107 protein-coding genes and 1 riboswitch (2 of these 108 running past the window's edge) are annotated in these 114,219 nt (G+C 71.5%); of the genes, 71 read left to right on the forward strand and 36 right to left on the reverse strand.

The window, feature by feature from the left end:
- Positions 1-236, forward strand: partial view of a DUF427 domain-containing protein gene (locus DEJ27_RS12620; protein WP_110862536.1) — the final stretch only. It extends 265 nt beyond the left edge of the window; the window shows 236 of its 501 coding nt (coding positions 266-501); its start codon lies off the left edge, out of view; it ends in the stop codon at positions 234-236.
- Positions 237-243: 7 nt separating this feature from the next.
- On the opposite strand, the gene DEJ27_RS12625 is transcribed toward DEJ27_RS12620, so the two are convergent.
- Positions 244-576 (reverse strand): hypothetical protein, encoded by a 333-nt coding sequence (locus DEJ27_RS12625; RefSeq protein WP_111091052.1) that lies wholly within the window; start codon positions 574-576, stop codon positions 244-246.
- 90 nt (positions 577-666) lie between these two features.
- Here DEJ27_RS12625 and DEJ27_RS12630 point away from each other — a divergent pair, with 90 nt between their 5' ends.
- The 3 genes from DEJ27_RS12630 to DEJ27_RS12640 all read left to right on the forward strand — a co-directional run bounded on the left by DEJ27_RS12630 (position 667) and on the right by DEJ27_RS12640 (position 2,023).
- Positions 667-1,047: a DoxX family membrane protein gene (locus DEJ27_RS12630; RefSeq protein ID WP_111091053.1), complete on the forward strand. Its 381-nt coding sequence runs from the start codon at positions 667-669 to the stop codon at positions 1,045-1,047.
- On the forward strand, positions 1,047-1,493 hold the full coding sequence (locus tag DEJ27_RS12635; RefSeq protein ID WP_220035389.1) for a DUF6264 family protein: 447 nt from the start codon (positions 1,047-1,049) through the stop codon (positions 1,491-1,493). The genes DEJ27_RS12630 and DEJ27_RS12635 overlap by 1 nt, the downstream gene beginning before the upstream one ends.
- Before the next feature lie 95 nt (positions 1,494-1,588).
- Complete coding sequence (locus DEJ27_RS12640) at positions 1,589-2,023, forward strand: hypothetical protein (RefSeq protein ID WP_110862539.1); 435 nt, start codon at positions 1,589-1,591, stop codon at positions 2,021-2,023.
- 4 nt (positions 2,024-2,027) lie between these two features.
- Here the strand turns inward: DEJ27_RS12640 and DEJ27_RS12645 are convergent, their stop codons facing one another.
- Together DEJ27_RS12645 and DEJ27_RS12650 are read right to left on the reverse strand one after the other, a co-directional pair.
- Entirely contained in the window at positions 2,028-2,648 is a 621-nt protein-coding gene (locus DEJ27_RS12645) for a hypothetical protein (protein ID WP_111091054.1), read from the reverse strand.
- Positions 2,649-2,875: 227 nt separating this feature from the next.
- Positions 2,876-4,321 carry an APC family permease gene (locus DEJ27_RS12650; protein WP_071247213.1) on the reverse strand — a complete coding sequence of 482 codons (1,446 nt, stop codon included), beginning with the start codon at positions 4,319-4,321 and terminating at the stop codon, positions 2,876-2,878.
- 97 nt (positions 4,322-4,418) lie between these two features.
- Between DEJ27_RS12650 and DEJ27_RS12655 the strand changes: the two genes are divergently transcribed.
- Positions 4,419-4,847, forward strand: coding sequence for a DUF6892 domain-containing protein (locus DEJ27_RS12655; protein WP_110862542.1), 429 nt, complete (start codon positions 4,419-4,421; stop codon positions 4,845-4,847).
- 28 nt (positions 4,848-4,875) lie between these two features.
- On the opposite strand, the gene DEJ27_RS12660 is transcribed toward DEJ27_RS12655, so the two are convergent.
- The 3 genes from DEJ27_RS12660 to DEJ27_RS12670 are packed head-to-tail and all read right to left on the reverse strand — an operon-like array spanning position 4,876 to position 7,592.
- A complete protein-coding gene (locus tag DEJ27_RS12660; protein WP_111091055.1) occupies positions 4,876-5,487 on the reverse strand; it encodes a uracil-DNA glycosylase in 612 nt (203 codons plus the stop codon).
- Positions 5,484-6,686 (reverse strand): glycosyltransferase, encoded by a 1,203-nt coding sequence (locus tag DEJ27_RS12665; RefSeq protein ID WP_111091056.1) that lies wholly within the window; start codon positions 6,684-6,686, stop codon positions 5,484-5,486. Before DEJ27_RS12665 ends, DEJ27_RS12660 begins: the two co-directional genes overlap by 4 nt.
- Before the next feature lie 9 nt (positions 6,687-6,695).
- On the reverse strand, positions 6,696-7,592 hold the full coding sequence (locus tag DEJ27_RS12670; protein ID WP_181430154.1) for a DUF429 domain-containing protein: 897 nt from the start codon (positions 7,590-7,592) through the stop codon (positions 6,696-6,698).
- A gap of 158 nt (positions 7,593-7,750) precedes the next feature.
- Here DEJ27_RS12670 and ligD point away from each other — a divergent pair, with 158 nt between their 5' ends.
- Positions 7,751-8,773, forward strand: a complete 1,023-nt coding sequence (gene ligD, locus DEJ27_RS12675) for a non-homologous end-joining DNA ligase (RefSeq protein ID WP_111091058.1) — start codon at positions 7,751-7,753, stop codon at positions 8,771-8,773.
- A 41-nt stretch (positions 8,774-8,814) separates the two neighbouring features.
- Here ligD and DEJ27_RS17815 read toward each other — a convergent pair whose 3' ends face one another.
- The 3 genes from DEJ27_RS17815 to DEJ27_RS12680 all read right to left on the reverse strand — a co-directional run bounded on the left by DEJ27_RS17815 (position 8,815) and on the right by DEJ27_RS12680 (position 10,303).
- Positions 8,815-8,958: a hypothetical protein gene (locus tag DEJ27_RS17815; RefSeq protein WP_155896788.1), complete on the reverse strand. Its 144-nt coding sequence runs from the start codon at positions 8,956-8,958 to the stop codon at positions 8,815-8,817.
- Positions 8,955-9,116, reverse strand: a complete 162-nt coding sequence (locus DEJ27_RS17820) for a hypothetical protein (protein ID WP_163343780.1) — start codon at positions 9,114-9,116, stop codon at positions 8,955-8,957. The genes DEJ27_RS17815 and DEJ27_RS17820 overlap by 4 nt, the downstream gene beginning before the upstream one ends.
- A 143-nt stretch (positions 9,117-9,259) precedes the next feature.
- Positions 9,260-10,303 carry an ATP-dependent DNA ligase gene (locus DEJ27_RS12680; protein ID WP_111091059.1) on the reverse strand — a complete coding sequence of 348 codons (1,044 nt, stop codon included), beginning with the start codon at positions 10,301-10,303 and terminating at the stop codon, positions 9,260-9,262.
- Between the two features lie 85 nt (positions 10,304-10,388).
- Between DEJ27_RS12680 and DEJ27_RS12685 the strand changes: the two genes are divergently transcribed.
- Positions 10,389-11,432 carry an MBL fold metallo-hydrolase gene (locus DEJ27_RS12685; RefSeq protein ID WP_181430155.1) on the forward strand — a complete coding sequence of 348 codons (1,044 nt, stop codon included), beginning with the start codon at positions 10,389-10,391 and terminating at the stop codon, positions 11,430-11,432.
- 37 nt (positions 11,433-11,469) lie between these two features.
- Here the strand turns inward: DEJ27_RS12685 and DEJ27_RS12690 are convergent, their stop codons facing one another.
- The 5 genes from DEJ27_RS12690 to DEJ27_RS12710 form a co-directional block, all read right to left on the reverse strand.
- Complete coding sequence (locus DEJ27_RS12690) at positions 11,470-12,102, reverse strand: FMN-dependent NADH-azoreductase (protein ID WP_111091060.1); 633 nt, start codon at positions 12,100-12,102, stop codon at positions 11,470-11,472.
- A gap of 147 nt (positions 12,103-12,249) precedes the next feature.
- Positions 12,250-13,866 carry a putative Ig domain-containing protein gene (locus DEJ27_RS12695; RefSeq protein WP_111091061.1) on the reverse strand — a complete coding sequence of 539 codons (1,617 nt, stop codon included), beginning with the start codon at positions 13,864-13,866 and terminating at the stop codon, positions 12,250-12,252.
- A 209-nt stretch (positions 13,867-14,075) separates the two neighbouring features.
- Entirely contained in the window at positions 14,076-15,944 is a 1,869-nt protein-coding gene (locus DEJ27_RS12700) for a cadherin repeat domain-containing protein (RefSeq protein ID WP_111091062.1), read from the reverse strand.
- 336 nt (positions 15,945-16,280) lie between these two features.
- Positions 16,281-17,894, reverse strand: a complete 1,614-nt coding sequence (locus tag DEJ27_RS12705) for a hypothetical protein (protein ID WP_111091063.1) — start codon at positions 17,892-17,894, stop codon at positions 16,281-16,283.
- Between the two features lie 172 nt (positions 17,895-18,066).
- On the reverse strand, positions 18,067-18,969 hold the full coding sequence (locus DEJ27_RS12710; protein WP_110862553.1) for a LysR substrate-binding domain-containing protein: 903 nt from the start codon (positions 18,967-18,969) through the stop codon (positions 18,067-18,069).
- 105 nt (positions 18,970-19,074) lie between these two features.
- On the opposite strand from DEJ27_RS12710, the gene DEJ27_RS12715 reads away from it, so the two are divergent.
- On the forward strand, positions 19,075-22,551 hold the full coding sequence (locus DEJ27_RS12715; protein ID WP_111091064.1) for a bifunctional proline dehydrogenase/L-glutamate gamma-semialdehyde dehydrogenase: 3,477 nt from the start codon (positions 19,075-19,077) through the stop codon (positions 22,549-22,551).
- Positions 22,552-22,660: 109 nt separating this feature from the next.
- Here DEJ27_RS12715 and DEJ27_RS12720 read toward each other — a convergent pair whose 3' ends face one another.
- Together DEJ27_RS12720 and DEJ27_RS12725 are read right to left on the reverse strand one after the other, a co-directional pair.
- Positions 22,661-23,104 (reverse strand): thioesterase family protein, encoded by a 444-nt coding sequence (locus DEJ27_RS12720; protein WP_111091065.1) that lies wholly within the window; start codon positions 23,102-23,104, stop codon positions 22,661-22,663.
- Positions 23,101-23,709 (reverse strand): QsdR family transcriptional regulator, encoded by a 609-nt coding sequence (locus DEJ27_RS12725; RefSeq protein WP_071247243.1) that lies wholly within the window; start codon positions 23,707-23,709, stop codon positions 23,101-23,103. The genes DEJ27_RS12720 and DEJ27_RS12725 overlap by 4 nt, the downstream gene beginning before the upstream one ends.
- Before the next feature lie 59 nt (positions 23,710-23,768).
- Between DEJ27_RS12725 and DEJ27_RS12730 the strand changes: the two genes are divergently transcribed.
- Positions 23,769-24,950, forward strand: a complete 1,182-nt coding sequence (locus DEJ27_RS12730) for an acyl-CoA dehydrogenase family protein (RefSeq protein WP_110862574.1) — start codon at positions 23,769-23,771, stop codon at positions 24,948-24,950.
- 29 nt (positions 24,951-24,979) lie between these two features.
- Here the strand turns inward: DEJ27_RS12730 and DEJ27_RS12735 are convergent, their stop codons facing one another.
- On the reverse strand, positions 24,980-27,034 hold the full coding sequence (locus tag DEJ27_RS12735) for an alpha/beta fold hydrolase (protein WP_111091066.1): 2,055 nt from the start codon (positions 27,032-27,034) through the stop codon (positions 24,980-24,982).
- On the reverse strand, positions 27,031-27,927 hold the full coding sequence (locus DEJ27_RS12740; protein ID WP_111091067.1) for a patatin-like phospholipase family protein: 897 nt from the start codon (positions 27,925-27,927) through the stop codon (positions 27,031-27,033). Before DEJ27_RS12740 ends, DEJ27_RS12735 begins: the two co-directional genes overlap by 4 nt.
- A gap of 113 nt (positions 27,928-28,040) precedes the next feature.
- On the opposite strand from DEJ27_RS12740, the gene DEJ27_RS12745 reads away from it, so the two are divergent.
- A complete protein-coding gene (locus tag DEJ27_RS12745) occupies positions 28,041-28,850 on the forward strand; it encodes a GAF domain-containing protein (protein WP_111236062.1) in 810 nt (269 codons plus the stop codon).
- Positions 28,851-28,891: 41 nt separating this feature from the next.
- Positions 28,892-29,077: a hypothetical protein gene (locus DEJ27_RS12750; protein ID WP_027465208.1), complete on the forward strand. Its 186-nt coding sequence runs from the start codon at positions 28,892-28,894 to the stop codon at positions 29,075-29,077.
- 91 nt (positions 29,078-29,168) lie between these two features.
- Here the strand turns inward: DEJ27_RS12750 and DEJ27_RS12755 are convergent, their stop codons facing one another.
- Both DEJ27_RS12755 and DEJ27_RS12760 read right to left on the reverse strand, forming a co-directional pair.
- A complete protein-coding gene (locus tag DEJ27_RS12755) occupies positions 29,169-30,200 on the reverse strand; it encodes an NADPH:quinone reductase (protein ID WP_111091068.1) in 1,032 nt (343 codons plus the stop codon).
- Between the two features lie 49 nt (positions 30,201-30,249).
- Complete coding sequence (locus tag DEJ27_RS12760; protein WP_071247254.1) at positions 30,250-30,612, reverse strand: helix-turn-helix domain-containing protein; 363 nt, start codon at positions 30,610-30,612, stop codon at positions 30,250-30,252.
- A 108-nt stretch (positions 30,613-30,720) separates the two neighbouring features.
- Between DEJ27_RS12760 and DEJ27_RS12765 the strand changes: the two genes are divergently transcribed.
- Positions 30,721-31,368 (forward strand): NAD(P)-dependent oxidoreductase, encoded by a 648-nt coding sequence (locus DEJ27_RS12765; RefSeq protein WP_110862561.1) that lies wholly within the window; start codon positions 30,721-30,723, stop codon positions 31,366-31,368.
- Between the two features lie 177 nt (positions 31,369-31,545).
- Here the strand turns inward: DEJ27_RS12765 and DEJ27_RS12770 are convergent, their stop codons facing one another.
- Positions 31,546-32,868: an MFS transporter gene (locus DEJ27_RS12770; RefSeq protein WP_111091069.1), complete on the reverse strand. Its 1,323-nt coding sequence runs from the start codon at positions 32,866-32,868 to the stop codon at positions 31,546-31,548.
- A gap of 147 nt (positions 32,869-33,015) precedes the next feature.
- Between DEJ27_RS12770 and DEJ27_RS12775 the strand changes: the two genes are divergently transcribed.
- Positions 33,016-33,873 (forward strand): LysR substrate-binding domain-containing protein, encoded by an 858-nt coding sequence (locus DEJ27_RS12775; RefSeq protein WP_111091111.1) that lies wholly within the window; start codon positions 33,016-33,018, stop codon positions 33,871-33,873.
- A gap of 211 nt (positions 33,874-34,084) precedes the next feature.
- Here the strand turns inward: DEJ27_RS12775 and DEJ27_RS12780 are convergent, their stop codons facing one another.
- Positions 34,085-35,293: a hypothetical protein gene (locus tag DEJ27_RS12780; RefSeq protein ID WP_146244700.1), complete on the reverse strand. Its 1,209-nt coding sequence runs from the start codon at positions 35,291-35,293 to the stop codon at positions 34,085-34,087.
- Between the two features lie 112 nt (positions 35,294-35,405).
- Between DEJ27_RS12780 and DEJ27_RS12785 the strand changes: the two genes are divergently transcribed.
- On the forward strand, positions 35,406-36,374 hold the full coding sequence (locus DEJ27_RS12785) for an aldo/keto reductase (protein WP_111091071.1): 969 nt from the start codon (positions 35,406-35,408) through the stop codon (positions 36,372-36,374).
- Between the two features lie 136 nt (positions 36,375-36,510).
- On the opposite strand, the gene DEJ27_RS12790 is transcribed toward DEJ27_RS12785, so the two are convergent.
- Positions 36,511-37,146, reverse strand: coding sequence for an NADPH-dependent F420 reductase (locus DEJ27_RS12790; RefSeq protein ID WP_110862565.1), 636 nt, complete (start codon positions 37,144-37,146; stop codon positions 36,511-36,513).
- Positions 37,147-37,223: 77 nt separating this feature from the next.
- Here DEJ27_RS12790 and DEJ27_RS12795 point away from each other — a divergent pair, with 77 nt between their 5' ends.
- From DEJ27_RS12795 to DEJ27_RS12810, 4 genes are all read left to right on the forward strand, one after another.
- On the forward strand, positions 37,224-37,520 hold the full coding sequence (locus DEJ27_RS12795; protein ID WP_110862566.1) for a GNAT family N-acetyltransferase: 297 nt from the start codon (positions 37,224-37,226) through the stop codon (positions 37,518-37,520).
- 22 nt (positions 37,521-37,542) lie between these two features.
- Positions 37,543-38,004: a VOC family protein gene (locus DEJ27_RS12800; RefSeq protein WP_110862567.1), complete on the forward strand. Its 462-nt coding sequence runs from the start codon at positions 37,543-37,545 to the stop codon at positions 38,002-38,004.
- A gap of 83 nt (positions 38,005-38,087) precedes the next feature.
- Positions 38,088-38,558: a MarR family winged helix-turn-helix transcriptional regulator gene (locus DEJ27_RS12805; protein ID WP_110862568.1), complete on the forward strand. Its 471-nt coding sequence runs from the start codon at positions 38,088-38,090 to the stop codon at positions 38,556-38,558.
- Entirely contained in the window at positions 38,555-39,064 is a 510-nt protein-coding gene (locus tag DEJ27_RS12810) for a metallophosphoesterase (RefSeq protein ID WP_110862569.1), read from the forward strand. The genes DEJ27_RS12805 and DEJ27_RS12810 overlap by 4 nt, the downstream gene beginning before the upstream one ends.
- A 60-nt stretch (positions 39,065-39,124) precedes the next feature.
- Here DEJ27_RS12810 and thiD read toward each other — a convergent pair whose 3' ends face one another.
- From thiD to thiM, 3 genes are all read right to left on the reverse strand, one after another.
- Positions 39,125-40,642: a bifunctional hydroxymethylpyrimidine kinase/phosphomethylpyrimidine kinase gene (gene thiD / locus DEJ27_RS12815; protein WP_111091072.1), complete on the reverse strand. Its 1,518-nt coding sequence runs from the start codon at positions 40,640-40,642 to the stop codon at positions 39,125-39,127.
- Positions 40,639-41,388: a thiamine phosphate synthase gene (thiE, locus tag DEJ27_RS12820; protein WP_110862571.1), complete on the reverse strand. Its 750-nt coding sequence runs from the start codon at positions 41,386-41,388 to the stop codon at positions 40,639-40,641. Before thiE ends, thiD begins: the two co-directional genes overlap by 4 nt.
- Positions 41,385-42,251, reverse strand: coding sequence for a hydroxyethylthiazole kinase (gene thiM, locus DEJ27_RS12825; RefSeq protein WP_181420169.1), 867 nt, complete (start codon positions 42,249-42,251; stop codon positions 41,385-41,387). Before thiM ends, thiE begins: the two co-directional genes overlap by 4 nt.
- Positions 42,240-42,335: riboswitch (TPP riboswitch) on the reverse strand. Its footprint overlaps the gene before it by 12 nt.
- Before the next feature lie 68 nt (positions 42,336-42,403).
- On the opposite strand from thiM, the gene DEJ27_RS12830 reads away from it, so the two are divergent.
- The 5 genes from DEJ27_RS12830 (at position 42,404) to DEJ27_RS12850 (ending at position 46,710) form a co-directional block, all read left to right on the forward strand.
- Positions 42,404-43,360, forward strand: a complete 957-nt coding sequence (locus DEJ27_RS12830) for an NUDIX domain-containing protein (protein ID WP_111091073.1) — start codon at positions 42,404-42,406, stop codon at positions 43,358-43,360.
- 107 nt (positions 43,361-43,467) lie between these two features.
- Positions 43,468-44,214, forward strand: coding sequence for a phosphotransferase enzyme family protein (locus DEJ27_RS12835; RefSeq protein ID WP_110860110.1), 747 nt, complete (start codon positions 43,468-43,470; stop codon positions 44,212-44,214).
- A complete protein-coding gene (locus tag DEJ27_RS12840) occupies positions 44,211-45,287 on the forward strand; it encodes a winged helix DNA-binding domain-containing protein (RefSeq protein WP_110860112.1) in 1,077 nt (358 codons plus the stop codon). The genes DEJ27_RS12835 and DEJ27_RS12840 overlap by 4 nt, the downstream gene beginning before the upstream one ends.
- Before the next feature lie 113 nt (positions 45,288-45,400).
- Complete coding sequence (locus DEJ27_RS12845; RefSeq protein ID WP_111091074.1) at positions 45,401-46,336, forward strand: DnaJ domain-containing protein; 936 nt, start codon at positions 45,401-45,403, stop codon at positions 46,334-46,336.
- Entirely contained in the window at positions 46,336-46,710 is a 375-nt protein-coding gene (locus tag DEJ27_RS12850) for a DUF6578 domain-containing protein (RefSeq protein ID WP_181430156.1), read from the forward strand. Before DEJ27_RS12845 ends, DEJ27_RS12850 begins: the two co-directional genes overlap by 1 nt.
- Here the strand turns inward: DEJ27_RS12850 and DEJ27_RS12855 are convergent.
- Positions 46,704-47,066 carry an RNA-binding S4 domain-containing protein gene (locus DEJ27_RS12855; protein ID WP_111091075.1) on the reverse strand — a complete coding sequence of 121 codons (363 nt, stop codon included), beginning with the start codon at positions 47,064-47,066 and terminating at the stop codon, positions 46,704-46,706. The two genes, DEJ27_RS12850 and DEJ27_RS12855, sit on opposite strands and share 7 nt — an antisense overlap.
- A gap of 33 nt (positions 47,067-47,099) precedes the next feature.
- Between DEJ27_RS12855 and DEJ27_RS12860 the strand changes: the two genes are divergently transcribed.
- Together DEJ27_RS12860 and DEJ27_RS12865 are read left to right on the forward strand one after the other, a co-directional pair.
- Complete coding sequence (locus DEJ27_RS12860; protein ID WP_258370354.1) at positions 47,100-47,357, forward strand: hypothetical protein; 258 nt, start codon at positions 47,100-47,102, stop codon at positions 47,355-47,357.
- Between the two features lie 114 nt (positions 47,358-47,471).
- On the forward strand, positions 47,472-48,629 hold the full coding sequence (locus DEJ27_RS12865; protein ID WP_111091076.1) for a hypothetical protein: 1,158 nt from the start codon (positions 47,472-47,474) through the stop codon (positions 48,627-48,629).
- 19 nt (positions 48,630-48,648) lie between these two features.
- Here DEJ27_RS12865 and DEJ27_RS12870 read toward each other — a convergent pair whose 3' ends face one another.
- Entirely contained in the window at positions 48,649-50,136 is a 1,488-nt protein-coding gene (locus DEJ27_RS12870) for a trypsin-like peptidase domain-containing protein (protein WP_258370355.1), read from the reverse strand.
- 159 nt (positions 50,137-50,295) lie between these two features.
- On the opposite strand from DEJ27_RS12870, the gene DEJ27_RS12875 reads away from it, so the two are divergent.
- The 5 genes from DEJ27_RS12875 (at position 50,296) to DEJ27_RS12895 (ending at position 54,512) form a co-directional block, all read left to right on the forward strand.
- Complete coding sequence (locus tag DEJ27_RS12875) at positions 50,296-51,330, forward strand: iron ABC transporter permease (RefSeq protein ID WP_110860120.1); 1,035 nt, start codon at positions 50,296-50,298, stop codon at positions 51,328-51,330.
- Complete coding sequence (locus DEJ27_RS12880) at positions 51,327-52,448, forward strand: iron chelate uptake ABC transporter family permease subunit (protein WP_258369866.1); 1,122 nt, start codon at positions 51,327-51,329, stop codon at positions 52,446-52,448. The genes DEJ27_RS12875 and DEJ27_RS12880 overlap by 4 nt, the downstream gene beginning before the upstream one ends.
- Positions 52,449-52,583: 135 nt before the next feature.
- Positions 52,584-53,063: an FHA domain-containing protein gene (locus DEJ27_RS12885; protein ID WP_051596676.1), complete on the forward strand. Its 480-nt coding sequence runs from the start codon at positions 52,584-52,586 to the stop codon at positions 53,061-53,063.
- Positions 53,063-53,767, forward strand: a complete 705-nt coding sequence (locus DEJ27_RS12890; RefSeq protein ID WP_110860123.1) for a MerR family transcriptional regulator — start codon at positions 53,063-53,065, stop codon at positions 53,765-53,767. The genes DEJ27_RS12885 and DEJ27_RS12890 overlap by 1 nt, the downstream gene beginning before the upstream one ends.
- A gap of 184 nt (positions 53,768-53,951) precedes the next feature.
- Positions 53,952-54,512, forward strand: coding sequence for a MerR family transcriptional regulator (locus tag DEJ27_RS12895; protein WP_027465231.1), 561 nt, complete (start codon positions 53,952-53,954; stop codon positions 54,510-54,512).
- Positions 54,513-55,573: 1,061 nt separating this feature from the next.
- Here DEJ27_RS12895 and DEJ27_RS12900 read toward each other — a convergent pair.
- Positions 55,574-56,386 carry a ParA family protein gene (locus tag DEJ27_RS12900; protein ID WP_027465232.1) on the reverse strand — a complete coding sequence of 271 codons (813 nt, stop codon included), beginning with the start codon at positions 56,384-56,386 and terminating at the stop codon, positions 55,574-55,576.
- A gap of 60 nt (positions 56,387-56,446) precedes the next feature.
- On the opposite strand from DEJ27_RS12900, the gene DEJ27_RS12905 reads away from it, so the two are divergent.
- The 3 genes from DEJ27_RS12905 to DEJ27_RS18070 all read left to right on the forward strand — a co-directional run bounded on the left by DEJ27_RS12905 (position 56,447) and on the right by DEJ27_RS18070 (position 60,637).
- Complete coding sequence (locus DEJ27_RS12905; protein WP_110860125.1) at positions 56,447-59,857, forward strand: pyruvate carboxylase; 3,411 nt, start codon at positions 56,447-56,449, stop codon at positions 59,855-59,857.
- A gap of 1 nt (position 59,858) precedes the next feature.
- The gene (locus DEJ27_RS12910; protein WP_110860127.1) at positions 59,859-60,362 is read left to right on the forward strand and encodes a peptide deformylase; all 504 of its coding nucleotides are present in this window, start codon (positions 59,859-59,861) and stop codon (positions 60,360-60,362) included.
- 143 nt (positions 60,363-60,505) lie between these two features.
- Positions 60,506-60,637, forward strand: a complete 132-nt coding sequence (locus DEJ27_RS18070; RefSeq protein ID WP_258369867.1) for a hypothetical protein — start codon at positions 60,506-60,508, stop codon at positions 60,635-60,637.
- Between the two features lie 187 nt (positions 60,638-60,824).
- Here the strand turns inward: DEJ27_RS18070 and DEJ27_RS12915 are convergent, their stop codons facing one another.
- Complete coding sequence (locus DEJ27_RS12915) at positions 60,825-62,810, reverse strand: long-chain fatty acid--CoA ligase (RefSeq protein ID WP_111091077.1); 1,986 nt, start codon at positions 62,808-62,810, stop codon at positions 60,825-60,827.
- 121 nt (positions 62,811-62,931) lie between these two features.
- Between DEJ27_RS12915 and DEJ27_RS12920 the strand changes: the two genes are divergently transcribed.
- From DEJ27_RS12920 to DEJ27_RS12930, 3 genes are all read left to right on the forward strand, one after another.
- Positions 62,932-63,885, forward strand: coding sequence for an ROK family glucokinase (locus DEJ27_RS12920; protein ID WP_111091117.1), 954 nt, complete (start codon positions 62,932-62,934; stop codon positions 63,883-63,885).
- 50 nt (positions 63,886-63,935) lie between these two features.
- Positions 63,936-64,661 (forward strand): 1-acyl-sn-glycerol-3-phosphate acyltransferase, encoded by a 726-nt coding sequence (locus DEJ27_RS12925; RefSeq protein ID WP_027465236.1) that lies wholly within the window; start codon positions 63,936-63,938, stop codon positions 64,659-64,661.
- A gap of 103 nt (positions 64,662-64,764) precedes the next feature.
- Positions 64,765-66,150 carry a class II 3-deoxy-7-phosphoheptulonate synthase gene (locus DEJ27_RS12930; RefSeq protein WP_110860131.1) on the forward strand — a complete coding sequence of 462 codons (1,386 nt, stop codon included), beginning with the start codon at positions 64,765-64,767 and terminating at the stop codon, positions 66,148-66,150.
- Between the two features lie 98 nt (positions 66,151-66,248).
- Here DEJ27_RS12930 and pknB read toward each other — a convergent pair whose 3' ends face one another.
- Positions 66,249-68,321, reverse strand: coding sequence for a Stk1 family PASTA domain-containing Ser/Thr kinase (pknB, locus tag DEJ27_RS12935; protein WP_111091119.1), 2,073 nt, complete (start codon positions 68,319-68,321; stop codon positions 66,249-66,251).
- A gap of 82 nt (positions 68,322-68,403) precedes the next feature.
- A complete protein-coding gene (locus DEJ27_RS12940) occupies positions 68,404-69,690 on the reverse strand; it encodes a LysM peptidoglycan-binding domain-containing protein (protein WP_258370356.1) in 1,287 nt (428 codons plus the stop codon).
- 172 nt (positions 69,691-69,862) lie between these two features.
- On the opposite strand from DEJ27_RS12940, the gene DEJ27_RS12945 reads away from it, so the two are divergent.
- Complete coding sequence (locus tag DEJ27_RS12945; protein ID WP_173033316.1) at positions 69,863-70,219, forward strand: Rv2175c family DNA-binding protein; 357 nt, start codon at positions 69,863-69,865, stop codon at positions 70,217-70,219.
- Positions 70,220-70,293: 74 nt separating this feature from the next.
- Here the strand turns inward: DEJ27_RS12945 and DEJ27_RS12950 are convergent, their stop codons facing one another.
- Positions 70,294-71,412: a polyprenyl synthetase family protein gene (locus tag DEJ27_RS12950; protein ID WP_111091078.1), complete on the reverse strand. Its 1,119-nt coding sequence runs from the start codon at positions 71,410-71,412 to the stop codon at positions 70,294-70,296.
- Between the two features lie 96 nt (positions 71,413-71,508).
- Between DEJ27_RS12950 and DEJ27_RS12955 the strand changes: the two genes are divergently transcribed.
- From DEJ27_RS12955 to DEJ27_RS13080, 26 genes are all read left to right on the forward strand, one after another.
- Positions 71,509-71,904: a DUF3040 domain-containing protein gene (locus DEJ27_RS12955; protein ID WP_111091079.1), complete on the forward strand. Its 396-nt coding sequence runs from the start codon at positions 71,509-71,511 to the stop codon at positions 71,902-71,904.
- A 757-nt stretch (positions 71,905-72,661) separates the two neighbouring features.
- Entirely contained in the window at positions 72,662-73,093 is a 432-nt protein-coding gene (gene mraZ / locus DEJ27_RS12960; RefSeq protein ID WP_017886616.1) for a division/cell wall cluster transcriptional repressor MraZ, read from the forward strand.
- 106 nt (positions 73,094-73,199) lie between these two features.
- Entirely contained in the window at positions 73,200-74,165 is a 966-nt protein-coding gene (gene rsmH / locus DEJ27_RS12965) for a 16S rRNA (cytosine(1402)-N(4))-methyltransferase RsmH (protein WP_111091080.1), read from the forward strand.
- Position 74,166: 1 nt separating this feature from the next.
- The gene (locus DEJ27_RS12970; protein WP_111091081.1) at positions 74,167-74,916 is read left to right on the forward strand and encodes a hypothetical protein; all 750 of its coding nucleotides are present in this window, start codon (positions 74,167-74,169) and stop codon (positions 74,914-74,916) included.
- Positions 74,917-74,965: 49 nt separating this feature from the next.
- Positions 74,966-76,735 (forward strand): penicillin-binding protein 2, encoded by a 1,770-nt coding sequence (locus DEJ27_RS12975; RefSeq protein WP_110860141.1) that lies wholly within the window; start codon positions 74,966-74,968, stop codon positions 76,733-76,735.
- A 14-nt stretch (positions 76,736-76,749) separates the two neighbouring features.
- Positions 76,750-78,396, forward strand: coding sequence for a Mur ligase family protein (locus DEJ27_RS12980; RefSeq protein ID WP_111091082.1), 1,647 nt, complete (start codon positions 76,750-76,752; stop codon positions 78,394-78,396).
- Positions 78,393-79,901, forward strand: coding sequence for a UDP-N-acetylmuramoyl-tripeptide--D-alanyl-D-alanine ligase (murF, locus tag DEJ27_RS12985; protein ID WP_111091083.1), 1,509 nt, complete (start codon positions 78,393-78,395; stop codon positions 79,899-79,901). The genes DEJ27_RS12980 and murF overlap by 4 nt, the downstream gene beginning before the upstream one ends.
- Positions 79,898-81,001: a phospho-N-acetylmuramoyl-pentapeptide-transferase gene (mraY, locus tag DEJ27_RS12990; RefSeq protein WP_110860147.1), complete on the forward strand. Its 1,104-nt coding sequence runs from the start codon at positions 79,898-79,900 to the stop codon at positions 80,999-81,001. The genes murF and mraY overlap by 4 nt, the downstream gene beginning before the upstream one ends.
- Positions 81,002-81,005: 4 nt before the next feature.
- Complete coding sequence (gene murD / locus DEJ27_RS12995) at positions 81,006-82,541, forward strand: UDP-N-acetylmuramoyl-L-alanine--D-glutamate ligase (RefSeq protein ID WP_111091084.1); 1,536 nt, start codon at positions 81,006-81,008, stop codon at positions 82,539-82,541.
- Positions 82,504-83,769 (forward strand): putative lipid II flippase FtsW, encoded by a 1,266-nt coding sequence (ftsW, locus tag DEJ27_RS13000; protein ID WP_027465248.1) that lies wholly within the window; start codon positions 82,504-82,506, stop codon positions 83,767-83,769. Before murD ends, ftsW begins: the two co-directional genes overlap by 38 nt.
- Complete coding sequence (gene murG / locus DEJ27_RS13005; RefSeq protein ID WP_111091085.1) at positions 83,766-84,863, forward strand: undecaprenyldiphospho-muramoylpentapeptide beta-N-acetylglucosaminyltransferase; 1,098 nt, start codon at positions 83,766-83,768, stop codon at positions 84,861-84,863. Before ftsW ends, murG begins: the two co-directional genes overlap by 4 nt.
- Positions 84,860-86,281 (forward strand): UDP-N-acetylmuramate--L-alanine ligase, encoded by a 1,422-nt coding sequence (gene murC, locus DEJ27_RS13010; protein WP_111091086.1) that lies wholly within the window; start codon positions 84,860-84,862, stop codon positions 86,279-86,281. The genes murG and murC overlap by 4 nt, the downstream gene beginning before the upstream one ends.
- Positions 86,278-87,552 carry an FtsQ-type POTRA domain-containing protein gene (locus DEJ27_RS13015; protein ID WP_111091087.1) on the forward strand — a complete coding sequence of 425 codons (1,275 nt, stop codon included), beginning with the start codon at positions 86,278-86,280 and terminating at the stop codon, positions 87,550-87,552. The genes murC and DEJ27_RS13015 overlap by 4 nt, the downstream gene beginning before the upstream one ends.
- Before the next feature lie 146 nt (positions 87,553-87,698).
- Positions 87,699-88,859 carry a cell division protein FtsZ gene (gene ftsZ / locus DEJ27_RS13020; RefSeq protein WP_027465251.1) on the forward strand — a complete coding sequence of 387 codons (1,161 nt, stop codon included), beginning with the start codon at positions 87,699-87,701 and terminating at the stop codon, positions 88,857-88,859.
- 7 nt (positions 88,860-88,866) lie between these two features.
- Positions 88,867-89,589, forward strand: coding sequence for a YggS family pyridoxal phosphate-dependent enzyme (locus DEJ27_RS13025; RefSeq protein WP_111091088.1), 723 nt, complete (start codon positions 88,867-88,869; stop codon positions 89,587-89,589).
- A gap of 41 nt (positions 89,590-89,630) precedes the next feature.
- Complete coding sequence (locus DEJ27_RS13030) at positions 89,631-90,215, forward strand: cell division protein SepF (protein WP_110860160.1); 585 nt, start codon at positions 89,631-89,633, stop codon at positions 90,213-90,215.
- 68 nt (positions 90,216-90,283) lie between these two features.
- Entirely contained in the window at positions 90,284-90,580 is a 297-nt protein-coding gene (locus DEJ27_RS13035) for a YggT family protein (protein WP_017886631.1), read from the forward strand.
- Between the two features lie 185 nt (positions 90,581-90,765).
- Positions 90,766-91,443: a DivIVA domain-containing protein gene (locus DEJ27_RS13040; RefSeq protein ID WP_181420046.1), complete on the forward strand. Its 678-nt coding sequence runs from the start codon at positions 90,766-90,768 to the stop codon at positions 91,441-91,443.
- Positions 91,444-91,445: 2 nt separating this feature from the next.
- Positions 91,446-92,150 carry a signal peptidase II gene (gene lspA, locus DEJ27_RS13045; protein WP_258370358.1) on the forward strand — a complete coding sequence of 235 codons (705 nt, stop codon included), beginning with the start codon at positions 91,446-91,448 and terminating at the stop codon, positions 92,148-92,150.
- Positions 92,147-93,076 carry an RluA family pseudouridine synthase gene (locus DEJ27_RS13050; protein ID WP_111091089.1) on the forward strand — a complete coding sequence of 310 codons (930 nt, stop codon included), beginning with the start codon at positions 92,147-92,149 and terminating at the stop codon, positions 93,074-93,076. Before lspA ends, DEJ27_RS13050 begins: the two co-directional genes overlap by 4 nt.
- Before the next feature lie 1,057 nt (positions 93,077-94,133).
- Positions 94,134-97,613 (forward strand): DNA polymerase III subunit alpha, encoded by a 3,480-nt coding sequence (gene dnaE / locus DEJ27_RS13055; RefSeq protein WP_375231872.1) that lies wholly within the window; start codon positions 94,134-94,136, stop codon positions 97,611-97,613.
- A gap of 11 nt (positions 97,614-97,624) precedes the next feature.
- Positions 97,625-97,975, forward strand: a complete 351-nt coding sequence (locus DEJ27_RS13060; protein WP_110860168.1) for a DUF2200 domain-containing protein — start codon at positions 97,625-97,627, stop codon at positions 97,973-97,975.
- Complete coding sequence (locus DEJ27_RS13065; protein ID WP_110860170.1) at positions 97,972-98,826, forward strand: hypothetical protein; 855 nt, start codon at positions 97,972-97,974, stop codon at positions 98,824-98,826. The genes DEJ27_RS13060 and DEJ27_RS13065 overlap by 4 nt, the downstream gene beginning before the upstream one ends.
- On the forward strand, positions 98,823-100,130 hold the full coding sequence (hisD, locus tag DEJ27_RS13070) for a histidinol dehydrogenase (RefSeq protein ID WP_111091090.1): 1,308 nt from the start codon (positions 98,823-98,825) through the stop codon (positions 100,128-100,130). Before DEJ27_RS13065 ends, hisD begins: the two co-directional genes overlap by 4 nt.
- A gap of 13 nt (positions 100,131-100,143) precedes the next feature.
- Positions 100,144-100,644, forward strand: a complete 501-nt coding sequence (gene nrdR, locus DEJ27_RS13075; RefSeq protein ID WP_110860175.1) for a transcriptional regulator NrdR — start codon at positions 100,144-100,146, stop codon at positions 100,642-100,644.
- Positions 100,641-101,717, forward strand: a complete 1,077-nt coding sequence (locus DEJ27_RS13080; protein WP_111091091.1) for a quinone-dependent dihydroorotate dehydrogenase — start codon at positions 100,641-100,643, stop codon at positions 101,715-101,717. Before nrdR ends, DEJ27_RS13080 begins: the two co-directional genes overlap by 4 nt.
- Positions 101,718-101,857: 140 nt before the next feature.
- Here the strand turns inward: DEJ27_RS13080 and DEJ27_RS13085 are convergent, their stop codons facing one another.
- Complete coding sequence (locus DEJ27_RS13085; RefSeq protein WP_111091092.1) at positions 101,858-102,433, reverse strand: DUF3043 domain-containing protein; 576 nt, start codon at positions 102,431-102,433, stop codon at positions 101,858-101,860.
- A 52-nt stretch (positions 102,434-102,485) separates the two neighbouring features.
- On the opposite strand from DEJ27_RS13085, the gene DEJ27_RS13090 reads away from it, so the two are divergent.
- The 6 genes from DEJ27_RS13090 (at position 102,486) to DEJ27_RS13115 (ending at position 109,261) form a co-directional block, all read left to right on the forward strand.
- A complete protein-coding gene (locus DEJ27_RS13090) occupies positions 102,486-103,937 on the forward strand; it encodes a dipeptidase (protein ID WP_110860181.1) in 1,452 nt (483 codons plus the stop codon).
- Positions 103,938-103,995: 58 nt separating this feature from the next.
- Positions 103,996-104,364: an iron-sulfur cluster assembly accessory protein gene (locus DEJ27_RS13095; protein ID WP_110860183.1), complete on the forward strand. Its 369-nt coding sequence runs from the start codon at positions 103,996-103,998 to the stop codon at positions 104,362-104,364.
- Between the two features lie 293 nt (positions 104,365-104,657).
- Positions 104,658-105,560, forward strand: coding sequence for a cytochrome c oxidase subunit II (coxB, locus tag DEJ27_RS13100; RefSeq protein WP_110860185.1), 903 nt, complete (start codon positions 104,658-104,660; stop codon positions 105,558-105,560).
- A gap of 11 nt (positions 105,561-105,571) precedes the next feature.
- Positions 105,572-107,308 (forward strand): cytochrome c oxidase subunit I, encoded by a 1,737-nt coding sequence (gene ctaD, locus DEJ27_RS13105; protein ID WP_250893043.1) that lies wholly within the window; start codon positions 105,572-105,574, stop codon positions 107,306-107,308.
- Between the two features lie 4 nt (positions 107,309-107,312).
- Complete coding sequence (locus tag DEJ27_RS13110) at positions 107,313-107,729, forward strand: cytochrome c oxidase subunit 4 (RefSeq protein WP_110860187.1); 417 nt, start codon at positions 107,313-107,315, stop codon at positions 107,727-107,729.
- Between the two features lie 158 nt (positions 107,730-107,887).
- Positions 107,888-109,261, forward strand: coding sequence for a glucose-6-phosphate dehydrogenase (locus tag DEJ27_RS13115; protein ID WP_110860189.1), 1,374 nt, complete (start codon positions 107,888-107,890; stop codon positions 109,259-109,261).
- A 210-nt stretch (positions 109,262-109,471) separates the two neighbouring features.
- On the opposite strand, the gene DEJ27_RS13120 is transcribed toward DEJ27_RS13115, so the two are convergent.
- Together DEJ27_RS13120 and DEJ27_RS13125 are read right to left on the reverse strand one after the other, a co-directional pair.
- Positions 109,472-111,388 (reverse strand): glycoside hydrolase family 15 protein, encoded by a 1,917-nt coding sequence (locus tag DEJ27_RS13120; RefSeq protein WP_111091093.1) that lies wholly within the window; start codon positions 111,386-111,388, stop codon positions 109,472-109,474.
- A 78-nt stretch (positions 111,389-111,466) separates the two neighbouring features.
- Complete coding sequence (locus tag DEJ27_RS13125; protein ID WP_111091094.1) at positions 111,467-112,531, reverse strand: App1 family protein; 1,065 nt, start codon at positions 112,529-112,531, stop codon at positions 111,467-111,469.
- A gap of 137 nt (positions 112,532-112,668) precedes the next feature.
- Between DEJ27_RS13125 and DEJ27_RS13130 the strand changes: the two genes are divergently transcribed.
- Together DEJ27_RS13130 and DEJ27_RS13135 are read left to right on the forward strand one after the other, a co-directional pair.
- Positions 112,669-113,316, forward strand: coding sequence for a TetR/AcrR family transcriptional regulator (locus tag DEJ27_RS13130; protein ID WP_111091095.1), 648 nt, complete (start codon positions 112,669-112,671; stop codon positions 113,314-113,316).
- Between the two features lie 228 nt (positions 113,317-113,544).
- Positions 113,545-114,219: the 5' portion of an ABC transporter ATP-binding protein gene (locus DEJ27_RS13135; RefSeq protein WP_071248155.1), read on the forward strand. It continues 252 nt past the right edge of the window; the window shows 675 of its 927 coding nt (coding positions 1-675); its start codon is at positions 113,545-113,547; the stop codon falls past the right edge of the window.

Genomic DNA, 114,219 nt, shown 5'->3' on the forward strand with positions numbered 1-114,219 from the left:
TCGACGTCGTCGGCGGCGACGGGACGGTCGCGAGCCGTGCCGCCTGGAACTACCCGACGCCCGTGCCCGGCTACGAGTCGCTGCGGGAACGCGTGGCGATCTACCCGTCCGCGATGGACTCGTGCGAGGTCGGCGGCGAACGGGTCCAGGCGCAGGACGGCGACTTCTACGGCGGCTGGATCACGTCGGACATCGTCGGACCGTTCAAGGGAGCCCCCGGCACGCTCGGTTGGTGACCCGGCGTCAGCGGTTGGCGTACGGCGACCAGAACGGCGGCGGGAACGCGCCCCCGGTGACGATGACGAGCACCTGCCAGACGAGCATGACGAGCCCGGCGGTCCCGATCACGATGCCGATCCACGACCACGCCTGCACCGCTCGACGCCGACCGGCGATCCGGATCGCCCGCCAGCCGCTCAGCACGCACACCAGCCCGAACACGGCGCCGAGCAGCACGTGCCGCACGGTCGACTGCGCGGGCACGATGATGCCGAGGTAGAACGCGACCGGTCCGAGCAACACCGCGAAGGTCGCCGGAGCTGCCGGCGGTTCGTGGTCCCGAGCGACTGCTCCCATGGACCGCATGATAGCGAGTGAACCTCGCTTCGTGCACGTCCACGTCGCGCAGCGCGGGCACCGGATCGAGGGAGCGGGCACCATGGGGGCATGCGTTCTGTCTTCCGCGTCCTGCTCGGCCTGGTCCTCGTCGTCGCGGGCACGAGTCACCTCACCTTCGCGCGCAAGGAGTTCGCGGCGCAGGTGCCCGACTTCCTCCCACTGGACGACGACACGACGGTGCTCGCGTCGGGGGTCGCGGAGATCACGCTCGGCTCGGCCCTGGTACTCGCTCCGAAGCCGACCCGCCGCTTCGTCGGCTCGGTCGCGGCCGTGTTCTTCACGGTCATCTTCCCCGGCAACCTGTCGCAGTGGGTGAACCGCCGCGATGCCTTCGGTCTGGACAGTGACGAGAAGCGCTTCGTCCGCCTGTTCGGTCAGCCCGTCCTCATCGCGCTCGCCCTCTGGTCGACGCGCGGCCGGCGCTCCTGATGGGCGCGCCCGCGCGCCAGAGCGGCCCGCCAGCCGGGGCGGGTCCCGATCCGCTCGGGTCCGGTCCGGCACGTTTCGGTCGGGAGGCCCGCCACCCACTGACAGGCCGCAGCCGCGTCGCGGACGTGGTCGCCTCCACCGCCCTGCTCGTGGTGCTCACGGTCGGCGCGTTGGCAGCGGGGTGGGCGATCAGACTGATGTCGCTCGCGTTCGTGTCGTGCGCGGCCCCGGGCAACACCTGCAACGAGACGCTGGGTGACTCGGTCGTCGTCGTGGGGCCGATCGTCGTGGCGGCGGTACTGGTCGCGACGCTCGCGGTCTGCGTGCTGCGGCTCGTGCGGCGTCGGCTGACCTGGCCGGTGGTGCTCGTCGGCATGGCGGCGATCGTGGCGGTGTTCTTCGCCTCGCTGTTGCTCGTCGACAGCTCGGTCACACACGGCATCTAGGCGCTTCTTCCTCCACAGGTGGGCAGGGTCGCGTGTCTCTCCACAGAAGCCGAGGTGCGCCTCGCTGGCGGTGTTCGAACCGACACGCTGGAGCCATGCCTGACACCGAGATGCTCGACCGCCTGATCCGTGAACCCGTCCGCACCGACGACGACGTCGTCCGACTCGTCGAAGCCGTCGTCGAACGACCGCTGCGCCGGCAGTGCTGGGTGCTGTTCCTCGACGACCGGGGGATGTCGATCCCGTTCCTGCTGCCGATCGCCGACCTGCCGTACTCCCCGGACGAGCACGTGGACGACTTCGCGGCCCTGATCGCGGACATCGTGGCGCAGCTCGGGGCCGTCGACGTCGTGCTCGTGTGGGAGCGTCCTGACGCCGACCGGCTCTACCCGGTGGACTGGGAGTGGGTCGACGCCTGCGCGTGCGCCCTCGACGAGCAGTCGGTCCGGCTCCGCGCACAGGTCGTCGTGCACTCCGGGGGAGCCGCGATCGTCGAGTTCGACGAGGACACGAAGGCGGTGGCCTCGTGAGCGGTCAGCCCTGGGGAGCGGTGTCCGGCACGTCCTGGCCGGTGAGCTCCTCGACGATCGCCTTCGCCTGCGGCCACGACTTCGCGTAGTGGTCCGGGTCCGAGTTGATCTGCACCGCGTGCGCCATCTGCGTCGGGCTCATCGTCTTCCAGCCGGGCACCTTCACCAGCTTCGCGTAGAACATCGACGCGGCCGTGTACGGGTCCATCCGCTGCTCGTACGTGCCCCAGGCGCCGTTGTCGCGCTGCTGGAACAGGCCTCGGCTGTCCGGGCCGGCTGCGTCGCCGTGGTCGAGGTTCACCAGGCTCGACTCCCCGATGGCGGTCATGACCCCGACGGCCTGCGTGTGCGGACCGATGCCGAGTGCCTGGGCGGCTTCGATCACGTGTGCGGCGTTGACCAGGCGGTCCTGGCAGAAGCCGCCGACGGGTCCGGCCGGTACGACCATCCCGCCGATCGTCTTCGAGGCGACGGCCGGGCACGCGGGAGTCGGGGTGGCGGCGCTCGACTTCGCGATGTCGGCGAGCGAGTTGACCGCAATCACGACGAGGACGACCACGCCGATGCCGACCGCCACGATCCCGGCGCCGAACACCGAGGCGAGGGTGATGCCGACACGGCGCATGACGGACCTCTCGACGGGCTGGGCGGGCGGAGCAGGAAGGGCAGCACGAGCGTACGGGCGCCTCCTGGGAAGCGTGCGGCGGCCCGCCGTGATCGCACGCTCCGCGGTTCGCGGTCGGGGTTCGTTGCTCGCCGCGGGGCAGGTGCATCGCCGGCAACGAGAGACGGTTCTGGTTCACGAAGCGGGGGCTTCGCGAACCAGAACCGTCAGGATTCGTGCGTGGGTGCTCAGCTGTCGTGCGGCGGGCGCTGCACCTTCGTCGGCTCCGTCACGAGTCCGGTCGGGGCCTTCTCGGCCTGCTTCCGTCCGTGGGTGAACCAGGTCAGGACCCAGAGCAGCACGCCCAGGGCCAGCAGCGCGCCGGCGATCTGGTACTGCTGCGGGTCGCGACCGGACGAGAACGGCATGACGAGCCACAGGCACGTGACGATGCCGATGACCGGGATGATGACGCCGGCGCGGAAGTGCTTGTGGTCGACCTTGTCGCGGCGCAGCACGAGCACGGTCACGTTGACGACGGCGAACACCGTCAGCAGCAACAGCGAGGTGGTGCCACCGAGGACGACGACGATGGGGGAGTCCGGGTCGAGCGAGACCCACCCGATCAGCAGCAGCGAGATGAGCGTGGTGAAGACGATCGCGGTCGACGGGGTGCGCCGGGCGGGGGAGATGCGGGACAGGAAGCCCGGCAGCACGCCCTGCTTGCTCATGCCGTAGAGCAGGCGCGACGCCATCATCATGTTGATCAGGGCCGTGTTGGCGACGGCGAACATCGAGATGAAGGGCAGCAGGTCGGCGATCGGGAAGTCCGGCGCGGCGGTCTGCACGACGGTGACGAGCGGGGTCTCGTTGCCGGCCAGTTCACCGATCGGCACCACGGCCACGGCGCAGATCGACACGAGCACGTAGATCACGGCGGTGATGCCGAGGCCCGTGAGCATGATCTTCGGGAAGATGCGCGAGGGGTCCTTGGTCTCCTCGGCCATGTTGACCGAGTCCTCGAAGCCGACCATCGCGAAGAACGCCAGCGACGTCGCGGTGCTGATCGACAGCAGCAGGGACTTGTCCTCCGGCGTCTCGAACATCACGACCCGCGAGAAGTCCGCGTTGCCGCCCGCGATCGCCCAGAACCCGATCAGGATCACCATGACGAGACCGGACAGCTCGACGAGCGTCAGCACGACGTTCGTCTTGACGCTCTCGCTCACCCCGCGGAAGTTGATGAACATCACCGCGAGCATGAAGCCCATCGCGATGAGCATCACCACGCCGTTCGGCAGCTCGATGCCGAACCCGGCGCCGAGGTTCGCCGCGAACGCCCGCGATGCCGTCGACGCCGACGTGATCCCGGAACACATCACGATGAACGTCACGATGAAGGTGACGAAGTGGATGCCGAACGCCTTGTGCACGTAGAGGGCGGCACCGGCGGTCTGCGGGTACTTCGTCACGAGTTCGAGGTACGAGAACGCCGTCAGCAGCGCGACCGCGAACGCGATGAGGAAGGGGAGCCACGCTGCCCCGCCGACCTCGGCCGCGACCTGGCCGGTGAGCGCGTAGACACCCGTGCCGAGGATGTCGCCGACGATGAAGAGCAGCAGGAGCTTGGGACCGATGACCCGGCGGAGCTCGTGCTGCTCCTGCTGTGGGCGGTCCGTCTTGGTGGTGGCCATGCGTCACCCTTGCGCGCGAGATGCCTTTCTGTCCAGTCCCACAGGGAGGTTTCTCGCGATCGCAACACGGTCGCTCGGCGACGGATACGCTCCGGCCATGGACCAGCAGTCGAACACCACCGAGGAGCCCATCGAGTTCGCGGACTTCAACGCGAAGCTCCTGGTGCTCGACGTCCTCTGTTACGACCTCGATGTCCTCGACCCCTACGACCCGGACGCCGAGGACGAGACCGACGAGGACCTCGACGTCGACGGGCAGGACGACCGGGCGCGCGAGTACTACGACGACCTCGACCTGCTGCCGTCGCACCTGTCGCTCGTCACCGAGATCACGGTGGACTCCGACCTCGAGGTGCTGCGGGACGTCCACCCCGGCTGGGACGGCTCGGACGACCGCTTCGACCCGCAGAACTGGGACGACGTGCTCGACCTGCCGGAGCTCCGTACCGTGTACGCCGCCGCACCGCTGCCCGCCCACGTCGCCGAGCGGCTCGCGGCCAAGGGCGTCGAGGTCCGCTCCGCCTGAGCGGGACTCGACCGGGACGGACCGACGGCTAGTGGTCCAGCGTCCGCAGCTGTTCGGTGAACTGCTTCGCGCCGCCCTGCGCCGGGTGCCGCACGGCGATCGCCTCGATTCCGGCCAGGGCGAGCGCTCCCTGAGCCTTCCGACCGACGGCGACCACCCGGACCCGGTCGACGCCGCCGAGGGCCTCCAGCAGCGCGAGCGCGACGGGCGCGCCCGAGCGGACCTCGGCGGGACGCGGCGTCCGGTTCGTCAGCCGGTCCGGCGCCACGAAGGGGTGGTGCGGGAAGATCGCCCACGCGACCGGGAGCGGACCGCGCCAGCCCTCCAGCGCGGCGTGCACGACGCGCGACGAGGCCTCCCACGGTGCCGTCGGCTCCGGTGGCGCCGAGTACCCCGGCCCGAGTTCGCGCATGCTCGTGAACGGCACACCCGTGTTCGTCATGCCGCGCCACCCCGGGGCCTCGGCCACGAGCAACGTGTCCGCCCCTGCCCCGGCCTGCTCCAGGTACCGCGTCAGGTTCGCGCGCCGCAGCCGGCCCGCGGCCGATCCGACGTCGTACAGCGCCTCGGCGTCCGACTCGACGGGCACGGCGTCGAGCGCCGCCCAGAACGCGGCGAACCGCCCGCCCGTCCCGCTCACGATCGCCCGAGCACCCGGCGGTAGACGTCCTCGAGCCCCGCGGCCGATCGCTCCCAGCTCAGCCGCTCCGCGTGCTCCCGCCCCGCAGCGGCGAGGCCGGCGGCGTACGGCGCATCCGTCAGGATCCGTTCGATCTCGTCCGCCCAGTCCTGCGGGTCGCGGGACTCGAGCACGACGCCCGTCTCCCCGTCGACCACGGCCTCACGCAGACCCCCGGCAGCGGCGGCCACGACCGGCACCCCGGAAGCGGAGCCCTCGAGCGCGACGAGCCCGTAGGTCTCGGAGTGGGACGGCACGAGCACGGCTGCCGCGCCGCGGAACAGGAACGCCAGGTCCGCACGCGACTGCGGCCCGATGAAGGTGACGTGGTCGGCGATGCCCCGCGCTTCGGCGAGCCGACGCAGTTCGTCCACGTAGTCGCCCGCCTCACTCGAGACGTCGCCCGCGATGACCAACGTGGGGCGGGCCTCCAGGCTGATGTCGGCGATGGCCTCGATCGCCAGGTCCAGCCCCTTGAGCGGCTGCACGCGCGCCGCCGCGACCACGTAGGGGGTGGCGGCGCGGCGCGCACCGACCGCGGCGGGACGGAAGACGGACCCGTCGACCCCCGGCGGCACGATCCAGATGCGGGCGTCGTCCCCACCGAGCCGGGTGCGCACGGTCGAGGCCTCGGCTTCGGACACCACGACGACGGCGTCCGACTCGCGGGCCAGCAGTTCCTCGCCGGCGATGCGGCCCGCCGACTCGGGGCGTTCGCCCTCGGACAGCGGTGTGGCCGGGTCCGCGGCGATGGAGTGGAACGACTGCACGTGGGGGATGCCGCGCTCGCGGGCGACGGGCAGTGCGGCCGCGCCGGAGAACCAGTGGTGCGAGTGCAGGACGTCGAACGGCCCGAGCTGCTCGAGCTCGTGACGGAACGGCTCGATGAACGCATCGTGCTCGCCCTTGGGCACCGGCTCCGCCGGCCCCGCGGACAGGAACCGCAGGCACACGCCCGGCACGAGCGACACCGAGTCCGGCTGCGTGGGGGCGGACCGGCGCGTGATGATGTCCACGTGGTGGCCCAGGTCGGCCAGCGCCTCGGCCTGGTGCCGGACGACGACGTTCATGCCGCCGACCTCGCGCGAACCGGGTTCGTCTCCGGGGGAGGTGTGCAGCGACACCAGCCCGATGTGCAGGGGTTCGGTCGTCGCGCTCACCGCTCAACCCTAGCCGCGCGGCCTCCGCTGCGACGGGCGCGCGGGTGCCACCACGACGGGCCGGCGGCCCGCCTCGTCCAGCGGGTCCGTGGGGAGGGTGGGCCCACGCCGCCGGTTCCCGGGCGACGCGCCAGCGGCGTCCGGGCCGTGCCGGTGGGGAGGTTCACCTCCCAGGATCTGCACGCGGTCGTCGCCGTGTCGCTCCCAGAACGCTGCCGTCCACGCGCACAGGGCCCCGTCGAGCAGGTCCTCGCGGTGCTTGTGCGTCGGACCGTGCAGCACCGACGGGTCGGCGAGCCGCTGCGTCAGCGGGTTGGAGTCGAGCAGCAGCGGCGGGTCGAGCGGGGTCTCGCGCAGCCGCCGGACCAGCTCGTCGAAGGCCTCGGCGCGACGGGCACGTGCCTCGACGGCGGGGATCCGGAGGTCGAGCCGCTTGTACCGGGGTCGTTCCACGTCGTAGCCGAGCTCCTCCACCCCGACCAGCGTCGTGTACGGGTAACACTCGAACACCGCCGGACCGGTGCGTCGTCGCATCGACTCCGTGCCGGAGACGTACCCGACGCCCAGCGCGGTCAGCCGGTCGAGCAGCGCCGAACCGGCGCTCGCCGCCGACGCCTGGTTGGTCGGGTTCGCCGCGACCTTCCACCGGCCGTAGCGCTGCCCGACCTGCCGCTCGGACTCGCGGATGCCCGTCGGGTTCGTCACGACGAGCGAGGCGTCCACGGCGATCAGGGATCGTGGCCCGAGGTGAGCAGCGATCCAGTCGGTGACGGCGTCGACCCCGCGGGCCCAGCCGGCGTCGGTGATCGTGCCGTCGTGGTCCATCGCGACCAGCCCGGTCTCGTTCGCGGCCTTGCGCTCGGAGCCGAGCCCCCACGCGAGGTCGATGCCGAGGTACGCGTTCACCCGCCCATCCTGCCGACCCCTGGCCGCAAGACACCGGTGTCCGCGCGCTGAACACCGGCGTGCGCGTGTTCGACCAGGGAACACCGGTGTTCAGCGGGAGCGCCGAGGCGCACACTCGGCTGCGGGCAGGCACCCGGCACGCGTGTACGGTCCGCTGCATGGCGAGCGAAGCGACGACGGTGCGGGTGCCGGGACCCGACGGTGACCGCGAGGTCCGGATCAGCAGCCCCTCGCGGGTGCTCTGGCCCGAGGCGGGCATCACGAAGCTCGACCTGGCGGAGTACCTCGTGACGGTGGGCGATGCCTTCGTCCGGGCGAACGGCGACCGGCCGATCTCGCTGCAGCGGTTCCCGGGCGGTGTCGACGGCGAGCAGTTCTTCTCGAAGAACCCGCCGAAGGGCGCGCCCGACTACGTCCGCTCGGTCACGGTGACCTACCCGAGTGCCCGGTCGCACCCGCAGCTCGTCATCGACGAGCCGGCCGTGGCGGTGTGGGCAGCCCAGATGAACACGGTGGTGTTCCACCCGTGGGCTTCTCGTGCCGAGGACAGCGACCACCCGGACCAGCTCCGCATCGACCTCGACCCGCAGCCCGGCACCGACTTCGGCGACACGGTGCCGGTGGCCGAGGAGCTGCGGAAGGTCCTCGACGAGGTCGGCCTGACCACCTGGATCAAGACGAGCGGCAACCGCGGCCTGCACGTGTTCGCGCCGATCCGCCCCGAGCACGAGTTCCTCGAGGTGCGGCACGCGGTGATCGCCGCGGCGCGCGAGCTCGAACGCCGGATGCCCGACCAGGTCACGACGGCGTGGTGGAAGGAGGAGCGGGGGCAGCGGATCTTCGTCGACTTCAACCAGGCGAACCGTGACCGCACGATGGCCGGCGCCTACAGCCCTCGGGCACTGGCGCACGCCTCGGTGTCCACGCCGATCGCGTGGGACGAACTGCGAACCGCCGACCCGACTGCATTCACGATCCGGACGGTGCCGGAGCGGCTGCGGACGACCGGCGACCCGTGGGAGTCGATGGGGGAGCAGCCGGGCAGCATCGCACCGCTGCTCGAGTGGTGGGAACGGGATCTGGCGAACGGCGAGGGTGAGCTGCCGTTCCCGCCGGACTTCCCGAAGATGCCCGGGGAGCCGCCGCGTGTGCAGCCCTCACGGGCGAAGAAGCCCAGCTGAGTCCGAGCGGCCGAGCAGCCGGGCAGCCGGGCAGCCGGGCCTCAGGCTGCGGAGGAGACGTCCCGCTGACGGTCCGGGTCCTCGACGCGCGTGGTGTGCGTCGGCAGCCCGATGCTGGCGGTGTGCAGGCGGGTGAGCCGCGACCAGGTGCCGCGGTGCACGTCGGTGATGCCGTCGACGATCACGAGCCGAGTCCAACCGTGACGAGTGCGAGTGCCGTGGCGGTCACGCCGGCGATGGCGCTGATGACCGCGCTGAGCTGCAGGACGCGCTGGCGCCGTGCCTCTCGGACTTCTGTGAAGGGGCTCCGCCGAGGGTGGCGGACAAGCGTGCTGGTGCTCATGTCGACCGCTTTCGATCCGGGCATCCGGGCTGGACGCCTCGTGCTGCTGACATCATCCTGGCACGGCTTCACTAGTTCGGCTAACTACTTTTCCGGAACCAGGACAGAACAGCGACAAACGGACACCGGGTCGCGTTCCACCGTCAGGACAGCACGTCGTTCAGGTCGTACGCACTCGGTACCTCGAGCTGCTCGAACCCGCACGACGTCGCGTCACGGTCGGGCCGCCACCGCTCGAACTGCACGGTGTGCCGGAACCGGTCGCCCTCCATCTGGTCGTACCGGACCTCGAGTACCAGCTCCGGCGCCAGCCGGACGAACGACGTGTCGCGACCCGACGAGAACCGTGACCGTTCCCCGTCACCGGTGACGGGCCTCCCGTCCGCATCGCGGAGCACGACGGGCTCGAGCTCGTCGATCAACGCGGCCCGGCGCTTGTCGGAGAAGGCGGAGACGCCGCCGACCTGGCGGAGCTCGCCGTCCGCGTCGTACAGGCCGACCAGCAGCGACCCGACGCCGGAACCGCTCTTGTGCACGCGGTAGCCGATCGCGACGACGTCGGCGGTGCGGTGGTGCTTGACCTTGAGCATGGAGCGCTTGTTCGGCTCGTACGGCCGCGCGCGGGGCTTCGCGACGACGCCGTCGAGTCCCGCGCCCTCGAAGGTGGTGAGCCACTCGCGGGCCTGCTCCACGTCGAGCGTGGTGCGGGTGACGAAGAGCGGGTCGGTCATCGCGTCGCCGAGTTGTTCCAGGCGCTCGCGACGCTCGTCGAAGGGCAGGTCGAGGAGCTCCTGCCCGTCGACGGCCAGCAGGTCGAACGCGACGAACTGCGCCGGGGTCTCGATGCTGAGCTTGGCGATCCGCGAGGCCGCCGGGTGGATGCGCTGCGACAGCGCCTCCCAGTCGAGGCGCTCGGCACCGGGCTCGCCGGACCGCAGGATCACCTCGCCGTCCAGGACGACCGGGTGGTCGCGGCCGCCGAACTGCGCGCGGAACGCCTCGACGAGCTCGGGGAAGTACCGGGTGAGCGGCTTGGCGCCGCGGCTGCCGATCTCCACGGCGTCGCCGTCGATGGTCACGATGCCGCGGAAGCCGTCCCACTTCGGTTCGTACCGCAGCCCGCCCTTCGTGCTGTCCGGGTCGGGGACGGTGGCGACGGCCTTGGCGAGCATCGGTGCGATCTCCATGGGTCCTGTCTACTCGCGCGGATGCGCGGCCGGGAGGCCCGGCTCACCCCGGGCAGGTCGGGCTCGCGTCGGTAGGGTGGCCGGCGTGACGACCGTGCCCCCGCCGGCAGCGCCGGCCCCGGAACCGATCAGCCCCGTGCAGGCCGCCGCGCTCCGCGACGGCGTCCTGCCGCCCGTCGAGCAGGTCCGGCCGGGGATCTGGACCCTCGCGGTGCCGTTCCGGTTCGGGGTGCCCGACGCGACCCTCGTGTACGTCGTCGAGGGGTCGGACGGCTCGCTCGCGGTGATCGACCCCGGGTGGTCGGCCGACGGCGGACTCGCCGAGCTGCGGGACGGGCTCGCCACGATCGGACGCACCCTGGACGACGTGTCGCTCGTCGCCGTGACGCACCTGCACGCCGACCACCTGGGTGCCGCGGCGGCCATCCGCCGGGCGACGGGTGCGCGCGTGGCGATGCACGGCCTCGAGGTCCGCGCGCTCGAACGAGAGCGCACGGACGCCCAGCGGAACGACGCCGACATCGCGAGCTGGGGGCTGCCCGAGCGCCTGCGGGCCGGGGTCGTCGAAGCGTGGGGCAGCGGACGCCGCATCGGGATGGGCCGGATCGAGCCGCCGTACGCGGACGTGCTGCTCGAGGACGGCGACCTGCTGCCGATCCCCGGTCGGACGATCCGGACGCTCTGGACCCCGGGGCACACGGCCGGGCACGTGTGCTTCCTCGACGAGGCCGACGGGCTGCTGTTCTCCGGCGACCACGTGCTGCCGCGGATCAACTCCGGCATCGGGCTCGGCGGCCGGACCGGCACGAATCCGCTCGGGGACTACCTGGCGTCGCTCGCGCGGCTCGACCCGTACGCCGACCTCGAGGTCTGCCCGGGGCACGAGTACCGGTTCCGCGACGTCGTCACCCGCGCGCAGACCCTGGCCCGGCACCGGGAGGAACGGTCACGCCACGTCGCCGCGGCCCTCGATGCGCTGGACCGTCCGACGCTGTTCGAGGTCGCGGCCCGGGTGCCCTTCAGCGGCGGGATCGAGTCGATGACCGGGTTCCTGCTCGCGAGCGCGCTGACGCAGACGGCCTTCCACGCGGAGCTGCTCGGGCGGGCCGGCGAGATCCGGCCCGCCTGACGACGGCCGCTGACGGGGTCCCGCCTGGGCAACCGGGTCAGCCGAGCGTCGTCGCGAGGCGCTCGATCGTCGTCTTCGCGTCGGCGAACTCCGCGGCGGCGTGGTCGGCCAGCGGTGCGAGGTCCGGCAGTCGGTCGGCCAGGGTCGCGCTGACGGTGATCGGGTACAGCTTCATGCCGAGCGCGGTGCCGAGCACGATGTGCAGGACGGGGGAGCCGTGGTCCCAGCCCTCGGTCGGGGTGCCGGCGTCGTAGGTCGCGCCGCGGCTCACCACGGTGACGACGGGTCGTCCGGCCAGGGGCTGCACGCCGCCGGTCAGGATGCCGGGCACGTGGATGCGGTCGATCCAGGCCTTCAGGGTCGACGGCACGGTGTAGTTGTACAGCGGCGCACCCACCACGACGACGTCGGCGGCCAGGAGCTCGTCGATGACCTCCTGACGCAGGGCCTCGGCCTCGGGCGCGACGGTCTCCTCGGCGGTGCGGTCGGCGGCGGCCCAGTGCAGCGCCGAGCTCTCCAGGTGGGGGAGCGGGTCGACGTGCAGGTCCCGCCGGACGACCGTGTACTCCGGGCCGCGGGCGCGCCAGGCGTCGGCGAAGGCCGCGGTCAGTGCGCGCGAGCGGGAGTGGGTGAGCTCGGCCGAGGAGTCGATGTGCAGCAGCGTGGGCATGTCGCCAACGCTACCGACGCGGGGCCGCCGCGGGACGGAGAACGGCCCCGCCGCTTCCGTCACCGAGGATCCGGTGGCGGCGGGACGGGGCCGTGACGGGCCTCCCGTCCGCCACGCGGGCACGTGGCGGACGGGAGACGACGCGGGTCAGCGCTGGGCGTGACGTCGGCGCACCGTGCGGGCGCCGATGAGGCCGATGCCGGCGAGGACGAGTCCGAGGGCCCAGGGGAGGGCGCCCGTCGACTCGGTGCCGGTGTAGGCGAGCCGGCCGGAACCGGTGTGGTGGGCGACCGCCGCGGGCACGACCGGTGTGGTCGACCCGACGACCGGCGCGACGGGCGCGACGGTGGGCTGCACGTCGACCGCGAACACGGTGCTCGGCACGGCGGCACCGGAGACGGTCAGGGTGTGCGTCGAGGCGTGCGGGAACGTGACGGACACGAGCCCGACCTCGGCCAGGTCGGAGTACGGCCCGATGACGTCGGTCGCGACGTCCGAGGTGACGGTCGGGGTGAAGAACGTCGGCTCACCCGTCTCCTCGTCGAACTCCGGGTAGAGCTCGTTGCCGAAGCGGTCCACCTGCGTGCCCGAGACCAGGAGCGTGCCGCCCTGCTCGACGGTCACCTTGCCGCCCTTGACGGGCTCGTCGTCCGTGAGCAGGTCGCCCTCGTAGACGTCGCCGTTCGGCTTGATGATCCATGCGGTGGTCGACGTGCCGTCGAGGAGCGCGTCCTCGTTGAGCGTGATGACCTCGATGCCGACGGGGGCACCGGCCTCGACGTCGATGCTGACGTACTGCTCGCTCGTGACGGTGCCGCTGGGGGTCGTCGTCGTCGCCGTGACCAGGACCTCGAAGTACTCGTCGGCGTCGGTCAGGGTGCCCGAGAGCACACCGGTCTTCGCGTCGAAGTCGATCCCCTTCGGCAGGGTGGACTGCTCGTCGCCCTCGTCGTCGAACGACGAGGCCGACAGCTCCGGTGCCGGGGTGCTCAGCGCACGGAACGTGTGCGAGAACGCCTCGCCCGCCGTCGCCTCGATGGTCGGGTCGCTGTCCTCGTCGGAGAGCGGCTGGCCGGCCTCGTCGACGAACACCGGTGCCACGGCGGTCTCGGTGGTCGTCGTCGCGACCTCGCCCACGACCGCGCCCTCGAGCGTGACGGTGATCTGCTGCCCCGCCAGGGCCGGCTCGATCGTGTAGGTGGCCGCCTCGGACAGCGTGGCGCCGGCCTCGTCGGTCCACAGGTAGGAGATCTTGCTGCCGGAGGTGAACCCGGCCTGCTTCGCGACGAGTTCCGAACCGACCGTCAGGTCACCGGAGATGGTCACCGACTGGTCGGCGGCGGCGCGCACGGACGGCTCGGTCGCCGCGGGCTTCGCCGGCGTGGTCGCCGCCGGGGCGGCGGGGGTGCCGACCGGAGCCGTGGAGCCCGCACCGGGGGTGCCGGCGTCGGTCGGCTCGGTGTCCGGGCCGGTCACGCCGGTGTCGTCGCCCGCGGGGGCGTCGTCACCGGTGGTGTCGCCGGCGGGCGGCGTGCTGCCGTCCGCCTCGGAGCCGGTCGCGGGCGTGCCCGTGCCGTCCGTGGCGGTGTCGCCCGGCGTGGTGCCGTCGGCGGCGGCCGTCGCAGGAGCGCTGACTGCCGGGTTCGACTCGGCAGCGGTCGCTGCGGTCGCGGTCATGACGCCCAGACCGGTCGTGAGACCGATCAGCGCGACGGTGGTGCCGACGGCGCAGGCGCGTCGGACGGTGGAGGTGCTACGGCGCACTTCGTCCCCCAGGGTTCAAGTCCGGTCGGGTGCCGGAACGTAAGAATCCGCCGAGAATCCTCGGCATGATCGGATCGTAGGGGTTATCAGCGCACGTGCGCGACGTGCTTGATCAGAATGTGACCCGGGTTGGGGGTTCCCGCACGATTCGCGGACGGGAGGCGCGGTGCGGACCCGCACCGCGCCTCCCGTCCGCATCGGATCGCGTGTCAGGCGCGTCGACGGCGCAGACGGTGCACCAGCAGGCCGCCGCCGGCGGCGAGCAGGCCGAGCGCCCACGCCAGGGGACCGGACTCGTCGGCGCCGGTGTAGGCGAGCGTGCCGGACGCCGGACGGGTCGTCGAGGTCCCGGCGGCATCGGCGTGTGCTCGGACATTGACCCGGAACGAGGTCGTGACCCCTCCGTTGGACACGGTCAGCGTGTGGATCGACGCGTGCGGGAAGTCGACCTGGTTGGACTCCGCTTCCGCGACCCAGGTGATCCGGTCAGTGGCCACGTCGCTCGTCACGACGGGGTGCGGGCTGCCCGGGGTCGTCGTGCGGTTGCCGTTGGCGTCGACGGCGACGGCCTTCACGAACAGCGGGATGCCCTGGTCCGCCGGCACGCTGTCGACCGACTTCGTCTGCACCGACCCCGCGGCGTCGATCGTGTACTCGGTGACCGATCCGTCGGGTGCGACCTCCCACTCCGGGCCCTCAGCGCCGTGGTAGACCGACGCCAGGACGCCGACCGGGGCGCCGGGCTCGACCGTCAGGGTGACGTGCGCCGTCGCGGTCTCGGAACCACTGCGTGCGATCACCTCGAAGTCGTACTGCGTCGCGGGGCGCGGCGTGCCGGTGAGGACTCCGGTGTTCGGATCGATCGAGAACTCCGAGCGGAAGAAGTCGCCGTCCCCGATGACCTCGCCGCCGTCGGCGCCGGCGAGCGAGTACTCGACCGGGCCGGTCGCGCCCTCCACCGAGAAGCGGTGGCTGAACGGCGTGCCCGACGTCGCCGTGAGGTCGAGCGGGGCATCGGCCGAGCTCGTCTCCGTGAAGGCGAGCGGCGCGTCCGTGACGTCGATGCGGATCGTCAGCAAGAGCCCCTCGGAGCGCAGGGTGAGCTGTCGCGGACCGGTGCCGTCGAAGGTCGCCTTCCAGGTGTTGGAATCGTCGTCGTAGCGCAGGACGTCGTCGGGGTCGTCACTGGTCAGGGTCGACTCCGACGGCATCTCGGTGCCGTTGAGCGGGGTCCCGATCCGGTCCGTGACGACGGCGCTGACCCAGAGCGACCCACCGCGTCCGACCGGGACCGCATCGATCAGACCGCCGCCGCCGACCGGGGCGATGCCGCCGTCCGGGCCGCCCGCGACCGACCAGGAAGGATTGCGACCCTCGGCGTTCGAGTACACCTGGGCGCCGATGTGCGTGGCCGCGCCCGGCTGGATCTCGACGCGGACGTACTGCGTCGCGCTCTGGTACTGGTCGGTGGCGGCGACGTCGATGTCGAACGAGTCCGCCGGGTTGGTGAGGGTGCCGCTGAGGACGCCCGTCTTCTCGTCCCAGTGCAGACCGGGCGGCGTGGTGTGCGGGTTGAACAGGTACTCGAGCGGGCCGTCGCCGCCGTTCGCGACGAACGTGTGCGAGAACGGTTCGCCGGCGGTCGCGTGCAGGACGATCCGGTCCTCGGGGCTCGACGACTCGGACCAGGTGACAGGAACCGAGGGCGCCGTGGTCGACTCCGTTCCGGCCGGTGCCGCGGCCGCCGATGTCGGCGTCGGCGTGGGCGTGGGGATCGGGTCGACCGGCCCTGCGGGATCCGGGCTCGGCGTCGGAGCCGGGTCCGCTGCCGGAGTGCCGGGGACGGCGGCCCCGTCCGGAGCGTCGGGAGCGGGGGAGGCGACCGGCGCTGCCGGGTCGGTCGTGCCTCCTGGCTGTGCCGTCGGTGTCACCCCGGTGGTGCTGGACGTGGCGGTGTCGGCGGTGTCGGCGACGGCCGCGGTGGCGCCGATGCCGAACGCGGACGACGCGGCGACGATCGCGACGGCTGCGCCGACCGCGGCGCTGCGTCGGAACGTGGATGTGCAGGAGTGCTTCATGGGGATCCCCCTCGGATACCGGGACGGGACGCCGGATCAGCGTCCTCTACTCAGGGAATGTCCCGTGCGGAGCAGACCTGACGATCCTTCGGTCACGGATTGGTCACGACCTGCACCGGGACCGACGCGACCGCCGAGGCGGACGCGCACCGGGCCTCCGGACAGGCCGTCCCGTCGCTGTCCACGGATGACGCGCTGTCAGTCCCCGACCACGGCGGCCGCGCGAAGTGCCCCGCTCCCATCCGGGGTGCCACAGGATCACGCAAGAACGGACCGGAGGCGCGGGGCAGTCCTGCCCCGCGCCTCCGGTCCGTCAGGCGGTCGCCGTGGCGTGCCTCAGCCGAGTCGGCGACGCAGGCGCCAGACGAGCAGGCCGGCGCCCGTTGCCAGCAGGCCGAGGGCCCACGCGAGCGGGCCGGACTCGTCGGCACCGGTGTACGCGAGGGTGCCCGACGCAGTCGGCGTGTGGGTGGTCGTGACCGTGGTCGTCGCCGTCGGCTGCACCTCGAAGCGGATGGTGCTCGTCACGTCGCCGGACGCCACGGTGATCGTGTGCGGCGACGCGTGCTCGAAGGTCACCCACGTGGCCGCAGCCTCGGGGTCGTACTCGATGCGGTCGCTGGCGACGTCGCTCGTGAAGGTGAGGTCGGTGTGGTCACCGACCGGCTGCCCGTCGGCGTCCACGGCCAGGGCGCGGATCTGCACCCGGTCACCCTGTCGGGCCGGGATCGCGTCGACCCGCTGCGCGTCGCCGTCCGCCGGGTAGTAGGTGATCACGTCGCCCTCGACACCCCACCGGTCGCCGGACGTCTCGTCCGCGGGGAGCACCCCGATGGTGATGCCGGCGACGGGAGCGGGGGCCTCGGAGACGCGGACCGTGAACGAGGTCGAGACGCCGCCCTCGGACACCGTCAGCGTGCGGGTGCCCGGCTCCGAGAACGTCACCGTGTTCGCCGACCAGTCCGGGTCCCAGACCACGCCGTCGGACGCGGTGGTGCTCGTGACGGTCGAGCGCGGGTACTCGTCGCCCGGGGTGGTGCGGTTGCCCAGCGCGTCGACGGCCAGGCCCGCGAGGGTCATCGAGGAGCCGACCGTGGCGGGGACCTCCGACACCACGGTGTCACCGGTGCCACCCGGCGCGTACTCCCGGATCGTCCCGTCGGCGTCGACCTGCCAGCTGACGTCGGAGTCCGAGCTGTCGACGCCGAACGTGACACCCACCGGGGCGCCGGGCTCGATGTCGACCTGGACGTACTGCACGGCGGTCTGGTGCAGGTCGGTCGCGGTGACCTCGAACAGTGCGGGCCCGTCGATCGTGCTCAGCGGGTTGGCGCTCAGGACGCCGGTCTGCTCGTTCCAGGACCAGCCGTTGAGGTCGTTGTTCGGGAAGAAGTTCAGCGGGTTGAACAGGTACTCCAGCGGGCCGTCGCCGCCCTGGGCGGTGAAGGTGTGCGAGAACGGCTGGCCGGCGGTCGCGGTGAGGACGATCGGCGCGTCCTTGCTCGACGGCTCCGCCCAGGTGACGGGCGTCGATGCCTCGGGGCCGGGCTGTTCGGCGGCGGGGGTCGTCGTCGTGGTGTCCGCGGCGGGCGGCGCGGTCGCGGCCGGGGTGGGTGTCGGGGTGTTGTCCGGCGCCGCCGTCTCGTCGGTCGGTGCGGGTGCGGGTGCTGGTACAGGTGCCGGGTCGGCGGTCTCGCCATCCGGTGCGGGCTGCGCTGTGTCGGGAGCGGTATCGGTGCCGGTGTCGTCCGCCGTGGTGTCGAGTGCGGTGGTCGCGGTGGTCGCGTTCTGCGGAGCCGACGTCGCGGTGGTGCTCGGTGCAGCGGTCTCGTCGGTCGCTGCGGAGGCGGCGCTCGCCCCGATGCCGAACGCCGACGAAGCCGTGACGATCGCGATCGCCGCTCCGATCGCCGCGCTGCGGCGGAAGGTGTACTTGCAGGACTGGTTCATGGGATCCCCCTCGGATGCCGGGACGGGACGCCGGATCAGCGCCCCTCACTCAGAGGATGTCGCCCGCTTGACCAGTTCTGACGATCGCTCGATCACGAAATCATCACGATGGCAACGGAGGTACGCAGCCGTCGTGCCGACCCGACCCGCGCCGCGCCTCCAGACCGCCGTGTCACGCTCCGACGACGGACGCGGCACGTTCGAGCGCGGCGCGGAGCGCTCGCACGGCTGGCGACGATGCGCCCGCGGCGCGGACCACCGTGAAGATCGTGCGCCGCGGTCGCTCGGGAAGCTCGAGCAGTCGGCAGGTCGTCGTCCGACCGGTCCACATCAGGTCGGGCATCAGGCTGACGGCGTTGCCCGACTCGACCAGGCGGATCTGCGTCTGCAGGTCGGCGGTCTCGTACCGGACGTCGGGCTCGAAACCCCAGCGTCGGCAGACCTGCTCGGCGAAGTGCCGCGACGCCGTGCCGCGGGGCTCCATCACCCAGGGCATGGTGCGGGCGTCCTCGAGCGACGACACCGGACGCAGAGCCGTGTAGCGCGGGGGCAGGGCGAGCCGGACCGCGTCCGTCGTCAGGTCGGATCGGTCGAGCCCGGGCAGGTGCGGAGCGGCATGGGCCGGGTACTGCTCGGCGATGACCATGTCGAAGTCGCGAGCCCACGTCTCGTTCAGCGCGGTCTCCGGTTCCCGCTGCACCATCTCGACCCGGACGTCGGGGTGTTCCGTGGCCATCTCGTGCAGGGCGCTCGGCATCAGGGCGAGGGCCGCCGACTGGAACACGGCGACCCGCACGCGGCCCTGCACGGACGACAGGGTCTCCTCCACCTGGGACTGCGCGTGCTCGAGGACGTCGAGCACCTGGCTCGCCGCGGCCACCAGCACCTCGGCCTGCGGGGTGAGCTGGAGCCGTCGCCCGGCCTTGCGGAGGAGCTGCACGCCGGCCTCCCGCTCCAGGGCACTCAGCTGCTGCGAGACCGCCGACGGGGTGAAGTTCACCGCCTCGGCGACGGCCGCGATCGTGCCGCGGATGGACAGCTCACGGAGGAGCACGAGACGGCGGACGTCGAGCATGGTCCGACGCTAGCCGGGTCACGACCGGAACGGTAGCGCAACTGAACGGTATCCATCAGGAACGCTCACTTCCGCTACCGCATCCCGGACCTCCACACTGAACCCATGACGACGCTGCACGAGGACTCCGCCATCGACCACGACGCCCTGGCGGACCAGTCCGTCGCGCTCGTCCGACAGTGGCTCGCCGAGGCCGAGTCGTACCCGGTCGACGGCTCCGCGAAGCAGCTCGCCGGCGTGCTCGCCGACCCCGCCGGACTCGATTTCGCCGTCGGGTTCGTCGACGGGGTCGTGCGACCGGAAGACCTCACCGTCGCCGCCCGCAAGCTCCGCCAGATCGCCCCGGACGCCCCCGGGTTCCTGCCAGCCGCGCTCCGCGGACTCGTCCGACTCGGCGGCGGCATGGCCCCGGTGCTGCCGAACGTCGTCGTCCCCATCGCCCGACGCGTCCTCCGCAACATGGTCGGTCACCTGATCGTCGACGCCACCGACACCAAGCTCGGCCCGGCCATCGCCGGCATCAAGCGCGACGGCGTCCGCCTCAACGTCAACCTGCTCGGTGAGGCCGTGCTGGGCGAGCGCGAAGCCGCCCGCCGTCTCGAGGGCACGCACAAGCTCCTGTCCCGCGACGACGTCGACTACGTCTCCATCAAGGTGTCCTCGACGGTGCACCCGCACTCGCCGTGGGCGTTCAATCATGCGGTGGACGACATCGTCGAACAGCTCCGACCGCTCTTCCAGCGCGCCGCAGCCGCCACCCCGGCCAAGTTCATCAACCTCGACATGGAGGAGTACAAGGACCTCGACCTCACCATCGCGGTCTTCACGAAGCTCCTCGACGAGCCCGAGTTCCTCGGCCTCGAAGCCGGCATCGTGCTGCAGGCGTACCTGCCCGACGCGCTCGCCGCGATGCAGGAGCTGCAGGAGTGGTCTGCCGCCCGCCGCGCTCGTGGTGGCGCCGGCATCAAGGTCCGTCTGGTCAAGGGCGCGAACCTGCCGATGGAGCAGGTCGAGGCCTCGGTGCACGGCTGGCCGCTCGCCACCTGGCACACCAAGCAGGACTCGGACACCAACTACAAGCGCGTGCTCGACTGGGCGCTCACCCCATCGCGCGTCGAGAACGTCCGCGTCGGTGTCGCCGGGCACAACCTGTTCGACGTCGCCCACGCCTGGCTGCTCGCCGGCGAACGCGGGGTGCGGGACGGCATCGAGTTCGAGATGCTGCTCGGCATGGCGCAGGGGCAGGCGTCGGCCGTGAAGAACACGGTGGGTTCGCTCCTGCTCTACACGCCGGTCGTCCACCCTGGCGAGTTCGACGTCGCGATCGCCTACCTGATCCGCCGTCTCGAAGAAGGCGCGTCGCAGGACAACTTCATGTCCGCGGTCTTCTCGCTGGTGTCCTCGCCGCCGCTGTTCGCCCGCGAAGAGGAGCGCTTCCGCGCGTCCCTCGTGCCGCTCGCGACGCCCGAGGGGCTCGCAGCACCGGCATCACACCGGGTCGCCGACCGCTACGCCGCCGTCGGCCGCCCCGGCCCCGGCCACTTCGAGAACACCCCGGACAGCGATCCCTCCGTCGGCGCCGTCAGGGCCTGGGGTGACGCCATCACCGCACGGGTCGCCTCGTCGACGCTCGGCGTCCGTGCCGTCCAGGAGGCCCGGGTCGACTCCGCCACGGCGCTCGACACCGCGCTCGGTCGCGCCAAGGCCGCCGGTGCGGTCTGGGGGACCTGGTCCGGTGGTGCACGTGGCGCCGTGCTGCACGCCGTCGGCGACGCACTCGAGGCGAACCGTGCCGCCCTCATCGAGGTCATGGCGTCGGAGACCGGCAAGACCATCGACCAGGCCGACCCCGAGGTGTCCGAGGCGATCGACTTCGCGCACTTCTACGGCACCCTGGCGTCCTCGCTCGACGACGTCGACGGTGCGACCTTCACGCCCGCGGCGCTGACCCTGGTCGCACCGCCGTGGAACTTCCCGGTCGCGATCCCCGCCGGATCGACCCTCGCGGCGCTGGCGGCCGGGTCCGCCGTGGTGCTGAAGCCCGCACCGCCCGCCGAGCGCTCCGGGGCCGTGCTCGCCTCGATCATCGAGACCGCGCTCGACGCCCACGGGGCCCCGGCCGACGTGCTCGCGTTCCTGCAGGTGTCGGAGAACGAACTCGGGCAACAGCTCATCGCGTCGCCGATGGTCGACCAGGTCATCCTCACCGGTGCCTACGAGACGGCCGAGCTCTTCCGCTCGTTCCGCCCCGACCTGCCGCTGCTCGCCGAGACCTCGGGCAAGAACGCCGTGATCGTCACGCCGTCGTCCGACCTCGACCTCGCCGTGAAGGACGTCGTCGCGTCCGCGTTCGGGCACGCCGGCCAGAAGTGCTCGGCCGCGTCCCTCGTCGTCATGGTCGGCTCGGTCGCGAAGTCCAAGCGCTTCCGGAACCAGCTGCTCGACGCGGTGTCCTCGCTCACCGTCGGCTACCCGACCGACGCCGCGACGCAGATGGGCCCGGTCATCGAGCCGGCCTCGGGCAAGCTGCTCGACGGCCTGACGAAGCTGAGCGCGGGGGAGTCCTGGGCCGTCGAGCCGAAGCAGCTCGACGAGACCGGCAAGCTCTGGAGCCCCGGGGTCCGACAGGGCGTCCGCCGTGGTTCGGAGTTCCACCGCACCGAGTACTTCGGCCCGATCCTCGGCATGATGACCGCCGACTCCCTCGACGAGGCGATCGACATCGTGAACGAGGTCGACTACGGCCTGACCTCGGGTCTGCACTCGCTCGACCCGGGTGAGATCGGCACGTGGCTGTCGCGGATCCAGGCGGGCAACCTCTACGTCAACCGCGGCATCACGGGCGCCATCGTCCGGCGTCAGCCGTTCGGCGGGTGGAAGAAGTCGGCCGTGGGGGCCGGCACGAAGGCCGGTGGGCTGAACTACCTGCTCGGGCTCGGTTCGTGGACGCCCGCTGCGGCAACCGCGTCGGCTGCTCCGTCCGCCCCGGTCCGGGCGTTCGCACGGGCCGCCGGCGTGACCTCGGAGGTGCTCGACCGTGCGCTGGCGTCGGATGAGCAGGCCTGGTCGACGCTGTTCGGCACGGCGACCGACGTGTCGGCGCTCTCCGCCGAGCGGAACATCGCCCGGTACCTGCCGTTCCCGTCGGTGCAGGTGCGGCTGGCCGCGGTCTCCGATCTGGACGCCGACGCGGACGCCTCGGTGGTCGAGCTCGTCCGCGTCGTCGCCGCTGCGCTCCGCGCCGGCACGACGATCGAGGTCTCCACGGCCGCGACGCTGCCGTCGTCCGTCGCCTCGGCGATCCGTTCGCTGCCGATCGTCCGCTCGCTGTCGCAGACGGTCTCCGACGAGGCCTTCGCGAGCTCGGTCGCGTCGGGTCCGTCGACGCGGGTGCGGCTCATCGGTGGCGACACCTCGGCGCTGTACTCGGCCGTCGGTGGTCGTCCGGACGTCGCTGTCCACGGCGGCCCCGTGACCGAGGCCGGGCGGCTCGAGATCCTGCCGTTCGTCCGCGAGCAGGCGGTGTCGATCACGGCGCACCGGTTCGGTACGCCCAACCACCTGACCGACGACCTGATCTGACCCCGGACCGCGGCGCTGGCGTTCGGGTCCAGCGCCGCTTGCACGACCGAAGTGCCCCCGGACCGCGCGATCGCGTGGTTCGGGGGCACTTCGGTTCTGCGGGTCCTCGTCAGTCGGCGGCGGCGGGCTGCGGCGCGACCATCGAGCCGGTCACGAGCTCGCGGAGTTCGGCGGGCAGCGGGATCGGACGGCGGGCGCCCTCGCGGTCGATGATGACGTGCACGAACTCACCGGTGGCGAGCAGGGCGCCGTCGGACTGGCGGAACAGGCCGAACTCCCACGACAGGCTCGTGTTGCCGAGGTGCTTCGAGCGCATCCCGACCTCGATGACGTCCGGCCAGACGGCGGACTCGACGAACCGGCAGCTCGACGACACCAGCACGGCGATCCACTCCGACGAGAACGGGTCGAGCCCGGCGACCTCGCGGAACCAGTACGTCGACGCGTTGTCCATCGCCGAGTAGTAGATCGTGTTGTTGACGTGCCCGAACATGTCGTTGTCGTTCCACCGGGTGGGGTAGGAGCGGCGGAACGGGTACTCGTCGATGGTCATCGGTCTCCGATCGGTGGTGCGGGTGTGGCGTGCACCGCGTCGGGCCGCAGGACGTACTCGAACGCCGCACGGGCCCGGTCGGGATCAGGGGTCTCACCGGAGATGAACTCGGCGTAGGTGAACGACTCGGAGATCCGGACGAGCAGCCGTGCGAGCTCCTCAGCCGACAACGGTGCCGGATCGAACGTACCGGACGACTCCTGCTGCTCGATGAGTGCGGTCACCCGGGCGACGAACCGGCTCTGCACGTCGCTGTCCGAGGTGGTGAGCAGACGCATCGCCCGAGCGGGTTCGCGGGTCAGGAACGCCCGGAAGTACGGCGCGTCGATCAGGTCGGCGGTGAACCGGTCGAGCACGACGACGAGCCGGGCTGCTCCGGTCGCCCCGATCTCGTCGGCGGCGTGGGTGGCCCCGTCGAGCGTCGGGACCGCGAGGGACCACAGGATCTCGGACAGCAACCGGTCACGGTTGCCGACCCAGCGGAACAGCGACGTGCGGTCGACGCCGAGTGCGGCAGCCAACGCCCCCATGTCGATCCGTGAGCCGGCGATGAAGGTGTGACGGGCCTCCCGGAAGGCGCGCAGCGCTGAATCCGATGTGTACACGCGATCCTCTCTTGCAACGTTTTCGAGAATGATGCATCGTGGTTCCCATGTCAACGACGATGCCCGCGACGCCCCTGCTCGAATCGGACTTCTACGGCTTCCAGCAGCAGCTCACGGTCGAGGAGCGCGCGTCGCTCGGGCAGCTCCGGCAGTACCTCGAGCGCGAGGTCGCGCCCATCGCCGACGAGTACTGGTCGCGCGCCGAGTTCCCGATGCAGGTGATCGCGCCGCTGGCCGAGCTCGGCATGTACGGGCCGGGCGTCCCGCTCGTGCGGCAGTTCGAGAACTCAGCCGTGTACCGCGGCTGGGCGGCCCTCGAACTCGGACGCGTGGACGCGAGCGTCGCCACCTTCATCGGCGTGCAGTCCGGCCTGGCGATGAACTCGATCGCGGTCGCCGGCAGCGACGAGCAGCAGCGCGAGTGGCTGCCGCGGATGGCCGCCGGTGAGATCGTCGGGGCGTTCGGGCTCACCGAGCCGTACTCGGGCAGTGACTCGGCGAAGGGTCTGCGCACCACCGCCCGGCGCGAGGGCGACGAGTGGGTGCTCGACGGCGAGAAGCGCTGGATCGGCAACGCCACCTTCGCGGACGTCGTCGTGATCTGGGCGAAGGACGTCGCCGACGGTCAGGTCAAGGGCTTCCTCGTCACCACCGACACCGCGGGCTTCACCGCGACCAAGATCGAGGACAAGATCGCACTGCGCGGCGTGCAGAACGCCGACATCGTCATGCAGGACGTCCGCGTGCCCGAGTCGCGTCGGCTGCAGAACGCGACGTCGTTCCGCTCGACCGCCGAGGTGCTCCGACTGACCCGTACCGAGGTCGCCTGGCAGGCCGTCGGCATCGCGGTCGGGGCGTACGAGGCCGCGCTGGCCTACGCCCGCGAGCGGATCCAGTTCGGCAAGCCGATCGCTGCGCACCAGCTCGTGCAGGACCTGCTCGTCAAGTCGCTGTCGAACATCACGGCCTCGATCGCTCTGTGCACGCAGGCCTCGGCCATGCAGGACGCCGGGGTCGGTGGCGACGAGCACTCGGCGATGGCCAAGGCGTTCGCGACCGCGAAGATGCGGGAGACCGTCGCCTGGTGCCGCGAGGTGCAGGGCGGCAACGGCATCGTGCTCGACAAGGGGGTGGCCCGGTTCTTCGCGGATGCCGAGGCGATCTACTCGTACGAGGGCACGCGCGAGGTCAACACCCTGATCGTCGGGCGGGCGATCACCGGGCAGGCCGCGTTCGTCTAGCGGCCCGCCCGGTTCACCGAGCGGGTGCGCTACCCGAGCAGCGCCGGCCGCTCCCACTCCTGGTCGAGCACGTGCTGCCCGAGGAACGCGAACACCGTCTCGTACCAGACCACGGCGTGCTGCGGAGCGAGCACCCAGTGGTTCTCGTCCGGGAAGTACAGGAACCGGTGCGGCATCGAGCCGTCCGGTGCCGCGTGGTGCTCCGCGAGCTCCGACCAGAGCCGCAGCCCCTCGCCGATGGGCACCCGGTAGTCCTTGTCGCCGTGGATCACGAGCATCGGTGACGTGATGTCGGCCACGAACCGGTGCGGATCGTTCGCCGCGATCCCGTCGGCGTCGAAGATCGAGGACCAGTACTGCGACATGTCCGTCGTGCCGTTGAACTGGTCGAGCGCCCACAGGCTGGCGTGGGTGACGATCGCGCGGAACCGGTCGGTGTGCCCGGCGACCCAGTTCGCCATGTACCCGCCGAACGACCCGCCCATCGCGGCGGTGCGGGTCGCGTCGATGTCCGTCCGCGCCTCGACCACGTCGGTGATCGCCATCAGGTCGGTGTACGGCGCCTGCCCCCAGGCGTTCCAGCCGCGGTTCACGAAGTCGAGTCCGTAACCGGTGGAGAGTGCGGGGTCCGGCAGCAGCACGGCGTAGCCCCGCGCGGCGAGCAGCATCGGGTTCCAGCGCCAGGACCACTGGTTCCACGAGTTGAGCGGTCCGCCGTGGATCCACAGGACGAGCGGGTGCGGCCCGTCGCCCTCGGGCACGACGAGCCAGCCGCGCACGCGGGCGCCGTCGGCTGCGGTCGTCTCGACCTCTTCCAGGTGGGCGGGCACGTCCGGCAGGGGCGCCGGCGTCGCCAACGGGGTCACCGTGCCGTCCGTCGCGATCCGCACCGGGTGCAGCGGGGCCGCCCAGGAGGCCCGGAGCGCCACGACCACGCCCGTCGCCGCCGCCACGCGCAGGCTCGAGTACGCCCAGTCGTCGTGCGTCAGCTGCTCGACGGCTCCGCCGTCGAGGGGGATGCGGAAGACCGGCGCGCGGCCGTCCTGGTCGGCGACCGCCAGGAGCGCGCGGTCGCCGTGTTCGAACACCAGCTCGCTCGGCCAGCGGTCCCAGTCGGTCGCGACGCGGCGGGCGTCGGAGCCGTCGATGCCGGCGACCCAGACCTCCTGCTGGTTCGCGCCGGCCGGGGTGGAGCGGACGGTGCGGACCCAGGCGATCGTCCGACCGTCGTGGCTGAGCGCCGGCATCTCGTGGTCGACGTCGACGTCGTCGAACAGCACCGTGCGGTGGCCGCTGGACAGGTCGATGGTGACGAGCGTCGAGCGGTCCCCACGGGCCTCCCGGACGCCCACGGATGCCAACAGGACCGAGCCGTCGGGCGTGAGCGCCCCGCTGACGTGGTCGAGCGAGCGGCCCGGTGCCGGCGTGCGGTCGACGGGCTGGACGGGGTCGGCGCCGGCGACGGCGGCGTCGCTGTCGGTGTCGCTGTCGGCCGTCTCGAGGGTCAGGACGTGCGTCTGTGCCGGGCCGAGGTCGTGGTCCCAGTACCGCACCGGGTAGGTCTCGTGCAGGATCGCCCGGACCTGCTTGTCCTTCCGGGTCTTGCGGAGCTCCGCGTCGGCCTCGAGCACGGCCGCCGGGTCGGACCCGGCCCCCGGCAGCAGGTCGGCGGTCAACGCGACGACGTCCGACGACGCCGCGGTGGCCAGGACCCCACCGACGCCCCCGGCCAGGCGGGTGAGCGGACGCGCCTCGCCACCGGTCGCGGGCAGCACCCAAAGCTGGGCTGCCTCGAGGTCGGTGGCGTCGGCGTCGGGCCGGGCGGAGACGAAGAGCAGGTCGCCGGCGCGGGTGAAGGCGGTGCCGCCCTCGCCCTTGGCAGAGCGTGTGAGGCGGACCGGGCGCGCGGCGGTGTCGGCGGTCGGCGTCGCGGGCACCTGCCAGATCGATCGGCGGTACCCGGTGCCGTCCGGGTCGAGGGCACTGACCGTCAGCGCGACGCGGGCGCCGTCGGGGCTGATGTCGATGCCGTCGACGCGGGGGAGCGCGATGTACTGGTCGAGGTCGGAGAACGGGGTGCTCATGCGTGCACGCTCGCCAGGTCCTCGGCCCAGAAGGCGGCGACCTGCTCGGCGACCGCGGTGCCCTGGGCGTGGCCGGCCTCGGCCGACGGCGCCTGCGTGGCGAGCGAGAGCGAGTTCGTGCCGAAGGCCTGCTGCGACGCGCTGTCCGCCACGACGACCTCGACCGATGAACCACCGGCGCGCAGCGCCTCGACGGCGACGTCGAGCCAGGGCCCGCACGGCGACGGGCCCTCGGGGCCGCAGGCGATGACGAGCACCCGCTCGTACCCGGCGGCGGCGTCGGCGTTGGTGCCCGAACGGACGCCACCGTCGACGTACGGGCGGCTGTCGATGGCGACCGGTGTCCAGACGAAGGGCACCGAGCAGCTGGCTGCGACCGCACGGGGGAGCGGCACGCCGTCGGCCGCCGACAGCAGGCGGAAGGTGCCGTCGGTGGCGTCGACCGCGGTGACGGCGAGCGGCTTCTCCGGCCACTCGGTGGACGGGAGCGTCTCGCCGAAGGTCGCCGTGCGCTCGTCGTCGCTCTGCCCGCCGACGACCTGCTGCGCGGCCTGACCGAGTCGAGCGCGGGCGTCCTGCTCGCCGGTCGCGCCCTGCAGTGCTGCGCCGATGTGCTGCTGCACGGCTTCGACGTCGATGGGCGCCGGCTCTTCGTAGGTGGTCGGCGCCGGGGTGTGCTGCTGGTCGTAGGCCTGCTGGACGGCACCGTTCCGGACGAACGCGCCGACGACGCTGCCGGCGCTGGTGCCGACGACGAGGTCGGCGGCGTCGAGGTCGACGCCGGCTTCCTGCAGGGCGATGAGGACACCGACTTCCCACGCGATGCCGGCGACACCTCCGCCGCCGAGGACGAGGGCTCTGGATCCGGGAACGGGCGTGCTGACGTCGGTCATGGGTCCTGCTTACCAGCTGCGTGCGACGGGCCGGTGGAGGCCGACACGTCCTGTGGAGAACCCGCCTGTGGACAACTCCGTCCGCGTCGGTGGCGTGACCTAGCGTCGTGGTCATGGGGCAACAGCGTTCAGGACGGGTCGGCACGGTCGTGTGGCCGATCGTGGTGGCCGCTGCGCCCACCGCGGCGTTCCAGCTGCCGAACCTGTTCGTCACGCCGGCGGTCCGACTGTCGCTCGTCGCGTTCGGGCTCGTCGTGCTCGTCGGCGCCGTGACGGTGCAGGTGGTCCGGACCCGGCGCAGCGACGCCGCACGGTCGGTGGCCGAGGACAACGCCACCGCGGCAGAGCTCGAGCAGTCGACGGCGGTCCGGTACGCGTTCGGCCAGATCGCCACCCGGCTCGTCCGGTTCACCGAGCTGCCCCGGTCCGATCGCCACGGCGAACTCTCGGTCGTCGCCGACCGCGTCGCCGTGGCCCTGGCGTTCTACCTGCTGCCGAAGGTGCCCGACGTCCGCGCGAACGTGTACCAGCTGTCCACCGACCTACGGGCGCTCGAGCCGATCGGTCACGGTGGCGCCGGCGACACCGCCGGGGTCTTCCGCGCGGGCACGCCCTACGGCGACCGCAACCTCGAGTGGGTGCTGGTCGGGGGATCACCCCGGATCGTCGGTGACCGCTCCGCCGATGTGGACGTCGACCAGGACCTGCCGGGCTTCGAACCGCGGTACACCTCGTACGTCTCGGTGGTGATCCGGTCCGACCAGTACTCGTTCGGCATGCTCACCGTCGACTCCCCGGTCCCCGACGCCTTCACCGAACTCGACGCCAAGAACATCGCGATGATGGCGTCGTTCATGGCCGTCGCGTTCTCGCTGACCTACTCGTTCCCCGAGCGCGACCGCAATCCAAGGAAAGGCCCGTGATGCTCACACGCTCTGTCGGACGCTCGACGTACGATGCCCCCATGACGACCGTGAACCCTGCTCCGCCGTCGTTCGGGCGTGCCCGGATCTCCTCGCCGAACTGGAACGACACCACCACCGACGCCGACTACGAAGACCTCGACGTCATCGCCGCCAACATCGAACGCGAGCGCGTTGCAGCCCGGCTCCGGGTCACCGCAGCCATCGCTGCGCGTCTGGGTCGCTGACCCCTCCCGCATCGTCCACGACGAACGGCCCCCACGCGTGCGCGGGGGCCGTTCGTCGTCTGCGGAGGCCGAGCCGGATCCGCTGTCGCGGCTACCGCGCCTCGGGCACGTCGATGAGCACCTTGCCGACCGTGTCCTGCTCGACCGCGTCGTGCGCCTGGGCGGTCTGCTCGAGCGCGAACCGGGTGAGCGGGAGACCGGCGTCCTCGCCGACCGGCAGCACGCCGTCGTGCAGCGCCTCGGTGAGGTCCTCGGCCGCCGCGGACAGTGCCTCGTCGCCGATCGTGTAGAGCAGCAGGAACTGGTAGCGGGCGTTCACGCTCATGTTCGGGCGGATCGGCAGGGTCGCCTCGTCACCGCCGTTGTTCGCGTAGATCGACACGACGCCGTGGTTCGCCAGCACGTCGGCGACCAGCGCGGCGTTCTGTGGGATCGACACCTCGACGACGATGTCGACACCGTCCGGCGCGATCGACCGGATGCGCTCGGCGGCGTCCTCTTCGCGGTAGTTCACGACGTGGTGGGCGCCGGCCGCAGTCGCCAGTGCCGCCTTCGCGTCCGAGCTGATCGTCGTGATGACCGTCGCTCCGGCCCAGCGGGCGAGCTGGATCGCGGCGTGCCCCACGGCACCGGCGCCGCCGGCGACGAGCACGGTGAAGCCGTCGATGGCTCCGGGGCCCAGGCGTGCGGGGCCGTCCTCGTGCGTGGTGAGGGCCCGGTGCGCCGTCATCGCGGGGACGCCGAGCGAGGCGCCGACGTCGAACGAGACGCCATCGGGCAGCGGGACCACGCGCGACTCGGGCACGACCGTGTACTCCTGCGCGGTGCCGGTCGGCCGTGACGCCGCCGCCATGAACAGCCAGACGCGGTCGCCGACGGTGAGCCGTTCGACTCCGGGACCGACGGCGTCGACGACGCCTGCGCCGTCCTGGTTCGGCGTGATCTCGGGGAACGGCAACCCGTCCCCGTAGGTGCCGCCGGCGCGGGCCTTCCAGTCGGTCGGGTTGACGCCGGAGACGACGACGCGGACGCGGACCTCACCGGCACCGGGCTCCGGGATCTCCCGCTCGACGAATTCGAGGACGCTACTGGCACCGGGCTTCGTGTAGACGATCGATCGCATGTCCCCAGGCAACCACTCGTCGCCGTCGGGGATTCCGAGTGCGGGGTGCTCAGCGCGCGTCGTACCCTTCGCGCGCCTCGGCGACGTCGGGCATGTGCGAGGTGGCCCAGTCCTCCAGCGGCACGAGCACCGTGCGCAGCGACCGCCCGAGCTCGGTCAGTTCGTACTCCACGTGCGGCGGGATCTCGGGGAACACCGTCCGCGTCACCATGCCATCACGTTCGAGCGCCCGCAGCGTCTGGGTGAGCATCTTCTGCGAGACCCCCTGCACCCGGGCCGCCACCGCCGAGTACCGTGCGGGACCGTCGGCGAGGGCGCCGATCGTCAGCACGCTCCACCGGTCGCCGATCCGGTCGAGCAGCTGCCGACTGGGGCAGTCCGCCGCGTAGGGGCTGTACTCGAGTGCTGACATGGTGTCCTCCGCAACGCACCACCAGGTGCCTACTTACTCAAAGAGAGTAACTCTTGTACGGTGACTGTCAACGTCACCGACGCCCGTGACGTCCACGAAGGGAACACCATGACCAACATCGTCGTCTTCGGAGGCACCGGCTACGCCGGCTCCGCCATCACCCACGAGGCACTCTCCCGCGGCATCACCGTCACCGCGGTCGCCCGCGACACGAGCAAGCTCGAGCCGGCCGAGGGCCTGACCCTGGCGCAGGGTGACGCGTTCGACGCCGACTTCGTGTCCGAGGTCACGAAGGGTGCCGACGTCGTCATCGTCTCGCTCCACGCCGTGCAGGCGGACGGCAGCGAGCTGAAGGACAAGTTCCAGCACTTCGTCGACGCCGCCGCCGCAGCGGGTGCGCGTCTCGGCATCGTCGGCGGTGCCGGTTCGATGCGCGTGTCCGAGGACGGCCCCCGCCTCTTCGACACCGACGGCTTCCCGGACGCCTTCAAGGGCGAGGCGAAGAGCCACGCGCAGATCCTCGACGCCCTGCGCGCCTCGGACACCCAGGTCGACTGGTTCTACGTGAGCCCCGCCGCGGCATTCGGCGGCTACAACCCGGGCGAGCGTCGCGGCACCTACCGCGCCTCGGACGAGGTCCTGCTCGCCGACGCCGAGGGCAACTCGGACATCTCCGGCGCCGACTACGCGATCGCGTTCGTCGACGAGATCGTCACCCCGGCGCACCACCAGACGCGTTTCGGCGTCGCCTACTGAGGCACTGCCCCTCGCGGGACACCGGTGTTCACACAACGCACCGCGGGATCCCGCGGCGTCGAGCGTGAACACCGGTGTTTTGCGCACTGCCCGACGCGACCAACGGGCGGACGGGAGGCGCGGAGCGGGGCCGCCACGGGCCTCCAGGCCGGCGGGTGGTCACCGCCAGGGCCCCCGCTAGTGGGCGACGATCGCCGGCACCGGCAGGTGGTGGCGCATCCGCACCGCCAGGTGCAGGCCGCCCCGGCGGGCGAGCACGAGCGCGATCACCGCGGCGGCAGCTGCCGGCACCCCACCGGCGACCATCATCCCCACGTGCGCACCGAAGTGGTCGACGACCTGTCCCATCAGGGGCCCGCCGATCGCCTGCCCACCGAGCAGCACCAGGACGTAGAGCGACATCACCCGGCCGCGGATCGCCACGTTCGACGACAGCTGCACGAGCGAGTTCGACGCGGTCTGGAACAGCAGCTGCGACATCCCCACCGCCACGAGCGCGACGGTGAACGGTGCGATCGCTGGGATCGACCCCGAGACGACGAGCAGCACGCCGGTCCAGAACACCCCGCCGACGATGGTGCGGAGCCGGACGACGGCCCGGCGGGTGGACAGCAGCGCGCCGACCAGGGCGCCGATCGCCACGGCGGAGTTGAAGACCCCGTAGCCGCCGGCACCGACGTCGTACACCTGTGACGCGAAGGCAGAGAGCAGCACGGGCATCGTCAGTGCGAACACCGAGAAGAACGCGACGAGGATCACCGGCACGATGATCGTCGGCTTGTGCACGGCGTAGCGGAGGCCCTCCACGAGCTGCCCCTTGCCACGCGGAGCCGGGGGCGTGCGGTGGAGTTCGGAGACCTTGAGGAACCCGAGCGTCACGACGACGGCGACGCAGGCGATCGCGTTCACGCCGAACGACCACCCGGCGCCGACCGCGACGAGCAGGGCCCCGGACAGCGCCGGACCGATCATGCCGCCCAGCTGGAACACCGACGAGTTCACGCTGATGGCGTTCCGCAGGTGCTTGTGCCCGACGATCTCGGTGACGAACACCTGCCGTGCCGGGTTGTCGATCACGGTGACCATGCCGACCAGGAACGCGATCACCCAGATGTGCCACGCCTCGACGACGCCGGCCAGCGTCAGGACGGCGAGCAGCGCGGACAGCACCGCGAAGGCTCCCTGCGTGATCATCATGAGCGCGCGCTTCGAGAACCGGTCGACCAGGACGCCGCCGAGCAGCCCGAACAGCAGCATCGGCGCGAACTGACAGGCGACCGTGATGCCGACCTGCGCGACCGACCCGGTCAGCTGCAGCACGAGCCAGTCCTGGGCGATGCGCTGCATCCAACCAGCGGTCATCGCCACCAGGTTCGTCGCCGTGAACAGCCGGAAGTTCGGCACGGACAGGGCGATGAGCGTGTGGCGCCACGGCGGTCGCGTGGCCTGGATCGGGAGCGGTTCGGTGGGCGGGGGGAGGGTCGTCGGTGACGCGCTCACGGTGCGGGGTTCTCCGGACGTCGGTGTGGATCTGGTACCCCAACGAAACTACGTGGCGCCGGCCCATTCGATACCCGTATGGTGGCTATCACTCCATTGCGATGTCGAATGACCGCGCGAACGGCCGCGCGAACGAACGAGGTGCCCGTGCTCGATCCGGTCCTGTTGCAGACGTTCCTGGCCGTGGCGGAGACCGGCAGCTTCACGCAGGCCGGCACCCGGCTCGGCATCAGCCAGCCGACGGTGTCGCAGCACGTCCGGCGCCTGGAGACCGCGGTGGCGCGCACCCTGGTCGCCCGGGACACCCGCGGCGTCGCCCTGACCGACAACGGGGACGCGATGGCCGGGTTCGCGCGGACGATCCTCGCGGCCCACGCGACCGCCGACGCCTACTTCTCCGGCGCGGCCACCCGCGGACGGCTGCGGTTCGGGGCGGCGGACGACCTCGCCATCACCCAGCTGCCGCGGATCCTGCGCGACTTCCGACGACTGCACCCGCAGGTGAACCTCGAGCTCACGGTGAACCAGTCGTCACCGCTGCTCCGCCGGGTGCACGCCGGCCAGCTCGACCTGGTGTTCATCAAGCAGACGGCGGGGGAGTCCGCCGAGGGCACCAGGGTCGCCACCGACCAGATGGTGTGGATGGCGCAGGACGGCATCGCCCTGGAACCCGGCGAACCCGTCCCGCTCATCGCGTACCAGGCGCCGAGCATCAGCCGGCAGATGGCGATCGACGCCGTCGAGGCCGCCGGACGCACCTGGCGGATCACCTGCAACACCCGCGACGTCAACGGGGTGCTCGCCGCGGTGCGCGCTGGCATCGGCGTCGCGGTGTTCCCGCACTCGCTGATCCCGGCGGACCTGGTGAAGGTGTCGCAGCGGCTCGGGCTGCCGGACCTGCCGGCGGTGGACTACGTCCTCATCGCGAACCCGACGGTGCAGCGGGAGCCGATCGACGCGCTGACGAACGCGATCCTGTCCCGCGGGGTCGTCCGCGCCGTCTGAGCTCGTGCATCGGCGGCGAGACGCCGGCGTGTTCGGGCTGGTGGGTGCAGCGAGACGCCGGCGTGTTCGGGTTGGTGGGCGCGGCGAGACGCCGGCGTGTTGTCTCGACGCCGCCGAGCCGTCGAGACGCCGCGACTTTCGGGGGCGTCTCGACGTCGACGCGGCGTCCTGCCGAGACGACGGCGTCTGAGCGCTCGCGGCGCTCGCTGCGCTACGGGGCGAGCGTCGGGGTCGTGCCGGTGCCGGTGACGTCCGGCAGCGTCACCCCGGCGAGCGGCAGCAGCGCCGCCGCGACCGCCCACAGCAGCACGACCGTGCCGACACCACCGAGCACGGCGCCGAGCAGCGCGACCGGCCGCTGCCACGTGGCCGTCCGGCCGCGCAGCGTCACGATCGAGAGCACCAGCGCGAGCAGTCCGAGCACCACGCCGACACCGTGCACGGTCGCGGGCGCGGTGAACCACCAGGCCGCCAGACCGATCGTCGCGATCCCGGCGACGGCACCGAGCACCGCACCGGCGGTCGCGCCGAGCGCACGACGTGGCTCCGGCACGGCGGCTGCGGCCACGGGCTGGTCGAGCAGTTCGGTCGGGAGGCCCGCCTCGCCCCCGCCAGCACCCTGCGGCACCGGGGTGCGTGCGACGACGGCCGTGGTCGTCGGGGCGTCCGGGGTCGCGACGGCGGGGCTGCCGGGAGCGGCAGCAGTCGGCGCCGCGTGCAGGACGGCGTCGAACGACTGTGCGGCTGCGGGTGCGGGTGCGGGTGCGGCCGACCGTGCGGCGGCCTGCTGGTGGGCGAAGCGTCGGGGTGTCCGGTAGCCGATCGGGCCGACGGGCTCGGGTTCGGTGCCCTCGACGACCACGTGCTCGAGGCCGGGCACCGAGAACCGGGGCTGTCCGGCGACGGGCACCGCGGGCGCGGCGGGCGGCGGTGCCGGGAAGGCCTCCGGTGACGGGGTGGTGAGCGGGGTGGCGTCCGCCGAGGCGGGTGCGGCGGCGACCGGGGAGACCGGCACCACGAGCCCGGATGCCGGGACGACCGACGACGGCGGCACCGCGGGGGTCTCGAACGGCACGGTGTGCACGTTCGGCGACGTCGGTGCCGGGGGCAGCAGCTCCTGCTGCGGCGGGAAGTCGGGCACCGGGGCGTCGGCCTCGACCAGGGCGGCGATCGACGCGGGCTCGGCGGCTGGTGCGTGCGCGGGTGCGTGCGCGGCGGGCACGTTCCCGGCCGGGGTGACCGTGGTCGGTGGGACCGGCGCCGCGTGGGCGGCGCGTGACGAGGCGGGGGTGGGGCGGGCCTCCCGGTCGGAGGCGTTCACGTGACCGACGGCGGCGACCCGCTCGGGCGCGACCTCGTCGACGGGCGGCGCGGTCACCCAGGCCGGTACGGGCCGACGGGGCCGGTCCGATTCGGGCATGCGATGCGCTGCCACTGCGGCGCTCCTTCCGTCGACTGATCCATGCTCAGTTGTAGCGGCAACCGCTGGGTGGATCGCAGCCCCAGTTCGGGGTCGCCGGTACGGTCGGGTGATGACCGGAATCGAACACCGTCCCCTGGGCCCCTCGGGGCTCGTCGTCTCCACCGTCGGCCTCGGCTGCAACAACTTCGGGCGGCGGGGAACCGCGTCCGAGTCGCAGGAGGGCACCGACGCCGTCGTCGCCGCGGCCCTGGACGCCGGGGTGACGCTCTTCGACACCGCCGACATCTACGGCGGCGTGCCGGGCATGTCCGAGGAGATGCTCGGACGCTCGATCCGCGGCCGCCGCGACGAGATCGTCCTCGCCACGAAGTTCGGCATGGACATGCAGGGCGCGAACGGCCCGGACTGGGGCGTCCGCGGGTCCCGCCGGTACGTGCGGCTCGCGGTCGAGTCGTCGCTCCGGCGTCTCGGTACGGACTGGATCGACCTGTACCAGATGCACCGGCCCGACGACGTGACACCGATCGAGGAGACCCTGTCGGTGCTCGACGACCTGGTGCGCGAGGGCAAGATCCGGTACGTCGGCCACTCGAACTTCGCGGGGTGGCAGATCGCCGAGGCCGAGCTCACGGCGTCGATCGCCGGCACCACCGCGTTCGTGTCCGCGCAGAACGAGTACAGCCCGCTCGCCCGGGATGCCGAGGCCGAGGTCCTGCCGGCCGTGCGGGCGTACGCGCTCGGGTTCCTGCCGTTCTTCCCGCTCTACAACGGGCTGCTCACCGGCAAGTACACGAAGGCGGGCGGCCCGGCCGACGGGCGGCTGACGACCTCGAAGCCGCAGGTGCTCGAGGACGCCCCGTGGGACGTGCTCGACGACTACCAGCGGTTCTGCGACGACCGGGGCGTGACGATGCTGCAGGCGACGTTCGCGTGGCTCCTGGCACAGCCGGGGCTGTCGAGCGTCATCGCGGGGGCGACGAAGCCGGAGCAGATCACGCAGAACGTCGCGGCGGGCACGACATGGGCGCCGACCGAGGACGACATTGCCGACATGACGACGATCTTCGACCGGGCCTGAGCGGGCGCGCTCGTTTCGGGTGGTTTCGCCCTGCCTCGTTTCGCGCTGAGCGGCAGGTCACGGGCTGCGGAGCCCGAGAGGTGTCGCTCAGCGCGAAACAGCAGCGGTGGGTGCCGGTGCTGCGCGGCGCGGCGGACTAGCGCGTCGCTGCGGCCAGGGCGTCGCGCAGTTCGGCGGCGGTCATCCGCGGGCCATAGCCGGGGGTGTCCCGCTGGATGCGCCAGCCCTCGGCGAGCGGCCCGGCGTCGACGACGTCGAAGCCGAACGCGTCGATGAGCTCGGAGACGGTCTGCTTGGCGGAGACGTCGTCGCCGGCGATGACGAGGGCTCGACGGTCCGGGGTGCCGGCGGGCGTCGCGTGGCCGGTCAGATCGTCGGCGCCGATGTGGTTGAACGCCTTCACGACGCGGGCGCCGGGCAGGTGGTCCTGCAGCAGCTCCGCGGTGGTCGTGGACTGGTCGTCGAGGGCGGCGATGTGGCCGTCGCGCTCCCAGTAGTAGTTGTTCGTGTCGATGACGACCTTGCCGACGAGCGGTTCGACGGGGATCGTCTCGATCGCGGCGAGCGGCACCGTCACGACGACGATCTCGCCCGCTGCGGCTGCCTCGTCGCGGGTCGCTGCGCGTGCGCCGTCGCCGAGTTCCGTGACCAGGTCGGTCAGGGTCTCCGGGCCGCGGGAGTTCGCGATGACGACCTGGTGGCCGTTCCGTACCGCGAGTCGTGCGAGCTGGGATCCGATGTTGCCGGCGCCGATGATTCCGATGGTTGTCATGGTGTCCCTGCAACGCTGCCCGACGTCGTGCATTCCCCGGGCGGCACGAACGCCCTTCCGGGAGCATGATGGCGGGCATGGACCACGAGTTCCGCGACGAGACCGACCAGGACCGCTACGCGATGTACGTCGGCGGCGAGCTCGTGAGCGTGCTCGACTACCGGGTGAACGGTGACGCGGTGGCGTTCCCGCACACCTACACGGTCCCGAAGCACCGCGGCCACGGCTACGCGGCCGAACTCGTCGAGTACGCCGTCGCCGATGTCGAGTCGTCGACCACGAAGCGCATCGTGCCGATGTGCTGGTTCGTCGGGAAGTGGTTCGACGAGCATCCCGAGAAAGCCGACCTGCTCAGCCGCAGCGCCGCGGACTGAGCGCCGAACGAAGGGGCTCCCCGTGCCCACCATCACCCCGTTCCTGTGGTACGACGACCAGGCCGAGCAGGCGGCCGAGTACTACGTGGGACTGTTCCCCGACAGCCGCGTCGACAGCGTCAGCCGGATGCCCGACGGCCGCGCCCTCGTCGTCGAGTTCACGCTGCTCGGCAAGCCGTACCGCGCGATGAACGGTGGCCCCGGCCACCCGCACACCGACGCGGTGTCGTTCCAGATCGACGTGGACACGCAGGACGAGCTCGACCGCCTGTGGGACGCGCTGCTCGCCGACGGCGGGAGCCCGATGGCGTGCGGGTGGTTGACCGACCGCTGGGGTCTGGCGTGGCAGGTGACCCCGTCGATGCTGGGGGAGCTGATGAGCGGATCGGGCGACCCGGAGGCCAACGCCCGGGTCTTCGAAGCCATGATGCAGATGATCAAGCTCGACATCCCCGCGCTCCGGGCAGCGGCAGCCGCCCGCTGACCCCACACCAGGCGTACCCGCCGGTATGGTGACGGGACGAGAAGACCGCCGGCCGGCGCCGGCGCAGACAGGCTGGAGCCATCATGGACCACCCGAGCTCCAAGGTCCGGAACAGCGACATCAGCCGGGCGTACACCGAGCTCGCCCGCATCACCCGTCGGGCGAGCATCCGTGCCCGTGGCTCGGATCAGGTCCTGAGCGTCGTCGACCAGTCCCTCGTCGACTTCGTCGTCCAGCACCCGGGCTGCATGGCCATCGACATCGCCCGCTACCTGCGGCTGAACCGCTCCACGATCTCGCGGCAGCTGTCCGGGCTCCTCGCGACCGGGCTGGTGCGGACGACCGACGGCGGCAGCGGGAACGCGAAGCCGCTCGAGGCGACCGACGCCGGCCGCGCAGCGCTCGAGCGGTCGGTGCAGCTGCACCGCGACGCGCTCGACGAACGGCTCGCCGACTGGTCCGACGACGACATCGCACTGCTCGCCGGGCTGCTGGAGCGCCTCGGCGCCTCGGACGAGGCCGGGCTCCCGATGCCGGCACCCACCGAGTCGTGACGACGTCGTTCGTCCTGCTGTCCGACACGCACCTGCCCAAGCGCGCGAAGGACCTGCCGCCCGGGCTGTGGGCCGACATCGACGCCGCCGACCTCGTGGTGCACGCGGGGGACTGGGTCGACCTGGCCACCCTCGACGCCGTGCAGGCGCGGTCCAGCCGCTTCGAGGGCGTGCGGGGCAACAACGACGGTGCGGAGTTCGACGACCGGCTGCCGCTCGTCGCCCGGTTCGGCGTCGAGGACCTGCGCTTCGCCCTGGTGCACGAGACCGGGGCGTCGACCGGTCGGGAGCGGCGGATGGACGCCGAGTACCCGGACACCGACGTGCTCGTCTTCGGCCACTCGCACATCCCGTGGGACACCGTGGCGCCGTCGGGGATGCGCCTGCTGAACCCCGGTTCGCCGACCGACCGCCGTCGTCAGCCCGACCACACGTGGATGCGCGGCACGGTCAGCGGTGCCGAGCTGTCCGTCGAACTGGTCCGGCTGCCGCCGGTCGCCCGCTGATCCCCGCCGAGACTCGGCCCGGGGGACAGTTCTCGGCCGGGCCGACCCGAGAACCGTCCCTCAGCGCGAGACTCGGGCGCCGCGTGCCTCCGTCGGCATCCGGAAGAACGCAAGCTCCCACTCCACCGAACGTCGGAACGCCCGCGCCATCCGCCCTCGCTCGTCGGGTGTCGCCGCACGGGCCACCTCCTCGACGAGCCGGGTCGCCTCGGCACTCGACGCCGCGAACCCCGGGTCCCCGTACGCCGTGATCCAGTCGGCGAAGGCGTGCCTGTCCGGAGCGACCCCGAGCTGCGACCCGACCCAGGCGTAGACCCGGAAGCAGGGCAGCACCGCGGCGGCGAGCACCGCCGGGGAGCCGGAGTCGGCGGCCTCCTGCAGGTGTGCGAGGTACCCGGCGCACGTGGGGTGCACGGGATCGTCGGCGTGCGAGCCGGCCAGCCGACGGTGGTGCAGGTCGCGCGCCTCGTCGGCGCACCCCTGCGCAGCCGCCGCCCAGAACGCAGCAGCACCGCCGGCACCATCGCCCGAACCGGCACCGGGGGCACCAACCCCGAGCGCCGCCAGGTGCCGCTCGTACGCCCGCAGGTAGTGGACGTCCTGCGCCAGGTAGCCCGCGAAGACCTCCGGCTCGAGCGTCCCGTCCCCGAGCCCCACCAGGAACGCGCAGTCGATGGTCTCCTGCAGCACCGATGCCGCATCCGTCCACCACACGTCCGTGTACGACAGCGCCGGCAGGGCTGCCCGCGCCTGCGCTCCGTGGTCGACCGGGCCGTTGCCGCTCCCGACCGACAGCGCGTCGGCCCCGCGCAGCGCCGCCGTCAGCCACTCCTTCGCCACCCCGACCGCGAGTTCCCAGTCGCCGTGCCGCGCGGCGAGCGTCGCGATCGCACTCGACAGGGAGCACCCGGTGCCGTGCGTGTTCGTCGTCGCGACGCGGGGACCGGTGAACACCCGCACGGTTCCGTCCGGTGCCACGAGCACGTCATCGGAGGTCGGCCCTTCGTCGTGGCCGCCCTTCGCCAGCACCAGGACGTCCCACCGCGCCGCCACGGCACGCGCGGCATCCAGCGACGAAGCCGACGACGACGAAGCCGACGACGGCGCACCGGAACCAGCCGCACCCGCGCCGGCGAGCTCCGCCAGCACCACGAGCTCGGCCCGGTTCGGCGTCACCAGGTCGGCGAGCGCGAACAGCGCCCCCATGGCCGACGCCGCGTCCTCGTCGAGCAGCCGGTCCCCGCTCGTCGCCACCATCACCGGGTCGACGACGACCACCGGCGGCTGGTGCTCCCGCAGCCAGTCCGTCACGACCCGCACGACGTCGGCGGTGCCGAGCATCCCGATCTTCACCGCGTCGACCACGACGTCGTCCGACACCGCGTCGAGCTGCTCCCGCAGGAACCCGACGTCCGGCAGGTGTACCGACCGCACCCCGTGCGTGTTCTGCGCGACGAGCGCCGTCACGACCCCCATCCCGTACCCGTCGTGCGCGGCGATCGCCTTGAGGTCCGCCTGCATCCCGGCCCCGCCCGTCGGGTCGGTCCCGGCGATGCTCAGCACCCGTGGGACGCTCATGCGTCCGCCCCGTGGTGCGTGGCGTCGGCCTGGAGGCGTGGATCAAGGTCACCGGATCGTCCGGCCTCCGCCCCGTGGCCGGGCCCACGGCCCCACGCGGCCACGTACGCCGCCGCGGCGGACCCGGGGTCGGCCGCGGCGCAGATGCCCGACACGATCGCGACGCCCGCGGCACCGGCTGCCCGGAGCGGCACGACGTCGTCGAGGGTCACCCCGCCGATCGCCACGCACGGCAGGTCGGTGGCGGCGGCCAACCGGGCGAACCCGTCGTGGCCGAGGGCCGGCGGGTGGTCGGCCTTCGTCGCCGTGGGGTGCACGACCCCGACGCCGAGCAGGTCCACGGTGCCGCGGGGGAGTCGCTCGACGGCAGCCAGGTGCGCGAGCGTGTTCGCCGTGAGGCCCACGTGGGCGTCCGCTCCGAGCAGGGCGCGAGCGGCCGTGACGGGGACGTCGGACTGGCCGAGGTGCACGCCCGCGACCCGGTGTCCCGCGTGCCGTGCGGCGAGGGCGACGTCGAGCCGGTCGTCGACCACCACCCTCGCGCGCTCCCCGACGGCGTCGGCGACCGCGGCGGTCAGGGCGAGCAGGTCACGCGCGGAGGCGTCCTTGTCCCGCACCTGCACGATCCGGACCCCGGCGTGCACTGCGGCGCGGACGACCCCGAGCACCCCGATGCCGTGCCGGTCGGCCAGGGCACCGTCGGTCACCAGGTAGACGCCGAACCCCGCAGACTGCAGCCCGCTCACGCCGACACCGCCCGGGCGTCGACCGCGGGAGCGGCCTCGAGGGTGATCCGGGCCTCGCGGACGACGTCCTCCGGCGTCAGCGACGCCAGCCGGTCGAGGAACAGCGGCTGGAAGGTCCCCGGTCCGCCGGCCTCCCGTGCCGCGAGCTCGGCGGCGATCGTGTGCACCGCGGTGGCGGCGACGGCAGCGGCCCCCGCGTCCTCCGGCGCGACCGACGTGAACGCGGCGACGACCGCGCCGAGCGCGCACCCGCCTCCGGTGATCCGCGTCAGCAGGTCGGTGCCGTTCGCGACCCGGACCACACCGATGCCGGGCGCGACCAGCAGGTCGACCGCACCCGACACGGCCACCGCGGCCACGAGCCTCCCGTCCGAAGCAGCGACCGACGCGACCCGAGCGTCCTCCGTGCCCACGGTGCTGTCGACCCCGCGGCCACCGGCCGAGTCGCCGAGCAGGGCGAGCACCTCGGACGCGTTGCCCCGCAGCACCGTCGGGCGCAGCGCGAGCAGGTCACGCGCCAGGGCGGTCCGCACCGGCAGCGAGCCGACGGCCACCGGGTCCAGGACCCACGGGGTGCCCGCGTCACGGGCGGCGTGCACGGCCTCGAGCGCGGCGACCCGCGGTTCGGCGTGCGGGGTGCCGGTGTTCACCAGCAGGGCGTCCGCGACGCGGGCGAACGGCCCCGCCTCGGTCGCCACGTCGACCATCGCGGGCGAGGCCCCGAGCGCGAGCAGCACGTTCGCCGTGACGTTCTGCACGACGGTGTTCGTGATGCACTGCACCAGCGGGGCCCGGGCACGCACGGCCTCGAGCAGTTCGGCGGTTCGGTGGGCCCAGGCAGGGGAGGGCGCAGCGGTTTCCATGGACGATCCCTTCGCGAGTACGAGCTCGAGCAGGTTCGACGGGTGTGATCTCAGCCGCTGGATGCGGCACCCCGTGTCTCGAGCGACACCGTACACGACGCCCGGTGACCACTTCGAGGCCCGCTCCGGGCACCGTGTGCCAGGGTTGGACCGTGCCAGATGCAACGCCCCCCGGGCCCCCACCCGGCCCCCGCGACCCCGGCGACGCCTGGGCGGTCGGCCCCGACGGCACCAAGGCATGGGGACGCTTCGGCGCCGCCGGCCTGCTCGTCGACGACGGCGCCGGCCGCGTGCTCCTGCAGCACCGCGTCGAGTGGAGCCACCACGGCGGCACCTGGGGCATCCCCGGCGGCGCACGGCACCAGGGCGAAGCAGCCGTGACCGCCGCCCTCCGCGAATCCGCCGAGGAAGCCGGTGTGCCCGACGACGCGATCGCCCTGCGCCACACGGCACTGCTCGACCTGGGGTTCTGGACCTACACGACCGTCGTGGGGCGCGCCTCCCGACCCTTCGAACCCGTCATCGCCGACCGCGAGAGCCTCGCCCTGTCGTGGATCCCGATCGACCAGGTCGACGACCTGCCCCTGCACCCCGGCTTCGGCAGGTCCTGGCCGGCGCTCCGTGCCACCGTCGCGACCACGCCGCACGTCGTCGTCGACGCGGCGAACGTCGTCGGCAGCGTGCCCGACGGCTGGTGGAAGGACCGAGCCGGCGCTGCGTCACGCCTGCTCGCACAGGTGTCGGCGCTCGCCGCGGGCGGGGTGTCCGCGTCGTTGCTCGACCTGCCGTTCGCGCGGTGGTGGCCGCGGTGGACCGTGGTGCTCGAGGGGGAGGCCCGGGCCGCTGCGGACGGTGGGGGCGCGAGCGTCGAGCGCGGTGCCGACGGAGACGCCGTAGCCGCCGCAGACCGCGGTGCCGCCACCGGCGCTGTCGACGTCGTCCGTGCTCCGGCCTCCGGCGACGACGCGATCGTCGAGTCCGTGCGGGCCGCGGTGCAGGCCGGCGACGGGCCGGTCGTCGTCGTGACGGCCGACCGCGAGCTCCGCGACCGCGTCGAGGCCCTCGGCGCGACCGTCCACGGGCCGTCCTGGTTGCGCGACCAGCTGTAGTCACCGCGCTGGGGCCGATCGTGTTCCGGATGGACTGGGACGCATGCCGGTCCTGATCGGTACGCTGGCCCTTCGTCAACGGAGACGCAACACGCAGGAGGTTCCCCTTGGAGCGCATCACCAGGGCCGACGACCGAGTCCACCGCCCCGCCGGGCCGTGGACCCCCACGGTGCACCGGCTGCTCGCCCACCTGCACGAGCAGGGGTTCGTCGCAGCCCCCGAACCGATCGCCCTCGGTGACACCCTCGAGACGGTCTCGTTCGTCCCGGGCGTCGCTGGGGAGTACCCCTGGACCGAGGACATCGCCAGCGAGGCAGCCCTCGTCACCAGCGCCCGCCTGCTCCGCCAGTTCCACGACGCCGGTGCCAGCTTCCCGCGCAGCGCCGCCGACGACCTCTGGTCGCAGGCCGAACGTGCTCCGGTCGAGACGATCGTGCACGGCGACTTCGCCCCGTACAACTGCGTCTACGACGGCATCGCCGCCGTCGGCCTGATCGACTTCGACACCGCACACCCCGGTCCCCGCGTCTGGGACGTCGCGAGTGCCGTCTACCGGTTCGCGCCGTTCACCACCGGCGCTGTCGAGGGATCGACCGCCCCCGACCTCGACGATCGGCTCGCACGTGCCGCCGAGTTCTGCCGCGCCTACGCGCTCGACGACCGCTCCCGCAGCGTCCTGGCCGAGACGATGATCGCGTCCCTCGTCGCGCTCGTCACGACGATCGAGCACGAGGCCGCCGCCGGCAACCCGAAGTTCGTCAGCGACCTGCAGCACGGCCACGCCGACCTGTACCGCGCCGACGTCGCCTACCTGGAGCAGCACGCCGACGCCGTCACCGCCGCCGTCGCGTGACCACCAGCCCCGCGCGGCTCCGCTCGGCGCGGTTCGCGGCGCAGGGCATCGCGGCGCCCGGGCTGCGCCCCACGGAGGTCGTCGAGCGGATGCTGGGGGTGCAGGGGCAGGACCTCGGCCAGGTGCTCTGGGCCATCGGGGTCCGCGCTCCCGGGTCGACGCGGGACGACGTCCGCGGGGCCTTCGACCGCGGGGAACTCGTCCGCTCGTGGTCGATGCGCGGCACCCTGCACGCCCTGCGCCCCGACGACCTGCGCCTGCTGCTCTCGCTCACCGCTGAGCGGACCCTCCGCACGATCGCCCGACGCGCCGCCGAGCTCGGCATCGACGACGCCCTGCTCGGCCGGGCCCGTGAGGCGACGATCGCGGCCCTCGAGGGCGGCCGTGCGCTGGTCCGGGACGACCTGTTCGCGGCGTACCGCGCTGCCGGCATCGACCCGGCCGGAGGTCGCGGCTACCACCTGGTCCTGCAGCTCGCGCAGGAACGCCTCGTCGCCTGGGGTCCCACCGCCCGCGTCGGGCAGGGGCTCGTGCTGCTCGACGAGTGGGCACCCGCCACCGCTGAGCCGCCGGACCGCGACGAGGCCCTCCGCCGGGTCCTGCTCGGGTACCTGCGCGGCCGTGGCCCCGCGACCGAGGCCGACGCCGCGAGCTGGACGAAGCTGCCGCTCAGTGACCTCCGCCGGGCCCGGGCCGTGGCGGGGGACGCGGTCGAGGACCTCGGCGACGGGCTCCTCGCCCTCGCCGACCGGCCGACGGCCGCGCGCGTCCCCACCGGGCACCTTCTCCCCGGCTTCGACGAGTACCTGCTCGGGTACGCCGACCGGTCCGCGCAGCTCGACCCCGCCCACGCCGACCGCGTCGTCCCCGGAGCCAACGGCGTGTTCCTGCCGATGGCCGTCGTGCGGGGTCGCGTCGTCGGCACCTGGAAGCGCACCGAGCGCCGGGCCGAGCACCTCGTCACCGTCGCACCCTTCGGCACCCTCGACGCGTCGTCCGTCCGTGCGCTCGAGGCTGCGGCCGCGCGGTACGCGGCGTTCCTCGGAGCGCCGGTCGTGACCACGGTGGTCTGACGCGACCACCTGCGGACCGTGTGCCGAGGCAGCCCGGCCGCACCGCTCCTCCAGAGTGCACCCAGCAACCATGCGGCGGACTCCGACACTGCCTCCGGTAATGTCGCAGGGCCATGACGGACAGCCCGGCCGACGCCACCCCCTACGAAGTCCTCGGCGTCCCCGCGACGGCTGACGACGACGCGCTCCGCCGCGCCTACCGGCGGGCGGCCCGCGAGACGCACCCCGACCTCGGCGGCGACGCCCAGCGCTTCCGCCAGGTCCAGATCGCATGGGAGCGCATCGGCACGCCGGAAGCCCGGCGCGCGTACGACGTCGGGTCCCGCGCGTCCGGTTCGTTCGGTGCTTCCGGCTCCACCGGCAGGGGTGGCACCGGTCGCGACGCCTACGCACCCCCGGCAGCGCGTCGCGACACGCGCCCCCGGGCGCGGTCCCACGGACACCCCGGCGGTCGGTCGCGCGAGGTCTTCCTGCAGGCCGAGCGCGAGTGGGTCGGCCTCGGCGACCCCATCGAGGACCCCTACGACCCCACGCTCATCCGCTCCGCGCCCCGACACATCCGGCGGCTGCTCGCCGAAGCCCTGGCCGAAGAGGCAACCGCCCTGATCGTCTCCGACATGGGGATCGGCGTCACCGTGTGGCACGATCTCGACGCCGGGGCCGAGGGCAAGCTCGACCACGCCGTCCTGACCGCGAGCGGACTCTGGGCCGTCGAGTCCATCGACTGGGGCGCTCCGGTCCGCGTCGAGCACGGCGAGATCGTCGGCGAGACGCTCGCGCCGGGGGAGCGACCCGTCAAGGAACTCGTCCGCGCCGCCCGCGCCGTGCAGAAGCAGACCCGGGTGCGGTTCTCCGGCCGGCTGCTCGTCGTGCCGGACGCCGCCGTCACCGAGGACGTGCAGCTCGTCGGCTCCCCGAAGAAGCCCACCGCGCTCGTCGTCCGCCGCAGTGCGCTCGCCCAGGTGCTGGGCGGCGTCTGGTCGCCGGCCGGTTCGGTCGACGTGTTCGAGATCCGCGACCGCCTGCAGCAGACCGTCCGTTTCGTCTGATGTCCGCGTTGCACGTCGTGGTCGAGATCGGGGGCTGGGAGCACGAGTGCTGCGGCCCGGCGGTGGAGATCGGCGACGTCGTCGAGTACTGGGTCGTCTCCGCGGACGGAGCACGGCGGTTCGGCGAAGTCCGACACGACTCGGCGCGGACGCAGGCGATCCGTGGACGGGTCGTCGAGCTGTACGCGGTCGGCCGTGACGGACGGGTGGCGATCGAGCGGGTGCCGAGCGGTTCGGCCCTGTGCGGCTCCGACGAGGACGACGACGGTCACCTCGAGGCCCGCTGGACCGGGCAGCCGGTCACCGTCGAGTGGGACGGCGAGGCCGAGTTCGAAGTCGTCATCGACCCCTACGGCAAGCCGAAGCGTCAGTAGCCGCGGAGCTTCTCGAGGTCGCGACGCTCCCGCTTGCTCGGCCGTCCGGCACCGCGCTCGCGCATCGGGACGAACCCGGCCTCTTCCTTCGACAGCCGCGGCGGGGTCTTGTCCTCGAAGTGCTTCGCGGCCTCGGGGGCGCTCGTCCGCTTCAGGATGATGCCGGTCACCACGACGACGCGGTCGAAGCCGTTCTGGCGCACCCGCACCTCGTCACCGGGGCCGATCGGCTGCGCCGGCTTCGCGCGCTCCCCGTTCACCCGGACGTGACCGGCCTTGCACGCGGCAGTCGCGGCCGACCGGGTCTTCGTGATCCGGACGGCCCAGATCCAGCTGTCGACCCGGGCCTTCTCCATGTCGACACTCTAGGCGGCCCGTACCCTGGGGTGGTGCATGCGGACGAACAGGCGGTGATCGCCCGGGCCCGTGCGCTCGGGGTGCTGCACGACGCCGCGCTCGGCGACCGCCTGGTGGTCCGGGCGCACCACGGGGACGGCGCGCAGGACGCCCTCGGTGACCTGGTCGCCCGGACGCCCGACGCCGTGACGATCGCGACCCGCCGCGGCCCGGTCGAGGTCCGGCTCGACGACGTCGTCGCCGCGAAGCCCGTCCCGCCGCCCCCGCCCGCGCGGCCTGCTCGGCGCTGACACACGGTGCGAGCCCAGCACCTCGCACGGTGCGAGCCCAGCACCTCGCACGGTGCGAGCCCAGCCCGGCGAGCCGCAGGCCCCGGCACCCCGCTCCCGACATACGCTCATCCCATGGCAGTCCCCGTCCCGCTCGGCACCGAGGACCGCACCGCCCGCCTCACCCTCCGCCGCCCGGACTCCTGGCGCCGCGAGGACTCAGCCCAGGCGGACCTGCGCGTCACCGGCGACGACGTCGTCCTCACCGTCCGATCCCGACCCAGCGACCGCGCGATCGGCGACGAGAACACCGGCCTGCTCGCGCGGCTGCCCGGTTCGGTCGAGGGCCTGCTGCTCGTCGGCTGCGACCCGTGGACCACCGCCGGCGCCCCGGCCCGGCTGGTGGAGTACGTCCGGCCCGACGAGCACGGCGACGTCGCCGGCACCCACCTGCTCTTCGTGACCGGTCGGCACCGCGTCGACCTGACGATCGAACGCCCGCTCGCCCGGCTGCTCGAGACCGACGACCTCGTGCTCGCCGTCCTCGAGAGCGTCCGCGCCACCGAGACGGTCCCGGTCCGCCCCGAGCGCGACCTCGAACCCCTGCCGGCCCCTGCCCCGACGGCACCGCTCGAGGGCCCCCGGCTGAGCACGGACGCGATCGGCACCCTGCAGAGCCTCGCCGGACGCCGGTGGAACCCCACGCTCCTCCGCGCCGCGGCGGGTCGCGAACTCATCGAGGCGGGCCTCGTCGGTCGGCTCGGCACGCTGCCGGAGTCGACCCAGACCCTGCTCGAACCCTGGCAGGGCGATGCCCAGCCGGTCACGCTGGAACAGCACCTGCCCGACGGGGGCGAGTCGCGCCTCCAGGCCTGGTCGCAGACCGTCGTCGACGGGACCGACGCGGCGGGCGCCGTGGTCGCGTCCGTCACGCCCGACCGGGCCGTCGCGTTGATGGCCGGGAGGCTCGGCATCGGTCCGACGTGGACCTTCCCGTTCCGCACGGGGTCGCTCCCAGGGCACCTGCTCGGCCGCAAGCTGGCCGGCGGTCCGGACGCACCGGACCTGCCGGAGGCCCTCGCCGAGGCGGACCCGCGCCTCGCGCGGTTCTGGGCTGCGCCGTGGACCGTCACGTACCTGCGTCGACCGGGCAAGCCGAAGCCGATCACGATCGTGCGGGCCGAGGGACACGGATTCGCGCGCGTGGGCACGACGAAGGCCGGGGAGACCGCCCTCCGGACGGACTCCCCGGCCAATGTCTACCGGTCGGTGGTGCGGGCGCTGCTGGGCTGAGCGCGCCTGCGTTCTCCCGCTACGCGGCGGGGCCGGCGGTCAGGGTGACGGTGACGGTCTTCGCGGCGCCGGTGCTGTCGGTGTAGCGGACACTCACCTTGTCACCCACCGAGTGCGACTGGACGACCTGCGTCAGCTGGTCCGAGCTCGTCACGGCGGTGCCGTCGATGCTCGTGATCGTGTCCCCGGCGGCCAGGCCGGCGCTCGCGGCGCCGGAGCCCTCGACCGTGCCGGCGACGGCGACGCCGCCCGTGGTGCCGGTGGTGTTGCTGACCTGGACCCCGAGGAACGCGGGCAGCCCGATGGTGATCGTGCCCGACGACTCACCGTCGAGGATCTTCTCGGCGATGGTCTTCGCGGTGGTGATCGGGATGGCGTAGCCGGTGACGTCGGCCGTGCCCGAGGACGCTGCCGTGGCCATGCCGACGACCTCGCCCTCGCTGTCCAGCACCGGTCCGCCGGAGTCACCGGAGACGATGTCCGCCGAGATCTCGATCAGGCCGGTCAGGGACTCGGTGCCGGTGCCGGACTCGCTCTGCACCTGGATGTCCTGGTCGATCGCGGTGACGGTGCCCTCGGCGGCGACGAGGTTGCCGGTGCCCTCGGCGTTGCCGACGTCCTTGACGGTGTCACCGGTGCTCGGCTCACCGTCGTCGTCCAGTGTGACGGTGGACAGCCCCGAGGCGTTCTCGAGCTTCAGCACGGCGACGTCGTTGGTGGCGTCGGCCCCGACCACGTCGGCCTTGTACTCCTTGCCGGTGGTCTCGTCGGTGACGGTGATGCTCGTCGCGCCCTGGATCACGTGGTTGTTCGTCAGGATCGTGCCGTCGGAGGTCAGGACCATGCCGGTGCCGGCCGCCTGCGACGACTCGTCGTAGTTCAGGACGGTGTTGATCGTCACGACGCCCTTCTTGTCGGCGGCCGTCGCCGCGGTGGCGGGGGACTGGGTCGTCCCGCTGTCGCTGTCGCTGTCGCTGTCGCTGTCGCTGCCGCTGCCGTCGCCGGGCACCGTGAAGCCGTTCGTGCCGTCGCTGCTGCCGGTGCCGTCGGTGCCGGATCCGGTGCCGGGCAGCGTGGTGGTGCCCTGCGACTGGCTCGACGTCGTGGTCGTCCCCTGCGAGGACAGGCCGAGGGCGGTGCCGCCGGCCGCACCGACGATGGCGAGTGCGGCGATGCCGGAGCCGATCATCAGTCCCAGGCGACGCGGGCGCTTCGTCGTACCGGGGTGGTTGGCGGTCGCCGCCGAGGACGCCCAGGCGTGGTTCGCGCCGGCGAGGGCGGAGCTGCCGATCAGGTACGGGCCGCGGCCGTCCGGCGTGTAGGCGTAGGGGCCGGAGCCGTCAGGACCGTAGAGGTAGGGACCGGAGCCGTCGAACGCGTACGCCGGGCGCAGGGAGGCCGGGTCGGCGTGCGGCGCCTCCCAGTGCATGCCCGGAGCCTGCTGCTGCGCGGCGGGGGTGCCGTTCTCGTCGTGGTCGGCGGCTGCGGGGTTCGGGGTCTCGTTCATCGGTGCTCTCCGGTCGTCCCTCGACGGCCCGGTCGGGCGTCGATGGAGATCAGTACAGAGCGCTTCCCCATGACGAGCCTATGAACGAACCCTGCGCACGCTCCGGGCTTGCTCGGGGGACGCCGAGTGGGGCTCCGGCGTTAGGGTGGCCTTACTTCCATGTCTCCGTCGACGTCCACGCCCCCGGCTCCCAGCTCCGTCCCCCGACTCGTCGGTGCGACCGTGCTGGCGGTCGTCGTCCTCGCCGTGGCGTGTTCGCTGTCGATCGCGTACGGCTCGCGGCCGATCCCGCTCGGCACCGTCCTGGACACCGTCCTGCACCCCGGGCGGAGCGACGAGGTCGGGCTCATCGTGCTCGGCAACCGGGTGCCCCGCACCGTCGTCGGACTGCTCGCCGGGGCGGCGCTCGGGGTCGCCGGGGCGGTCATGCAGGGCGTGACACGGAACCCGCTCGCCGACCCGAGCGTCCTCGGCATCAACTCCGGTGCGACCCTGGCCGTGGTGGCCGGGATCGCGGTCTTCGGCGTGAGCGGCACGGCCGCCTACCTGCCCTTCGCGTTCGTCGGGGCCGCCCTCGCCGCACTGCTCGTGTACGGGATCGCGACCGTCGCCCGTCGCGGCCTCTCACCCGTCGGACTCGCCCTCGCCGGAGCCGTGGTCGCCGCAGCGCTGTCGTCGGTCACCACCGCGGTGCTCGTGACCGACCAGAGCCTGCTCGACCAGCTGCGGTTCTGGCAGGTCGGTGCCCTCGCCGGCAAGGACCTCGGCACGGCGGGGATCATCACGGCGCCGGTGCTCGTCGGGCTGGTGATCGCGTTCGGTCTCGGTCGGTCGCTGAACACCCTCGCGCTCGGGGACGAACTCGCGGCGTCGCTCGGGCAGCGGGTCGTGCTCGTCCGCGCCGTGGGCGGTCTGGTCGCGGTGCTGCTCGCCGGGTCCGCGGTGGCCGCCGCCGGGCCGATCGCCTTCGTCGGACTCGCCGTTCCGCACGCGGTCCGTCGGTTGAGCGGCCCCGACCACCGCTGGACCATCCTGCTGTCGGCGATCGTCGCCCCCGCGCTCCTGCTCGTCGCCGACGTCATCGGCCGCGTCGTGGCGTACCCGGGGGAGCTGCAGGTCGGCATCGTCACGGCGCTCATCGGAGCGCCGGTGTTCATCGCGCTCGTGCGCTCGAGGGTGGTGCGGGGACTGTGAGGCAGCTGTTCGGCTCCTCGCGTCCCCGGTCGGCCGGGCTGCGCCGGTCGGCCGGCATGCGCCGTTCGGCCGGGGTGCGCCGGTCGGCCGGGCTGGGCCGGTCGGCCGGGCTGGGCCGTTCGGCCGGGCTGGGCAGCTCGGCCGGGCTGCGCCGTGAGGTCGCGGTGCTCGTCGCCGTGGTCGTGGTCGTCGTGGTGCTCGTCCTGGTCGGGCTCGGCGCCGGTTCGATCCCGCTCACCCCGGGCCAGGTGCTCGCCTCCCTGTTCGGCCAGGGGGACCGGATCTCGGACTTCGTGATCGGGCAGCTCCGCGGGCCGCGGGTGCTCGGTGCCGTCCTCGTCGGCGCCAGCCTCGGCGTCGCCGGCGCGATCGTGCAGAGCGTCGTGCGGAACCCGATCGCGAGCCCCGACGTCATCGGGATCACCTCGGGGGCCAGTGCCGCCGGACTCACCGCCATCGTGCTGTTCGGTGCCAGCGGTGGCACGCTCTTCTCGGTCGTGCTCGTCGGCGCAGTGGTGGTCTCGCTCGTCATCGCCGGGCTCGCCTGGCGACGGGGGATCACCGGCAACCGGGTCGTCCTCGTCGGCATCGGTGTCGCGGCGATCTGCCTGAGCATCACCGGCTGGATGCTCACGAGCGGCACCGTCACCCAGGCCGGCGCCGCGCTGCTCTGGCTCTCCGGCAGCCTGAACGCCGTGGACCGCGACCTGGTCGGGGTGCTCGGCGTCGCGTTCGTCGTGCTCGGCGTGCTCGCGCTGCTGCAGTCCGCCCGCCTGCAGGTGCTGAGCCTCGGGGACGAGGTCGCCGCCGCACTCGGGCTCCGGCCGGACCGGGCGAAGGTGCTCCTGCTCCTCACCGCCGTGTGCCTGACCGCCGCAGCCGTCGCCACGGCGGGGCCGGTCTCGTTCGTGGCGCTGATGGCCGCGCCGATCGCCAGACGCCTGGTCGGCGGCGGACGGGTCGCGCTCGCGCCGGCCGCCGCCGTCGGTGCCGCGATCACGCTCGGCAGCGACCTGCTCGCCCAGTTCGCGATCCCCGGCAACGCGCTGCCGGTGGGGGTCGTGACGGGTGTCGTGGGGGCGCCGTACCTGCTCTGGTTGCTCGCGCGGGGTCGGTGACGCCGGGTCGCACGGGTCGCTGACGCCGCTCCCGCGTTCGCGGATCGCGGAAGTCCCTCCACAGTCCCAGATCGGGGCTGCCGCTCGGGCCTTCGTTTCCGATACGCTGATGGGCCAAGAGGAGGAGGTCCACCGATGCCAGATCCAGTGGTCCCGCAGCCGGGCGGTCAGAAGACCCCGGAGCAGCGGCTGGTCGACACCACGCTGACCTTCAGCATGGACATGGGCGCGGCGCTCACCGCCGAGTCCGGTGTCTCGACCGAAGAACGTGAAGCCGTCAACGCCCTGCCCTCCGGGTCGGCGTTGCTCGTGGTCCGTCGTGGCCCCAACGTGGGTGCGCGGTTCCTCCTCGACTCCGACGTCACGACGGCCGGTCGACACCCCGACGCCGACATCTTCCTCGACGACGTCACCGTGTCGCGCAAGCACGCGCAGTTCCTTCGCCACGGCACGAGCTTCAGCGTCAAGGACAACGGCTCCCTGAACGGCACGTACTTCGACGGTGTCCGCATCGACGAAGCGCTGCTCACCGACGGGGCCGAGGTCCAGGTCGGCAAGTTCCGCCTGACGTTCTACGCATCTCGGGTCGACCTGGCGCGCCTGGCGAACGCGTAGTGGCCGCACGGTCCGCTGCGGCCCGGGCGGGGTCCGCGGCACCGGACCTGCTCACCATCGGGCAGGTCCTCGCTCGCCTCAAGCCCGAGTTCCCGGACCTGTCGAGCTCCAAGCTACGGTTCCTCGAAGAGCGCGAGCTCGTCACCCCGATCCGCACGGCCAGTGGGTACCGCAAGTTCTCCGCGGCCGACGTCGAGCGGCTCCGTGTGATCCTCGGGCTGCAGCGTGACCACTACCTGCCGCTCAAGGTCATCAAGGACTACCTGGCCGACCTCGATGCCGGGCGCGAACCCGTCCTGCCCGGCGGCGGAGACGCACCGAAGCCGTCGATCCTCGGACGCGAGCGCCGGTACACCCGCGAAGAGACGGTCCGGGCAGCCGGCGCCTCACCGATGCTCCTCGCCGACGCGGTCTCGGCCTCGCTGCTGCCGGCCACCGACACCTACGGCGACGACGGCGTCTCCGTGCTGAAGGCCCTGGTCGAACTGCAGCGCACCGGTATCGAGCCGCGACACCTCCGCACGCTGCGCAGCACTGCCGAGCGCGAGGTCGGTCTCATCGAGTCCGCCCTCATGCCGGTCTCACGCCGGGGCGACGCGACCTCGCGGGCAAAGGCCACCGAGCTCGCGCGCGAGATCGCCGGGCACCTCGAGATCATCCGGTCGAACCTCATCCGCCAGGCCATCGGCCGTCTCGACGCATGACACCGTCCGGTGCTCCGACAGGGCTTGTGTGTCAGTGGCCGAGGCGTATCCTCGACACGCCGGACGCGCCGGGTCGGATGTCCCGCGCGGGAGCGGTCGGAGTCGCTACCGTGGACCTCGGAACAACTCTCAACCCGTCGTTGAAGCTTCGGGTGGGAGCTCGATCGTCGTGGAAGGCAAGCTGATGAGTGGGAACGACACCCCTGGCACCGAGTCTGATGTGACCCGGTACGACCTCGGGCTGCTCTTCACCGATGGTCTGCCCGAGCACGACGAGCAGAACGGCTACCGCGGCACCGTCGCCGCACGGGCAGCCGGGATCTCGTACCGACAGCTCGACTACTGGGCCCGCACCGAACTCGTGCAGCCGACGATCCGTGGGGCGGCCGGCTCCGGGTCGCAGCGCCTGTACGGGTTCCGCGACATCCTCGTGCTCAAGCTCGTGAAGCGGCTGCTCGACACCGGCATCTCGCTGCAGCAGATCCGCACCGCCGTCAACCAGCTCCGTGAGTCAGGCGTCTCCGACCTGGCGCAGACCACCCTGATGTCCGACGGCGCCTCGGTGTACCTCTGCACCTCCGACGACGAGGTCATCGACCTCGTGTCCCGCGGCCAGGGTGTCTTCGGCATCGCGGTCGGCAAGGTCCTGCGTGAGGTCGAGAGTTCCCTGGTCGAGCTCGACGCCACCGCGGCGGCCGACCCCTCCGACGAGCTCGCCGCTCGTCGCGCTTCCCGCGCTTCCTGACCATCCGGGTTCGGGTCCAGTGGTCGCGACCCGTCGCCTGCGCGTCGCCGAGTGGTCACGAACTGTTGCCTGCGACGTTGCCGGCCGACAGTTCGTGACCACTCAGCGGACGTGAGCGGCATGTTGTGACCGTTGGGCGAGCCGGAGCCGGGCGTGTCGAGCGGGGCGTGTCGAGCGGGGCCGGGATGAGCCTCCGGCCGGTCGCCGCGTGGTCGTGACCCGTCGCCTGCGCGTCGCCGAGTGGTCACGAACTGTTGCCTGCGACGTTGCCGGCCGACAGTTGGTGACCACTCGGCGGACGTGAGCGGCATGTTGTGACCGCTGGGCGAGCCGGAGCCGGGCGTGTCGAGCGGGGCCGGGATGAGCCTCCCGGCAGTCGCCGCGTGGTCGTGACCCGTCGCCTGCGTCTCGCCGTGTGGTCACGAACTGTCGGCTGCGACGTTGCCGGCAGACAGTTGGTGACCTCTCGGAGGACGTGAGCGGTGCGTTGTGACCGTTGGGCGGGCCGGAGCCGGGCGTGTCGAGCGGGGCCGGGATAAGCCTCCCGGCAGTCGCCGCGTGGTCACGACCTGCCGCCTGCGTCTCGCCGTGTGGTCACGAACTGTCGCATGCGACGCTGCCGGCTGACAGTTGGTGAGCACTCGGCGGATGCGCGCGGTGCGTTGTGACCGTTGGGCGAGCCGGAGCCGGGCGTGTCGAGCGAGGCCGGGGTGGGCCTCCCGGCAGTCGCCGCGTGGTCGTGACCCGTCGCCTGCGCGTCGCCGAGTGGTCACGAACTGTCGGCTGCGACGTTGTCGGCCGACAGTTGGTGAGCACTCGGCGGATGTGAGCGGTGCGTTGTGACCACTGGGCGAGCCGGAGCCGGGCGTATCGAGCGGGGCGTGTCGAGCGAGGCCGGGGTGGGCCTCTCGGCAGTCGCCGCGTAGTCACAAATCGCCGCCTGCGCGTCGCCGAGTGGTCACGAACTGTTGCCTGCGACGCTGCCGGCTGACAGTTGGCGACCTTTCGGGCGACGTGAGCGGCATGTCATGCGACCGCGCCGCGACCGCACGAGCACCGACCTACGCGGCGCCACCCTCGGCGTACGGACCGATCTTGCCGGTGCGCATGATGCGCTCGAGCAGCTGGTCGAAGTTCTTCGCCATCTCCTGCGCGGACTCGCCGGGCCACACGTGCAGCGGCTTCGCCGCACCCTGCGCCTGCTGCAGCGACGTGCGCTCCGGCAGCTGTGGGGAGAGCACGAGCGGGCCGAACATGTCGCGGAGTTCCTTGATGCGGAACTGGTGCTCGAGCGACTGCACGCGGGCACGGTTGACGATGATGCCGAGGGGCTGCAGGCGCGGGGAGAGCCCGCGGCGGATCTCCTCGATGGCGCGCAGCGCACGGTCGGCGGCGGCGACGGAGAACAGGCCGGGCTCGGTGACGACGGTGACGCGATCGGACGCGGCCCACGCGGTGCGCGTCAGGGCGTTCAGCGACGGCGCACAGTCGATGAGGACGAGTTCGTAGTCCTGCTCGACGTTGGCCAGGGCCTCTTCGAGCTTCCAGATGTCGCGGATCGACGGGTGCGGCCCGTCGAAGTTGATGGCGGAGGGCGACCCGACCATGACGTCGATCTTGCCCTGCGACCCCTTCGTCCAGCCCGAGGGGGCGATCGCCTGACGGACGATCTTCTCCTTCGGGTTCTCGAGGACGTCGGCGACGTTGAGGTGGCCGGCGAGGTTGATGTCGAGGCCCGTGGAGACGTCGGACTGCGGGTCCAGATCCACCACCAGCGTGCGCAGTCCCTTGGCGAACGCGGCCGAGGTCAGGCCGAGCGTCACCGTCGTCTTGCCGACACCACCCTTGAGGGAGCTCACGCTGAGTACATGCACGTTGAGCAACGTTACCGCCACTAGGGTTGTCTCACCTCAACCCGGGCTGAAAGGGACGTCGTGTTCACGAAGATCCTCGTTGCGAACCGTGGCGAGATCGCCATCCGCGCGTTCCGTGCCGCGTACGAGTTGGGGGCCCGTACGGTCGCCGTCTACCCGTACGAAGACCGGAACTCCCTGCATCGTCTCAAGGCCGACGAGGCCTACCTGATCGGGGAGCGGGGCCATCCGGTCCGGGCGTACCTGGACGTCTCCGAGATCATCCGCGTCGCCCGCGAGTCGGGGGCCGACGCGATCTACCCGGGGTACGGGTTCCTGTCCGAGAACCCGGAGCTCGCCGCGGCAGCAGCCGCGAACGGCATCACCTTCATCGGTCCGGGCGAGCACGTGCTCGAGATGGCCGGCAACAAGGTCACCGCGAAGGAGCACGCGATCGCGGCCGGCGTCCCGGTCCTCGCGAGCACCCCGGCGAGCCGCGACATCGACGAACTGATCGCCGGCGCCGATGCGATCGGGTTCCCGGTCTTCGCCAAGGCCGTCGCCGGTGGTGGTGGCCGTGGCATGCGCCGTGTGGAGACGAAGCCCGAGCTGCGCGACGCCCTCGAAGCGGCCATGCGCGAGGCCGACAGTGCGTTCGGCGACCCGACGATGTTCCTCGAGCAGGCCGTCATCCGTCCGCGCCACATCGAGGTGCAGATCCTCGCCGACGCGACCGGCACCGACGCGGGCACGATCCACCTGTTCGAGCGGGACTGCTCGGTCCAGCGGCGCAACCAGAAGGTCGTCGAGATCGCGCCGGCGCCGAACCTCGACCCCGCGGTCGCGCAGGCACTGCACCGCGACGCCGTGGCCTTCGCCCGGTCGATCGGGTACGTCAACGCCGGCACCGTGGAGTTCCTGCTCGACACCGAGGGTGAGCGTGAGGGGCAGCACGTCTTCATCGAGATGAACCCGCGCATCCAGGTCGAGCACACGGTCACCGAAGAGGTCACCGACGTCGACCTGGTGCAGTCGCAGATGCGCATCGCCGCGGGGGAGACCCTCGCCGGCCTCGGCCTGTCGCAGGACACCGTCGCCGTGCACGGCGCCGCGCTGCAGACCCGCATCACGACCGAGGACCCGACGCAGGGCTTCCGTCCGGACACCGGCCGGATCAGCACCTACCGCAGCCCCGGCGGCGCGGGCGTCCGGCTCGACGGCGGCACGGTCGCCACCGGCGCGCAGATCAGCCCGCACTTCGACTCGATGCTCGCGAAGATGACGTGCCGCGGCCGCGACTTCCCGGCGGCGGTGTCCCGGGCCAAGCGTGCCCTCGCCGAGTTCCGCATCCGCGGCGTCAGCACGAACATCCCGTTCCTGCAGGCCGTGCTCGAGGACCCGGACTTCGCCCGCGGCGACGTCTCGACGAAGTTCATCGAGGAACGCCCGCAGCTCTTCGGCGGCCACGTCTCGAAGGACCGCGGCACGAAGGTGCTCACCTGGCTCGCCGACGTCACGGTGAACAAGCCGAACGGTGAGCGGTCGCCGCTGGTCACCGACCCGGCCGACAAGCTCCCGGCCACCGACCTGACTGCGCCGGTGCCCGAGGGGCAGCGCGACCGCCTGCTGGCGATGGGGCCGGCCGAGTGGTCGAAGGCCCTGCGCGCCCAGACGGCCCTCGCCGTGACCGAGACGACGATGCGGGACGCCCACCAGTCGCTCCTCGCCACCCGGGTCCGCACGAAGGACCTCGTCGCCGTCGCACCGCACGTCGCACGGCTCACTCCGCAGCTGCTCAGCGTCGAGGCCTGGGGTGGTGCCACCTACGACGTCGCACTCCGGTTCCTCGGTGAAGATCCTTGGGAGCGCCTGTCCTCGCTGCGCGAAGCCATGCCGAACATCCCGATCCAGATGCTGCTGCGCGGCCGTAACACCGTCGGGTACACGCCGTACCCGACCGAGGTCACCGACGCCTTCGTCGACGAGGCGGCTCGGTCGGGCGTCGACGTCTTCCGCGTGTTCGACGCGCTGAACGACGTCAGCCAGCTGCGTCCCGCCCTGGAGGCCGTGCTCGCGACCGGCACGGCCGTCGCCGAGGCGGCGCTCTGCTACACCGCCGACCTCCTCGACCCCGCCGAGGACCTCTACACGCTCGACTACTACCTCCGCTTGGCGGAGCAGATGGTCGAGGCCGGCGCGCACGTCATCGGCATCAAGGACATGGCGGGGCTGCTCCGTGCCGGTGCGGCCGAGAAGCTCGTCACCGCCCTGCGCGAGCGCTTCGACCAGCCGGTGCACGTGCACACCCACGACACCGCCGGCGGTCAGCTCGCGACCCTGCTCGCCGCCTCGCGCGCCGGGGCCGACGCCGTCGACGTGGCCGCCGCACCCATGGCCGGCACGACCAGCCAGCCGAGCATGTCCGCCCTGGTCGCAGCCCTGGCCCACACCGAGCGCGACACCGGCCTGTCCCTCGACGCCGTCGGGGACCTCGAGCCGTACTGGGAATCGGTCCGTCGCGTGTACGCCCCGTTCGAGTCCGGGCTCGCCGGGCCGACCGGGCGTGTCTACAAGCACGAGATCCCCGGTGGTCAGCTGTCGAACCTCCGGCAGCAGGCGATCGCCCTCGGGCTCGGCGACCGGTTCGAGCAGGTCGAGGACTGGTACGCCGAGGCGAACCGGATCCTCGGTCGGCCGACCAAGGTCACGCCGTCGTCGAAGGTCGTCGGCGACCTCGCGCTGCAGCTCGCCGCGGTCGGTGCCGACCCGGTCGACTTCGAGCAGAACCCCGACAAGTACGACATTCCGGACTCCGTGGTCGGATTCATGGCCGGCGAGCTGGGCGACCTGCCCGGCGGCTGGCCCGAGCCGTTCCGCTCGAAGGTCCTGGCCGGTCGCGACGTCCGACTCGAGATCACCCCGGTGCCCGCGGACGAACGCGCGCACCTCGAGACCCCCGGACCCGAGCGCCAGCAGGCCCTCAACCGCCTGCTCTTCCCGCAGCCGACGCAGCAGTTCCAGCGCGTGCGGGAGCAGTACGGCGACCTGTCCGTCGTGCCGACCGTCGACTACCTGTACGGGCTGCGACCCGGGCAGGAGCACAGCGTCCCGCTCGGCAAGGGCGTCGACCTGTTCGTCGGGCTCGAGGCGATCGGCGAGGTGGACGCCAAGGGCATCCGCACGGTCATGGCGACGATGAACGGGCAACTCCGCCCGGTCGCCGTCCGCGACCGTTCGGTCGAGGTCGAGACGAAGGCGGCCGAGAAGGCCGACGCGTCCGACCCCAAGCACGTGGCCGCGCCGTTCTCCGGCGTGGTGACGCTCAAGGTCGCCGTCGGTGACGTCGTCGAGGCCGGTACGCCGGTGGCGAGCATCGAGGCGATGAAGATGGAAGCGGCCATCACGGCGCCCGTGGCGGGCACCGTCGGCCGACTCGCGATCCCGGTGACCCAGCAGGTGGACGCCGGCGACCTCCTGGTGGTGCTGCAGTAAATTGACCGTTCGTCCCATCCGCCTGTTCGGCGACCCCGTCCTCCGTTCGCCGGCCGACCCGATCCGCCCCGAACTGCTCGGGAGCGCCGGGGTCCGTGACCTCGTGCAGGACCTCATCGACACCGTCAAGGAACCCGGTCGTGCCGGAGTGGCCGCGCCCCAGATCGGCGTCGGGCTCCGTGCGTTCTCGTACAACGTGGACGGCGAGGTCGGCTACGTCCTCAACCCCGAGATCGTCGAGGTCTCCGGGCAGCCCGAGCTCATGGAGGAAGGGTGCCTCTCCGTCCCGGGGCTCGGCTACCCGACCCGTCGGTACCCGTACGCGAAGGTCCGCGGCGTCGACGTCGACGGCGACGAGGTCGTCCTGGAGGGCACCGGCCTGATGGCCGAGGCGCTCCAGCACGAGTGCGACCACCTCGACGGAACCGTCTACGTGATGACGCTCGACCCCGAGGTCCGCCGTCAGGCCCTGCGCGACATCCGTGCGCAGGCCTGGTTCCACTGAGCGCTTGCACAGGCCCGGGTTCGCGGGCTGTGAACAGTGGTGTAACACCCCCACGGGGGATTGTCGCTTTGTCCTGACGAGGAGGTACCGTGCTGCTGTCGGCCTCCCACCGACGACCATCCCATCCCCCCCAGGACTCCCGCATGACCAGTCAGAACGACGAGCTCAGCTCGCACCGCACCCGCACCAACCGTCGACCTGCCGAGACCACCGTCGCGACCGGTTCGACCGCCGTCCTCGACGCCCCCGCGACGGAGCAGTCGCAGGAGGCCTGAGCCCCGCAGGCGCCCCCGGCGCCCGCTGAACGGCCTGGAGGCCCGGATCGCGTCCGACGGACGTGATCCGGGCCTCCAGGCTGTTGCGTCCACACCCGCGCGCACCTGCCGGAATCGGGCGTACCTGGTCGGAAGAACCGACCTGGTACGCCCGAATCAACCCGGTACGCCCGGAACGACCAGGCGGCTACGCGCGGTTGCGCCGCCGACCCTCGATCACCGGGGTCGCCGTCGTCTGCACCTTCGACCCGGAGTAGATGTGGTCGATGTCCGCGGCGAAGTCCTTCAGGATCACCGACCGCTTGATCGTCAGCTTCGGCGTGAGGTGCCCGGAGGCCTCGGTCAGGTCCGTGTCGAGGATCGTGAACGACCGGACCGACTCGGCGCGGGAGACCCGGCCGTTGGCGGCGTCGATGGCCTCCTGGACGGCGGAGAGCACGCGCTCGTCGTACGCGGCCTCGTGCCCGCTCAGTGCCGGGGTGATCCCGCGGGACTCGCACCAGCCGGGCAGCATCTCGCGGTCGAGCGTCACGAGCGCGGCGACGAACGGCTTGCCCTCACCGACGACCACGACCTGGCCGATGAGCGGGTGCTCGCGGATGCCGTCCTCGAGCGGTGCCGGGGCGACGTTCTTGCCGCTCGCGGTGACGATGAGCTCCTTGGCGCGTCCGGTGACCGTGAGGACCCCGTCGGCGTCGAGCCGGCCGAGGTCACCGGTCCGGAACCAGCCGTCGGCGAAGGCGTGCTCGGTCGCCTCGTCGTTCCGCCAGTACCGGTCGAAGACGTCGACGCCGCGGATCAGGATCTCGCCGTCGTCGGCGATCCGGACCTCGATGCCGGGCAGCGCGCGGCCGACGGTCCCGATGCGGAGTTCGCGGGCGCGGTTGACCGTGGCGGGTGCCGTGGTCTCGGTCAGGCCGTAGCCCTCGAGGATGAGCACTCCGATCGAGCGGAAGAAGTGCGAGAGCCGCGGGGAGAGGGGTGCCGAACCGCTGACGGCGTACCCGACCCGGCCGCCGAGGGCGTCGCGGAGCTTGGCGTACACGAGCCGGTCGAACAGCTTGAACTTCAGGCCGAGCAGGAACGGCACCCTGCCGGCTGCGAGGGCCTCGGAGTGGGCGACCGCGGTGTCTGCGGCCGCGCGGAAGATCCTGCCCTTGCCACCGAGGTCGGCCTTCTGCTCCGCTGAGTTGTAGATCTTCTCGAACACCCGGGGGACCGCGAGCAGGAACGTCGGCTTGAAGGTCGACACCGCGCGCATCAGGTCCTTGGTGTCCGGCTCGTGGCCGACGAGGACGCCGGCGGACACCGACATCGCGGCGATGAACCTGGCGAAGACGTGGGCGAGCGGGATGAACAGCAGGGTCGAGGCGCCGTCGGCGACGACCTCGGGCATCGCCTCGCTCGCGCCCTCCACCGTGGCGGTGAAGTTGTCGTGCCGCAGGACGCAGCCCTTCGGCCGACCGGTGCTGCCCGAGGTGTAGATGATCGTGGCGTCGTCGTGGCCGTGCACGTTCGCGGTCCGGGCATCGAGTTCGTCGTCGGTGACGTCCTCGCCGAGCCGGGTCAGGTCGTCGAGGCCGCCGCCGTCGATCGTCCAGTGCTGGCCCAGGGAGGGCAGGTCGGGTGCGATGGAGGCGACGCGGCGCGCGTGCTCCTCTTGTTCGACGACGATCGCGACCGACTCGGAGTCGGACAGGATCCAGCGCACCTGGTCGGGGGAGCTCGTCTCGTACACGGGCACGGAAACCAGGCCGGCTGTCCACACGGCGAAGTCGACCAGGGTCCACTCGAGCCGCGTGCGCGACAGGATCGCGACGTGCGCGCCCGGTTCGAGCCCGGCGGCGACGAAGCCCTTCGCGATGCCGCGCACCCGGGCGAGCGTCTGGGCCGCGGTGAAGGTCGTCCAGGTGTCGCCGTGGCGCTGGGCCAGGATCGGACGGTCGGGCGTCAGCCGGACGCGGTCGCCGAGGAGCCGCGCCGCCGAGCCGTGGTCCGGGGCGACGGGACCGCCGTGGCCCGCGGAGACCGGGCGGCCCTGGGCCGGAGCGGCCGGGCCGGCGCCGGGCGGTGTGGCGTGCCTGCCGGCCGACGGCGTGGTCCCGGTGGCGGCGCTGCCAGCGGTGGACGTGTCGGTGGAGGCGCTGCTGCGTGCAGGACGCTGATCGTTCACGGTGACTCCCTTGTCTGCCGGTTCGACTCGAGTGCGCCTCAACACCGAGGCGACACCGCCAGCATAGGACGCGTCACCGGGCGTTCCGTGACTTCGCGGCGAACCGGTAGGCTCGTTGCTCGTGCACGCCATCGGAATCGACATCGGGGGCACCAAGATCGCGGGTGCGGTCGTGACGGAACTCGGCGAGATCGTCGCCGAGGACCGCGTGGCCACCAACGCTGCGGACCCGAACGCCATGCTCGACGACGTCGTCTCGATGGTCGAGCGACTCAGCTCGCTCCACCTGGTCGGCGCCGTGGGGGTCGCCGCCCCCGGGTTCATCGACGCCTCGCAGTCGATCGTCTACTACACGCCGAACATCCGGTGGCGGAACGAACCGCTCCGGCAGAAGCTGCAGCAGCGCCTCGGCGACCTGCACATCACGGTGGACAACGACGCGAACGCCGCTGGCTGGGCCGAGTTCCGGTTCGGCGCCGGTCGGCTCGTGTCCGACATGACGATGCTCACCATCGGCACGGGCGTCGGCGGTGCCATCGTGACCGAGGACCGCCTGTTCCGCGGGGGCTTCGGAACCGGCGGCGAGATCGGCCACCTGCGCATCGTCCCGAACGGGCTGCCCTGTGGCTGCGGTGCCCGCGGCTGCATCGAGCAGTACGGCTCGGGTCGTGCCCTGCAGCGCATGGCGAACGACGTCGCCGACGCCGGTGGCATCGGCTCGGCCCTGGCCGACGCCCGCGCCGACAACGGCGGCCAGCTCGACGGCAAGATCGTCGGCGACCTGATCCTGGCCGACGACCCGGGTGCCCTCGCGGCCCTCCGTCGGCTCGGTCGGCACCTCGGCGAGGCGTGCGCGTCGCTGTCCGCGGTGCTCGACCCGCAGCTCTTCGTGTTCGGCGGCGGCGTCGCCAGTGCGGGAGACCGGCTGCTCGATCCGATCAAGCAGGCGTACCTCAACAACCTGCCGGCCCGCGGGTACCACCCCGAGCCGGACTTCGTGATCGCCGAACTCGTCAACGACGCCGGCGTCGTCGGTGCCGCCGACCTCGCCCGCATCCACGCCCGCACGGCGTAGGGTCGGGCCACCCACCCGGGCCACCACCTTCTCACCACCTGGAGTCGTCGATGACCTACTGGCTGCTGAAGAACTTCGTGCTCGGCCCGCTCATCCTCACCCTGTTCCGGCCGTGGGTCGTCGGCCGCGAGCACGTGCCCGCCAAGGGCCCGGTCATCTTCGCGTCGAACCACATCTCGTTCATCGACTCGGTGATCCTGCCGGCGGTGCTCGACCGTCGACTGTCGTTCCTGGCGAAGAGCGACTACTTCACCGGCCGCGGGCTGAAGGGCTGGGCGACGAAGACGTTCTTCAACGCCATCGGCCAGCTGCCGATCGACCGCTCCGGCGGCAAGGCGTCCGAGGCATCGCTGCGCACCGGCCTGCAGGTCCTGGCGCGCGGTGAGCAGCTCGGCATCTACCCCGAGGGCACCCGCAGCCCCGACGGCAAGCTCTACCGCGGCCGCACCGGCATCGCCCGGATGATCCTCGAGGGGCGCGTGCTCGTCGTCCCCGTCGCCATGGTCGGCACGCGCGAGGTGCAGCAGATCGGGCAGCGCTTCCCGAAGATCAAGCGCGTCGGGGTCGTGTTCGGCAAGCCGCTCGACTTCTCGCGGTTCCAGGGGTTCGAGACCGACCGCTTCATCCTGCGCAGCGTCACGGACGAGGTCATGCACGAGCTCGCCGGCCTGAGCCGACAGGAGTACGTGGACGTCTACGCCACCAGCGTGAAGGAGCGGGCGAGCTCCGCGCGCGAGGCCGTCATGCGGGAACGGAAGTCGACGCCTGCACGTTAGGCTCTGATGGTCCCGGCACCCCGCCAGGACGCCCATCGACGACGCGCGGCCTGGTGCCGGTGGCGTCGTCGGGCCGCCCGCACAGAACACCGAGGTAACGCCCTTGTTCGAGTCGACCGACTTCGTCGCCCTGCAGGATCCGGACGTCATCGAGGGGCTCGACTATTGGCGGACGCTCCCGATCAAGCAGCAGCCGACCTGGCCGGACGCCGCCGCTGCTGAGGCCGCGTCGGCCGAGATCGCCACGCTCCCGCCGCTCGTGTTCGCGGGCGAGGTCGACAAGCTGCGCGAGCGGCTCGCCGCGGCCGCCCAGGGCAAGGCCTTCCTGCTGCAGGGCGGTGACTGCGCCGAGACCTTCGCCGGTGCCACCGCCGACTCCATCCGCGACCGGGTCAAGACGATCCTGCAGATGGCCGTCGTGCTGACCTACGGCGCCTCGATGCCCGTCATCAAGATGGGGCGCATGGCCGGGCAGTTCGCCAAGCCCCGCTCGAGCGACTTCGAGACCCGGGGCGACGTCACGCTGCCCGCCTACCGCGGCGACATCGTGAACGGCTACGACTTCACGCCGGAGAGCCGGACGGCCGACCCGCGCCGCCTGGTGCAGGGGTACCACACCGCTGCTTCGACGCTGAACCTCGTCCGGGCCTTCACGCAGGGGGGCTTCGCCGACCTGCGGCAGGTGCACTCGTGGAACAAGGGCTTCGCCTCGAACCCCGCGAACGCCCGCTACGAGCACCTCGCCAAGGAGATCGACCGCGCGATCCGCTTCATGGACGCCTGCGGCGCCGACTTCGAGGCGCTCAAGCACGTCGAGTTCTACGCCTCGCACGAGGGGCTGCTCATGGACTACGAGCGCCCGATGACCCGCATCGACTCGCGCTCCGGCCTGGCGTACGACACGTCCGGTCACTTCATCTGGATCGGTGAGCGCACGCGCGACATCGACGGCGCCCACGTGGACTTCCTGTCGCGGGTGCGCAACCCGATCGGCGTGAAGCTCGGCCCGACGACGAGCGTCGACGACATGAAGGCGCTCGTCGACAAGCTCGACCCGAACCGTGAGCCGGGTCGCCTGACCTTCATCACGCGGATGGGCGCGGGCAAGATCCGCGACGAGCTGCCCAAGCTGCTCGAGGCGATCAAGGGCATGGACGCCAACCCGCTGTGGGTCACCGACCCGATGCACGGCAACGGCCTGACCACGCCGACGGGCTACAAGACCCGCCGGTTCGACGACGTCGTGGACGAGGTCCTCGGCTTCTTCGAGGCGCACCGCCAGGTCGGCACGTACCCGGGTGGCATGCACGTCGAGCTCACCGGTGACGACGTCACCGAGTGCCTCGGCGGCTCGGAGCACATCGACGAGGCCACGCTCGCCACCCGCTACGAGTCGCTGTGCGACCCGCGCCTCAACCACATGCAGTCCCTCGAGCTCGCCTTCCTGGTGGCCGAGGAACTCGGCGCGCACCAGCCCGACCGCTCGTAACGCAGGAACCCCCGGACAGGAGGCCCGGTGCCAGCTGGCACCGGGCCTCCTGTCCGTCGTGTCCACACGTTCCGGGCCGCGGGAACTGCCCGGCGGAACTACTGGTCGTAGGACAGGGTGACCGTGTCGCCGCGGTGGACCGTTGCGCCGGCACCCGGGTCGGTGCCGGTGACCGGCAGCTTCGACTTCCAGTCGTAGAAGCCGCAGAGGATGTTCGTGCAGTCGGGCACGGAGACCTTCAGCCCGAGGTCCTCGAGGGTCTTCGTCGCCTCGTTGATCGTCGCCCCGATGACGCCGTCCTCCGGCACGGTGATCGGCGTCGGACCCTTCGACACGACGACGTCCACCGCCGACCCGCGCACGGCGGGGGAGTCCTGCACGGCGGCGGAGACGATCTGGCCCGCGGGCACGCTCTCGCTGTACTCCTCGGTCCGGGCGCCGAGGATCAGTCCGACGTCGTCGAGTGCGGCGGAGGCCTCGTCGACCGTCTTGCCGACCACGTCGGGCACGGGGCCGAGCGAGACGGTCAGCGTGACCGGCCCGGTCTCGCCGTAGGCCTTCACCGTCGTGAGGTCGAGCGGCTTGCCGCCGGACACCCGACCGGTCGCCGCGACCACGGTGTCCTTCGGGGCGTCGGCGGAGAACTCGTACCGGTCGTCCTGCAGCTCGAAGTCGTCGTCGAGCGCGGCCGTCACGGTGGAGAGCGGCTGGCCGACGATCGCCGGCAGCGGGATCATCCGGGGGCCGTTCGACACGACGATCTGCACCGCCGTGCCCTTCTGCACCTCGCGCTCCGCGGCCGGCTTCGTCGTGGAGACCTGCCCCTTCGCGACGACGGCGTCGAACCGTGTCCCGGTCTTCGACGCCGCCTGCAGGCCCTGTGCTTCGAGCAGCTGCCGGGCCTGCGAGACCGACTTGCCCGTGACTTCCGGGATCCGCACGTTGCCACCCGGCCCCGGGCCGAAGTACCAGCCGAAGCCGGCTCCGATCAGCGCGAGCACGACGACCACGGACAGCAGGATCCAGCCGCGCTTCCGGCGCTTTGCCGACTGGTCGGCGAGCCGCTGTCCGGCGGGGGAGAGCACGCCCGGCTGTGCCCCGGTCCGACGGGGGCCCGGGGCGTTGCCGCGCGCACGGGCGGGTGCTCGACCGCGGTCGCCGGTGTCCCGGTCGCCGGACCGGTCGATGATGGCGGTCTCGTCGGCGGCTCCTCCGGCGGCCCCGACGGATGCTGCGGCCGCTGCGGCGCCGAGCGTGCCCGCGCCACCGGAGGGCAGGATCGCGGTCCCGTTCTCGGGGCGCAGCACGGCGGTGCGGTACTGGCCGGTCGCACGCTGCTGGTTGCCCGACATGTGGTCGAGCATCTCGCGGGCGTCGCGGGGACGGTCCTCGGGATCCCGTGCGGTCGACCAGGCGACCAGCTCGTCGAGCTCCGGCGGCACCCCGGACACGGCGGCACTCGGTGCCGGCACGGAGTCGTTGGCGTGCTGGTAGGCGATCTGCATCGGCTGCTCGCCCTTGTAGGGCTGCTCGCCGGTGAGCATCTCGTAGAGCATGATGCCGAGTGCGTAGATGTCGCTGCGCGAGTCGGCGGCGCCGCGGGTCACGAGCTCGGGGGACAGGTAGGCGATCGTGCCGAGCAGGGCCGCGCCGGTCGCCGTGTTCGCGGTCGTGGCACGGGCCAGGCCGAAGTCGCCGAGCTTGATGCGGCCGTCGTCGGCGAGCAGGACGTTCTCGGGCTTCAGGTCGCGGTGCACGATGCCGGCGCGGTGGGCCGAGGCGAGTCCGGCGAGCACGGCGCGCAGGATGTCGGTCGCCTGTTCGGGCGTCAGGGCGTGGTGCTCCTGCAGCAGGTCCCGCAGCGTGATGCCGGGGATGTACTCCATGACGATGTAGGCGATCTCGCCCTCGGCACCCTGGTCGTAGACGCCCACCAGGTTCGGGTGCGACAGCCGGGCCGCCGACCGGGCCTCCTGGATGAAGCGCTCACGGAAGGCCTGGTCGTCGGCCAGGTGCCCGTGCATGATCTTGATCGCGACGCGTCGCTCGAGGCGCACGTCGGTCGCGAGGTAGACGGTCGCCATGCCCCCGCGCGCGATGCGGGAGCGGACGCGGTACCGCTGATCGATCATGCGACCGATCATCGGATCCGTGGCGGCGTTGGTGGTCATCGGCGGCATTCTACGAATCGGAACCGCACTCGGGCGCACCGGCGCACCGCCCGTGGCCCAATCTCGATCTTCCGGATGAGGCTCAGAGGGTCGCCAGCCAGCCCTGGGCGGCGCTCGCCCAGTTGGCGTAGGCCTTCGGGTAGGCGGAGAGCTGCACGGCCTGGGCCGCGTCGGTGATGCTCATCGAGGACCAGCCGGGCACGTCGAGCAACCCGCGGGTCTTGCCGGCGTTCGGGTTGTTCCGCCCGCCGAAGAACAGCGCGGTGGCGTGCGCCGGGTCCTGCAGCTTCGCCGCGCTGCCCCAACCCTGGCTCGGACGCTGCTGGAACAGGCCGACCGAGTCGCGGTCGCCGTGCGGCAGGTTCCGGAGGCTCGACTCCTGCATCGCGGCGGCGAGGGCCACGACGATGCCGCGGTCGGGGACGCCCAGGGATCGACCGACGGAGACGATGGTCGCCGCGTTCTGGCGCTGCTCGGCGCTCAGGCCGACGGCACCGCTGACCGCCGCACGCGCGGGGACCGCAGGCGCGGCGGTGGCGTTCGACGACGGGATGACGAGCGTCTTGCCGGCGTAGATCGTGCTCGTGTACGACAGGCCGTTCGCCGACAGGAGCGACTTGACAGAGACGTGGTGGGCGGCGGCGATCGAGGCCACGGTGTCGCCGGCGCTGATCTTCACGCTCGTCTTCGTCGACGGGGCCGAGGCGGTGGAGACCGACGGCGTCGAGGATGAGCCGTGCGGTACCCGCAGCGTCTGCCCCGGGTAGATGACGCTCCGCTGCGACAGCTTGTTCGCGCTGAGGAGCGCCGTGGTCGACACGCCGACGCGGGACGCGATGCCGGAGACGGTGTCGCCCTGCTTCACGTGGTAGCTCGAGGTGTCCGAGCCGGAGCCGCCGGTCGACCCGGAGGTCCGCACCGCGGCGGTGGTGACGGCGGGCGTCGATGCCAGGTGGAGCGTCTGCCCGGGGTGGATGATCGTGTTCCAGCCGAGGCCGTTGCGCACGAGGATCTCCTGCGCCGACAGGCCGAAGCGGGCGGCGATGCCCGAGACCGTGTCGCCGTGGTGGACCGTGTAGTTCGTGGGCACAGCCGTGGTGGTGGCCGTCGTGGTGGCGGCGACCGTCCGCACGACGGTCTGCGTCGGCCGCGCGACGGCGGTGCCGAACACCGGACGGTCGGTCACGGCGCGGTCCTGGTCGACGTGGCGCTTGTGGTTCGCGTCGGCGTCGTCGTGCCGCGGCTCGGCGTGGGCGATCGGGCCGGTGAGCCCGGCGGTCACGGCGATCGTGCCCGCGAGGACGATGGGCATGGTGGCGAACCGGGCGGATCGTGCGCGCCGGGCGACTTCGTCTGCAGCGTGGTCCACGGGTTTCTCCTGATCTCGACTGAGCCGTGCGCACGCATGCGCGCACTCACAGGTGCCACAACGCTGGCACGGCCTGATTCCCAAGTCAACCAGAGAGTCGGATGGGGTGGATGTGACGAATGTGACGAACGAGGCGCATTCACTCCGGCGGTCACTCTGGCACCATGGGCGTGTGAGTGCCGCACCCGCCGACGACCTGTCCCTCTCCGAACGCTGGCTGACCGTCCCCGAGCTGGTGGACATGTTCAGCACGAGCCCCGGACGGATCCACCGACTCTTCGAGCAGAAGACCCTGCTGGCAGCCCGCGTCGGCGGTGTGCTGCGCGTGCCGGTCGAGTTCCTCGAGGACGGGGAGCCGATGCCCGAACTGCGTGGCACGCTGATCGTGCTCGGCGACAACGGCTTCACCGACGACGAGGCGGTGCGCTGGATGCTCACCGTCGACGACGCGATGGGCACCACGCCGATCGCGGCGCTGCGCGCCGGTCGCAAGGCCGAGGTGCGTCGCGTCGCCCAGTCGCTGCTCTAGACGCGTTCCGGACGGACAGGAGGCCCGTGGCGGTGTCGCCACGGGCCTCCTGTCGCGCCCCGTGTGGAACGCGTCTAGGACGACCGGCGGCTGACCGTGTCGGCCAGCGACGCGAGCTGCTCGCGGGCCGACGGTGTCAGCGGCGAGGCGTCGAGCGCCGCCTTGGCGCGCTGGACGTGCCGCTCGATCGACCGCTCCACGGCGGCCACGGCGCCCGACTCGGTGAGGGTCGCGCGGAGCATCTGCACCTGTTCCTCGTCGAGGTCGGGGTCTCCGAGGAGCTCGTCCAGGAGCTGCCGCGGGCCGTTCGCCAGCGTCTTGCGCGCCGAGGCGATGAGGACGGTCCGCTTGCCCTCGCGCAGGTCGTCGCCGGCCGGCTTGCCGGTGACTTCGGGATCGCCGAAGACCCCGAGCATGTCGTCGCGCAGCTGGTACGCCACGCCGAGGGGGAGTCCGAAGGCGCGGAGGCCCTCGAGCTGGGAGTCGCTCGCGCCGGCGACGAGGGCACCGATGACCAGCGGGGCCTCGATCGAGTACTTCGCCGACTTGAAGACGATGACGCGCTGGGCACGGAGCAGGTGCTCGGACTCGTCGATGACCGGCCAGGCGGTCTCCTCGTGCACGTCGAGGTACTGCCCCGCCGTGACGTCGAGGCGCATCGCGTGGAACTCCTGACGGACGATGCGGGCCCGCACCGGGTCGAGGCGCGCGAGGCCCTCGTCGAAGACCGAGTCGCTCAGCGAGAGCAGCAGGTCGCCGAGGAGCAGCGCGGAGTTCGTGCCGTACTGCCCGCGGTCGCCGACGAAGCCGGACTCCTCGTGCAGGGACTCGAAGCGGCGGTGCGCGGCCGGACGCCCACGGCGGGTGTCCGAGCGGTCCATGATGTCGTCGTGCACCAGGGCGGCGGCGTGGAAGACCTCGAGCGCGGCCGCGACCGTGACGATCGCCTCGGCGGTGGTCTGCCGGGACCCCTCGGCCAGCGGGTCGAACGAGCCCGAACGGCCCGCCACCGACTGCCATCCCCAGTAGCAGAACAGTGCCCGGAAGCGCTTGCCGCCGGACAGCAGGTCTCGGGCGTACCGGTCGAACGGCGCGAGGTCGGGGCTGATCGCGAGGAGCCGTTCACGCTGCTCGTCGAGTGCCCGGTCGATACGCGCCGATACGAGGTCCACTAATCGCGTACTCTCAGCCACGATCCCTACCCTAGTGGAGTGGTCGAGGCATAGAATCGGTCCACTCAACCCGCGTTTTTCAACCCCGCGTCGATCCCAGGAACAGAGGGAACCAAGATGCCGCTCTCGGAACAGGAGCAGCGCCTTCTCGAAGAGATGGAGCGCAGCCTCTACCAGAACGATTCCGATTTCGTGGCTCGTGTCACACGTCGACAGGGTCGTCCGACGTACACAGCCATCACACTCGGGGTCCTCGGTGCACTCGCCGGGGTCGCCATCGTCATCGTCGGCCTCGTCATCAAGGCGCCGCTGTTGGGCATCCTCGGCTTCGTCGTGATGCTCGCCGGCGTCCTGTTCGCGCTGCGCCCGGGTATGCGTGCTCCGAAGGCGAAGCCCGCTCGGCCGGGCAAGCCCGCATCCGGTGGGTCGGCGCGTCCGTCCACCGGTGGCGGCGGGTCCTTCATGGACCGGATGAACGAGCGCTGGGACAAGCGCAACGACCAGAGTCAGTAGCTGACGGGAGTCATCAGGACTCCCTCCACACTCCTCCACGGGGTCGACCTTCGGGTCGGCCCCGTTTCGTGTTTCCGGGGGCGGGGGCTCTTGTTGCGGCGTCCGGGCGTGGACGTGCCCGCGCGAGTGGTCACGACATGCCGTGCGGTTGATGCCGAGGGTGCAGGAACTGTCGGCTGGGGCCCGCGCGAGCGACGGATCGTGACCACTCGGCGTCGCGGCGGCGGCACGTCGTCACCGTGCGCTCGTCGGCGGCCGGGCGTGGTGGAGCCGACCGTGAGCCCGGGTGAGGACCGCGGCGGCGGTGGGGCGGGCCTCCAGGCCGGGGTGGACCGTCGCCGGTCGTGCCCGCGCGAGTGGTCACGACCTGCCGCGCGCTGGATGCCGAGGGTGCAGGAACTGTCGGCTGGGGCCCGCGCGAGCGACGGTTCGTGACCACTCGGCGTCGCGGCGGCGGCACGTCCTGACCGTGCGCTGACCGGCAGCCGGGCGTGGTGGAGCCGACCGTGATCCCGCGGCGCGCCCTGACGTGCTCCACCGGCTGCGAAAGTCCTCCACTTTCCTCCACGCAGCCCTCGGCGCTGTCGAACCGCATGATTCCGGGCCTGCGAGGTCATCGCTGCGCAGTGCATTCCAGTCTGCATGCCCCCAGTAGGGGTGTCGCGGGCCGAAAAGGGAGTGGAATCCTGGGCGAGGGGAGGGGAGTGGAGTAAAGTGGGGCTCGCAACGGTCCGGTGGAGCGGAGGGGAGGCCCGACGTGCTGCTCGGTACTCATGCCCCGAAGCTCGACGAGAAGGGTCGCGTGATCCTCCCCGCCAAGTTCCGGGACGAACTGTCCGGCGGGCTCGTGATGACCCGCGGCCAGGAACGCTGCGTCGTGGTCTTCAGCGCCCGGACGTTCGAGGAACTCCACGAGCGCATCCGGACCGCCCCGATGACGTCGAAGCGCACCAGGGACTACATGCGTCTGTTCCTCTCGGGGGCCAGCGCCGAACAGCCCGACAAGCAGAACCGCGTGACGATCCCGCAGAACCTCCGCGAGTACGCGGGGCTCGAGCGGGACCTCACGGTCATCGGCAGCGGTGACCGTGCCGAGATCTGGTCCACCCCCGCGTGGGAGGCCTACTACGCCGAAGCCGAAGAGGCATTCGCCGACAACGACGAGGAGGTGATCCCGGGGATCTTCTGATCCGCGGATCGGGACTCCCAGCCGTGAAGCCCTGACGCCACTTCCCCGGTGTCAGGTCGCATGGATGGGGATCCGGACCCACGGCCCAGGAGACGAGGGGCTGCACATGGCCGACAACGACAACGAGACGCCACGCTTCCCGCACACGCCGGTGATGCTCCAGCGCATCGTCGACCTGTTCACGCCGACGCTCGAGGGCCCGGGCAAGGTCGTCGTCGACGCCACGCTCGGCATGGGCGGCCACTCCGAGGGCCTGCTCGAGCGCTTCCCGGAGCTCACGCTCATCGGGCTCGACCGCGACACCGACGCACTCGGCATCGCGGGGGAGCGCCTGGCCCGCTTCGGCGACCGAGTCCGGCTCGTGCACACCGTGTACGACGGCATCGTCGACGCGATCGAGGGCGAGGGCTTCACGACGGTCGACGGCGTGCTCTTCGACCTCGGCGTGAGCTCGCTGCAGCTCGACCGGGCCGAGCGCGGGTTCGCGTACAGCCAGGACGCCCCGCTCGACATGCGGATGGACCGGACCGAGGGGCAGACCGCCGCCGACGTCCTGGCCACCTACGACGAGGGCGAACTCCGCCGCATCTTCCAGCGCTACGGCGAGGAGAAGCTCGCCGGCCGCTACGCCCGAGCGATCGTCGAGCGGCGGGAAACGAAGCCGTTCGAGATGTCCGGCGACCTGGTCCAGGTGCTGCACGACGCGACCCCGGTCGCCATCCAGCGCCAGGGGCACCCTGCCAAGCGCGTCTTCCAGGCACTCCGCATCGAGGTCAACGCCGAACTGAGCGTGCTCGAGCGAGCCATCCCGGCGGCGCTCGACGCCATCGCGGTCGGCGGTCGGATCGTCGTCGAGTCGTACCAGTCCCTCGAGGACCGCATCGTCAAGCGGGCACTGGTGGAGCGCACGAAGTCGAGCGCTCCCGCCGGCCTGCCGGTGGAGCTGCCCGAGCACGCCCCCACCTTCTCCCTGATCGTCAAGGGCGCCGAGCTGGCCGACGAGGCCGAACGCGCCGCCAACCCCCGAGCAACCCCCGTGCGCCTGCGCGCGGCCGAGCGGATCCGGAACTGACATGAGCACGAACCTCGCACTCGTCGACCCCGCGGTCGTCCCGTCGCGGGCCCCGCGCCCCGACCGTCAGCGCCGCCCCGAGCTGGTCGAGGTCACCCCGACCGCGGCCCAGCGTCGGGCACGCCCCCGCATCGGGTACGCCGTCGTGGCCGTCGCCGCGCTCGGGATCCTGCTGCTGGCCCAGCTCGGCATCAGCATGGTGCTCAGCCAGGGCGCCTACACGCTCAACTCGCTGTCCGCCGAGCAGACGAACCTGTCCCGCACGCAGCAGTCCCTGTCCGAGCAGCTCCGGGTCCTCGACTCGCCGCAGAACCTGGCACGCAACGCCCAGTCGCTCGGCATGATCGCCAACTCGACGCCGGTGTACCTCGATCCGAAGACCGGTCGGGTGTACGGCACGCCGACCCCGGCGAAGCCCGACGAGGCCACGGCGTCCACCGAGAACCAGGTGCCGAACTCACTGCTGAACGACGTGCCGCTGGCCACGAAGCCGGGCGACACGTCGACGAGCAAGGAGACGGGCACGACGGGCACGTCGGGCACGACGGGCACGTCGAGCGCGAAGGACACGTCGAGCACGAAGGACACGTCGAGCACGAAGGACACGTCGGGCGCCGCGGGCACCACGGGATCCACCGACGGCACGGCCGCGTCTGAGAAGACGAGCGGCGCCAGCGCGTCGGACCAGGGGACGGCGAAGTCGTCCGTAGAGTCCGACGCGAACCCGCTCCAGGCGCCCTCCACCCGGTGACCGGCGGGTCCGCCGCACCCTCAGCACCGCCCGGGAAGGACCGCACCGCGTGACGAAGACGATCCGCAACCGACGCCTGCGCTACAGCATCGTGATGCTCGCCGTGATCGCCCTCGTCGGGGTGTTCGTGGTGCGGCTCGTCGACATCCAGGTCGTCCAGGCGTCGGAGCTGAACAAGGCGTCGGCCCAGAAGCGCAGCATCCCCGTGACCATCTACGGCACCCGCGGGTCGATCGTGGACCGCAACGGCACCGAACTCGCCGACAGCGTCACGCGCTACAACATCACGACCTCCCCGCGCCTGGTGAAGGGCTTCAAGGGCAAGCTCGGCGGCACCCGCATCAAGGACGTCAGTGTCGGCACCGCCCTGAGTGCGCTGGCGAAGGCGTCCGGCGGTGACGTCGCGACCATGCGGAAGAACATCGCCGCGAACCCGAAGTCCGACTTCGCGTACCTGGTCAAGGGCCTCGACGTGCAGCACTACGAGGCCGTGCGTGCACTCGGCATCCCCTGGCTGTACCCGGAGCCACAGGCGGCGCGGGTGTACCCGACGGGTGCGACGACGGGCAACCTGACCGGCTTCATGGGCACCGACGGCGCCCAGGCCGGCCTGGAGTACTCCTACAACCAGTGCCTGGCGGGCACCAACGGCTCGGAGACCTACGAGCGCGGCGAGGACGGCGTGCAGCTCCCGGGCAGCACCGTGACGACGAAGAAGGCCAAGGACGGCGGCACGCTCGAGACGACCATCGACAGCGACCTGCAGTACATGGCGCAGCAGACCATCGCGTCCGCCTCCAAGACCCTGCAGGCGGAGTCCGCGACGGCGACGGTCACGAGCGTCAAGACGGGTGAGCTGCTGGCGGTCGCCGACTACCCGACGGTCGACCCGAACGACGTCGACGCCACGACCGACAAGGGCGCCTTCGGTTCCCGTGCCCTGACGGCGTCGTACGAGCCGGGCTCCACGATCAAGGCCGCCATCGCCGCCGCGCTGCTCGACCAGGGCAAGTCGAGCCCCACCGACCAGGCCGTCGTGCCGTACTCGCGCACGTTCCCCTGGGGCGGCACGATCCACGACTCCGAGTTCCACGCCACCGAGAACCTCACGCTCACCGGCATCCTGCAGAACTCGTCGAACGTCGGCATCACCGAGCTCGGCGCGCGGCTGACATCCCAGCAGCGCTTCGACTACATGAAGAAGTTCGGGCTGTTCGAGCCGGAGACGGCCATCGACTACCCGGGCCAGCCCTCGATGGACTACGGCACCAGCCCGAACTGGGACCAGCAGACGAACATCAACTCGATGTTCGGTCAGGGCATCTCGACGACAGCGGTGCAGGTCGCGAGCGTCTTCCAGACGATCGCGAACGACGGTGTCCGGATCCCGCTGCACTTCGTCAAGGGCTGCACCACGGCGGACGGCAAGACGATCGACGCGCCCGACGTGCAGAAGCAGCGGGTCGTCTCCGCAGCCGCCGCCACGCAGGTCACCGGCATGCTGCAGAGCGTCGTCACGGGTGGCACGCTGGTGGGCATGAAGCCGATCTCCGGCTACAACATCGCCGCGAAGACGGGGACCGCCGAGGTGGCCGAGGGGTCGCAGGGATACGGCGGTCAGCGCATCACGTCGGTGGCCGGAATGGCACCCGCCGAAGACCCCCAGTATGTTGTCACGGTGACGTTCACGAAGCCGCAGACCAACAAGTGGTCCAGCGGAGCGGCTCCGGCGTTCCGCACACTCATGTCCCAGGTGCTCGAGAAGTACCGAGTAGCCCCCTCCGCGTCCGAGGCGAAGCTCTACCCGTCCACGTGGTGAGGAAGAAGGAACACTTGTCCGCACGGATCCCCCCGGTCCTCCGACCCGAACACCCGACCCCGAGGGCCGTCTCCGAACTCGCCAACGCGTTCGGTCTGCGAGTCGTCGGCTCGGTCGACAGCATCGAAACCACCGGGGTCACCCTGAGCGCCACCGAGGTGCAGCCGGGTGACCTGTTCGTCGGCGTGCACGGTGCGAACCGGCACGGCGCACAGTTCGCGACGGAGGCCGCCGAGCGCGGCGCCGTCGCCGTCCTGACCGACCAGGACGGCGTCGCACTGGTCGAGCCGTCCGGGCTGCCGGTGCTCGTGGTCGACGACCCCCGCGCCGCCCTCGGTGACGTCGCGGCGTGGGTCTACCGCACCCACCCCGACGAGGCCACCGACCTGCCGCAGCTGTTCGCCGTCACCGGCACGAACGGCAAGACGAGCACGTCGTACATCCTCGAGGGCATCCTCAAGCAGCTCGGCCTGGTCACCGGCCTGAGCTCGACCGCGGAGCGCCACATCGGTTCGCTCAGCGTGACGAGCCGCCTGACCACGCCCGAGGCCAGCGAGATGCACGCGCTCCTCGCCCGCATGCGCGAGAGCGAGGTCCGTGCGGTCGCCGTCGAGGTCAGCGCCCAGGCCCTCAGCCGGCACCGCGTCGACGGCATCGTCTTCGACGTCGCAGCCTTCACGAACCTGTCGCACGACCACCTCGACGACTACGCCGACATGGAGGAGTACTACCAGGCGAAGCTCCCGCTGTTCCAGCCCGAGCACGCCCGTCGGGGCGTCGTCTCGCTGGACACTGACTGGGGCCACCGCGTGGTGCAGGACTCCCGCATCCCGGTCACCACGATCACGGTGCACCCCGACGTCGAGGCCGAGTGGCACGTCGACATCGTCGAGGCGCACGCCGCGTACACCGAGTTCCGCCTGACCGGCCCCGAGGGCCGCGAGCTGACCACCCGTGTGCCGCTGATCGGCTGGCACATGGCGGCGAACGCGGCACTCGCGATCGTCATGCTCGTCGAGGGCGGGTTCGAGCTCGGTGCCATCGCGCACGCGCTGGAGAGCAACCACCGCCGCTACCCCGACGAGGACGACGCGAGCGAGCGCGACGGCGAGACGCACCGCGTCTCCGCCATCGAGTGCTACCTGCCCGGCCGCACCGAGCGGGTCTCCGGCGAGCAGGGCCCGAGCGTCTACGTCGACTTCGGACACAGCGCCGACGCCTTCGAGAACACCCTCGCGGCGGTCCGGCAGTTCACCTCCGGCAAGGTCCTCATGCTGTTCGGCGCCGACGGCGACCGGGACACCACGAAGCGCGGGGACATGGCCCGCGTGGCTGCGGCCGGCAGCGACATCCTCGTCGTCACCGACCACCACCCGCGCTTCGAGGACGCCGCGTCGATCCGGAAGACCCTGGTCGACGCCGCACGTGCCGCCTACCCCGACCACGAGATCCACGAGGTCAGCCCGCCCGAGGCCGCGATCCGCACGGCCGTGGGCCTGGTCGGCGAGGGGGACTCGATCCTCTGGGCCGGTCCGGGGCACCAGGACTACCGCGACATCCAGGGCGTCCGCACCCCGTACTCCGCCCGCGACGAGGCCCGTGCGGCCCTGCGCGAGGCCGGCTGGGAGCCGAACTCCGGTCCGGCGGAGGACGTCCGATGATCGCCATGACCCTCGCCGAGATCGCCGCCGCGATCGGCGGCGAGCTGATCGGCGGCGCCCAGGCCACCGACGTCTCCGAGCCCGGCGACCTGGTCGTCGACGGCTCGGTCGAGACCGACTCGCGCCTGGTCCGCCCCGGCAGCGTCTTCTTCGCCCTGCCCGGCGAGGTCACCGACGGCCGACGCTTCGTGCCCGCGGCCGTCGACGCCGGGGCTGCCCTGGTCATCACGCCCGAGCGTGTGGACACCACCGCGCCGCAGATCGTCGTCACCGACGGGTACGAGGCCCTCGCCGTGCTCGCGCACGAGGTGGTCACGCGCGTCCGGATGAGCACCGCGGACCGCGTCGACGCCGACGGGCGCCCGGCACCCCTGCGGGTCGTCGGCATCACCGGCTCGAACGGCAAGACGAGCACGAAGAACATGCTCCGCACGATCCTCGAGCAGCACGGCGCGACCGTCGCGCCCGAGGGCTCGTTCAACAACCACGTCGGCGCACCGATCTCGATGCTCCGCGTGACGTACGACACCCGGTACCTGGTGGTCGAGATGGGCGCGAGCGGCGTCGGCCACATCGCCAAGCTCGTCTCGATCGCCGAGCCCGACGTCGGCGTCGTCCTCAAGGTGGGCCTCGCGCACGCCGGCGAGTTCGGCGGCATCGAGGCGACGCAGCGCGCGAAGTCCGAGATGGTCACCGACCTCCCCGCCTCCGCGACCGCCCTCCTCAACGTCGACGACGACCGGGTCGCGTCGATGCGCGACCTGACGGCCGCCCACGTGGTCGGCTTCGGCACGTCGGCGGACGCCGACTACCGCATCACCGGCATCGAGACGGACCGCAGCGGCACCCGCTTCACCCTCACCGCGCCTCCCGTCCGCACCGAAGGCGAGCGTCCGACGGACGCGACCCTGTCTGGAGGCCCGGACCACGTCGACGTCCGCCTCGCGATCCTGGGTGAGCACCACGCCATGAACGCGTCCGCCGCGCTCACGGTGGCCCACCTGTGGGGCGTCCCGCTCGCCGACGGCGCCGCGGCGCTCGCGTCGATGACGCGCGCCGAGCGCTGGCGCATGGAGCTGCTCCAGGGCGGCCCCGAGGGCGTCACCGTCATCAACGACGCGTACAACGCGTCGCCCGACTCCACCGCGGCGGCGCTGCGGACCCTGGCGCAGATCGTGCGCCCGGGGGAGCGGACCGTCGCGGTGCTCGGGGAGATGGCCGAGCTCGGTGAGTTCTCCGTCGAGGAGCACGATCGCATCGGTCGGCTCGTCGTCCGCCTCGGCATCGGACAGCTCGTGGTCGTCGGCCGCGGCGCGATGCCCATCCACCAGGCCGCCACCCTCGAGGGATCGTGGGACGGCGAGTCCGTGTACATCGAGGACGTCGACGACGCCGTCCGTGCCATGCAGGAGATGCTCCGCCCCGGCGACGTCGTCCTCGTCAAGTCCTCGAAGTCTGCCGAACTGCGATTCCTCGGCGACCGCCTCGGAGGTGTCACCGAATGATCGCGCTCCTCGTCGCCGGCGCCACGTCGCTGGTGTTCACGTTGCTGCTCACCCCGTTCTTCATCAAGCTCTTCCACCGTCTCGGGTGGGGGCAGTTCATCCGCGACGACGGTCCGCAGTCCCACCACACCAAGCGCGGGACCGCCACCATGGGCGGCATCGTCCTGATCATCGGTGCGGTGATCGGGTACTTCGTCGGCCACCTGGTCGGGCGTGACTCGATCACGCTGTCCGGGCTGCTCGTGCTGTTCCTGATGGTCGGACTCGGGTTCGTCGGCTTCATCGACGACTTCCTCAAGGTGCGGCGTCAGCGGAGCCTCGGGCTCGGCGGCTGGGCCAAGGTCCTCGGTCAGGTCATCGTCGGCGTCATCTTCGCCACGATCGCCCTGGTCGTGCCGACGTCGAACGGCAAGCCGCCGGCATCGACGATGATCTCGGCGATCCGCGACGTGCCGTGGCTCGACTTCATGGCGCTCGGCACGGTCATCGGCACCGTGCTGTTCCTCGCCTGGATCGTCCTGCTGACGGTGTCCACGTCGAACGGTGTGAACGTGGCCGACGGGCTCGACGGCCTGGCCACGGGGTCGAGCATCCTGGCGATCGGCTCGTACGTCATCATCGGGTTCTGGCAGTCGAACCAGATCTGCGGCGGAGCCCGGCTCGACTCGAGCACCGCACACGCCTGCTACACCGTGTCGAACCCGCTCGACCTCGCCGTGGTCGCGGCCGCGGTCTGCGGTGGGCTCATCGGGTTCCTCTGGTACAACACCTCGCCCGCGCAGATCTTCCTCGGCGACACCGGTTCGCTCGGCCTCGGCGGTGCCCTGGCCGGCCTCGCGATCCTCAGCCGCACCGAGCTGCTGCTCATCCTCATCGGTGGCCTGTTCTTCATCGTCACCGGCTCCGTCATCCTGCAGCGTGCGTACTTCAAGATCACCCACGGCAAGCGCATCTTCCTGATGAGTCCGCTGCACCACCACTTCGAACTGAAGGGGTGGGCCGAGGTGACCGTCGTCGTCCGCTTCTGGATCATCGCCGGGCTCTTCGTCGCGGCGGGGGTCGGACTCTTCTACCTCGAATGGATCGCACGCGTTGGTTGACCCGGTGTCCTCGCCGTCCCGCCTGAACTCCCTCGACAGCTGGTACTCCGGGGGGTGGAAGGGGCTCAACGTCGCCGTCCTCGGCCTCGGTGCCACCGGGTTCTCGGTCGCCGACACCCTCGTGGAGCTCGGCAGCGAGGTGACGGTCTACTCGACCGACGCCCCCGCCGACAGCGTCGAGCTGCTCGACGTGATCGGTGCCCGGTTCCTGCAGACACCGCTCGACACCGTCCCGGACGCACTCGTCCAGCAGGCACCCGACGTCGTCATCGTGTCGCCGGGGCTGCCCCCGCACAACGCCACCGTGCGGTGGTCGGCGACGAACAGCACCGTCTGGGGCGACATCGAGCTCGCCTGGCGCGTGCGCGACAAGGTCGTCCGCGGCCCGGTCGCGGCCCCCTGGATCACGATCACGGGCACGAACGGCAAGACCACGACGACACAGCTCACGACCGCGATGTACGAGGCCGGCGGCCTGCGTGCCGTCGCGTGCGGGAACATCGGCGTGCCGGTGCTCGACGTCGTCCGCGACCCGGTCGGCTACGACGTGCTCGTCGTCGAGCTCTCGAGCCACCAGCTGCACTACGCGGCGACGTCCGGCGACGGTGCCGTGGTGCCGCTCGCGAGCGCCTGCCTGAACATCGCCGACGACCACCTGGAGTGGCACGGCTCGGCCGAGGCGTACCGCGCGGCGAAGGCCAAGGTCTACGAGCGAACCGTGATGGCGTGCGTCTACAACACCTCGGACGAGGCCACCCGGCGGATGGTGCAGGAGGCCGACGTGGTGGAGGGCTGCCGTGCGGTCGGCTTCACCCCCGGCGTCCCCGCTCCCGGTGACGTCGGCATCGTCGAGGACGTCCTGTGCGACCGGGCGTTCAACGACGACCGCCGCAACAGCGCGCTCGAGCTGTCGACGCTCGCCGACCTCGAGGCCGCCGGGCTCGCCAGCCCGCACATGACCATGAACGTCCTGGCCGCCGCCGCGCTGGCCCGTGCCGGCACCGTCCAGCCGAGCGCCATCCGGTCAGCCGTCCGGGCGTTCCGCGCCGACCACCACCGCACCGAGCTCGTGGCCCGGGCGGACGGCATCACGTGGGTCGACGACTCCAAGGCCACGAACCCGCATGCCGCCACCGCGTCGCTCGCGTCGTTCGACACCGTCGTGTGGATCGTCGGCGGCCTGTTCAAGGGCGTCGACGTCGACGGTCTGGTCGAGCGCTTCGGCCCCGGCGTCCGCGCCGTCGTGGTGATCGGCACCGACCGGACACCCGTCCTCGAGGCATTCGCGCGACACGCGTCCACGGTCCCGGTGCTCCAGGTGGAGACGACGGACACTGATCAGGTCATGCGCGAGGCGGTCCGGCATGCCGCATCGGTCGCGAGGCCGGGCGACACCGTCCTCCTCGCCCCGGCGGCGGCGTCGTTCGACCAGTTCGGCTCCTACGCCGACCGGGGGCAGCGTTTCGCGGCCGCGGTCAACGAGCACCTGGGAGGAGAAGTCGATGGCGACGACACCGACGGATCTTCCGAACAGCCGTAACGGCCGGACCGCGTCGACCCCACGACGGACGAACGGCGCGATCGTCGCCGTCAAGAACGTCTTCGTCGCGGAGTCCAGCACCTTCTACACGATCCTCGGCGTCACGCTGTTCCTCGTCGTCTTCGGCGTCGTGATGGTGCTGTCCTCGTCGAGCGTCGAGGAGTACGCGGCGACCCACGACTTCTTCGGGGCGGCGTCCCGCCAGGGCCTGTACGCCGTGCTCGGTGTGCCGCTCATGCTCATCGCCAGCCGGGTCCCGACCCGGATCTGGCGGAAGTGGGCGATGCGGCTGCTCGGTGCTGCGCTCGTGCTGCAGCTGCTCGTGTTCACCCCGCTCGGCATCGACATCCAGGGCAACCGGAACTGGATCGAACTCGGGTCGTTCACCGCGCAGCCGTCCGAGGTCGTGAAGCTCGGGCTGGTGCTCGGCATCGGCGCCATCATCTACGTCAAGCGGGACAAGCTCGACGACTGGAAAGAGGTGTTCATCCCGATCGGGATCGCCTCGATGCTCTCGCTCGGGCTCGTCGTCCTCGGTGGTGACCAGGGCACCGCGATGGTCATGCTCATCCTGGTGTTCGGCGCGCTGTACATCGGCGGCGTCCGCGCTCGGCACCTGCTCGTCGGCCTCGGTGCGTTCGCCGTGATGCTGCCCTTCGTGACGATGGCCTCGGCCTCGCGCTCGACCCGCATCAGCGCCTGGCTGTCCGGGTGCACCGACACCAGCCAGTACCAGGACATCTGCTGGCAGCCCGTGCACGGCATGTGGGCGCTCGCGTCCGGCGGCGTGTTCGGCGTCGGCCTCGGCAACTCGAAGGCGAAGTGGTCGTGGCTGCCTGAGGCGGACAACGACTACATCTTCGCGATCATCGGCGAGGAGCTCGGCCTGATCGGCGCCGTCGTGGTGCTCAGCCTGTTCGTGGTGCTCGCCGTCGGCATGATCAAGATCATCCGGCAGTCCCGCGACCCCTTCGTGAAGACGGTCACCGGTGGCATCCTCGCGTGGATCATCGGCCAGGCGCTCATCAACATCGCCGTCGTGCTCGGCCTGCTGCCCGTGCTCGGTGTGCCCCTGCCGCTCATCTCGGCCGGTGGTTCTGCCCTCATCATGACCCTGGTGGCGATCGGCGTCGTGCTCTCCTTCGCGCGTGACCTGCCCGGCAAGAACGACCCCGGCCTGACGAACGCCCCACTCGGCCGGACCTCCACGAACGGATCACTGCGGTGAGCAAGTACCTCTTCGCCGGCGGCGGCACCGCCGGCCACGTCAACCCCCTGCTCGCGGTCGCCGACCGGTTGACCGAGCGGGAGCCGGGCGCCGAGGTGCTCGTGCTGGGCACCGCCGAGGGGCTGGAGTCCCGCCTCGTCCCGATGCGCGGCTACGAGCTGCTGACGATCCCGCGCCTGCCGTTCCCCCGGAAGCTCAACGGCGCGGCCCTGCGCTTCCCGCAGCGCTTCGCGGCGGCGGTCAAGCGGACCGAGCAGATCATCCGCGACCACGAGATCGAGGTGGTCCTCGGCGTCGGTGGCTACGCGGCCGCTCCGGCGTACATCGCCGCGCGCCGCACCGGCACCCCGATCGTCGTGCACGAGCAGAACGCCAAGCCCGGGCTGGCGAACCGCCTCGCAGCGTTCCTCACCGAGCACGTCGGCCTGACCTTCTCGAACACGCGCCTGCGCCACGGCCGCGTTGTCGGCATGCCGCTCCGTCGCGAGATCGAGTCACTCGACCGCCGCGCTGTCCGGGCCGAGGGGCTCGCCGAGTTCGGGCTCAACCCGGACCAACCCGTGCTGCTCGTGACCGGCGGCTCCTCGGGTGCGCGGAGCATCAACCGGACGATCAACAAGTCCGCCGCCGCCATCGTGGGTGCCGGCTGGCAGGTCCTGCACGTCGTGGGTGCCGCGTCGGACATCGGCCCCAGCGACCTGGACGGCTACCACGTGCTGCCCTACTGCGATCGAATGGACCTGGCGTACGCGGCGAGTGACTTCGTCGTGTCGCGCTCCGGCGCCGGCATGGTGTGCGAGCTGACCGCCGTCGGGCTGCCGAGCGTGCTCGTGCCGTACCCGGTGGGCAACGGTGAGCAGCGTCACAACGCGAAGGACGTCGTCGACGCCGGGGGAGCCGTCCTGGTGGCCGACGGGGAATTCGACCAGGACTGGGTGACGTTCCAGCTGCTGAGCATCCTGCAGGACCGCTCCCGCATCGCGGACATGACCGTGCGGGCGGGCAGCGTCGGCCACCGCGACGGCGCCGACCGGATGACCGACCTGGTCCTCGACGCCGCGAAGCAGGCCCCCAGCACCACGGAGGAACGATGACCATCAAGCCGGACCTGACCCAGCCGATCCCGGACGACCTGGGCACGGTGCACTTCGTCGGCATCGGCGGCGCGGGCATGAGCGGGATCGCCCGGATGTTCCTCGCCGCCGGGCACCGCGTGACGGGCAGCGACTCCCGCGAGACGGAGACGACCGGCACGATGCGCGACCTCGGCGCGACCGTGCAGATCGGTCACGACGCGGCGAACGTCGGCCAGGCCGACACCATCGTCGTCACGAGCGCCCTCTGGCCCGACAACCCCGAGCTCCTCGAGGCGCAGCGCCGCGGTCTGCCGGTGCTCCACCGCTCGCAGGCCCTCGCCGCCCTGATCGCCGAGCACCGCCTGGTCGCGGTCGCCGGTGCGCACGGCAAGACCACCTCGACCGGCATGATCGTCACCGCGATGGTCGAGCTCGGCCTCGACCCGAGCTTCGTCAACGGCGGCGTCATCCAGTCCCTCGGCACGAGTTCGGCCCCGGGGTCGAGCGACCTGTTCGTGGTCGAGGCCGACGAGTCCGACGGCTCGTTCCTGCTCTACGACGTCGCCGTGGCCCTGGTCACCAACGTCGACGCCGACCACCTGGACCACTACGGCAGCGAGGAGGCCTTCACCGAGGCCTTCGTCGAGTTCGCCGCGAAGGCGAGCGAGCGCGTCGTGATCTCGAGCGACGACGCCGGTGCGAAGACGGTCACGGCCGGCATCCGCCAGCGCCCGGACGCGCCCGAGATCGTCACGTTCGGCGAGGCGGTCGACGCGGACGTCCGCATCGAGGGCATCACCGAGTCGGCCGGCGTCGAGGTCGACTTCCGTGCCGATGGTGAGGCGTACCACCTGACCCTCCGCGTGCCCGGCCGGCACAACGCGATCAACGCCGTCGGCGCCTTCGCGGTCCTCACCGGTCTCGGCGTCGCCCCGGCCGACGCGATCCGCGGGCTCGAGGCGTTCGGCGGCACCCAGCGCCGCTTCGAGCTGCACGGTGTCGAGCGCGGGGTCTCGGTCTACGACGACTACGCCCACCACCCGACCGAGGTCGCCGCGGCGCTCAAGGCCGCCCGCAACGTCGTCGGCGACGGCCGCATCATCGCGATCCACCAGCCGCACCTGTACTCACGCACCCGTCTGATGGCCGGCGACTTCGCCGAGGTGTACGAGGAACTCGCCGACCACACGGTCGTGCTCGACGTCTACGGCGCCCGCGAGGACCCGGAGCCCGGCGTGACCGGCGCCCTGGTGCAGGAGCGCTTCGCCGACCAGTCGCGCGTCGAGTTCCTGCCCGACTGGGACGAGGCCGCGGCACGCGCGGCCGCGGTCGCCCGTGACGGCGACATCATCATGACGCTCAGCTGCGGCGACGTGTACCGGATCATCCCGCAGGTGCTCGGGGCCCTGGGCGCCGACGGAGCGTCGTCCCGGTGAAGCGCCCCGAGGGGTTCGACGAGGGGGACGCCCGCAGGGACGCCCCGGCCGAGGCCGCGGAAGCGCCCCGGCAGCGTCGTGGTCCCTCGAAGCAGCGGCTGCCGTTCCGCGGACGCGTCGCCGACGACCGGGAGGCCCGTCCCACGTCCGCCCCGGAAGCCCCGGTCGACGGAACGGTCGACCCCACCCCCGCGGACCAGCCCGACGCCGACGCCTCCGGTCCCCAGCGGGACCGCGTCGGCGCCTTCGCCGGTGCGGCCGGACGCCGGTTCGGCGCCGGACTCTCCACCGTGGCTGACCGCCTGCGCGAGTACACGCCGAACGAGGACCACCGGGACCCGGAGGCCGACCGCCGCGACGCGGAACGCCGAGCCGCCACGAGCGGTGCAGCCGACCACGACGTGACCGTGACCGACGTGCTCGACGCGACCGGTGCCTCCCGGACCGACCAGCACGCCGAGGCGCCCATCGGGGCGCGGGTGCGCGCGGCCGAGACCGCGCGTGAGGCACGCATCGCGAAGCGTCGACGCCGGTTGCTCGAGCGTGCCGAGGTCCGCCGGTTCACCCGGCGCAGCCGGCACCGTCGCGCCGCGTGGATCACGGCGGCGAGCGTCGTCCTCGTGCTCGGGGTCTCGATCCTCGTCGCGGTGTTCTCACCGCTGATGGCGCTCCGCACGATCGAGATCAAGGGCACCAACCGCGTCGACGAGTCCGCGCTGCGCCAGGCGCTGTCCGACCAGATCGGCACGCCCCTGGCCCGGCTCGACTTCGACGCGATCAAGCGGGACGTCGCCGGCTTCCCGCTCATCGAGAGCTACGTGACCGAAGAGGCCCCGCCGCACACGCTCGTCGTCACGGTGACCGAGCGCACGCCGGTGGTCGCGGTGCAGTCCGGCAGCACGTTCGACCTCGTCGACCCCGCGGGCATCGTCGTGCAGTCGTCGCCGAAGCGTCCCGCCACGATGCCGCTCGCCGACATCGGCCGGGCGCGCCTCGGTTCGGCGAGCTTCCGCACGATGACCGAGGTCGTGCTGGCGCTGCCGTCGACCGTGCGGTCCCAGGTGACACGTGTCGCCGGGTCGACGGCCGACGACGTCACCCTGACCCTCAAGGACGGCTCGACCGTCGTGTGGGGGAGCCCGGACGACTCGGACGCGAAGGCCGAACTGCTCGCCGCGCTGGTCAAGGACCACGCGGCCCGGAACCCGGGCGTCGTCGTCGAGTACGACGTCTCGGCACCGGACAACGGCGTCATCCGCGCCAAGGACTGAATTGCCGGACCTGATCGGCGACACGCGGCGTGGCGGGGCGACAGTGCGCCGAACGCACCCGTAGCGTCGAAGCCAGCACCACATCTACCAGCATTGCCCCTGAACTTCAAGTAGAGGTTGAGGGTTCGACCGGAGGCCTGACTGACGTGACCACGAACCACAACTACCTCGCCGTCATCAAGGTCGTCGGTGTCGGCGGCGGCGGCGTCAACGCCGTCAACCGCATGATCGAGCTCGGTCTCCGTGGCGTCGAGTTCATCGCGATCAACACTGACGCCCAGGCCCTGCTGCTCAGCGACGCCGACGTCAAGCTCGACGTCGGCCGCGAGATCACCCGCGGCCTCGGTGCCGGCGCCGACCCGGAGGTCGGCCGTCGCGCCGCCGAGGACCACGCCGAGGAGATCGAAGAGGCCCTGGCCGGCGCCGACATGGTGTTCGTCACCGCGGGCGAGGGCGGCGGCACCGGCACCGGTGGCGCACCGGTCGTCGCACGCATCGCGAAGTCCATCGGCGCACTGACCATCGGTGTCGTCACGAAGCCCTTCAGCTTCGAGGGCAAGCGCCGCCAGTCCCAGGCCGAGAACGGCGTCGCGGGCCTCAAGGACGAGGTCGACACGCTCATCGTCGTCCCGAACGACCGCCTGCTCGAGATCAGCGACCGCGGCATCTCCATGGTCGAGGCCTTCGCCACGGCCGACCAGGTGCTCCTGGCCGGTGTGCAGGGCATCACCGACCTCATCACCACCCCGGGCCTGATCAACCTCGACTTCGCCGACGTCAAGAGCGTCATGCAGGGTGCGGGTTCCGCGCTCATGGGCATCGGGTCGTCCCGCGGGGCCGACCGTGCGATCAAGGCGGCCGAACTCGCCGTCGCGTCGCCGCTGCTCGAGGCCTCGATCGACGGTGCGCACGGCGTGCTGCTGTCGATCCAGGGTGGGTCGAACCTCGGCATCTTCGAGATCAACGACGCCGCGCGCCTGGTGCAGGAAGCCGTGCACCCCGAGGCGAACATCATCTTCGGTGCGGTCATCGACGACACCCTGGGCGACGAGGTCCGCGTGACCGTCATCGCCGCGGGCTTCGACGGCGGCGAGCCGGCGCAGCAGCAGAAGGAACGTCGCTCGAGCTACGTCGACCCGGAGTCGAGCGCCGCGGCGCCCGTCGCCGCCTCGACCGGCGCGATCGAGGACTCCACCACGTCGAGCCCGTCCTGGGCCTCGCAGGAGCACCAGCCGCCGGTGCAGCGCGCCGCCGACCCGGCGTTCGACGACGACGACGAGCTCGACGTCCCCGACTTCCTGAAGTAACCCACCCTTGGTAGCCGACACGCGCCTCCAGGCCTCGTCTCACGACGACGGACTGGAGGCGCGCGTTGCGTCCGTCAGGGGCGGCATCGCCGACGCGGCGCGCGCCGCAGGGCGGTCACCGGACGAGCTGACGCTCGTCGTCGTGACGAAGTACCACCCAGCGTCGCTCGTCCGTGAGCTCGCCGCGCTCGGCGTGACCGACGTGGGGGAGAACCGCCACCAGGAGGCGCAGGCGAAGGCCGCGGAACTGGCGGACCTCGGCCTGACCTGGCACTTCGTCGGGCAGCTGCAGTCGAAGAAGGCCCGGCAGGCCCGGCGGTACGCCCACGTCGTGCAGTCGCTCGACCGTGGCTCCGTCGTCGACGCGTTCGCCCCGACCGAGGCCGAACCGGACCCGCCGGTGATCGACGGGTTCGTGCAGGTGAACCTCACCGACGACCCCGGACGTGGCGGGGTGCAGCCGGACGACGTCGACGCCATGGTGTCGCGTGTGCTGGCCACCGGGACGATCCGGCTGCGGGGTGTCATGGCGGTCGCGCCCCTGGACGAGGAGCCCCGAGCCGCCTTCGCCCGACTCCGCTCGATCTCCGAACGGGTCGTGGCGCTCGAGCCCGCTGCGACCGACATCTCGGCCGGGATGAGCGGGGACTACGCCGAGGCGATCCTCGAGGGCGCGACACACCTGCGGATCGGCACCGCAATCACGGGAAACCGGCCGCCCGCACCCTAGCCTCGTTGCAGGGCACCACGAGCACGAACCCCGGAGGAACCATGGCCAACCCGCTGAAGAAGACGATGGTCTACCTCGGCCTCGCCGATGAGGAACTCGACTACGAGGACGAGCAGCAGCCCGAGCCCGCGCGCCAGCAGGCAGCCCCTGCCCGCCAGGCCGCAGCGGCTGCTCCGGCGCCCGCCGAACAGCAGGAGACCCCCGCCGCGGCAGCAGCCCCCGCGGCCGCTCCCGCAGCGGCACCGGCTCCCACCAAGACGCACACCCACCAGCGCGGCGCCCAGGTCACTCCGCTCCGCCGCTCGCACACGACCGCACAGAAGGCGACCCCGGTCCAGGAAATGAACGAGATCCTCACCGTCCACCCGCGCGAGTACAAGGACGCCCAGTCCATCGCCGAGAGCTTCCGCGACGGCATCCCCGTCATCATCAACCTCTCGCAGATGACCGAGGGTGACGCCCGACGCATGATCGACTTCGCCTCGGGGCTGTCGCTCGGTCTGTTCGGCAAGATCGAGCGCGTCACGAACAAGGTCTTCCTCCTCTCGCCGGCGCACGTCGCAGTGAGCGGTGAGCCTGCTGAGGTAGAGTCCGACATCGAGGCGAACTTCTTCGCCCAGTCCTGAGCCGTACCCGGCACACCCGCCCCTGAGCGTCGTCTGACGACGCTCGCCCGAGACGAGCGAGCCCCATCGTGTCCGTGATCCTAGGGATCATCTCCCTCGCGTTGCTCCTGTACTTCTTCGTGATGTGGGGGCGTTTCGCGCTCGACCTCGTGCAGAGCTTCAACCGTTCCTGGCGTCCGCGCGGGGGCATGCTCGTGGTGTCCGAGTTCGTCTACACGATCACGGATCCGCCCATCCGAGCGGTGCGACGGGTGCTCCCGCCGCTCCGCCTGGGGCCGGTCGCGCTCGACTTCGGCTGGACGATCGTGATGCTCGTCGTCATCATCGCCCGGTTCGTGGTCGCCGCTCTGGCACGCGGTATCTGAGCGGACTCCCGTCCGCGACACGCGCCACGCCAGGCGCGCGGCACGGTTCCGCCCCATCGTCGGTGTACGGTGGTCGGGATCGATGCCCGCTCCGGTGGCGCATCCGCACCGCACGGTACGACTGGTACATTCGGTCGCACCGCACGCGGTTCCACACGTTCAGCAGTTCTATTGAGGTGACGGCAATGGCTTTGACGCCGGAAGACGTAGTCAACAAGCGGTTCCAGCCGACGAAGTTCCGCGAGGGCTACGACCAGGACGAGGTCGACGACTTCCTCGACGAGGTCGTGGTCGAGCTCCGTCGCCTGACCGCGGAGAACGACGAGCTCCGCCAGCGCCTGCAGGCGGCCGAGTCGGCCCCGCAGCCGGCGCAGGCCGAGCAGCCTGCTCCCGCAGCCGAGCCGGAGCCCACCCCGGCCCCGGTCGAGGCAGCACCGGAGCCCGCTCCGGTCGCCGCGGCGGCACCGACCACCACGGTCCCCGCCGACGAGGACACCGAGGGCACCACGAACCTCCTGACCCTGGCGCGTCGTCTCCACGAGGAGCACGTCCGCGAGGGCATCGAGAAGCGCGACGCGCTCATCGCCGAGGGCACGGCCCAGGCCGCTCGCCTGGTCTCCGAGGCCGAGGCGAAGCAGCGCCAGATCATCGCCGACACCGAGAACACGAACCGTCAGCGTGTCGCGGTGCTCGAGCAGGAGCAGCGCCAGCTCGAGGGCAAGATCGACGAGCTCCGGACCTTCGAGCGCGACTACCGTGCGCAGCTCAAGAGCTACATCCAGGGGCAGCTCTCCGAGCTCGACTCGGGCGAGCAGTCCGGTCTCACCCCGGCGCCGGCTTCGGCGCAGGGCTTCGGCAACTGACGTTGTCGCGACCAGCATCACGAGCGAAGGTCAGTGTCCGCGCGATCGCGGCACTGGCCTTCGCCGCTGTCGTGGTGGTGGCGTTCGACCAGGTCGCCAAGACGCTGGTCGTCGCGAACCTGCCGTACGGCACCCCCGTCCCGGTCCTCGGCGGGGCGTTGCAGTTCCTGTACGTCCGGAACCCCGGGGCGGCGTTCTCGTTCGCGGTGAACATGACCTGGGTGTTCTCGGTCATCTCGGCCGCGGTCGTCGTCGCGATCATCGTGTACTCGCGTCGCATCCGGTCGATGTGGTGGGCCATCGTGCTCGGCATGCTGCTCGGTGGCGCGCTGGGCAACCTGCTCGACCGGCTCTTCCGTGAGCCCGGCTTCGGTCGTGGCCACGTCGTGGACTTCATCTCGACGCCGTGGATGATGCCGGCGATCTACAACGTCGCCGACTCCTTCATCTGCATCAGCATGGTGGTCTTCGTGCTGCTGGTGATCCTCGGGGTGAACCTCGACGGCACCCGCACGCTCTCGGCCAAGCGCCAGGCGCAGCTCGACGCGGCGGAGCCGCTCGACGCGGCGCAGCCGCTCGACGCGGCGCAGCCGCTCGACGGTGGGGCCGCGTTCTCGTCGGCTGACGCGGTTGTCGACGAGCCGACCCGCGCCTCCAGGCCCGACGACCGCGACCGTCGCGACACGCTGGGCCACGACGCCACGTGACCGAATCGCGTTCTCTTCCCGTGCCCGACGGGCTCGCCGGTGAGCGCGTCGACGCCGCCATCGCGAAGCTCCTCGGCTTCAGCAGGTCGTTCGCGGCCGACGTCGTCGCCGCCGGGGGCGTCCGCGTCGACGGGGTGCCCGTCGACAAGTCGGACCGTCTGCACGCCGACTCCTGGCTCGAGGTCGAGTGGACCCCGAAGGAGCCGCCGCGCATCGTTCCGGCGGCCGTGCCGGGCATGACGATCGTGCACGACGACGAGGACATCGTCGTCGTGGACAAGCCCGTCGGCGTCGCGGCGCACCCCTCGCCGGGCTGGGACGGGCCGACCGTGCCCGGGGGCCTCGCTGCCGCCGGCTTCACGATCGCGACGTCCGGCGCCGCTGAACGCGCCGGGATCGTGCACCGCCTCGACGTCGGGACCTCGGGACTGATGGTGGTCGCGAAGACCGAGCGTGCGTACACACACCTCAAGCGGGCGTTCAAGGAGCGCACGGTCGAGAAGGTCTACCACGCACTCGCGCAGGGCCACCCGGACCCGACCTCGGGCACGATCGACGCGCCGATCGGCCGGCACCCGTCGAGCGACTGGAAGTTCGCGGTGACGTCGGAGGGCAAGCCGAGCGTCACCCACTACGAGACGCTCGAGGCCTTCCGCGCCGCCACCCTGCTCGAGGTGCACCTGGAGACCGGGCGCACCCACCAGATCCGGGTGCACATGGCGGCGACACGCCACCCGCTCGTCGGGGACACGATGTACGGCGCCGACCCGGTGCTGGCGGCCGAGCTCGGGCTCACGCGCCAGTGGCTCGACGCCGTCCGGCTGGGCTTCGACCACCCCCGCACAGGCGAGTGGGTGTCGTTCGAGGCGCAGTACCCGGACGACCTGCAGGCCGCGCTGGAGCAGATCCGGAGCGCGTCGCGCTGACGCGCCCGGCTGCTTGTGCCGAGGGGTCACGAACTGTCGGCTGCGAGGCCGCCAGGCGACGGGTTCTGTACCCGCGGCGCGCCTGCGGCGTGTCCTGCCCGCTCGGTGGCGCGCCCCGCGCGTGTCCCGACCCGCTTCCGGCCCGGAGGCGCGGTGCGGCCCCGCCCGTGCCTCCAGGCCGACGCGCCCCGCATGCGCCGAGAGGTCACCAACTGTTGGCTGCGAGGCCGCCAGGCGACGGGTTCTGTACCCGCGGCGGTCGGCCTGCGGCGTGTCTTGCCCCCTCGGCGGCCCGCATCGAGCGTGTCGCGACCGGGGCCGGTCTGGAGGCGCGGTACGGGCCGGCCACGCGCCTCCAGGCCGCAGCCCCCGGTCGCTTGCGCCGAGGGGTCACGAACTGTCGGCTGCGAGGCCGCCAGGCGACGCTTCCCGCACCCGCGGCGGTCGGCCTGCGGGGTGTCCCGCCCCCTCAGCGGCGCGCCCCGAGCGTGTCGCGACCCGGTGCCGGTCTGGAGGCGCGGTGCGGCCCCCGCCACGCGCCTCCAGGCTGCCGCGCCCGGCTGCTTGTGCCGAGGGGTCGCGAACTGTCGGCTGCGAGGCCGCCAAGCGACACTTCCCGCACCCGCACCCGCGGCGGTCGGCCTGCGGGGTGTCCCGCCCCCTCGGCGGCGCGCCCCGCGCGTGTCGCGACCCGGTGCCGGTCTGGAGGCGCGGTGGGGCCCGCCCCGCGCCTCCAGGCTGCCGCGCCCGGCCGCTTGTGCCGAGGGGTCGCGAACTGTCGGCTGCGAGGCCGCCAGGCGACACTTTCCGCACCCGCTGCGGCTCGTCTGCGGCGTGTCCTGCCCCCTCCGCGACGCGCCCCGAGCGTGTCGCGACCCGGTGCCGGCCTGGAGGCGCGGTGCGGCCCCGCCACGCGCCTGGCGTCCGCCCCGACGCGCGCGGGAATGTGGGCGGCCGCGGTTAGGCTGTTCCCACCCCGCAGCACACCGTACGAACCGGAGGTTCCGTGTCGGATTCCGACTCCTTCGTCCACCTGCACGTGCACAGCGAGTACTCGATGCTCGACGGTGCCGCCAGGCTCTCCGACCTCGTGGCGGAGACCGCCGCGCAGGGGATGCCCGCCGTGGCGGTGACCGACCACGGCAACATGTTCGGCGCCTTCGAGTTCTGGAAGGCCGCGAAGGCCGGCGGCGTCAAGCCGATCATCGGGACCGAGGCGTACATCACGCCGCGCACGCACCGCTCGGACAAGACCCGTGTGCGCTGGGGTGACGGCGGTGGCGACGACGTGTCCGGTGCCGGCTCGTACACGCACATGACGATGTTCGCCGAGAACACGACGGGCATGCACAACCTGTTCCGTCTGTCGTCCAAGGCGTCGCTCGAGGGCTACTACTTCAAGCCCCGCATGGACATCGAGCTCCTGCAGGAGTACCACGAGGGCATCATCGCCACGACGGGCTGCCCCTCGGGGGAGATCCAGACGCGCCTGCGTCTCGGCCAGTACGACGAAGCAGTGCAGGCGGCCGCCGACTACCGCGACATCTTCGGCAAGGAGAACTACTTCGCCGAGGTCATGGACCACGGCCTCGAGATCGAACGCCGGATCATGAGCGACCTGATCCGCCTGGCGAAGGATCTCGACATCCCGCTGGTCGGCACGAACGACCTGCACTACACGCACGCCCACGACGCCAAGTCGCACGCGGCACTGCTCTGCGTGCAGTCCGGCTCGACCCTGAACGACCCGAACCGCTTCAAGTTCGACGCCGACGAGTTCTACCTGAAGACCCCGGCGCAGATGCGGCATGTCTTCCGCGACAACCTCGAGGCCTGCGACAACACGCTGCTCATCGCGGAACGCTGCAACGTCGAGTTCGACACCTCGGCCAACTACATGCCGAAGTTCCCGGTGCCCGAGGGCGAGACCGAGCACTCCTGGTTCGAGAAAGAGGTCGCGAAGGGGCTGGACTACCGGTACCCGGACGGCATCTCGAAAGAGGTCCAGGACCGCGCCGACTACGAGGTCGGCATCATCAACCAGATGGGGTTCCCCGGCTACTTCCTGGTGGTCGCGGACTTCATCAACTGGTCCAAGAACAACGGCATCCGCGTCGGTCCGGGGCGTGGCTCCGGTGCCGGCTCGATGGTCGCGTACGCGATGCGCATCACCGACCTCGACCCGATCCGGCACGGCCTGATCTTCGAGCGGTTCCTCAACCCGGACCGCGTCTCGATGCCCGACTTCGACGTCGACTTCGACGACCGGCGCCGCGGTGAGGCGATCAAGTACGTCACCGAGAAGTACGGGTCGGAGCGCGTCGCGCAGATCGTCACGTACGGCACGATCAAGGCGAAGCAGGCACTCAAGGACTCCTCGCGCGTCCTCGGGTTCCCGTTCGGCATGGGCGAGAAGCTCACGAAGGCGATGCCGCCGCCCGTGATGGGCAAGGACATCCCGCTCACCGGGATCTTCGACAAGGACCACCCGCGCTACAAGGAAGCCGTCGACGTCCGCACCGTGGTCGAGACCGACCCCGAGGCGAAGACCGTCTTCGACACCGCACTCGGGCTCGAGGGGCTGAAGCGCCAGTGGGGCGTGCACGCGGCCGGCGTCATCATGTCGAGCGACCCGCTCATCGACATCATCCCGATCATGAAGCGGGAGCAGGACGGCCAGATCGTCACGCAGTTCGACTACCCGGCAGCGGAGTCGCTCGGCCTGATCAAGATGGACTTCCTGGGGCTCCGCAACCTCACGATCATCAGTGACGCCCTCGACAACATCAAGACGAACCGTGGGATCGAGCTCGACCTCGAGAACATGGGTCTGGAAGACCCCGAGGCGTACGCGCTCCTGCAGCGCGGCGACACCCTCGGCGTGTTCCAGCTCGACGGCGGGCCGATGCGCGGCCTGCTGCGCCTGATGAAGCCTGACAACTTCGAGGACATCTCCGCGCTCATCGCCCTGTACCGCCCGGGGCCCATGGGAGCGAACTCGCACACGAACTACGCGCTCCGCAAGAACGGCGAGCAGCCGATCACGCCGATCCACCCGGAGCTCGAAGAGCCCCTCAAGGACATCATCGGCACGACCTACGGCCTGATCATCTACCAAGAGCAAGTGATGGCCATCGCGCAGAAGGTCGCCGGGTTCTCCCTCGGCCAGGCGGACATCCTCCGCCGCGCGATGGGCAAGAAGAAGAAGTCCGAGCTCGACAAGCAGTACGCGGGCTTCCAGCAGGGCATGAAGGACAACGGGTACTCCGACGCGGCGATCAAGACGCTGTGGGACATCCTGCTGCCCTTCTCCGACTACGCGTTCAACAAGGCGCACTCCGCCGCCTACGGTGTGGTGTCCTTCTGGACCGCCTACCTCAAGGCGCACTACCCGGCCGAGTACATGGCCGCCCTGCTGACCTCGGTCGGCGACGCCCGCGACAAGCTCGCCCTGTACCTGAACGAGTGCCGCCGGATGGGCATCAAGGTGATGCCGCCGGACGTCAACGAGTCGATCGGCTTCTTCGCCGCAGTCGGCGACGACATCCGATTCGGCATGGGTGCCATCCGCAACGTCGGGTTCAACGTCGTCGACGACATCGTCAAGGCCCGGACCGAGAAGGGCGCCTTCGAGTCGTTCCACGACTTCCTGCGCAAGATCCCGATCTCGTCGGCGAACAAGCGCACGGTGGAGTCGCTCATCAAGGCCGGTGCCTTCGACGAGTTCGGCGACACCCGACGCGCCCTGGTGGAGATCCACGAGGGCGCGGTCGAAGGTGCGGTCAAGGTCAAGCGCGACGAGGCCCACGGCAACGTCGGGTTCGACTTCGACTCGCTCTTCGCCGAGGCAGCCGAGGACGCCCCGAGCGCCGCGGTGTCGCAGGTGCCGGACCGCCCGGAGTGGTCCAAGCGCGACAAGCTCGCGTTCGAGCGGGACATGCTCGGGCTCTACGTGTCCGACCACCCGCTCGCCGGGCTCGAGATCGAGCTCGCGAAGCACCAGTCGATCACCATCGCCGACCTGCTGACCGCCGACGACTCGATCGAGGGCGAGACGGTGACCGTCGCCGGCCTGCTGACGAGCGTGCAGCACCGGGTGGCGAAGACGAGCGGCAACCCGTACGGCATCGTCGACATCGAGGACTTCGGCGGCCAGATCGGCGTGATGTTCCTGGGCAAGACGTACCAGGAGTTCGGCCCGTCGCTGGTGCCCGACTCGATCGTCGTGCTTCGTGGCCGCGTCAACGTGCGCGACGACGGCAAGGCCCTGCACGCGGTGAGCATGTTCCAGCCGAACGTCGGCGACGCGATGGGGTCCGGCCCGCTCACCCTGTCCCTGCCGGAACGACAGGCCACGACGACCACGGTGACGGAGCTCGCCGCCGTGCTCGGCCGCCACCAGGGTGACACCGAGGTCCGGCTGAAGCTGCTCAAGGACGACGTCGCGCGCACCTTCGAGTTGCCGTTCCCGGTGAACCTGACCCCCGACCTGTTCGGCGAGCTGAAGAGCCTGCTCGGACCCCGCTGCCTGGTGTAGGAGCGTCGACCATGGCCGGTCACCGGATCTTCGGGACGCCCGTCGCGGACGTCTACGGGCACTACCTGGCGAAGGTGGAGCGGAAGGGCCACACGAAGGCGGAACTCGACACCGTCATCGAGTGGCTGACCGGCTTCGACGACCTGGCGCTCGCGCAGCACCTGGCCGACCGGACCACGTTCGAGGACTTCTTCGCCAGCGCGCACCTCAACCCGAACGCCCCGCTCATCACCGGGGTGATCTGCGGGGTGCGGATCGAGGAGCTCGACGACCCGCTCATGCGGCAGATCCGGTACCTCGACAAGCTCGTCGACGAGGTCGCCACGGGCCGGCCGATGGTGAAGATCCTGCGGACCGCGTGACCGACGGCCAGCCGGCACCGCACGTCCTCCGGGCGTTCGGCGTGCACGACCGGCCGCTCGAGCGCCTGGGCGGCGGGCGCGGACTCACGTGGCGCGCCGGGGACGTCGTCCTCCGCCCGTCCGGTGACCGCCTGGAGGCCCGGTGGCGGTCCGCCACACTGGCGCGGCTGGTCCACACGGCCGGGTTCCGGACGCCGCGCCCCGTCGCCGCCACGTCCGGGGACTGGGTCGTGGACGCCCGCGCCGACGCCGGCACCGGCGTCAGCACCGGCGACGACGGTTGGGAGGCCTGGCGGTGGGTCGACGGTCGGACCGACCCGACTCGCGTGGACGACGTGATCGCCGCGGGTGCAGCGTTCCACCGCGCGATCGCCCATCTGCCACGCCCCGACTTCCTCGACCACCGCGGAGAGCCCTGGAGCCGGGCGGACCGCATGGCCTGGGGCGGAACAGCCCTGCCCGATGACCCGACGCTGGATCGCCTGGCCGCGACGTTCCGGCCGGTGACGTCCCCGTCGCAGCTCGTCCACGGCGACCTGCTCGGCAACGTGCTCTTCACGCCGGGGGAGCCGCCGACGGTGTTCGACTGGGCACCCTACTGGCGCCCGCCGGGCCTCGGCGCCGCGATCGCCGCGGTCGACGCCGTGTGCTGGCACGGGGTCGCCGTCGGTCGGCTCGGCGTGCTCGGCACCGGCGTCCCCGAGTGGCCGCAGCTGCTCGTCCGTGCGCTGGCCTTCCGGATCGCCACGCTGCACCTGCTCGACGCGTGGGACGCCGACCAGACCGCCCGCCACCGGCCCGTGGTCGACGCCGTCGTGCAGCACGCCGCCGGTACGCTGGAGGCCTCATGATGCAGCGAATCGACCTCCGCGGCGGCCTCCCCGCCCGTGCCGAACTCCTCCGACTCATGCCCCGTGCCGCGGGTGACGTGTCGCACGCCGTCGATGCCGCGCGCGAGTTGATCGAGGACGTCCGACACCGTGGGGCCGCGGCCCTGCACGACCAGGCCGAGCGCTTCGACGGCGGAGCTCCTGCGAACGTACGGGTGTCCGCTGCCGAGATCACCGCCGCCGTGGCCGGGCTCACCCCCGAGGTCCGAGCAGCACTCGACGAGGCCATCCGCCGCGTCCGGGCCGCGAGTGCCGCGCAGATCCCCGCCCCGGCCGTGACGACCCTGGCCGGCGGCGCCGAGGTCCACCAGCGCTGGCAGCCGATGCGCCGTGTGGGGCTCTACGTGCCCGGTGGCAAGGCCGTCTACCCGTCCAGCGTGGTGATGAACGTCGTCGCGGCCCAGGTCGCAGGCGTGCCCTCGATCGCCCTCGTGTCACCGCCGCAGCGCGACCACGGCGGCGCGGTGCACCCGACGATCCTCGCCGCGGCGGGGCTGCTCGGCATCGACGAGGTCTACGCGATGGGCGGCGCCGGAGCCGTCGGCGCGCTGGCGTACGGCGTCGCCGAGATCGACCTCGAGCCGGTCGACCTGGTCACGGGGCCTGGCAACAACTACGTCGCCGCCGCCAAGCGTCTGGTGCGCGGGGTGGTGGGCATCGACTCCGAGGCCGGGGCGACCGAGATCCTCGTGATCGCGGACGACACCGCCGACGCCGGGTTCGTGGCCGCCGACCTCATCAGCCAGGCCGAGCACGACGAGCAGGCCGGCAGCGTGCTGGTGACGACGTCCGCGACGTTCGCCGACGCGGTGGAGGCCGCGATCCCGGAACGCACCGCGGTGCTCGGGACGGCTGCGCGCCTCCAGGCCGCCCTGGACGGACCGCAGTCCGCGATCGTCCTGGTGGACTCGCTGACCGACGCGGCGACCGTGAGCAACGCGTACGGGCCGGAGCACCTCGAGATCCAGACGGTCGACGACGACGCGGTGCTGGCCGACATCGACGCCGCCGGTGCGGTGTTCGTCGGGCCGAGCACGCCGGTGAGCCTGGGGGACTACCTGGCCGGGTCGAACCACGTGCTGCCGACCGGCGGCCAGGCCCGGTTCGGGTCCGGGTTGTCCGCGTCGACGTTCCTGCGGCCCCAGCAGATCGTCCGGTACACGCCGGAGGCCCTGGCCGAGGTCGCGCCGCACATCGTCGCGCTGTCCACCGAGGAGCAGCTCCCCGCGCACGGGGCCGCCGTGACGGAGCGCACGAACCGATAGCCTGGGGAACGACATGTTCTGCCCCTTCTGCCGCCACCCGGACTCCCGCGTCGTCGACTCACGGACGAGCGACGACGGAACCTCCATCCGCCGCCGTCGTCAGTGCCCCAACTGCGGTCGACGGTTCTCGACCACCGAGACCGCATCGCTCAACGTGGTGAAGCGCAACGGTGTCACCGAGCCGTTCAGCCGCGACAAGATCGTCTCCGGCGTGCGCAAGGCGTGCCAGGGACGCCCGGTCACCGACGGCGACCTGGCCGTGCTCGCCCAGCGCGTCGAGGAGACCGTACGGTCCTCCGGATCCAGCCAGATCGACGCGAACGACATCGGCCTCGCGATCCTCGCGCCCCTGCGGGAGCTCGACGAGGTCGCCTACCTGCGGTTCGCGAGCGTCTACCAGGCGTTCGACTCGCTCGAGGACTTCGAGGACGCCATCGGCCAGCTCCGCCGCGACCACCACGGGGCATCCGACGCGGCCGCCGGGTCGTCCGCACCGTCCGGCACGCGCGCGTGAGCGGCATCGCCGAACGGATCGTGCGCGGCGGGTACCGCGTCGTGTTCCGCTCCGTGTTCGCGAACATGGACCCGGAGCGCGCCCACCACCTCGCGTTCGCCGTCATCGCGGGGCTGCCCCGCGTGCCGTTCCTGAGCGGCGTCGTCGAGCGGTACTGCCGTCCGGCGGCGGCCGACGGCGTCACCACGATGGGCATCCACTTCCCGTCGCGCTTCGGCCTGGCGGCCGGGTTCGACAAGGACGCCCGCGGCATCGCCGGTCTCGGCCTGCTCGGCTTCGGCCACGTCGAGGTCGGCACCATCACCGCCAAGCCGCAGCCCGGCAACGAGCGCCCGCGCCTGTTCCGGCTGATCGGCGACCGCGCCCTCATCAACCGCATGGGCTTCAACAACCACGGCGCCGCAGCGGCCGCCCGACGCCTCGAGCGCGCCCGCCGCAACCCCGGCCGACCGGTCATCGGCGTGAACATCGGCAAGAGCCGGGTCGTCGCCGTCGAGGACGCCATCGACGACTACCTCGAGTCCACCCGTCGGCTCGCCACGTTCGCGGACTACCTGGCGGTCAACGTCAGCTCGCCGAACACGCCCGGCCTGCGCGGACTGCAGGAACTCGACCAGCTCCGACCGCTGCTGTCCGCGGTGCGTGACGCCGCCGGCCGGACGCCGGTGCTCGTCAAGATCGCACCGGACCTGACCGACGAGCAGATCGACGCGATCGCGGGCCTCGCGGTCGAGCTCGGACTGTCCGGGGTGATCGCGAACAACACGACGATCTCCCGCGACGGCCTGACGGCCGATCCGTCCGACGTCGAGGCGATGGGTGCCGGGGGCCTCTCCGGTGCGCCGGTCGCCGCTCGCTCGCTCGAGGTCCTGCGACGCGTCCGCGCCGCGGTGCCCTCCGACTTCTGCGTCATCGCCGTCGGTGGTGTGACCACCGAGCAGGACGTGCAGGACCGCATCGACGCGGGAGCCACGCTCGTGCAGGGCTACACGGCGTTCCTCTACGAGGGACCGACCTGGGCCGCGCGCATCAACCGGCTGCGCCGCCGGCGGCTGCGTCTCGCCGCGCGGTAGACGCGACCACCTGACGGACTGGAGGCCCGTGGCGACACCGCCACGGGCCTCCAGTCCGTCGTGTGGGTGCGGGAACGACGGAGTGGAAACGACGAAGCGCCGCCCGGCATGCCGGGCGGCGCTTCGTCATGTGTGTGTGGCTAGAGCGTGGGGTACTGCCCACGCCGGACCTGGGGCTTCGGCAGCCGCAGGAAGCGCAGCTGCCACGCCCGCGTGAGGATGTAGAGGAACGTGCCGCGCTGGAACTCGCCGAACTTGGCGGTGAGCTTGCGGCGGAGCGACAGCCACAGCACGACGCAGTCGATGATGAACAGCGCCACGAACGCCCACACCAGCAGGAGCGAGTAGGACGCGATCACGGTCTGCGCGGCCGCGAACCCGACGATCAGGAACAGCACGAGCACGGGCATCATGACCTCGCCGACGTTCCAGCGGGCGTCGATCCAGTCGCGGACGAAGCGTCGCTGCTCACCGCGGTCCTTCGCCGGCAGGTAGCGCTCCTCGCCGTTGGCCATGCCGACCCGGGCACGCTCGCGCTCCGAGTTGAGACGAGCGCGGGCGGCCTTCTTGTCGACCGGCGTGTTGCCGACGAGGGGGCGGCGGTTCGCTGCCTCTCGCTCGCGGCGGGACGGCGTGGGGCGGCCCTTGCCCTGCTCGAGGAGCTCGGCCTCGGTCGGGTTGACGGTCGTGTTGGTCTTGGGGGCTGCCTTCGCCACGGTGCGTTCCTAACGGCGGTGTGCGTGCGGGATCTCCTCTAGATTACCGGGCATGACCGACAGCGAACAGCACAGCCCCGCGACCGACCCCGCGCTCCTCGACGCCCTGCGCGAACACGTGCAGGGGGCACTGCCCACGACGATCGCCGACCTGTCCGCGCTGGTGCGCCTGCCGTCGGTGTCCTGGTCGGCCTTCGACCCGGCGAAGGTGCGCGCGAGTGCCGAGGCCGTCGCGGACCTCGCCCGGTCGACCGGGGTGTTCGGCGCGGACGACGTCAGGATCGTGCGGTCCGCGGTGTCCGGCTCGACGGCCGACGTCGCCGAGGCCGACGCCGAGACCGAACTGGGCCAGCCCGCGGTGCTCGCGGTGCGCCCGGCGCGGAACGGCAAGCCGACGGTGATGCTCTACGCCCACCACGACGTGCAGCCGCAGGGCGACGAGGCCCTGTGGGAGACGCCGCCGTTCGAGCCGACCCTGCGCGGTGACCGCCTGTACGGCCGCGGGGCCTCGGACGACAAGGCGGGCGTGATGACGCACATCGCGTCGCTCCGCGCGGTGCACGCCCAGTTCGGTGACGACCTCGACCTCGGGATCGTGCTGTTCGTCGAGGGCGAGGAGGAGTTCGGCTCGCGCTCGTTCCGCACGTTCCTGCGCGAGCAGAAGGAGCACCTCGCCGCCGACGTCATCGTCGTGGCGGACAGTGACAACTGGTCGACCGAGGTGCCGTCGATCACGGTCTCACTGCGCGGCAACGTCACCTTCAAGCTCACCCTGACCACGCTCGAGCACGCCAGCCACAGCGGCATGTTCGGGGGAGCGGCCCCGGACGCGATGATCCCCATGGTGCAGCTGCTCGCCTCGCTGCACGACGCGGACGGTTCGGTCGCCGTCGACGGGCTGACCTCGTACGAGGCCGACGTGCCGGAGCGCACCGAGGACGAACTCGCCGTCGACGCCGCACTCGTCCCCGGTGTGCGCCCGATCGGCACCGGCGCCGTGCTGTCCCGCATGTGGTTCCAGCCGTCGATCACGGTGACCGGCATGGACGTGCCGAGCGTCGCGAACGCCTCGAACACCCTGCTGCCCACGGTCTCGGCACGGGTCTCGGTCCGCGTCGCCCCCGGCCAGGACGCCAGGCAGGCGTACGCGGCCGTCGAGCGGCACCTGCGCGAGCACGTCCCGTTCGGTGCACGGATGGAGATCACCGAGCCGGACAGCGGCGACGGGTTCCTCGTCGACACCGCTGGCTGGGCCGTCCAGGAGGCCCGCACGGCCATGCGCGAGGGGTGGGGTGCCGAGGCGGTCGAGCAGGGCATCGGCGGATCGATCCCGTTCGTGTCCGACCTCGCCGCGGAGTTCCCGGACGCGCAGATCCTGGTCACCGGCGTCGAGGACCCGGACACCCGTGCCCACAGCCCGAACGAGTCGCAGCACCTCGGTGTCCTGCACCGTGCCATCGCGTCGGAGACGATCCTGCTCGCCAGGCTCGCGACGCGCAGCTGAGGGTGCTTACAATCGACGCCAGGCGCGGTGACCAGCACCGCCCGGAGGGAGACGCGCGATGAGCGACACCATCACCGGAGCACCGGCGACTGAAACGCAGTCGCACGGCGTCCTCCTGAGCGACGCCGCTGCCGGCAAGGTGGCGAGCCTGCTCGAGCAGGAGGGCCGCGACGACCTGCGCCTGCGCCTCGCCGTCCAGCCCGGCGGCTGCTCGGGCCTGATCTACCAGCTGTACTTCGACGAGCGCCTGCTCGACGGCGACGTCACGGCCGAGTTCGACGGGGTCGAGGTCGTCGTCGACAAGATGAGCGTCCCGTACCTCGACGGCGCGACGATCGACTTCGAGGACACGATCCAGAAGCAGGGCTTCACGATCGACAACCCGAACGCGCAGGGCAGCTGCGCCTGTGGTGACAGCTTCCACTGATCATCAGCGATCCGACACGCGAGCGGGGAGCGACCGGAACGGTCGCTCCCCGCTCGCGTTCGTGTGACCGGACGTGGCGCGCCGGGGCGCGGCGCGACCGGGCGGAATCGGGCCCGTCGGCGTGCGGATCGAGGCCAGAACCGTGTCGTGTGTGCGCGAGCGGTACCGAGCTGCGAGTAAGCTAGGAGTGTTCCAATCAAGCTGGGAGCCAGCCATGCGCCGCCTTCGTGCGGCTCGCCGTCGGACTCGACGGGCTGACCTCCTGAAGCTCACGTCTTTTGCGAGAGGTAACAGTGCGTTCGAATCGCCGTATACGTTGGGCGGCCGTCCCGGTGGCCGTCGGTCTGGTCATCGCACTGGCTGGCTGCACGCAGCAGCAGATGAACGGATGGCTCCCCGGCACGGAGGAGACGAAGAACGTCACCAACCACACGAGCCGCATCGTCGGCCTGTGGACCACCAGCTGGGTCGTTCTCCTCGCCGTCGGACTCATCGTCTGGGGCCTCGTCATCTGGGCAGCGATCGTCTACCGCCGCCGGAAGGGCCAGACCGGCCTGCCCGTGCAGATGCGGTACAACATGCCGCTCGAGATCTTCTACACGATCGTGCCGCTGATCCTCGTGCTCGGCTTCTTCGCCTTCACCGCGAAGGACCAGGCCGCGATCGAGAAGCCCTTCGCCGACCCCGACGCCACCGTGCACGTGTACGGCAAGCGCTGGGCGTGGGACTTCAACTACATCAACAAGGACAACCCCGAAGAGAGCGTCTACTACCAGGGCATCCAGGCCCAGGAAGAAGAGAACGCCAACGGGGCGATCGACGAGTCGCAGCTGCCGACCCTCTACCTGCCGAAGGGCAAGAAGGTCGCGATCGAGCTCTCATCGCGTGACGTCGACCACTCCTTCTGGGTCATCGACTTCCTCTACAAGAAGGACATGCTCCCGGGCAAGACCAACTGGGAGTACTTCATCCCGGAGAAGCTCGGCACGTACCAGGGCAAGTGCGCTGAGCTCTGCGGTGAGTACCACTCGCTGATGCTCTTCCAGGTGAAGGTCGTCACCCCGGCGCAGTACCAGGACTACCTCGACACCCTGAAGGACCAGGGCAAGGTCGGTCTGCTCGGTGACGAGTACAACACCAACTCCAACGAACCGAACAACAAGGCGCCGGTCGAGGCGTCCAGCGAGAACAAGTAGGGGCTCGTCAGATGACAACGTCACTCGTCGGCCAACCGACCCAGACCTCGTCGCCGGACTTCCAGGCGTCGAAGGTGGGTCGGAAGGGCAACATCGTCGTCCGGTGGATCACCTCCACCGACCACAAGACCATCGGGTACATGTACCTGATCGCGTCGTTCATCTTCTTCCTGCTCGCAGGTGTGATGGCGCTCGTGATCCGTGCCCAGCTCTTCGAACCCGGCCTGCACGTGGTCGCGACGAAGGAGCAGTACAACCAGCTGTTCACGATGCACGGCACGATCATGCTGCTGATGTTCGCGACGCCGCTGTTCTCCGGCTTCGCGAACGCGATCATGCCGCTGCAGATCGGTGCGCCCGACGTCGCCTTCCCGCGACTCAACGGCTTCGCCTTCTGGCTCTACCTGTTCGGCTCGCTCATCGCGGTCGGCGGCTTCCTCACCCCGCAGGGCGCAGCCTCGTTCGGGTGGTTCGCCTACGCGCCACTGAGTGACACGACGTTCACACCAGGGCTCGGCGGCACACTCTGGGTCTTCGGGCTCGGCATGACCGGCTTCTCGACGATCCTCGGCGCGGTGAACTTCATCACCACGATCATCACGATGCGTGCCCCGGGTCTGACCATGTTCCGCATGTCGATCTTCACGTGGAACACCCTCGTGACGGCGCTCCTCGTCCTGATGGCGTTCCCGGTCCTCGCGACGGCGCTCTTCGGCCTCGGGCTCGACCGCGTGTTCGACGCGCAGATCTTCAACCCGGCCAACGGCGGGGCCCTGCTCTGGCAGCACCTGTTCTGGTTCTTCGGGCACCCCGAGGTCTACATCATCGCGCTGCCGTTCTTCGGCATCGTCTCCGAGGTCTTCCCGGTGTTCAGCCGCAAGCCGATCTTCGGGTACAAGACCCTGGTCTACGCGACGATCTCCATCGCGGCCCTCTCGATCACGGTGTGGGCGCACCACATGTACGTCACCGGTGGCGTCCTGCTCCCGTGGTTCTCGCTCATGACGATGCTGATCGCGGTCCCGACCGGCGTGAAGATCTTCAACTGGGTCGGCACCATGTGGCGCGGTTCGGTCACGTTCGAGACCCCGCTCCTCTGGGCCCTCGGCTTCCTCATCACGTTCACCTTCGGTGGTCTCACCGGCGTGATCCTGGCGTCGCCGCCGCTCGACTTCCACGTGTCCGACTCGTACTTCGTCGTGGCGCACTTCCACTACGTGGTCTTCGGCACCGTCGTGTTCGCGATGTTCTCGGGCTTCTACTTCTGGTGGCCGAAGTGGACCGGCAAGATGCTCAACGAGCGACTCGGCAAGATCCACTTCTGGCTCCTGTTCATCGGGTTCCACACCACGTTCCTCATCCAGCACTGGCTGGGCGTCATCGGCATGCCGCGTCGTTACGCGACCTACCTGCCGAACGACGGTTTCACCTGGATGAACCAGCTGTCGACGATCGGCTCGATGATCCTCGCGATCTCGTTCCTGCCGTTCATCTTCAACGTCTACGTGACCGCCCGGAACGCACCGAAGGTCGCCGTGAACGACCCGTGGGGCTACGGCCGTTCGCTCGAGTGGGCGACCTCCTGCCCGCCGCCGCGCCACAACTTCACGTCGATCCCGCGCATCCGTTCGGAGTCCCCGGCCTTCGACCTGAACCACCCCGAGGCCGGTGTGCCGATCGGTGTCGGTCCCGCGAAGGACGCCCCCGATGCCCCGACCTACGACGCCGCGAAGGGCGAGGTGAAGTAAGGCCATGCGCGCGAACACCAACCTGTTCTGGATCCTCTTCGGGTTCTTCATCCTGGCGGACGCCGCCTACACGATCTGGGCGCTGATCTACTACGGCGAGCCCGAGTGGGTGGGCACCGTGGCGATCGGCCTCACCGGCCTGATGTCGGCGTTCATCGCCTTCTACCTCGGCAAGGTCATGTCGTCCCAGGGCGGGGTCCTGCCCGAGGACCGCCCCGACGCCAACATCGAGGACGGCGACGCCGAGCTCGGGCACTTCAGCCCGTGGTCCTGGTGGCCCATCCTGCTGGCCGCCGCGGTCGGCGTGTGCTTCCTCGGCGTGGCCGCCGGCCTGTGGATCGTCCCGATCGGGCTCGTCCTCGTGGCGATCACCCTGGTCGGTTGGGTCTACGAGTACTACCGCGGCAACTTCGGGCACTGACCCGGCGCTGCAGCGCACCTGACACTTCGGGCGGCACCAGAACGGTGCCGCCCGAAGTGCGTCCAGGAGACGAACTCCGGTCCCGATCCGGAACAAACGGGCCCGCCCGCGACTTGACTGGAGCGGACCTCCCACCACAGCGAAAGGAGTCACCTCAGGTGACCGACAAGCGCACCCTCATCATCTTCGGCGCGACGGGCGACCTCGCCTCCCGCCTGCTCCTGCCGGGCCTCGGCACGTTCCTGCAGAGCGGCCGTGCAGTCCCCGTGCAGCTGATCGGCACGGGCCGCAGCGAGCGCAGCCCCGAGAAGTGGAAGGACATCGTCACGCAGTCCTTCGCGTCGCAGGACGTCAAGGGGCCGGAGGTCGACGCGACCATCGAGTCGACGCAGTTCATCCAGGGCGACCCCACCGACCCGAAGCACCTCGAGGCGCTCCTGGCCGCGGCCGAATCCGAGCCGATCCTGTACTTCGCCCTCCCGCCGCAGATCGCCTCCGACATCTGCGAGGCGCTCGAGCACGTCGAGCTCCCCGAGGGCACGACCCTGGCCTTCGAGAAGCCCTTCGGCACCGACGTCGCCAGCGCCCAGGCCCTCAACGAGACCGTGCTCAAGCTCGTCCCCGAGGACCGCGTGCACCGCACCGACCACTTCCTCGGCCGCACCACCGTGCTGAACATCATCGGTCTGCGCTTCGCGAACCGCCTGTTCGAGCCCATCTGGAACGCCGAGAACATCGAGAAGGTCGACATCTTCTACGACGAGACCCTCGGTCTCGAGAACCGCGCCCAGTACTACGACGAGGCCGGCGCGATGGTCGACATGATCCAGTCGCACCTGCTGCAGATCCTCGGCCTGGTCACGATGGACGCCCCGGCCGCGATCGACGCGGTCGAGTTCCGCTCGTCGCTCGCCCGGGTCCTGCGCTCCACCCGCCTCAAGGGCGACGACGCGAAGATCGCGTCGCGCCGCGCGGTCTACACGGCCGGCACCATCGACGGCAAGGAACTGCCGTCGTACCAGGAAGAGGACGGCGTCGACCCGTCGCGCAAGACGGAGACCCTCGCCGAGATCTCGGTCGAGGTCGACACCGCCCGCTGGGCCGGCGTCCCCTTCACGCTGCGCTCCGGCAAGGCCCTCGGCGCCAGCCGGAAAGAGGTCCTGATCACCTTCAAGCCGGTCACGCGCCTGCCCTCCGGTCTGAGCGGTCGCCCGAAGACCGACACCCTGCGCATCGTCCTGAACCCGGACGAGATCGAGCTGTCGGTGTCGGCCAACGGCGGTGGCAACCCGTTCGAGATGGGACAGGTCACCCTGTCGTCGTCGTTCAGTGACGGCGAGCTCACCCCGTACGGCGAGGTCCTGAACGGCATCTTCCACGACGACCCGCTGCTCTCCATCCGCGGTGACGTGGCCGAGCGCTGCTGGGAGATCGTGGAGCCGGTCGTCGCCGCCTGGAAGGCGGACGAGGTCCCGCTCGAGGAGTACCGCGCCGGTTCGCGCGGCCCGGCGGACTGGGAGTCGTCGTCCTGACGGACGCGTTCCCGACGTCCTGAACGGACGCACGGACGGACGGGAGGCCCGGTGCCAGCTGGCACCGGGCCTCCCGTCCGTCGTGGGGTCGCCTTCAGGGCATCGCAAGACGCCGTCGTGTCATCGTGACGCCGCCGGATCCTGCGGCGTCTCGGCGGCTTCGAGGCGTCGCGCGAAGACGACGGCGTCTTCAGGGCGTCGAGCGGGACGTCAGGCGGGGGAGCCGGCGCGCTCACCCTCGCCCGTCCACGACCGCGTGCCACCGTCGTGGACGGGCAACCGCGTGCGGTGCCCGACGGTCGCGCCACGTGCGCGCTCGATGGCGTCCGCTGCCGACACGAGCGTCAGGTGCGACAGCACCTGCGGGGTGTTGCCGATGTGGTGCCCGGTGGCGACGTCGATCTCCTCGGAGAGCATGCCGACGTCGTTCGCGTACCCGACGAGCACGTCCATCAGGCGTTCCGCGTCCTCGACCCGGCCCGAGGCGGCGTACTGCTCCACCAACCAGAACGAGCACGCCAGGAACGGGTGCTCGGCGCCGGACAGCCCGTCGAAGCCGGCCGTCGTGCGGTAGCGGAGCACGAGGCCGTCGTCCCCGACGCGCAGGTCCTCCTCGATGGCGCGCACGGTGCCCGTCATCCGGGGGTCGTCGGCGCGGCAGAACCCGACCTGCGGCAGGACGAGCAGGCTCGCGTCGACCTCGTCGGTGTCGTAGTGCTGGCGGAACGAACCGCGCGCGGCGTTCCAGCCGTGCTCCTCGATCTCGGCGCGGACGGTGTCGCGCAGGGTGCGCCAGCGGTCGACGGGGCCCGCGAGGCCGAACTCCTCGACCGCGGCGACCCCGCGGTCGAACGCGGCCCAGATCATCACCCGCGAGTGGGTGAAGCTGCGCCGCGGGCCGCGCATCTCCCAGATGCCGCTGTCCGGCTCCTGCCAGTGCTCCTCGACGTAGCCGAGCAGCGCCCGCTGCAGCGCCCAGGAGTCGGCGTTCTCCTCGACACCGAGCTCGCGGGCGTCGTGCAGTGCCGCGAGCACCTCGCCGAAGACGTCGCCCTGGTACTGCGTCGAGGCCCCGTTGCCGACGCGCACGGGCGTCGACCCGAGGTACCCGGGCAGCTCGGGCAGTTCCCGTTCGGGCAGCTCACGTTCGCCGGCGATGCCGTACATGATCTGCACGTCGGCGGGGTCACCCGCGATCGCGCGCAGCAGCCAGCCACGCCAGTGCGTGGCCTCGTCGCGGTAGCCGTGGGCGATGAGCGACGCGAGCGCGAGGGAGGCGTCGCGCAGCCACACGTAGCGGTAGTCCCAGTTGCGTTCGCCGCCGGGGTCTTCCGGCAGGCCCGTGGTCGCGGCGGCGACGACGCCACCGGTCTCGCCGTGGGTCATCGCGCGGAGGAACACCAGCGACCGTCGTGCGGCGTCGGCGTACCGACCGGTGGTCTGCGCTGGGGCGGTCCACGCCGTCCACCACTCCACCGTGTGGGCGAGGGCCGCGTCGACGTCGAGCGGCTCCGGAGGTTCGCGATGCGAGGGGTACCACGTGAGCACCGTGTCGAGCACGTCGCCGTCGTGGACCGTCGTGACGGCGCTGTGCCGGTGGTCGTCGGCGCGGAACTGCGGCCCCCGGACGATCACCGAGCCCGGACCGGCCGTCGCGAGCAGCGCCGGTTCGTCGTCGTCTCCGATCTGCCGGATCCACGGCAGGGCCCGCGAGTAGTCGAACCGGATCCGGAGCGTCTGCCGGAGCTCGACGGTGCCGCGGAGCCCACGCACCCGCCGCACGATCGAGGGGCGGTGCGCTCCGACGGGCATGAACTCGGTGACCTCGACCACGCCGTCACGGGTGGTCCAGACGGTCGAGAGCACCAGGGTGTCGCCGTGGTACCGCCACTCGGCGGTGGCGTCACCGTCGACGGGCCGCAGCGTCCAGTGCCCGTGGTCCTCGGTGCCGAGCAGCGAGGCGAAGGTGGACGAGCTGTCGAAGCGCGGCAGGCACGCCCAGTCGATGGTCCCGTCGCGGCCGACCAGGGCAGCGGTGCCGGTGTCGCCGATCAGGGCGTGGTCCTCGATGCGGTTCGGCGGTGTGTGTGGTGCGGCTGGGGGTGGTGCGGCCGGCTCGGTGCTCATGGACCGATCGAACACCCGATGCCCGAGCACTGCGGTCGGCCGAAGGGACTCCGGGCCGAGATCGTGATGAAGGGTCGCTCAGGCCGGGTCGGAGGCGTCGGACTCGATGATGCCGACGCGCGCGAGCTCGCTCCACAGGCCGGCGCCGTCCGGTGCGTACACCCAGGGCGCCGACGAGTCACGGGAGCGTTCCTGCGCCCGCGAGCGACCACCGGCCAGGACCGCTTCGCTCGTGGACAGCTGCCGGATGGCGACGCCCGCGACGTTGTCCGGGTGCTCCCGCGAGAAGTCGCCGTAGAGGGTCTCGTCGTGCTGTCCGTCGTCGCCGACCAAGAGCCAGCGGATGTCCGGGAAGTCCTTGGCGAGCCGCCGCAGGTTCTCCTGCTTGTGCAGTTGACCGCTGCGGAAGAACCGGTCGTGGGTGGGACCCCAGTCGGTGAGCAGGAGCGTGCCGGACGGGTACATGTTGCGCGACAGGAAGCGCTGCAGCGTCGGGGCGACGTTCCACGCTCCGGTCGACAGGTAGACCGTCGGGGAACCGGGGTGCTGCGCGAGGATCCGCTCGTACAGCACGGACATGCCCGGCACCGGGCGGCGGGCGTGCTCGGTCAGGACGAACGAGTTCCAGGCGGCGAGCATGGGGCGGGGGAGCGAGGTCACCATGACGGTGTCGTCGATGTCGGACAGCAGCCCGAAGCGGGTGTCCGGGTGCACGACGAACACGTCGGCCTCGACATCGCGCCCACCGCCTGCCGACAGCCGCACTGTGCGCCAGCCGGGCTCGAGGTCGATCGGGACGATGGTGTCGACGACGCCGCCACGGTCGGTCTTGACCACGTGGGAGACGCCGCCGGCGGTGACGGTGACCTCGGCGTGGTCGACGGCGACGCTCGTGAAGCTCTTCCAGCCGCGGACGCCGGCGTAGGAGACGTCGGAGGCGAGACCGCGGCGCGTCAGCAGCACACGGCAGAGGATGCGCACCCAGCCGGGCGCGCCGTAGCCGGTGTACGGGACCACCGTGGGCACCAGTCCGCGACGGCGTGCACGGTGCTCGCGGAACTCCTGGACGGCGTCCTCGATGCGGGCCGCGCGGTGCAGGAGCGGCTCGGCCAACGACGGCTCGTGGGGCGTCGGGTCGGGCATGGCGTCATCATCCCATGGACGGCTGACGAATCCGCGCGCTGGCGGAACTGGTGAGTCGCAGCCACGTTCCAGGCGGGTTCTGCGAAAGTTGTCCCCGTCACACCAACCAACCGCGCTGGGGCGCAAGAGGAGAACACGTGCTCGTCACCGAGGTAACGAACGCTCTGCCGGGGGGATCATCACTGCTCAGGAACGAGCCGGTCCAAGCCCGCAGTTCGGCGCGCCTCGCCGGCCTCCTCGACGCCGCAGCCGCGGTGATCGACGAGATCGGGTTCGAACGGCTCACGACCGCCATGGTCGCCGAGCGCGCGGGGGCGTCGATCGGCACCGTCTACCGGTACTTCCCGGACCGCATCGCCGTGGTCGAGGCACTCGCGATCCGCTGCACCCAGCGGCTCGCCTCCCGCTTCGTCGAGGTGCTCGACGCCAGCGGCGCCGAGACCTGGCAGGACGCCAACGACGCGCTCATCGACATGACCGCCGAGATGTACCGCACCGAGCCCGGCTTCCGGGCCATCCGCTTCGGCGACCCGGCGGACACCGGCACGGGCGATGCCGAGGACCGCATGGGCGCGCTCGGCGCGACCGTCGGCCAGATCATGCGAGACCGCTTCGGCCTGCCGGACGACGAGCGCATCGCCCGTGCCTGGGTCGTCCTCGCGGAGTCCGGTCACGCGGTGCTGGCACGGGCGCACCGCGACCGCGAACACCCCGACACGGAGCTGATCGAGGAGTACCGCCGGATGAACCGAGCACACCTGGAATCGGTGATCGCCGCGTCCTGACCACCCAGTCAGCCAGCGCGACACGCCGGTGACCGATCCGATCCGCCCGCGCCTCCGAACACCGAGGCGCGGGCGTCGTCGTCCCCGCCGATCCCGTCGAGCCCGTCGGCATCCCCGCCGCCCTGCGCACCGCCGCGGGTCCGTCACGGATCGTCACAGCGAACCGATGTCGGCACCCCCGGGTACTCTCATCCGGAGTCGGGCTACCTCCGAACAGAAGGGCACCCCATGATCGAGTTCCGCTCGGTGCGCAAGACCTACCCGGACGGCACGACTGCGGTCGAGCACTTCGATCTGGTCATCCCGTCCCGGACCACCACCGTCTTCGTCGGATCCAGCGGCTGTGGCAAGACCACGCTGCTGCGCATGATCAACCGCATGGTCGACCCCACCTCCGGAACCGTCGAGATCGACGGCTCGGACGTCGCCGGGATCAACCCCGTCGAGCTCCGTCGCCACATCGGGTACGTCATGCAGAACTCCGGACTGCTGCCGCACCGCAAGGTCGTCGACAACATCGCGACCGTCCCGCTGCTGACCGGCGTCTCCAAGGCCGATGCGCGGAAGCGCGCCCTCGAGCTCATGGACACCGTCGGGCTCGACCGTGCCTTCGCCGACCGCTACCCGTCACAGCTCTCCGGCGGCCAGCAGCAGCGCGTCGGTGTGGCCCGCGGGCTGGCCGTCGACCCGAACATCCTGCTCATGGACGAGCCGTTCGGTGCGGTGGACCCCCTGGTGCGGAACGACCTGCAGGACGAGCTCATCCGCCTGCAGCGTGAACTCGGCAAGACCGTCGTGTTCGTGACGCACGACATCGACGAGGCGTTCAAGCTCGGCGACCAGGTCGTCATCCTCAAGAAGGGCGGCGAGATCGCCCAGCAGGGGACGCCGGCCGAGATCCTC

Source organism: Curtobacterium sp. MCPF17_018, assembly GCF_003234135.1.
In the GTDB taxonomy this organism is placed as follows: domain Bacteria; phylum Actinomycetota; class Actinomycetes; order Actinomycetales; family Microbacteriaceae; genus Curtobacterium; species Curtobacterium flaccumfaciens.

Excerpts from the sequence above, each read along its gene's own strand:
- DEJ27_RS12625 (WP_111091052.1), bottom strand. The coding sequence starts at position 576 with ATGGGAGCAGTCGCTCGGGACCACGAACCGCCGGCAGCTCCGGCGACC.
- DEJ27_RS12630 (WP_111091053.1), top strand. The coding sequence starts at position 667 with ATGCGTTCTGTCTTCCGCGTCCTGCTCGGCCTGGTCCTCGTCGTCGCG.
- DEJ27_RS12635 (WP_220035389.1), top strand. The coding sequence starts at position 1,047 with ATGGGCGCGCCCGCGCGCCAGAGCGGCCCGCCAGCCGGGGCGGGTCCC.
- DEJ27_RS12640 (WP_110862539.1), top strand. The coding sequence starts at position 1,589 with ATGCCTGACACCGAGATGCTCGACCGCCTGATCCGTGAACCCGTCCGC.
- DEJ27_RS12645 (WP_111091054.1), bottom strand. The coding sequence starts at position 2,648 with ATGCGCCGTGTCGGCATCACCCTCGCCTCGGTGTTCGGCGCCGGGATC.
- DEJ27_RS12650 (WP_071247213.1), bottom strand. The coding sequence starts at position 4,321 with ATGGCCACCACCAAGACGGACCGCCCACAGCAGGAGCAGCACGAGCTC.
- DEJ27_RS12655 (WP_110862542.1), top strand. The coding sequence starts at position 4,419 with ATGGACCAGCAGTCGAACACCACCGAGGAGCCCATCGAGTTCGCGGAC.
- ligD (WP_111091058.1), top strand. The coding sequence starts at position 7,751 with ATGGCGAGCGAAGCGACGACGGTGCGGGTGCCGGGACCCGACGGTGAC.
- DEJ27_RS17820 (WP_163343780.1), bottom strand. The coding sequence starts at position 9,116 with ATGAGCACCAGCACGCTTGTCCGCCACCCTCGGCGGAGCCCCTTCACA.
- DEJ27_RS12680 (WP_111091059.1), bottom strand. The coding sequence starts at position 10,303 with ATGGAGATCGCACCGATGCTCGCCAAGGCCGTCGCCACCGTCCCCGAC.
- DEJ27_RS12690 (WP_111091060.1), bottom strand. The coding sequence starts at position 12,102 with ATGCCCACGCTGCTGCACATCGACTCCTCGGCCGAGCTCACCCACTCC.
- DEJ27_RS12700 (WP_111091062.1), bottom strand. The coding sequence starts at position 15,944 with ATGAAGCACTCCTGCACATCCACGTTCCGACGCAGCGCCGCGGTCGGC.
- DEJ27_RS12705 (WP_111091063.1), bottom strand. The coding sequence starts at position 17,894 with ATGAACCAGTCCTGCAAGTACACCTTCCGCCGCAGCGCGGCGATCGGA.
- DEJ27_RS12710 (WP_110862553.1), bottom strand. The coding sequence starts at position 18,969 with ATGCTCGACGTCCGCCGTCTCGTGCTCCTCCGTGAGCTGTCCATCCGC.
- DEJ27_RS12715 (WP_111091064.1), top strand. The coding sequence starts at position 19,075 with ATGACGACGCTGCACGAGGACTCCGCCATCGACCACGACGCCCTGGCG.
- DEJ27_RS12720 (WP_111091065.1), bottom strand. The coding sequence starts at position 23,104 with ATGACCATCGACGAGTACCCGTTCCGCCGCTCCTACCCCACCCGGTGG.
- DEJ27_RS12730 (WP_110862574.1), top strand. The coding sequence starts at position 23,769 with ATGCCCGCGACGCCCCTGCTCGAATCGGACTTCTACGGCTTCCAGCAG.
- DEJ27_RS12735 (WP_111091066.1), bottom strand. The coding sequence starts at position 27,034 with ATGAGCACCCCGTTCTCCGACCTCGACCAGTACATCGCGCTCCCCCGC.
- DEJ27_RS12740 (WP_111091067.1), bottom strand. The coding sequence starts at position 27,927 with ATGACCGACGTCAGCACGCCCGTTCCCGGATCCAGAGCCCTCGTCCTC.
- DEJ27_RS12745 (WP_111236062.1), top strand. The coding sequence starts at position 28,041 with ATGGGGCAACAGCGTTCAGGACGGGTCGGCACGGTCGTGTGGCCGATC.
- DEJ27_RS12750 (WP_027465208.1), top strand. The coding sequence starts at position 28,892 with ATGACGACCGTGAACCCTGCTCCGCCGTCGTTCGGGCGTGCCCGGATC.
- DEJ27_RS12755 (WP_111091068.1), bottom strand. The coding sequence starts at position 30,200 with ATGCGATCGATCGTCTACACGAAGCCCGGTGCCAGTAGCGTCCTCGAA.
- DEJ27_RS12760 (WP_071247254.1), bottom strand. The coding sequence starts at position 30,612 with ATGTCAGCACTCGAGTACAGCCCCTACGCGGCGGACTGCCCCAGTCGG.
- DEJ27_RS12765 (WP_110862561.1), top strand. The coding sequence starts at position 30,721 with ATGACCAACATCGTCGTCTTCGGAGGCACCGGCTACGCCGGCTCCGCC.
- DEJ27_RS12780 (WP_146244700.1), bottom strand. The coding sequence starts at position 35,293 with ATGCCCGAATCGGACCGGCCCCGTCGGCCCGTACCGGCCTGGGTGACC.
- DEJ27_RS12785 (WP_111091071.1), top strand. The coding sequence starts at position 35,406 with ATGACCGGAATCGAACACCGTCCCCTGGGCCCCTCGGGGCTCGTCGTC.
- DEJ27_RS12790 (WP_110862565.1), bottom strand. The coding sequence starts at position 37,146 with ATGACAACCATCGGAATCATCGGCGCCGGCAACATCGGATCCCAGCTC.
- DEJ27_RS12795 (WP_110862566.1), top strand. The coding sequence starts at position 37,224 with ATGGACCACGAGTTCCGCGACGAGACCGACCAGGACCGCTACGCGATG.
- DEJ27_RS12805 (WP_110862568.1), top strand. The coding sequence starts at position 38,088 with ATGGACCACCCGAGCTCCAAGGTCCGGAACAGCGACATCAGCCGGGCG.
- thiD (WP_111091072.1), bottom strand. The coding sequence starts at position 40,642 with ATGAGCGTCCCACGGGTGCTGAGCATCGCCGGGACCGACCCGACGGGC.
- thiM (WP_181420169.1), bottom strand. The coding sequence starts at position 42,251 with ATGGAAACCGCTGCGCCCTCCCCTGCCTGGGCCCACCGAACCGCCGAA.
- DEJ27_RS12845 (WP_111091074.1), top strand. The coding sequence starts at position 45,401 with ATGACGGACAGCCCGGCCGACGCCACCCCCTACGAAGTCCTCGGCGTC.
- DEJ27_RS12850 (WP_181430156.1), top strand. The coding sequence starts at position 46,336 with ATGTCCGCGTTGCACGTCGTGGTCGAGATCGGGGGCTGGGAGCACGAG.
- DEJ27_RS12855 (WP_111091075.1), bottom strand. The coding sequence starts at position 47,066 with ATGGAGAAGGCCCGGGTCGACAGCTGGATCTGGGCCGTCCGGATCACG.
- DEJ27_RS12865 (WP_111091076.1), top strand. The coding sequence starts at position 47,472 with ATGGCAGTCCCCGTCCCGCTCGGCACCGAGGACCGCACCGCCCGCCTC.
- DEJ27_RS12870 (WP_258370355.1), bottom strand. The coding sequence starts at position 50,136 with ATGAACGAGACCCCGAACCCCGCAGCCGCCGACCACGACGAGAACGGC.
- DEJ27_RS12875 (WP_110860120.1), top strand. The coding sequence starts at position 50,296 with ATGTCTCCGTCGACGTCCACGCCCCCGGCTCCCAGCTCCGTCCCCCGA.
- DEJ27_RS12885 (WP_051596676.1), top strand. The coding sequence starts at position 52,584 with ATGCCAGATCCAGTGGTCCCGCAGCCGGGCGGTCAGAAGACCCCGGAG.
- DEJ27_RS12895 (WP_027465231.1), top strand. The coding sequence starts at position 53,952 with ATGAGTGGGAACGACACCCCTGGCACCGAGTCTGATGTGACCCGGTAC.
- DEJ27_RS18070 (WP_258369867.1), top strand. The coding sequence starts at position 60,506 with ATGACCAGTCAGAACGACGAGCTCAGCTCGCACCGCACCCGCACCAAC.
- DEJ27_RS12925 (WP_027465236.1), top strand. The coding sequence starts at position 63,936 with ATGACCTACTGGCTGCTGAAGAACTTCGTGCTCGGCCCGCTCATCCTC.
- pknB (WP_111091119.1), bottom strand. The coding sequence starts at position 68,321 with ATGACCACCAACGCCGCCACGGATCCGATGATCGGTCGCATGATCGAT.
- DEJ27_RS12955 (WP_111091079.1), top strand. The coding sequence starts at position 71,509 with ATGCCGCTCTCGGAACAGGAGCAGCGCCTTCTCGAAGAGATGGAGCGC.
- rsmH (WP_111091080.1), top strand. The coding sequence starts at position 73,200 with ATGGCCGACAACGACAACGAGACGCCACGCTTCCCGCACACGCCGGTG.
- DEJ27_RS12970 (WP_111091081.1), top strand. The coding sequence starts at position 74,167 with ATGAGCACGAACCTCGCACTCGTCGACCCCGCGGTCGTCCCGTCGCGG.
- murF (WP_111091083.1), top strand. The coding sequence starts at position 78,393 with ATGATCGCCATGACCCTCGCCGAGATCGCCGCCGCGATCGGCGGCGAG.
- mraY (WP_110860147.1), top strand. The coding sequence starts at position 79,898 with ATGATCGCGCTCCTCGTCGCCGGCGCCACGTCGCTGGTGTTCACGTTG.
- ftsW (WP_027465248.1), top strand. The coding sequence starts at position 82,504 with ATGGCGACGACACCGACGGATCTTCCGAACAGCCGTAACGGCCGGACC.
- murC (WP_111091086.1), top strand. The coding sequence starts at position 84,860 with ATGACCATCAAGCCGGACCTGACCCAGCCGATCCCGGACGACCTGGGC.
- DEJ27_RS13030 (WP_110860160.1), top strand. The coding sequence starts at position 89,631 with ATGGCCAACCCGCTGAAGAAGACGATGGTCTACCTCGGCCTCGCCGAT.
- DEJ27_RS13040 (WP_181420046.1), top strand. The coding sequence starts at position 90,766 with ATGGCTTTGACGCCGGAAGACGTAGTCAACAAGCGGTTCCAGCCGACG.
- dnaE (WP_375231872.1), top strand. The coding sequence starts at position 94,134 with ATGCTCGACGGTGCCGCCAGGCTCTCCGACCTCGTGGCGGAGACCGCC.
- DEJ27_RS13060 (WP_110860168.1), top strand. The coding sequence starts at position 97,625 with ATGGCCGGTCACCGGATCTTCGGGACGCCCGTCGCGGACGTCTACGGG.
- hisD (WP_111091090.1), top strand. The coding sequence starts at position 98,823 with ATGATGCAGCGAATCGACCTCCGCGGCGGCCTCCCCGCCCGTGCCGAA.
- nrdR (WP_110860175.1), top strand. The coding sequence starts at position 100,144 with ATGTTCTGCCCCTTCTGCCGCCACCCGGACTCCCGCGTCGTCGACTCA.
- DEJ27_RS13090 (WP_110860181.1), top strand. The coding sequence starts at position 102,486 with ATGACCGACAGCGAACAGCACAGCCCCGCGACCGACCCCGCGCTCCTC.
- DEJ27_RS13095 (WP_110860183.1), top strand. The coding sequence starts at position 103,996 with ATGAGCGACACCATCACCGGAGCACCGGCGACTGAAACGCAGTCGCAC.
- ctaD (WP_250893043.1), top strand. The coding sequence starts at position 105,572 with ATGACAACGTCACTCGTCGGCCAACCGACCCAGACCTCGTCGCCGGAC.
- DEJ27_RS13110 (WP_110860187.1), top strand. The coding sequence starts at position 107,313 with ATGCGCGCGAACACCAACCTGTTCTGGATCCTCTTCGGGTTCTTCATC.
- DEJ27_RS13120 (WP_111091093.1), bottom strand. The coding sequence starts at position 111,388 with ATGAGCACCGAGCCGGCCGCACCACCCCCAGCCGCACCACACACACCG.
- DEJ27_RS13125 (WP_111091094.1), bottom strand. The coding sequence starts at position 112,531 with ATGCCCGACCCGACGCCCCACGAGCCGTCGTTGGCCGAGCCGCTCCTG.